Here is a 115343-nt window from a genome sequence, read left to right on the forward strand (position 1 = left end):
TGAGAAAATGGATTTGAGTAAACTTCGTGTTATGAACACAGCTCAATATGTTGATTATGAGAAAGATTTAGTAAGTGGCGGGTTTATTGTAGATAATATTAATAGTTCGATTAGTTCGGGTTATGCAAAAAATCCAAGTGCAGCTCAGGAAATTATGTTCAGACAGCAAAGAGGTCAAATTTCCTTGTCAGAGCGCGATCAGTTATTAGATCAGTTGTCACAAAACGATAATTTGGGGCAGATTAACAGATATTTGTTAAAAAATTCACTGACAACACAATATGATTTGTCTATTAATGGAGGAACAGATAAAAGCACATATTATTTTTCTTTAGGCTACAATAATGATCAGGCAGCTATGAGAAGTAACGATTCTCAGTCTTATAATCTGACACTTAATAATACGTTTCAGCTTAAGAGTTTTTTAAAATTAAATACGGGTGTAAACTACGTAAATTCAACTTTTCAGGTAAACAATACAGCAAATGAAGCATTATCTAATGTTTCGGATTTTGCTTTGCGTCCGTATGATATGATTGCTGATGAAAACGGAAATGGTATTGACCGTTATATTATTTTCAGGCCTGAAGTAGCTCAAAGCTACGAAGCAAAAGGATATTTGCCATGGACGTACAATTATTTAGATGAGTTAAACTATTCTAATGTAGTAACAAAAGGGAACAATATAAGATTGAATGCCAGTTTGACAGCTACAGCTACCAAATGGTTAAATTTTGAGATCTCTGGTATGTATACCGCAATAGGAAATAAAACCAATTCGCTAAGTGAATTAGACAGTTATTATACACGAAACATGATTAATCTGGCTACTTCTGTTAGTTCGGCTGGTAAATTAGTTTACGGAATACCGGTAGGATCATATTTGTATAATACTCTATCAAATAGTGAATCTGTAAACATGCGTTTCCAAACCAATATCAATAAGAACTTTAATGATAATAACAGCCTTCACTTTTTGGCCGGTGCTGAAACCAGAGATATAAAAGCAGAAGGATCCAGCCAAAGATATTATGGGTATAACTTAGACACAAATTCTTCCATAACAGTAAATCCAACAACCTATTACACGACTATTTATGGATGGCAAAGTATTATCGGTAGTTCCGATAACAGCATCAGTAAATCCCACGTGAGAAATTTATCTTATTATGGATTAGGCTCTTATGATTTCATGAACAAATATCATATATCTGGAAGCGCACGTTTTGATGATGCCAATATAATTGGAGCTTCAAGAAGTGAGAGAGCAAAACCTTTTTGGTCTGTAGGAGGGAAATGGGATATTAACAAAGAATTTTTCTTAAGAAATGTTAACTGGCTAAATGACCTTGCATTGAGAGTTACTTATGGAGCAGGGGGAAGTACACCAACAGCAGGATTTGGTAGCACAAAACCGATTATAAGTGTAGGGTCAGTAGATTACAATACAAATTTACCAACTGCTTCTATTTCTATACCGCAAAATCCAAAAATGACATGGGAGAGAACCAAAACATTAAACTTTGGTTTAGATTATGGTTTCTTTAATAATCGTTTACGTGGTTCTTTTGAATTTTATAAAAAGAAATCAGATAATATTATAGCCAATGTACCATTTAATCCAACTTACGGATGGTCTTATCTGAATTATAATGCAGCTTCATTAAAAGGACATGGTATTGATGCTACTTTGTCCGGAGTAATAGTGAACTCAGGTTTTAAATGGAACAGTACTTTTAATTTTGCATATAATACTAATGAAGTTACAGATTCGCGTTATAAAGTGACAACAACCAATCAGTATTTAAGCGGGGGAGCAATGCTTGGAGAATCAATAGGAACAGTATATGCTTACAATTGGGCTGGTTTAGATGCTACAGGTCAGTCAACCGTTTATAAAAAAGACGGAACAATTATAAATGCATCTCAGGGTATAACAAATATTGATAAAGATGATTTGAAAAAAATGGGAAATACATTTGCTCCTTATTTCGGAGGATTAATGAATGATTTTTCATACAATAATTTCAGATTAGGCGTTCAGATTACGTATTATGCTGGTCACGTATTTAGAAATCCGGTTCTGCAAAACTATCCTTCTTATTCAGGAGTTCAGTATGGTGCAGTAGCTAAAGATGAATTGATTGCACAAAGATGGAGACAAGCCGGAGATGAAGCGAATACAAATGTACCAGGGCTTACTAATATTAGTTACAATAGTTTAAACCGTTATCAAATGGCAGATATTAATGTGCTTCCTGCAGACAACATCAGATTACAGCAAATTTCATTAGGTTATAATGTTCCAAATAAATGGATAGAGAATACTTTTATTAAGTCATTGAGTTTCAATTTTGCGGCAAGAAACTTAGGTCTGTTATGGGTTAAAAATGATTTAGGTATTGATCCTCAATACTTATCAAGCAATAACTATAATACACTTCCGCCTCAACGTAATTATACTTTACAGTTTAATTGTAGTTTTTAATTTAAAAAAATAAGACTTATGAAATTTCTAAAATTCACATTATATATATTTCTTCCGGTACTTTTATTAAACTCATGCCGAGATTATGTTGAAGTAGAACCGGTTGGTAACAGCAGAGTTTTAAAATATACTTCTGACTACAGAGGGCTTGCAAATAATTACAGCAGTATGACTGCATCAGGAGGTGTCTATCTTCTGGCAAATGCCGATGTTGAATTCCCAACCACTTACCAAAGTAGTGTTAGTACTATTTGGGGAAACAGCTACACCTGGAAGGAGACAATCTATGATGTCTCACAAGGAGATAGTGACTGGATAAATTTGTATAAAACAGTTTATTACAGTAATGTAATTCTTGACGGCGTAATGAGTAGTGAAAAAGGAACTGAAGCAGAAAAGAAAGAAATTTATGCCGAGGCCTTTGTACACAGAGCTTTTGCTTATCTGCAATTGGTTAATACTTATGGCCCACAGTTTAATCCTGCGTCTGATAACTCAGAAAAAGCAGTTCCGTTGTTATTAAAACCATTATTGTATTCTTCACTAGAAAGAAATACGGTTGGAGAAGTTTACGATCAGATTATTTCTGATTTAAAAAATGCTTTAGCAAATAATATTCAGGATACTCCGGATTTCAATGTACTCCCTTCTAAAAAAGCAGTTTATGCATTATTAGCAAGAACTTATTTATTGATGGGGCAATATGATTTGAGTCTTGAAAATGCACAAAAAGCATTAGCTATGCAAAATACCTTAATTGATTTAAAAGGATTGGCATCTGCCTATAGCTATCCAGTTTTACTTCAGAATCAAGAAGTTATATTTTCAAAAACGCTTTTACTTACCTATAATGGCGCACCATTGGCACAGGACTTATTAAACAGTTATAGCGCCGATGATCTTCGATATAATTATTATACAGCAGCAGGAACTAGTTTTTACCCGAGTTATACTGGAAGAGGATTTGGAATTTACACGTATAGCTACACAAACGGAATTAATATCGGAGTTTCGGTTCCTGAGATGTATCTGATTCTTGCTGAATGTTATGCCCGTGCCGGAAATACGCAGAGTGCTATTGATAATCTTAATATTCTTAGAGCCAAAAGATATAAGACAGGAACGGTATATGCTGTATCTGCTTCTACAAGTAAAGAAGCTTTAGATTTAGTTTTATTAGAAAGACAAAAAGAGTTTATCGGTAGAGGATTCCGTTGGTTTGATCAGCGAAGATTGAATTTGGATCCGCTTTATCAAAAAACGTATACTAGAGTTTTTAAAGGAGAAACTTATACTCTTGAACCAAACAGTGATGGATATGTATTTCCAATTCACCAAAATTACATCGATTTAAACCCGGAATTGGGTAATTAAAACACACACAATGTTTACAAAAATTAAGAATATCAAATTACTGGTATTGGCGTTTTGCGCCTTTACCTTACAGGTTACAAGTCAGGAAATAAAGTCCAGATTAACAGGTATGGTGGATATCCCCGTACCTGGAATGACTTTCAGTATGACTTATGATGCAAAAGGAGGACCTCTTGAGAACGTTAAAGACATCAAAGGATATGCCTATGTTTTCAATGACTACAGATGGGAAACCGAAGACATCAAAATGAAAAAAAATGGCGCTGTTTACAGCGCCGATTTTACAGTTCCAAAAAACTGTGCTTTTATGGCTTTCAAATTTTACGGCAATACCGAAAATGGTTTAGTAACCGACACGAATCAGGATACGGGCTATATGCTTGTTGCTTTTAAAGAACCAAAAGTAAAAATGCCGGGAGCAGATTTGGCTTGGGCGACTTTTAGAAACAAAGATTTTAACGGTCAGTTTGGTGGTTACTTCAAAGATTTTTCTATTGATGGAGATGCTACAGAATATTGGTTAAAAAAAGAAGTAAAAGATAACGGAAACAGATTTCCTGAGTTTTTTGACACGTATTTCGATGTATTGAAAAAACAAAAACCTGAAAAGTTTCAGGAATTGGGTAGCAAATTTTTAGCAGACTTTACAAAGAATATGAAAGGACTTCCTGAAGAAGTGTACACAAAAGTGCATCATATTTATTTGTTTGATCTAAAAAATAAAACAAAGGCGGATTCTCTTGAAGCGGTAATCGAAAAACAATTTCCAAAAGGAAGCCACGTAAGATTCAAAGCATATCAAAAAATCATGCCGATTCAGGATGCTGCGGAAAGAAATAAAGTAATCACACAGTTCTTAGCCGATTTTCCATACAATTCTGAAGTACCGCCACACCAAAAATATTTTTATGATAATATCGTAAAAATGCAGTTTGGTTACTATTTTGAAACTAAAGATTATAAAAGCATTTTGGCAATGATTCCAACAATGAATTTTGCTAATCTAAACGATGCTTACCATCAGAATATTTCTAAAGCTTTGTACTTAAAAACGGTAGACGCTGCAACTATAGAAACTATGGCCGTACCAATAATTAAGCAGATGCAGGAAAAAGTAAACGATCTGTCTTATATGCAGGGAATTTACTGGTCTCCAAATCAAGCAACAGAAAACGCAAAAAATCAGCTGAACAATGAGCTGGTGATTCAGATTCGTATGTACGATATGCTGAAAAAATACAAAGAAGTTCTAGAAACTTTTGATTTACTGCCATTTCAAAAACGTTACGAAAAAGCAAGTGTAAACGATATTTATGTAAGAGCTTTAGAAGCTTTAAACAAACCAACTGCTGATGTTTTAAAAAATGCTGCAAGAGCCAATACCTTATCAGAAGGTGCAACGGCTAAGCTGAAAGAAATCTATTTAAAAGAAGGTAAAAAAGAAGCTGATTTTCCTGCTTATTTAGAGCAATTGAAAAAAGAAAACAAAGCGGAAGAAAAAATCGCCTTGATTGATATCGCAGCTCCTGCAATCAAAGTACAATCAGCTGACGGAAAAACAAAAGACCTGGCTTTAAACAGCGGAAAAATCATCGTAATTGATTTTTGGGCAACCTGGTGCGGGCCTTGTAAAAAAGCTTTTCCAGCGATGCAGCAATTGGTAAACAACTTCAAAGATGACAAACAAGTTGAAGTGTATTTTATCAGCACGCAGGAAACTAAAGAAGGCTATAAAAAAGAAGCTTTGGCTTATCTAAAAGAAAAAGGTTTAAAAATCAATACGTACTTTGATTTGGTTAAAAAAGGTGGCGGAACCAATAATGCTTCTTTTACCAGCTATGCTCAGATCTTTAAATCAAGCGGAATCCCAAGAAAAGTGGTGATTAAAGACGGGAAAATCCGTTTTACATCTGAAGGATATTCTGGAAACCCAGGACAATTAGTTGACGAACTTACAGGTGTCATCAATGCTTTGAAAAACGAATAATTGCTTTTGGAAAATCAAAAAAATATGAAAAAAATAGTTTTGCTATGTACACTCGCTTTGAGTGTGCATAGTTTATCTGCACAGAAAAAAGCAGTAGACGAATCGGCATACCAATCATGGCAAAGAATTAATAGTAAGTCTATTTCTTATAATGGAAAATGGATTTCGTACAGCACTGTTTTTCAGGATGAAGAAAAAGAAAACAAAAAACAAATCATTATTCAGGAAGCTCCAAAAGGAAAACGTTTGGTTCTGGAAAATATCAATGATCTAAAATTCATCGGGAAAAAAGACTGGATTCAGTACAGTAAAAATGACAGCACACTGCTTCAAAATTTAAAAACAGGAGTTAAAAAACTTTGGAAAAGCAAGCATTACACCAATCCGCTTGAAGGAACGGATTTCCTGTATTACACACGTCCGGAAACTCCAAAAGGAGCAATCTTTTTACAGCGTTTGGTTTGTTATAATTTAGAAAGCAATGACAGTACTTTTGTAAGCAACATTAAGTCTTCTCGTTTTTTAAAGAACAAATCGATTGTGTATGTTCAGATTGAAAAAGATCAAATTTTCCTAAAACACGGAGCAATCGGTGGCAAACAAGAAACAGTCTACAGCGGAAAAGCATCCGATTTTGGAGATTTTCAATTAAACGACAAAGAAAACGGCGGTACTTTTACTTTAAAAGGTGCAAACAGCGCTGATTTCAACATGGTTTATTACTTCAATCTGAACACTAATTCTACCAAAGTTTTATTCAATTATGATGATATTGCTTTAAACGATTCAAATTTCTCAATTTCAAGAGTAGCCTATTCCATCAATGAAAATAGTAATTTAATTTCGTTGGTAGTAAACTCTAATAAACGTCCTGAAAACACACAGATTCCAAAATCGAATATTGAAATCTGGAAGTATAATCAAGGAACTATGGAACGCAGACAAGAGTTATTAAGAAGTTCTAAAACACTTCCAAGCGAGCCAAAATTTCTTTATGACATCCAAAACAAAAAAGTAATCAAAGTAGCTGCTACTGGCGAATTTGATCAAGTAATTATTCCTGAATCAGGAAATTCTAAAGGTGTTTTTGCAGTTGACAAAAAACCTTATACTGTAGAAGTTGACTGGACTTTTAATGAACGTAGCGATATTTATTGGATTGAACTTGCTACAGGAAAAGCCACAAAAGTACTATCAGGTGTTTTTGGCGGTTTAAACTGTAATCCACAAGGAAGCTTTGCCGTTTTTTATGATGAAAGTCAAAAAAAATGGTTTGTGTTTGATTCTTCTTCTCTGAAATTTAAAAACATTAGCGACCAGATTCCTTATCCGGTTTCTAATCATAATGTAGATATGGCAAATCTAAACACGCAATACGGAATTGCAGGCTGGCTCAACAATGGAAACACTGTTGTTTTGTATGATCAATTTGATTTGTGGGCAATCGATTTAACCAATCAAAAACCTGCATATACAATAACTCAGGGATATGGAAGAAAAAACAATGTGGAATTACGTTACAGTGAAACTGGATTTATTGGCAACTTAGACCAGAAAAAAGAAATCACTTTAATTGGTTTTGATTTTGAACATAAATCTAAAGGAATTTACAAGTTAGTAAACAATAATTCGGTAACTAAGGTTTTTGCCAACCCAAATTACAATGTGCGAATTGAAGCGCTTTCAGGAGATAAATCTTCTGTTTTATTTATAAAAGAAAGCTATACTACTTATCCCGATTTATGGTGGGGAACTTCTAGTTTTGGCTCACAATCGAAAATGACAGACATTAATCCGCAGCAAAAAGACTATGCTTGGGGAACTTCAAAAGTTTTAACTTGGAAAAGCTACAGCGGAAAAGAAAATCAAGGAAACCTTTATCTTCCAGACAACTACGATAGTAAAAAAACATATCCAGTAATTGTTCATTTCTATGAAAAACATACTGAAGATTTTAATGTTTATCAACAGCCTGAAGTAAGCTCTGCCAACATTGATATTCCAACATTTGTAAGTAGAGGTTATATTGTTTTTCAACCCGATGTGCATTACGTTTATGGCGAAGTTGGAAATAGCACTTACAATGACGTTATAAGCGGTGTTGAATATCTAATCTCACAAGGTATTACAGAAAAAGGGAAAATTGGAATTCAAGGACATAGTTTTGGAGGTTACGAAACTTCTTTTTTAACTACTAAAACCGATATTTTTACTTGTGCTATTGTCGCTTCAGGAGTAAGCAACTTTACAGCCAATTACCCAATTATGAGATCTAATGGTATTTCGACTATGTTTAAATATGAAGCAGATCAATTGCGTATGGGAAGTGCTATGCATGAAAACCTTGACGGCTACATCAAAAATTCGCCTCTTTTTGGAGCGAAAAATATAAAAACACCAATTTTGATTTTCCATAATGATAATGACCGTGCGGTTCCTTATCAAGAAGGACAATCACTATTCTTTGCACTCCGTCGTTTAGGAAAACCTGCTTACTTGCTAAACTATAAAAAAGAAGGGCATAGTTTGGACAATCCCGAAAACAGAAAAGACTGGACACTCAAAATGCAGCAGTATTTTGATTACTACTTAAAAGGTGCCGCAAAACCAGACTGGATGTAATTTAATTAAAATTATAAAACACATAGAAACATAGATTTTTTTCTCTTTTTCACTTGAGAACAAAGAAGAAGCTAGCTTCCATACATAGTCCCAATGGCTATCGGGAATGTGAATTAATGTAAGTGAAAAACCTTTTTTAGGTCTGCTAACTATGTTTCTATGTGTTTAAAAAAACTGTTATTTGAAGGTTTCTCATAAAACCTTCAAATGAACAGCAAGGGCTTCTTATACCCTATTCCAACTAAAATTCAATCAAAAAAAGAACAATAACTATCAACAATGAAAACAAAATTAATTTTAGCGCATTTACTGTTTTTGGGATTAACCCAGGTTTCTGCGCAGTTTAAAACTACTTTTCCGTTACCCAAAGAAGTCGCACACGGAACGCTTCCAAACGGAATGCAGTATTTTATCATGCACAACGAATGGCCAAAAGACAGAGCCGATTTCTATTTTGTTCAAAATGTAGGAGCTATTTTAGAAAATGATGATCAAGACGGATTAGCGCATTTTCTGGAACACATGGCTTTTAACGGAACTGAACATTTTAAAGGAAAAGGAATCATCAATATGCTGGAAAAGCAAGGTGTTTCTTTTGGAAAAGACATCAATGCTTACACGGCTTATGACGAAACCGTTTACAACATCAGCAATGTTCCTGCAGACAATAAAACTTTGCTGGATTCCTGCATGTATGTATTACACGATTGGTCAGGTTCGCTGCTTTTAGCGAATAACGAAATTGATGCCGAAAGAGGCGTAATTCGTGAAGAATGGCGTACTAGAAGAAACGCAGATTACCGAGCTGGAGAAAAAATTGATAAAGTCGTTTTTCAAGGTTCTAAATATGCTAAACGAAATGTAATTGGTGACTTGAATGTCATCAATAATTTCAAATATCAGGTTTTAAGAGATTATTATAAAAAGTGGTATCAACCGCAAAATCAGGCTGTCGTTATTGTGGGGGATATCGACGTAGCTTTAATCGAAAAACGTGTTAAAGAGATTTTCGGTTCGATACCGACCCCAAAGAAAATCAACAAAAGAGAATACGAAAAAATTCCGGTACAGAAAGAAAACCGTTATGTGCTGGCAACTGACAAAGAATTACAGCGTTCGGGAATTTCACTTTCGTACACTATGCCAAAACCTTTAGTGCAAGACGAAGCCGAAATGACGAAAAGCATGCAGGAAAGTCTTGCGATGCAGTTAATGAATACTCGTTTTGGAGAATACATCATCAACAATGAAACGGCAGGTTTATCTTTTGGTGTTAGAAATGATAATCTTTCAAGATTAGACAGCAAGTTTTCATTGTACATCACACCTAAAAAAGGTAAATTCTTAGAAGCTTTTTCGGAAGCCTACAAAGAATACGAAAGAGCCATTCAAAACGGATTTACACAGCAGGAATTAGATCGTTTGAAAACCAAAATGCGCAGCAATTATGATAATCGTTTAGCGAATAAAGACAAAATCAGCAACGGATACTGGGCAGAACAATTACAGATGTATTTCTTAGAAGCCAATCCGGTAATGACTTTAGATCAGGAATACAAATGGATGAACGATTTTCTAAGTAAAGTTACTTTGGAACAAGTTAACAGCGCTTTTAGAGCTTTAGAACCAAAACAAAACTTAATCTTATCGGTTTCTGCTCCAGAAGATGCAGCAACGAAATTTCCAGAAGCAAATGACTATTGGAATGCAATGAAAACCATTTCAACCAGCAAATTGGAACCGTACAAAGAAGAAGAATTAACTGCTTCTTTAGTTAAAGAACAGCTGACAGAAAAAGCGATTGCAAAAAACAGCGACATTAAAGCTTTCGCCAATGCGAAACAATATACTTTGGCAAACGGAGCAAAAGTGATTATTTACCCAACGACACTGAGCAAAGACCAGATTTTGTTTTCTGCTTACAGCGCAGGAGGAAATTCTTTGGCAGATTGGCAGGATCTTCCATCAGCACAAATTGCAACGGCCGCTGCGGCTTACTCTGGTTTGGGTGATTATAAGTTTACCGATTTAAAAAAGAAACTGGCAGGTAAAACGGCCAGCGTGAGTCCATATATTGGAGGTTTATACGAAGGTTTTAACGGAAGCAGCAATAAAGAATCTTTAACGACATTATTACAGTTGACTTACCTTTATTTCCAGCATCCAAGATTTGATACGACTACTTTTGATAAGATAAAAGAGCAATACCAAAACAAATTAAACAACGCTCACAACAGCAACGAAAAAGCATTAAGCGATACTATTTCGGTTTTAAACACCAATTACAGCAAACGTAACTGGTTATTGAATCAAGATTTCATCAATGCTTTTGATTTGAATAAAGCCAAGAAATTCTACACCGAACGTTTTTCTAATGCCGGAGATTTCACTTTCTTATTCGTTGGAAACATCTCTGAAAAAGATATTGCAGTAATCAATACCTATTTAGGCAATCTTCCGTCAACTCCAAAAACAGAAAAATATGTTGATCATAAAATTTTCATGAAAGACGGAAAGATAGAAAAAACGATCTTCAGAACGATGGATACGCCAAAAACAACGGTTTATCTTCATTTAGAAAACAAAGATGTTACGTATTCTAAAAAGAACAAAATCTTAAGTTATATGATCTCAGAATGGCTGACTAAACGCTACTTAGAAACCATTCGTGAAGAAGAAGGCGGCAGTTACGGAGTGCAGGTTGGAGCCGATTTATCGCAGTCTCCATCTCCATTATTCTCTTTAGAAATCAATTTTGATTGTAATCCTGACAAAGCCGATGCATTGGTAAAAATTGTTCACGCAGAATTGGCAAGGGTACAAACCGAAAACATTCCAACGAATATGCTGGAAGACATTAAACAATCGATTATCAAGAATTATCAGGAGCAGATCAAAGAGAACAGTTACTGGCTAAGCCTTCTTACAGCTTATGTTCGTAACGACGAAACACCTCTTGATATGGAACTTCTTAAAAATACATTGAGCACCATCACTGCAAAAGATTTAAAAGAATTTACTGTAAATGCTTTAAAGAAATCAAACAGCGTACAGGTGCTTATGAAAGCAAAATAAGATTTTTTATAAACCTGTTCAGGATTATAATTTTCTTATTGATTTTTTATTTTTATTTTAATTAGTTTTTAAAGGCTGTCTATTCTGGGCAGCCTTTATTATGAATTTGCCATCCGAGCGATAGCGAACAGGCAAAGTAAATCATCACAAATACAGAATCACTTTTCCATTAAGCCCATTGCCCAAATCTGGTTAGCATCTGTTATAAGCCGTTTTTATTTTCCTTTTCGCCAGTCTTCCAATGTCATTACAGTTTTAGTTTTTGGATTGAAGTATTTTATTTCAAAAGTATTTTGGCCTACATAATAATTTAAGATAATAATATACCCAGGTTACCACATAAAAATCATTCAAAGTTAACTTAAGAAGGTAATTCTGTAGACAATAAAATATTCTTAATTAGTTTTTGTGAAGTAGTAATATATCCATAGAATTCTGCTATTGGTAAAGATACTTCCCCATAATCAACACCTTCATTAAATTGCAATCCATATTTTATATTTTCTTCAGTAAGATTATATTCGATTGTGATCTTAAATTTTTTTCCTTGGTATTGAAATACTATGAAGAATTTATAAGGTATTGATTGATAGTTTTTCTTATGTGGTAAAATTACAGCATTTACTTCATTAATGACAAATAATGATTTTTCATAATTCATTTTTATGAAGTTAGAAATGTCTTTTGAAATATAATCCGTTATATTCTCTTGATCTATTGTCATGTATTTAAAGTAAATTTTGAAATTACTAAAAATCTTATGAAAATACCACTCAACTTCTCTAATTTTTTTTAAAATATATTTCATGACAATTAAAAATTTCAAAACCACCTGTCTCTAGCGGGTGGTTTTATTTTATAAATTAAACAACATCCTTGATTTACTTCGAAAGCTTTCAAACTTTTCAAATCAGATTAACTTCATTTTCCAATGTTGTTTCATTGGCCATAATTCAAACTCTAAAATTATGGCTTCTATTAAATATGACTTCACAACTTGCTACAATTCATACGATTTCTCACAAACTGATTATGAAGAAATCTATCAAGATTTTGAACCAACTTCATTTCAAGAGGCTTGCGAAGATATTCTAAGATATTTACTTATTAAATGGGGTTTAGAAGAAGCACCTGAACCCACACGAACACTGTTCCCTGACCCAGTAAAATTGTTAACAACTCGTCCAAAAAAGACAAGAAAAACCTTACCTATAACACCAAAAAGTATTATTTTTAATAAAACAAAGATGAGCAAACATCCTGATATTGAACTTAATACTGCACAGATTTTTAAATCTGTATACGACATGGGAAAGGTATTAAATACAGAGATAGCATGTCGAGAACACCTTGAAAAATTGCGTTGGAATGGAGAACCAATTTGTCCACATTGTGGAAGCCAACGTGATAATCATTATAGAATTAAAAAGAGAGGATATGACAATGGCTACTACAAATGTAAAGATTGCAGATTACCTTTCAGTGTTACCAAAGGGACAATTTTCGAAAAATCAACAGTGCCATTACAAAAATGGTTCAGGGCTATTTTTAAATTCACAACAAATAAGAAAGGTATGAGTAGCTATGAATTAATGCGAGAAATAGGTGTAACACAAAAGACTGCATGGTTTATGTTAAGCAGAATTCGAAATGCGGTTCGAATGAGAGACGATTTCGAATTTGACGGTATCACTCAAGTTGATGAGACTTATGTCGGAGGAAAAAACAAAAATCGTAGCAAAGGAAAAAAGATTGATAATACACAAGGCAGAAGTACTAAAACAAAAACACCTGTATTTGGAATGCTAAATAGTGGTATAGTATATACTCAAGTTATAGAAAATGCTAAAGGAAAAACATTAAAAGGTATAATTGATGGAAAAGTTAAAAAAGGTTCAACTGTAGTAAGTGATGGATGGAGAGGGTATCGTGGATTGGAAAGACATTATAGCCATGAAGTTATTAAGCATAATTTAGGGCTATTTAAAAAAGGAGCATATCATACAAATGGTATTGAAGGCTTCTGGGGACTTTTAAAGCGTGGTATTGTTGGAATATATCATAAAACAAGTGACAAGCACTTACATCGTTATTGTGATGAATTTGCTTATCGATATAACATCCGAACAATGAGTCTGGGGGAACAGTTTAATCTAACTTTGATTAATTGTGATGAAAGACTGAGGTATAAGGAGTTGATTGCAAAGGTTTAATACATAAATAAAAAACTATGAAAACATTAACTCAACACATTCAAGAATCTTTAAATAATAAACCTATAAAAGAAGTTTCCAAAGAGAAACTTTTAGATGAAAATTCAGCTAGTTTTAGGAGAGTAGGTCCAGCTAAAGACAGTTTATTAACAAGGGTGACAACTGGCATTGAGGATGATAAGAAAGAATAATCTATAAAAAATTACTCATGTGGTTTTTCTTTATTAAAAAGATACTCTGTTACTAATTTGAAGAAAACAAATACATTAATAGTAGTTGAACCTATAAATGCCGTTATAACTGTATCTGATAATTTAAGTTTTTCCAACCCACACCCTACTAAAATTATAAACAATCCAAAACACCAAAGAACAGTAAATTGAAATATTAATGATGCATACATTTTACGTTCTTCCATATTTTGTTTGGAGTGAGCCATATCATGTAGATGTCTCTCATAAAACATCCTTTCTTCATTAGAACTTGGAACATTTGGCATAGATGCCACTTGTCCAACAAGATTATTCAAACTATTTAAATTTATCAAAATAAAGAAAATTATATAGGATTAGTTTCTTCTTCATCAGGTTCTACCACAGGACTTACTACAACAGGAGATGTAGATGGAGGTACACTTACAGTCACAGAATCTGATGGTGGTTGATCTAGAAATTGATTAAAAAAGTTTTTCATCAATTCTTCTGAAATTATTGATTCTCCATTTAACCTAGCTATTGACCATGGAGATTTTTCATCATGAGTCCAATTTGACAATTGTATCGCATTTAGTTTTTTAGCTACTTCTATTACAAATTCAATTGACAATTTAGCATCTTTGTCTAAATCTACATTGTGGTTATAAAGTTGATATTCCAAGGGAATAGAAGTAATATCTTGATTTCCGTACCTTTTAAATTCATGATAAACTTTTTCAATAACTGGTCCATACTTCCATGCTTTAATAGGCTCTTCTATCAATGATGTACCACTTTTTGCTAAATATAAGCCATTTGCTATATATAAAAGCTTCTGAAGTTTCATATTAGATATTCCTTCGCCTTGTTCTTTAGCACGTTTTAATATCTCACCAGACATATATAATGATGAATAGGGCATTTTTCTAGATTTTTTTAAGTAAAGATATAAGTATAAAACTATTATCAAGACCATTACTACTAATATCAATACAAATTTAATCATTTTTTAATTATGTATCACTTTCATTTCTCTACGTTACCCTTTTTATTTATTTTTGTATTGTAAAAATATTCGTGCTTAATTACGTTATTGCTAAATCCAAATTACCACCCTGAAGTTCAACAGCTTCTCGATTTAACAAGCCAATAATGTATGTGAGGTACGCCGCTATGGCGTGGCTTTACATCATTGCTTGTTTAAGGGTGTGGTAACCCTGGATTTGGTTTGGTGTAATTGTCCACGCTTCTTTTTGCACTAAACATTTATAAATCCAAATTACCACACAATGAAAAAGCATTATCAAAAGTACTGCATGCATTTGGCGTACGCCATTATTTCCTTTTCCACATTTTTATTTTCCACACGTGTATCAGCTCAGAAAAAATTGACTATCACTCCCGAATTGACAAAACAAATCATCGAGAAGTACAACATCGAACCTTTCAAAATTTATCCTGTAGTTTCTAAAGAAATTGATTATTACCCTTATGTTGAAGGAGAGGTTGAAACAAATCAATACAAAAAGGAGTTAAGGAAACTTGAGCAATACAAACCTGCATTCGATCAATACAACAATGCTTTAAAAGAGAGCAAAGAAAAACAGGAAGTCATAAATACAATTTCACAAAATATCAATACATTTCTGTCTTCAGATGAAAAGTATGATATCAAAGAAAAGTTACTTATCGATTCTCAAGCATTAGCAGACAAATGCAATATAAAAGTTACTGTAGCCGATGATAGAATCAAACTAAATGATTTCGTCAAAACTTCAAACTCTAATCAACAATCATCTACAAGAAACATCCTTGTTCACGAACAAGGTAAACGTTCAAACAAAAATGATCTAAAAACTTTCCAATCTGAAATACAAAAAATCAAAATATCAGAACCCGAAAAGACAAACGATTATAGATATTATCTGGAAACATTGAATGAGATTTCTAAGATTCCTAAAACAGAAACTGGAAAAGTATTGTCAGATAAACTTTCAAAGAAGTCCGTATATGTTATTGAAGAAAATCTTGTTGATATGAAAGCTTTATCAGGAGACTTCACAAAATCATCAGATAACTATATACTAATTAATAAAGAAGTTGCAAATACGTTTGTAAAAAACGAGCTGATCACAGAAAAACATGACGACTTTATTAAGGCAAAAGAAAACATAGACAGATTTCCAATTCTCAAAAAATCAGGTACTGATGAAATGTATTATGTTATGTCTCAGAAATTCATTGGTCAATTAGAAATTGTCCTTGATGCAATTAATTATCAAAATCTTGGTAATACAGTTGAATATAAATCATGGAAAACTAAATATCTGGGATTGTTACAATCAGCACAAACAAATGTAAATTCTTGTAATGCTATAATCAAGAAACATACATATTTGAATCGATTGGGTCAAAAAAGATATGATTCTGATACTTTCACAAAACAAGAAAAAGCAACCTTTAATCAAAACCTTGATTTACTTAAAGAGAAATTAGAAAAGATTGGAGATTTGGAAGATGAACGTGATTTCCTATCTTTTTATAATGATAAAGCATCTAATGAAGAAGCTGTCAAGTCTTATAGTATTTCGAGTTTTTATAATAGCACGAGTAGGTGTTATTAATAGATTCAAATATTTAATTCTAAACAGTAAAAACATGTTAAAAATTAACATGTTTTTACTGTTTAGAAAGAATTGATTATCTTTGTGTTAGTAAATAATTACGGACGAAGATTTTTTCCAAATTCCTATACTTAGCCTTCGCGCGGTACATATAACAATTGAGAATCTTCTAATGATGCAGTTGGGTGCATTTTAAATTATATAACACATTAAAGACCGTCTGTCCCACCAGACGGTTTTTCTTTTTCTACAGCTTCTTCATTAACAACTTCTTCTTTGTTATCATCAAGATTCTCTATAACCGTTTGTTGATCTTCTTTAACAGGAGTAAAACTTTCTTGGATGTGTTCTGAAAGTGTTTTCATGATGTTATTGTTTAAAAATTATATTTTATATATAATTAAACAATTATCAAGGTTATTCTGGAAGGAATTCAAGATGGTAACCTGGGTATATTATTATCTTAAATTAATATTAAAAAGAAGTTCTTCATAAATGATAGGTCTTGAAAACGGCTTATAACTTGCTTATATACGAACCAAACATTCGCATATCTTCCTTCTTTTAAGGTAGATTGAAGTAATTTCATTTCGTCTTATATTTTCTCAAAAATATAAAAAAGTTAAGATTATTACTCTATAATCGAAGACGAGGATACAATTTTAATATCAGCATATTGCCATGAATCGTTAAAAGCCGTTTTAATTTTTAAAGCTTCTTTTTAGGTCAAAAAAAAGCTAAATCTTTCGATTTAGCTTTTTTTATATTTATTACTGCCTTCAAACATGGAAGATAAATGACAATGAACGTTAAATTTATTTTTCAAATTCCAGACTTGCTAAAATAAAAGGTCCTGTTCCTTTTCCATCGTTAGAACGGATGGGTTCGTTGATATAATATTCATAAGAACCGTCTCTGTAAGGCTTACCGCCTAAACCTGCAACTGCGCAGCATTTATTTAAATTAACAATACCGTTCGCCTCTACAGAAATAAGATTTTTGATAATTCCGTCATAGCCTTTTTGAGCTGCTTTTTTATATGATTTAGGAAGATATCCCTCGTTTACAGATTTAATCATTACATAAACAAACATTGCTGAAGCCGTTGCTTCCGTATAGTTTCCTTTCTCTCCGGCTTTATCCAAAACCTGATACCAAAGTCCGTTATCTTTATCCTGAACTTTTATTACAGCATCGGCATACGATTTTATGTACGAAATTAATCTTGCCCTTCCCGGATGATCTTTCGGTAAAAAATCCAGCACATCAACCATAGCCATACCGTACCAGCCCATTGCTCTTCCCCAGAAATTTGGTGAAAGACCCGTTTTTTTGTCAGCCCATGCCTGTTCTTTACTTTCATCCCATGCGTGATATAACAATCCTGTTTTTTCGTCTAACAGATTTTTTTGAACCTCGTCAAATTGTAGCACCACATCATCATACGCTTTTTTTGCATCTTCTCCTTTTGTAAAATCATGTGTATAATGTGCATAAAATGGCATTCCCATATACAAGCCATCAAGCCAAACCTGATGAGGATATACTTTTTTATGCCAAAAAGAACCGCCTTTGGTTCTCGGCTGTCCGTCAATTTGCAGACGAAGTGTCTGAAGCGCTTTTAAGTACTTTTCTTTTTTCTCTTTTTCGTAAAGATAAAGAAGAACATTGCCACTGTTCAGTAGATCGATATTGTACTTTTCTAATTCATAAGAAATAATAGTACCATCTTCATTGATTAGTTTTGCTCCAAAGTCACTGATGTAATCGTAATATTCTTTTTTACCTGTTTTGGCATATAATTTTTCAGAAGCATCCAGAACAATTGCTGCGGGATAAGTCCATTTCGGACTTTTACTGAAATCAAGCATCCAGGACTCCGGAAATCGCTGCATTTCTGAAAGCATCATTCTTTCAGACCATTTTAAATTAGTTGGAACTACTTTTGCAGATTGCGAATTTTCTTTTGAAGGTTTCGAAACAGCTGTCTGGGCATTTCCCAAAAACATTCCTGCACCTAAAGCAGCAAAGACAAGTACTTTTATGTTAATGAAATTCATTTATATATAGTTTTTAAATTAATTGAAAGGTTTCCGAATACCGAAATAATCATGCCAAAAATATTCAAATAAAATAATAAATGCCTTTCAAATTTTAAGAGTCTAAACGAAGATATTTTTATTAACTACCTGAAAATTTAAACTACTATTCAGGCTGAAATTATCAATCTGTTTTTTTCATAAAAATGCCCCAAAATAGTTTTACCTTATTTGGGGCTTTTTAGATTCTGTTGCAGCTTTTAGTAAATCTTCAAAAATGGATCTGTAGCAATGTAAGTCTTATTAAGCAGTAACTTTTTAACAGTATGAACTGATTTTTGTCTTCCAGTTCCTTTCAAAGCTTTATTAAGTAAGATTTCACGTATATCTCCCAAAGGGAAAATCTCCATTTCCTGTAATTCATTTAATTCGATGTTTGGGTTTATACCTGATGTATAATTCCCTTCATTGCGCGCGTTAAACAATTTATAAATAACAGGATATAAAACCCATCCCCGCTTATCGGCAATCCTGTCGTCTTCAATTGCAAAACCGGCTGCATCTTTACCCGTTGTTTTATCACCAATAACGATAACATTCATATAAGGTTTTAAATTATTAATGATAATTTCGGAAGCTGATGCTGTATGATTGCCACTTAAAATATACACTTCCTGAATCGTTGGATGAGCTGTCCTAAGTGTTTCGAAATTTACCTGAGATTCGTTCATTTCCAGAGCTTCTTTGAACGTCTTGTTTACCAGACCGCCATTTTTATTTCCTTTAAATTTGATAAACAAATCGTCTGGTTTGATATTTGGAGCCAAAATAATACTTAATGCCGCTGCCGATGATACATCCCCGCCTCCGTTATATCTTAAATCAACAATTATCTTAGTTACAGACTCCTTCTGAAATTCTTTGAAAACCTTAAGAAAAGTAGCTGCCAGTCCAACATCAAAATGAGGGATTTCCATGTATCCTACTTTTTCATTATCTGAAAGTAGAACATTATATTTTACAGGTTGTGAAAAAGTAAAACTCCTTATTATTTCAACATTTTTTATAGCTGAAAAACCTGCCGTCGCAGCATATTCTACTAATTGTAATTGTGCATTGCCTGAAGAAGCCAATTCACTATATAAATTTTCAAAATTCTGATGACTGACGGTCGTTCCGTTTATACTTTTTATAAACTGCCCCCTCTTCAGACCGCTTCTCTCTGCCGGAGAATCGGTTAGTACAAATAAAACAACACCAAAAGCCTGTCCGTTGTATTCGATAAACGAGATATCAAATCCATACGTATTTCTGATACTTTTTGGTGCTGTTTCGGGATCTGAAGGATTAACCGCATAAGAAAAACGATCATCTGTATTCAATAACTTCTCAAAATAATCTTTCGGACTTAAAGATAAATTGGTAAAAAAAGGCAATTCCTCATTCCAATAATAGTATTTCTTCATTTGTTCGAGCATCCAGATGTTCGTGTACTGATTACTCGCCTTTTCGTAAGATACGGGGTTATCATCACTTTGGCAGGAAATAAAGAAAATTCCAATAACAAAAAAAAACGCTTTTACGGAAGAGGAATATCTTTTCATTTATCTGTATTATGTAAGTTTATAAACAGGATGATTTAAAAGTAATTAAAAAGTAAAAAAGTCTACTAAATTGGTATTGGCATCAACCCCTGAAAAAATTCCGGCTTCATTCGCTTTTTCATCCAAAACAATCAATTTTGATTTATTGTTTTGTATTGCCATTTGAAACTTAACCTGCATTCCGGGAACATACGATTCGGTTGTTCCGTGTTTTACAAGTTCTACATTTACAATTGGCGGGGCACCATAAGTAAATTCCAGAAAAGAATTAAAGCTGTCTTTATTGATATTTTCAGCTGTTGCGATTATTTGTCCGTTTGTCTTTTTAATAATTGCATCAACTGAACCTGTATGGCCACTATTTGAATACCGGTTAAAAGTTGGAAAAATAAATCTAAAACCTACACGCCCGGTGGTACTTAAAATACCCGGTTTATTTGATAAAACGTTGTCAATCCAAATGTTTTCTCTGATATAAAAAGCCAGTGTATCAACCGGTTTAGCAATTGTAAAGCTATAAGAATGTAAAATATTTTTTGTCTTCTTATGGATTAGATCTATAGTCTTTACCCTGCTATTATCGTAAAAAACAAAATTATGGTCATTTTCAATCTTCTTTACAAAAGCATCTTTATTATTGATTACCAATGGTTTTCCGTCTATAGAAATCTGGATTGAATCCTGTAATGCGTTATATCCACGGATGACTATTTTTCCTGCTTTCTGTTCCTGAAAAACCGGTACTAAATCTTCATTGACACATGCCGTAAAGAATAAAACCGGAATTAAAAAAACTAAAACCCTTTTAACTGTGTTTTTCATTAATTATGAATTGAGTATTTATTTCTTGATAAATTTTATTTTTTCTATTTTGTTTCCTTCCTGAACAACAAGGATATATACACCAGCCGATAAATTACTGATCAAAAGACCTGACTCATTATACTTTCCTTCTTTAACTAATATTCCTGTGGTGTTATACACACTTAAAGTAACCTGCTCTTCATTTAATTTGCTATTTAACTGCAATTGCAAATAATCTTCTACAGGATTTTGTTTTAATACTGTTGTAGTACTGTTTTTTACATCCTCTATTCCTAATAAAGTTGTAGCCGTTATTTTAACATTGTCTATTTCTAAACCAACATAAGATGTCTTGGTCGTGGTTAAAAAAGCAATATATACCTTAGATTGCCCTGAAAATTGTGAAAGATCAACTGTGTAATCTGCAAATGCAGTTCCTTTGCTTGATTTTCTTATCAATTTTAAAGTTCCTATCTGGGTAAAAGAACTTATATCTGTATTCGTTGTTGAAGCATATACATAAATATCCTGATTACCGCTAAGTATAGATGGCTGTGCATTTACGACTAACTGGATACCTGAAGCATAATAAGATAAGTCAATTTCCGGTGCTATTGCCCAGTTCTTTTGTACTACTTTATAACCTACCCCAGTTGCCTGATTAAGATTATAAGAACCTAATATATTGAAACTACCGTTAATAGTCTGATTGTTTGCATCTATCTGCCAATCCATGGTTGGTATCCAATTATGACTATCCCCATCGGCATCAATTAAGGTCCAGTCGGACACATCTGAATCATTAAAATCATCTTCCCAAATTGTAAATTGTGCAGAAGCTATTCCTGTAATAAGCAATAATAACGATACCAGTAATTTTTTTTTCATTTTGTATATTTTTTTTAAAACAAAGGCTGCCTAAAAAGTGAGGAAAGGAAAACACAACATAAACCTTTCCTGCAGCTTTTTATAAAAAAACAAAACTTTTTAGACAGCCTCGTTGATTATTTAATAATTATGTATGCGTATTAAAAATTTGTAAACTTTGTCCATGTGTTTGTCCAGTTTGCTTCAGTTGTGAATGCTCCTGTTGAACCTGATAAGTTTAAAGTCCCATTATTAAAAAATGGCTGTGTTAAACCCCAGTCATCAGCAGGGTTTGCAGTAGATGTAGAATAACCAAATAACGCAGCTGTAGGCAAAGAAGGATTAGTAAAACCGTGGATATCCAGACCGATATAGCTAGAGTTTGCAGCCAATGAAGGAGAATCCCATCTGATACCTGTAACATATCCTGTAACAGTAGCATCAGTAAGATCAATTTCTCCTAATCTGCGTACGTGAATACCATTTTCATAAAGAGCACCATTTGTAGCTGAACTGGCACCAATGATAGATAATTCAGAAATAACCGGTCTTGTAATTAATGTAGCAGGAGTACCTGTTGTACCTGTTGCATTATTATCCAGTTCGATTCCGTTTGAGTCAGGAGAACCACCACTTAAACTGTGTGTAGAATTTACGTCTGCAATAGCTATTGCTTTTGTAATAGATCCTGTATAACCAAAATCAAAATCAAAATTGTCATCGTCCGGTGCAAAAGAAACTAAGTGACTTGCGTTTACTGTTCCTCCGAAGAATTCGAATGAATCGTCTCTTCCGTAAGATACCTGTACGTGGTCTACCACTGTACCTGAACCCACTCCGCCAAAAGTTAATCCGTTGATTTCAACACCTGTAGTTGCATTCAAAATACGACCTGCAAATTCGATACGTACATAGTTTAAAGAACCGGCATTGTGTGCATTATTTGATCCTCCATAATAGAAATCAGATACATTTGACTGATCGCCCAAACCTTCTATAATGTTTTGAACAGAACCAGTATTCGTCTCAGCATCCCCTAAAAGAACCACTCCTCCAAAATCACCAGGAGAGGCAGTTGTAGCAAGACCATCCAATAAATTATAACTTGTAAATATAACCGGAGCAGCAGCTGTACCCTGTGCATCAATCTGACCTGTTTTGGTAATTACCAACACTCCTGTAGCAACACCCGCAGCAAGTGGTTTTGCTTTAATAAAAGTCCCTGGCTCTATTGTTAATTTTGCCCCTATAACACGAACTACACCATCTATTTCCCAAACTCTGTCATTGGTCCAGGTAGTATTTGTTGTAATGTTACCGCTTACAGTCTGTACTGTAGAAGGATAACCTGAATAATCTGCACTGGCAGATTTCATTGCAAATGATGAATCGGCTACAGCGTCATCATTTTGGCAGGAATTGAAGAACATAATTGCAATCGCTAACAAAAAAACTTTTTTCATGATTATTGAAATTTGATTACCTTTGCTGCTAAGTTTTTACACTTGAGGTCGTTGGGAGGAGCAGCAAATTTTCTTCCCTCTGACCTTTCCTTTTTTTGGTAAAGCTTTTAATAAGCTTTCCGTTTTACCACCGGAGGCTTATCCCTATCAATTATCTTTCACTTTTAGGGCTGAAGTGAAAGGATCATTTTCTTAAAAAAATCAAACAAATAAATGCGGAATTATTTTTGAACGTGAAATCCAATTTTACCATATTAGTCTATCCTGACCTGGATTTTTTTGCTGATTTCTGACGTGTTAATCTTCCTGTTTATTGTTTCGGCTTTTCAAAGAAATTACTTTTGAACAGATCTGTTTAGAGCAAGAATATTCTCTTATTACCTACATTAGATTTTAAAAGACAGAAAAATCACTTGTTTTTTTATCCTTAACGGTTTCTTAATTTTAGTCATCCATTATTGCTGAAATCAACAATTTAATGTTACTAAAAAGAATAAGTCATAGAAAGACTAATGGTTCTGCCTGTCCATGCTTTGAATATTCTCTGGTCAATATCCTGATCAAATTTTTTTGTCGCTCCGGGACTAAGTGAATAAAACTCTCTGGGATTTGAACCAGTTGATGCACCGGTTTCTTCCCGATAACTGTTAAAATTGTTATAGGTTTCTATGGCAGAGTCAAAAAGGTTTTTTACTCCCAGTTTTACTTCTAAATTTTTCTCTTTATAAAACTTATAGCTTATCTGGGCATCTGTAACGGCATAAGGCATACGAATTTCTTCAGCATCATAACCAAATCCTACCAAAACATACTGGTCTCCAATAGCATTGTGCCTAATACTAAACCCCATACGGTCACCGATAAAATCAAGGCCCAAATTGTAGTTATAGGGTGCTTGTCCGTACAAAGGGCGATTGGCCTCATAGAGTCCGCCCGTACCATCAAATCGTTGGTATCCGACTACTTTTGTGTCATTTAATGAAGCATTTGCACATATAAAAACTTTATTTAGAAGATCTCCCTCTCCCAAAAAAGACAGATTTTTATAGATTTCAAATTCTACTCCAAAGAGCTTGGCACTATCAGAATTCATGGTGTATATCACTCTTGACGATTCTGCCCCGACAACTGTAACATCTTCAATTGGCTTATCAAGCTTCTTATGATAAAGTCCAAAAGAAATAATTTCGCCCGGAGAAGGAAACCATTCTGTTTTAAAATCATAACTCTCGACTACCGTAGAAACAATTCCGTCAGTAGCATTAATGACCTGCGAATTACGTATCGGATCATAATAGGGCATATTAATACGCTCTGCAAACTGAGGACGTATTACCGATTTGTTATACCCGAGCCTGAAATTAGTTTTGTTTGTGGGACTCACTGTCAGGTTTACAGAAGGCAGATACTGCCAAACGTCATCGTCAGGCTGAACGATACCAAAATTAGCAGCAAGATCCGACTGACTGGCAATATGTGTGTAGATATAGCTTTCTGCCCTTAAACCCCATACCAGCCTTACATATTTGCTAATTTTATTGTCAAGCATCAAAAAAGGAGAATGTACTTTAACATCTCCAATATATTCATTACCATAAGTAGTTGTCTTGCTCCAGCCAAAACCACCCCAGCGGTAATAAGACCCATCCAGCAATTGCGAAACAGGAAAATCAATATTAACTGTATTTGTTCCCTGACCAATCACCCTCAATGCGGCAGATGTCTGCTGATTTTGTGCTTTTTTATACGTTCCGAAGTAACCGGCTTTGATGTTATTTTTAAACGATTCGCCAAACTCAAAAGCGTAGTTAAAATTTATCCCGACATTATAATCTTTTTCACTGCTTGTAATATTAAGCCTTCTAAAATTGTCCCCGCTATTATATACCTCTGAATAAAGCTGTACATCCTCTCCTGCATATCTTCTGTACTTTGTAACAAAGGTGGCGTCTTTAGTATCTTTTGATGTACTTGCATAAGCACCAAACCAATTGATTTCTAAATTTTCAAAACGATGATTTCCTTCTATTTTATTCTGGATAAAAGTCTGATAAACCGGATAGTCTGTTTCTTCTGTAAAAGGGAGATGGGAGCCGTCTAAAATATCAGAAACATTTTCTGCCAGTCGCCAGCCTGTAATCTGAGTTAACTGGTTGTCATACATGTGCATGTAGCTGTTTCGTGTGGTAATTTTATGTTTTCCTAACTGAACACCTGCATTCAGCATTCCGCTTAAAACAGAGTTGAAGTCATAAGAAGCTCCAGAATTTTTAAACCCGTATTTCTCGTAAGTCGAATAACCGTTTTCCGGTGCAGGCTTAAAATAAGTATTCGATATATAATTTCCTCTTTCTGTATGATCAATCTGTAGCTGATCCTGTCTGTTTTTAAAGTTTAAGGATCCCACAAAACCAAATTTGTTATTGTCTTTTAGTTCATAAGCCCTCCCTATAGCAAACTGCAGTGAAGTTCCCGGAGCAGCATAAGTTTGATAAGTGCTGAAATTATCCTTAGTAAATCTTCTGGACTGTTCTAAATAAGGACCGGATGCTGCTTCTGTTGCAGGTTCCTCTATATTAATCAGATTAGAAGGATAATTCCTTGTGCCATCATCATATCCTATATAATCGTTTGCCCCCTGCTGTTTGGTCAGACGTTCCTTAAAAGTGCTTCTGCTGTTGTATGCCGTTCCTACGTAAAACGACAAGAAATTTTTCTTTGGGATATCCTTTGTTTTGATCTCTACCGCTCCTCCTGCGAAATTGGCATACATATCCGGAGTCGCATTTTTACTGACAACGATACTTTCTACCATAGCTGTCGGAATAATGTCAAAATTAAATTGCTGCTGATTAGGATCTGTACTTGGGAGATTAACACCATCCATAATAGCCTGGTTCCATCGCGCAGCCATAGAGCGCACCACTACATATCTTTCATCAATAGTCGTTACACCTGTAATTCTTTTTAGGGTACTTCCAACATCTTTATCCGGTGTTCTGGCAATTTGTTCAGCAGAAATTCCGTCTGAAAACTGCGCTGCTTTTTTCTGCTGTAAAAGCATTCCTTCTGTAGTAGCCGTGGCTTTTTGAAATGTCTGCGTTACGATTACCTCATTTAGTGATTCTGCATCATCTTTAAGCACTACATTTAGTACCACATCTAATCCATCAGACAATTTTATTCCGGTAATTTTTTGAGTCTGAAAAGAAACATAACTCACTTCTATAGAATATATTCCGTCTTCTAAATTAAAAGAATAATTTCCGTCAAAATCAGAAACTGTTGCGTTGGCGGTTTCTATCACTTTTACTGAAGTCCCGGGAAGTGCCAAACCGTTTTTGTCGACAATTTTTCCTGAAATACTCCCTAGTTTTTTCGAAGACGACTGCTTTTTATTGACTGCAATATTGGTATTATTTCTCCTGAAATTTAAGCTGGTAAGCGTTTGAAGTTCCTTTAACAATTCATCTATCGCAATATCACTCCTTTTAAGATTAATAAGCGGTTTACTTAAATCGATATCTTTCTGATAAATAAACCGATACGGTGTTCTGGCTTCTAAATTTTCGAAAACTTCTTTCGGGGATGCATTTTTAAAATCTGCCGATACAGTACCCGACTGAGAATAGACATTAGTAATTCCGAAGAAAATGCTAAAAAACAGCATTTGTATGGCAATAGGGAATTGCCTAAAATAATCATTCATAATTAAATAATTTGTTTTTGGTTGTATATTTTTAAAAAGTATTTTAGGTTCAGGTTCAAAAAAACCTCTCTCCGACTATCTGCTTACCACATAAGTATTATTATCAGCAGGTTTAATGCTAATTTCTAAAGCAAAAGCAAGAGTCTGCAGTATTTCTGAAACACTTTGTCTGGTATCAAGCGTTCCCTTTACCTGAAGTAATTTTAAGTCTTCGCTGTTATATTGCAGTGTAAAATGGTGAGTGGCTTTCAGTTTTTCGATAACGGCTTCAAAAGTTAAACCGTCAACATCTATAAGTGCTTTTTTCCACTCAGGTTCCAGAATAAGTGCTTTACGTTTTTGCACCATATTTTTTATCGGTACAAATACTGCGGCGGTCCCTCTTTCCAGAAAAACGGCATTTTGTTCGGTTTCTACTTTTACCTTTCCGGTTCTAACATTTACCTCAGCAATATTTCCATAAGCTTTAACATCAAAAGAAGTCCCTAAAACGGTAGTTTTTATGTTTCCTGAACTAATAACAAAAGGGCGTGTCGTATCTCTTGCTACTTCAAAAAAAGCTTCTCCTGTCAGTTTTACGATTCGCTCATCCGAAGCAAATTTTTCAGGATATTCAATTTTCGTATTCTCGTTTACCCATACACGAGTTCCGTCTGACAAGCGAAGCAATCTGATATCCTGCGGGAAGGTCTGCGTAATAATTTCAGGTGCTGTTGAAGAATTAAATTTAAAAAACTGATAACCTGTAACAGTAATCAAAAGTGCTGCGCAGGCTGCAATTGCTTTTCGATACCTGATTTTGCGTCTGTTGATGGTAGCCGACAAAATAGCATTCCACATTCTAAATTTCACTTCATCCGGAAATATGCCTTTCTGCGGCAGCTCGTTCCATTCTTCCTGTAACCTGTCTAATTTCATTGCTCTGAGTAAAAATTAATACTTAAGGTAAGCCCTCAAAATATCCTGTCTACCTGCATTAGACCGGTTTACTCAAAAAAATCACGGGTCGTTTCACTCTTAATGATTTATTAATACAAAAAAGGAGTGATTTTAAACCAACATCATAAAAATCAAACACTTAAACATTACAACCAGAAACATTGCCTTACATTTACTTTACATATCGGATACATTTGGACACAAATCTTCATTATAAAAATTATTAGAATTTAGAAAAATTAATTCTGATAGTGGTTTAAAAAGACCAAAGCAAACCAGTAAAGTTCATGGCTTTTTACAGAATGTTTTTTGAGATATTGCAGTGTTTTTGAAATCTGATTGGCAACGGCACTCTGAGACATGCCCATCTCTTCGGCAATCTCTTTGTAGCTCATTTCATCAAACTTATGAAGTGTAAAAATTTTTCTTCTTTTTTCGGGAATCTGTTGTAGTAAATGCTCAATTTTTTCCAGTTTCGAAGAAAAGTCAATCTCGATTTCTTCCTTGTTGTCCAGCTCCTTAATCAATTGTTCATCTTCAATTGAAAAAATCCTGTTTTGCTTTTTGTACCATTTTGAAATTTCCTGCTTACAGCTTTTAAACAAAATAGCATCCAGCTCTGTTGACGGTTCTATTTTGTTACGATACTTCCAAAGATGTATAAAAACATTTTGTGTTATATCTTCTGCATCTGTCTGCTGACCGGCATATTTTTTTACAAAACAAAATACTTTAAAATGATATAATTCGTAGATCTCCTTAAAACAAGCATCATCGCCATTTTGTAATCTTGTAATCAAAACAGTACTCATAATATAATTTTAAATTTGGAAGGAATCCTTACAAAATTACCTCAAAGAGTGTTTCCTTATTTTGTTACAATATTCATTTAATGATTTATTAATATTGCGAAAGCTTATAATTGTTATAAACTGAAATTATACGATTTACATACCTGATATTTTAATCATTCGCATTATTTATCATTTCCCAAATCACATCAAGTTTAAACAGGGTTTTTAAGCGGGTTCCACAACTTAAATAAATCCATGTACCCTGAGATTCTTCAGCTGCAAACATACAGGTAATCTGCGAAATATTAACGGTATACTGTGTCAGGTCGTCGGTTCTAAACTGGATTGTTTTCATATTAAATAAGATAATTTTGGCTTAAAAATGTAAAAGAGCGCATTAAAAACAGATTCTTTTATTACCTGTATTAGTACCAAATTTATTTAATGAAGCCGATTTGTCCTTTAAGTACTATTTAAAATAACATTATTATTACTATAGAAAACTTTGAATATTATAAGAAAAGCCACATTACTTTTTTCCAATTGATACTTTACCATTAATAAGATGTAAAATTATTTTAAATTTTGAACTTTGAAGAAAAAATCATAACACCCTCAATTCCAATAGATAATTAAAAATATTTCAATAACTTTATAAATAGAATCCGACAAAATATTATGCCTTTATTTCTAATTTTAATCTTTTAAAACTATGAAGAATAAACTCAAATTTTTATCAGGACTATTTTTAATTACATTATCACTGCTTACTTCTTCCTGCAAGCAAAATGACAGGAAATCAGCAACTGATGCTCAAACCGTAAAACAGGACTCAGCCATTGCAAGTACTGATTCATTAGCTTCGAAAAACGGCATTCCTGTTACTGCAGCTAATTTTAACCGGGCTGAAACCGATCTTTATTTTACAACTTCGGTTAAACAATCCGGGGGTGTCGGTTCTCTTTTTCATTACAGGACTCTGATGCCAATCGACAAGCAAAGTGTTATTCGTGCTAACCGTGACGTATTATATTCTTCAGGTGTTTTTGATCTCGATGCCGGACCTGTAACCGTAACCCTTCCTGATCCAGGCAAACGTTTCATGTCTATGCAATCTTTTGATGAGGATCAATACTCTGAAACTTATTATGCTCCGGGAACTTTTACTTTTACTAAAGAAAAAATCGGAACACGGTATCTTATGCTGGGCATACGAACCTTTATTGATCCTAATAATCCTAAAGACCTTCCTTTAGTTACGGCATTACAGAATGCCATTAAAATCAGCCAAAAAGACAAAGGAACTTTTACTGTTCCAAATTGGGACAAGGTAAGTCAGAAGAAAGTTAGGGATTCCTTAATTGAAGTTTCTAAAAAACTATCTGATACAAAAGGAATGTTTGGTCCAAGAGGTAAAGTTGATGAAACTCTTCATTTAATTGGCAGCGCTACCGGCTGGGGTGGAAATCCTGAAAAAGACGCACTTTATCTTTCTGTAAATCCTAAGAAAAATGACGGAAAAACAGTTTATAAACTTAAAGTAAAAAATGTACCGGTAGACGGATTCTGGTCTGTAAGTGTATATAATAAAGAAGGTTATTTTGAGAAAAATGCTCTTAACATGTATACCCTGAACAACATTACTGCAAAAAAAGATTCGGATGGATCTGTGACGATACAATTTGGAGGATGCGACGGAAAAACACCAAACTGTATTCCGGTTACAGCGGGATGGAATTACTGGGTACGCCTTTATCGTCCGCATAAAGAAGTGCTAAATGGAACGTGGAAATTTCCTGAAGCTGTTGAAGTTAAATAATTTTAAAAAACAATAATTTTTATAATTTATATTACAGCATCAACCAAAAAGACAAAGGTCCGGATTATTCATTCGGACCTTTGCTTGTATATTTTCATCAACTTTATCTTAGAAGCCCCAAACAGACGTTTTATTTGCATAATATTTAGTGTTTAAACGACTGTTTTTTAAATCTGCTTTTAAGCTTATCTTCTTTCTGTTTTGTATTGGCAGCACTGCATTTTCAGTAGAAGTAATAAAACCTCTGTAAGCCTATGACATTATTCTTCAGATGGTCTAAAACTGCCCTCATCAGGATATTTGATGCTGTTCTTTAATTCTTCAATTCGTTTTGGATCAAAATTAGGCAATTGCAATTGATTGTCTTTTTTCCATTTCTTAACGATTTCTGAAACTTCGGCAGATTTTTCATCGGACGAGGAAATATCACGGGCCATATAAATCGTCTGCGAAGGATAGGCCAGCGAAGTACCGCTTTTTTCTATTATATCCATCATTCGAAGTAATAAATCTTCCTGTACTTCCTGTGATTTTTCAAAATTTACCGCTTCAATATATGCCGTAACTTCAACTTTCAGCGCATCCGCTGTTATACCGGTAAATCTAACTATAGGCGGTGAATCGAGTACTGCAGGATGCGCATAAAGCAAAGATCGGATCTCTACCAGTAAATAACGCATCTGATCCGGAGTTGTTTCCATTCTAAAACTTAATACCGGATTAAAAATAAAACGGTCACGATGCGCATAATTTTCTATTTTACTGGCTGATAATTGTCCGTTAGGAATGGTCACAATGGTTCTTGCCGAAGTTCGCAGCGTTGTAGAACGCATTCCTATAGATTCTACGGTACCTTTAATATCATCCACTCTGCAATAATCGCCTACGCGTAGTGGCTGGTCGGCAATAAGGCTTACGCTTCCCACAAAATTTTCTATTGTTTTTTGTGCTCCCAATGCCAAAGCAATACCCCCGATTCCTAATGCTGCAAGTCCGGCTGTGACATCTACTCCAATAATTCCAAGTATAGCTATAATTCCGATAACAATAATGGCTGCCTTGGTTGTACGATTTAAGAATAAGATAGTGGAAACAGCCGAAATACGTCCGCTTTGACTCATTCGCCTGCGGGTGAAGGTACTAACAAAGTCTGTCAGTCTCCAGAGCAATATTAAAAAAGCAATTATGCCTATAGTGATTATAATGATACTATAACGCTGGCGCACCACAATAGAAATCCCCATGCGTTGAGTAAATACAACAAATAAAATTACGGCAAGAAACATGTGAATCGGCAATTCAAAAGCTTCAATTATGGCTCTGCCTCTGTCACTCTCTGCTTTCTTCCATAATTTTTCTACCATAAATACAAATGCAAACAGCAGCATTCTGGAAAGTAAATAGGATATCACCATCATAATTACCACTACTGCCCAATGCCCCAAAGGAACATTTCCTAATTTCTTTTCTAATAAAATAGTAGGCAGAACTCTGTCTAAAAAAGTCTTTTCATTTGTAACATCAGCAGATACGATCGCTTCTACTGTTTCTGCAGAAAAAAGCCATAAAGCGGGCTGGCTGTCATCTGACTGGTTTTCTACATACAGCTGAATTACTGTTTTATTGGTAGATATGTTTCCAACTAGATCTACACCAACTGCCAGATCGTCGTCTGTACGCCCTGTTTCTTTATTACTGATAATTGAAGACGGAGACAAATTCCCGCCCTGATCTAAAAGCTGCTGAAAAGTCTTTGCAATTTTTATTCTTTCTGCAGTTTTACGATACGAACGTTTACTTAAAACAAAATACTGGCTGGCACGCAAATAGTTTTGTTCTCCAATTGCTCTGATGAAGCCGTTTACAGTTCCCTGAGGTGTTCTTCGTCCAAGAGAATCTTCCGGTACTTTTTCAGGTTCTTCGGTAACTGTTTTGGCTGAGCCTAATAATTGAGAAGATACTGTATTGGGTATAACCAGCAAAGTCAGCAATAACAGTAAATTAGACAGAAAACGCTTGATACCTAAAATCATGACAAATCTATTTTAGCAGTTTAATCTACTAAAAATAAGAAATATAGAAACCAAAAGAAATCTTTGGGTAAGAAAAAATATTTATTTTTATAATGTTTTCTTCAGCAACATCACAAAATATTTAAACAATAGAACTTATGACTGGTAAACTACTATTTGCATTTCTTTTTTTTCTATCAATAACTACTGTTTCTTTTGGACAAAAAACTGATTTTAGAAATGGTACCATTCTGCAGAAAAACTTTTGTGATAGTATTCCATTTGAAATTGTGAAAAATAAAATCATCATTTCGCTTCAATTAAATGGATCCGAAAAGCATTTTTTATTTGATACTGGTGCTGTATTAGTGATTTCAGAAGAAATACAAAACGTGATGAATTATTCTAAAACCGGTTCTGTTACTGTAGATGATATCAATGGAAAATCAAATGATTCGAAAATTGTCACTGTAAAAGAATTGCAAATTGGAAAGCTGACATTTCAGGATATTCCTTCGGTTGTAGTTGACACTAAAAAAAATCACCTGATAAACTGTCTTAATGTTGATGGAATTTTGGGTAGTAATTTATTCCGAAATTGTATCGTTCAGATTGATCTGCAAAAGAAAATAATCATTTTGACGGATGATATACAAAAATTAGCATTACAAAATGCTTATAAGGCTCCTATAACACTCAATCAAATAGGTAAACCTTATTTAAAAATAAACCTGACTAGTGAAATTAATATTGAAGTTCTCTTTGACAGTGGCGCTGATAAACTTATAAGCCTTTCTAATAAAACATTAAGTAAAGCGATTAAAAATAAATCGATTACTATATTAAATGAAGGTTTTGGAGTAACATCTGTTGGACTTCATGGCATGGAAGAGCCTGAGGAAAAAAATAGAATTTTAATTCCACAGATAAAATTTGGGCAAGCAGGGATAAACAATGTGGTTTCTATTGTCTCTGAAAGAACAAAAAATGCTCTTGGAATACAACTGGCAGAATACGGAACGATTACGCTTGACTATATTAATAAAGCATTTTACTTTCTTCCTTTAAAACAAATTCAGGACTACCAAAACCAAGGAACATTTGGTTTTAAAGATAAGATTGAAGAAAATACATATTCAATTGGTATTGTCTGGACAAAAACCCAGGCTGAAAAAATTGGCTTAAAAAACGGATTTCAGATATTAAAAATAAACGACCTGGACTTTACAACCAGAACTCCTGAAAATGATTGCTCTATTTTCTTTGCTGATTTCTATAAAAATCCTAAAATAAATCTGACTTATAAAGACGATAAAGGAAATATTAAGAATGCTGAATTAATTCAGGAATAAAAATAAGATTTTAAACATTTTTATAAAATTTCAATTTATTTAAAAACAGTCTCCTCGCTCTTCAAAGTATTCCGGAAATAACTTAAAAATGTTGCGCATTCTATGATAAAAAACACTTCAGAGAGGAAACATGATTTTGCAGGATAAACTTACTGTTTTATTGCTCAAATCCAAAAATAAATCTTTAAAGCAGCCGTAAAAATCACTAAACTTTTACTGAAACAGATTGTACGTCTGTTGAGTCTTTTCAGATGAGTTCTGAGAGTCAGATTCTTCCTTTCAATATGATTTGTTCCAAAACGCCTGACAGAATGCATTTCCTCATCAAGCAGATATCGATAATTTTTCAATCTGTCTGTAAATATCTTTTTGGCTTCTGATAATTTCAGAGTTTCCAAAACACGGTTCAGCGTTTTATTGGTTCGTTTACCAACATTAAAACTCACAACTGCTTTAGAATTCTTTTCCAATGCATAAACCAGCCACATATAATTTTTCTTGTGTCTGATATAAGTGCAAAGTTCATCAACTTCATAAATTTTGCCTCTGCTGATAATCGGCTTGACAATGTTTCTGGCAATTGAGATGATTCTTTTCAATAGTGTTGTGGCTGAGATTTTAAGTATCCTTGCTGTACTTCTTATACCTAATCCCTCTTTGGTTAATTGAACAATCTTTTGATTAATATCTAATTTGTAAGCTTGATTTGTATAATTTTCTATAAAACGGTGAAAGCACATTTTACAATAATACTGCTGTTTATTGTTTTTTGTTCTCCCATTTTTAATAACCTTTTTCTCTTCACATTTTGGACAATTCATACCATCACTAACTTTGGAACACTATGTCGCATTTTTACTCATTTTAGCTCATTTAAGGCAATATTAAAACAAAAAAGATGAGTATTAAAGCTCATCTTTAAATTATTTATTTCTAAAATTTGTTCAATTTCAAAAGGTTATAATTTCAAAATCTCATATCACTAACTTTGAAACACTACCGCAGTTAAACAAAACCAGATAGCTATTATGATTATAATTGAGGAAATATTAACCCACAAATATCCTTTAAAAATTATTTCGATACTTGATAATTCTTTTCTTTGATTCATCACTATATAACTTTAACCAATTCATCAAAATGTTGTTTCAAAACTTCTATTGAATTACTTTTTTGTTTATCAACAATATTAAATTCATCTACAAACTCAATTTTTTTTATGAATCTCAAACTATTTTCTTCACCTATAACACTTTCCAGAACTATATCAGCAATTAACATTTGTTCTTCCTTAGTTGATGAATTCAAATTTCTAGTTTTGAATATTATGTCAAAAGTTCCATCCTTAAATTTGTATAAAACGTATTCCCAATCTTTCACATCAAGAATTTTTTTAACATTAGATTCTTCATATAAAGTTAATTGAAAGTCCCAATTTTTAGAAGGCTTGTAATAGCAAAATTCCCAATTTTCAATTTTCGGTGCTAATTTAATGACTTTATTTGTTTCTGGAAGTAAATCAACATCTCCACCAGGTGAAATTATGAGCATATTTTCCTCAGTATCTCCTTCTCGAATTTCCCAGCTAAAATCTCCCAATGATAAAATCTTATGATCTAGTTTTGATATTAAATTATCAGATATATTTTCTGGAGCTAAATCAGTTTTATGTGTTGTAAACCAACTCCAAAATTCATTAATTGTTTTTTCGTTATTTTCCATTTCCATACTTCTTTTTTAATGCCTCCATTCTCTTTGGCGAGGCTTCATTTCTCTTATTATCTAATTTAGTTACTCCCCCATGTTCATCAATTGCCTTCTGTTCTTTATAGGCTCCCTGTCCTGGCTTGTTTGGGTCATATCTATCAATTATTTCTGCATCCGTTCTATCTCTTCCATCTTTTGCACCTTCACCTCTTTTAGCTGGTGATGATTGCTTTGTCCTTCCAATATACGGTTTTCCACTTTCTGTTTTCTCCCCTGGCACTTTGTATATTTTCCCTGTTTCCTTAGAAGCATTCGAAAGTTTATGTAAAGCTGATGCGTCTCTTACTACGGGAATTGTCGATAAAATTACTGTATTTTTTGCTCCTTTCGCTTCACCCATTCTTTTTCCATCCATAGGGTCTCTCGTAGGTGCCATAACAGGCTCAGGAGTCAGCAAATAAATTGCTAATGCTATAATAGGACAAATTGGACATCTACCATCTGGGTCATTAAAATTTACAGGGTTATTATAGCCATACTCATAAGGATTTAGATTATCAGGATTGTAAATTCCACCACCTGTATCAATTTTTGTAATTATTGATTCATAAACTTCATCTTCATCATCCCCGTCTACTTTATTGTGGTCAAAGGTAAATTTTAAATCATTTAATAGTGGGTCAGGATTAATCCATCTTCCAATTGCAGGGTCATAATTGCGCCAACCATAGTCGTAGAAACCAAGCCCCAGTTCATCTTGGAACTCTTTCGAACTATACTTGAACTTATTATTCGTAGGCGTATAATCATTATACCCTTTATGTTTTAAACCAAAAGGATAATAATTATTTTCTTCAATAATCTCAAGAACGTGGGTTATCGGGTTCTGTGCGTAGCTTAGTCGGATGTTTCCTAAATGATCTTTGTACTGGAACACATACGAAAGTACATTGTTCTCGTTTTTAACATAGCCTTCTGCTGTGGGGAAAAACTCCAAGACACTGTTCTTGTACTGATAGCCTCCTAAATACTGCGTCGTGGCGGTTACAGTTCCTTCTTTTACAATTTTCTCCAGTTTCTGCCCTGCTGCATTGTAAATATACTCAATTGTGTTTCCGGTGCCAAAAATTATTTTTTTCGGCAGATTGAGGTGGTTATAACTAATGGTGGTGATGTTTTTGTTTTTATCGGTTATCAAATTGCCATTATCATCATAGCTATAATCATCCCCCGTTTTATTAACATCATTAAAACCACTGGTATTGTTACTGCTGTCGCTTACTTTGCTTAAACGATTTGAATTGGTCGTATACGTATAACCTAAGTTATCAATTTCTATAGGCTGGATCTGAGGGTCGGTATCTCCGTTTCGCACAAGAGACAAAATGTTTCCGTTTTTGTCATACGTCAGGCTTTCATTATAAGCATTGGTCGTCAGGCTGTTTTTTTCGTAAACTGCGTTTTTTAGCCTGTTCAGTTTATCGTATTGGTATCCGTAAGCCCTTTCTGTGGCATCTGATGCCGTTTTCCAGAAAGTCTCTGAAATATTGCCATTGTACAAGGCATTGACATCGGTAATCCCTGTTTGTGTGGCATTATAATTTATCTTAAAGGCAAACTGGTCAACAGGATCTGTTCCCTGCTGCAAATTATCAATTTTATTGATTCCTGTAAGCCAGCCTCTGATATTGTAACTAAAATCAACCTTCTGCAATGGGTTTCCTGTACTGTTGCCCACTTTTTTGCTTTCAAGCTGTCCTAAGGCATCGTACTTATTGTCAGCCATAAGCTGTACAGTACCCCCATTAATCTGATGGGTATGAGTCAGCAGACGATCCTGAGCCGAATAAGTAAACTCCTCTCTAACGGTAATTTCTGCAGCTGCTGATGTGTATTTATGTTTTGTAACTGTATATTGGGCTTTCCCAACAAAATCGAGCTTGCTGTCTGAATAGGTATAACCGCCTAAATGATTCTGGGTATAGATCCTGATTGGCCTACCCTTGTCATCGTAGAAAGTGGTACCGGTCTCTCCCGCTGTAGAAGACGGTATCGTAATAGCCCTTGTCCAGCTTCCGGTAGCCAGCGTTTTTACATTGACCAAAACCGTTTGTCCTTCGATATCTGTAGGTACGGAAGGAGCATTGGGATACACATAATTATCATAATAGTTAACCGTTAACAATTTAAAACTCGTCGGGGCTACAGCATTGCTGTAATTCGCACTTATACCGTCAATAGAGCCTGAGGTTTGTTTAGTTTCAAATAAAACGGTTGCTGAGTTTTGCGCTGTCTGCAGCGTATTTCTTGCCGCAGCATTGCAGGTGGTGTTGTTCCAGCCTGTATAAACCGGTCTTCCAAAAACATCATATTTTGTAATAATCCATCCAACAGCGGTCTCATCTTTAAAGGGCGATACCGCAGGGCCTGTTGCTACCGGCCTGTCGAGTTTGTCATAGACAATAAATTCCCATTGTTTGCCCGGAAGTTTTTTCTCGACTAAACGATTGCGGTCATCGTATTTATACTGATAGCACAAGCCGTCTAATATCTCCTGGCTAATAGTCCCTTCTGCTTTTGGAGGAATTACATAAGTCAGGTTTCCGTAAATATCGTAGACATAATAGGTATCATGTTTTGAATTCAGATCATATGTTCTTTTTAAAATGACCTGACCTTCCTTATTTTTAAATTCAACGGTTGAACCGGAAGTTTCTGACGGATTTGCTGCCGTATTTTCATCATAGGTAATATTCTTATACAATTCGTTTTTTGCATAATATCCTGCATCTGTAAAAGCAATTTGATATAAACCTGAACCGGAATCCCAGCTTGCCGTTGCCTTATATAACTTTACCTCCTCAGCTGTATTGGTTTGATAATCCAGTTTGATTTCGTGGCCATTGTTCATTTCCCATGAAGCTCCCGGAGCTGCTTGTTTTTGAACCCTGTTTAGCGGGGAAGATTCAAACAATTTTTGAGAAAAAGGGGTTGAAGTATTATCATATTCTGGTTTATTATAAAAAGTGGTTACATCATTCAGGGCTGTCGCTGCATCTATTCTCAAATAGCTGCTGCCCCCATTTGCAACAGCATAGGGCAAATATTCTTTTTCCTGACGCCCAAACGGGTCATATTCTATCGGAGTTACAATATTCTCGCCATTCGCGCCCTGATTGATTGATATGGTCTGTACCGGACGTCCCAAACCATCAAAATAAGTGACATTTTGTGTTACCTGATCTTTGGTGAGTGTAGTAAGTTCTGCAGTCTTGACTGCTTTTTTTGGCGCCACTGTATAAATAAAGTTATCATCGCTAAAAGTCTGAGACTGTAAGCTCATAACTGTAAATGATAACAAAATCAATAGTATATATTTTTTCATGTAGTATTATTAAAATTTAATAAAGCTTGTTCATCAGCTTATTGACAATGATTTTATTTGATAATCAAATTTTATTCTATTGCATAATATATCTCTAAGGCTCTGTAGCAGTAGTACAATTTATGGTTATTACTTCTGAACCCGTTTTTGTAAAGGTTGGAGAAGTTACAGAACTGCCAGTTCGAATAAGTGTATTATACAATACTCCCCTGACTGAACTTGAAATAACGATACCCTTATAATAAGTACTTGACGCACTTACCATCACATAAAAAGTATCCCCTGTCGCCAGTGTCCCGCTCGAGGTACCCGATGTTGATCTGGTTAAATAACTCGAACCATTTTTGTACATATAGCTGGTTCCCGATTCTCTCTCGAAATTCAAAGTACAGGTATTGGATACTGGGGCAGATGCGGTTGTCATTGATACCGCCGAACTTAAAGTACTATTGCCAGAGGCATTAACAGCCATCACCTGGATACTATAAGTCGTTGAGGCCGTTAATCCAGATAATGAACCTGTGTTGGTTGCCGAAGTTGTCCCGGTATCTGTTCCGTTTTTATATATTTTATAGCTTGTCGCTCCTGAAACTGCTGTCCATGAAAAATTTAATGATGAAGCCGTAGCACTGGTAAATGTTAATCCTGTAGGTGCAGCTGGCGGTGGTATACTACAGGTTCCGTTGGTGTTGGCATACGCCTGTCCATCCGTATTGAACCTCGTAAGTCCTTTTGAATCTGCATCAGCTTGTGAAACTATAGAGGTTTCGACCCCTTCTGCCTGATTATACGTTACACTTGACCCAACTTCTCCGGATGCGCAGTTGTTTCTTGTAAAAGAACCACTTCTGGCAATACTTTTATACACAGTTCCACTTGCAAAATTAATATCACAGTCAATTTGCTGACCTTTATAATTATAACAGTATTTCTGAAGGACGTTAAGATCTTTATCCTTTACAAACTGTAATCTACCAAGAGCATCATATTCGTAGTAGGAAACATTTCCTCTCGGATCGGTTATACTGGTTACTCCTATCAGAGGGTCATAAGTATATGTAGAGATAAAAGCATTGGGTAATGTAGCCCGAAAAGTGTCTAAAGCATTTCGGAACAATTGCTCTTTACAGCTCGCTGACACACAATTATCATTATCTGCATCTGAAAGAGACTGTAAATTTGTTATTGTCCCCACCGGAATTGAGCTATAAACTGCATTTTCTATTTTGGCCACAGGCTGTGTTTTGTTATAACCCCAGATTATAGATACAGGCATCCCGCTTTCTAATGTATACTGCAAAATGTTTCCTTTGTCGTCATATTGATCATAAGTAACTTTTTTGTCTTTTGTACTATCAATTGCATCTGCTCCTTTGTTAGCATAGACATATTTGGGAAGCAATAAATTTGAAGTTGAAGCATCTTTTGCGTAAACTGTTTTTTGATCGGATAACTTGTTTGTATTATAACTTCTTACCGCTAAAGGTGTTCCAATCCTGTTTTTACTGATTAGTTCACTCACAAATGACTCACCTGACATTTCAGAATCTGTTGGATACAAATATTTGGTTTCGAGCGTTTCGCCTTTTGAATTGACCACTTTTTTGCTTTTGAGCAAAGTCAGATTTAAATCATAATCAAATGTTGTTGACTGAACTATGGAATCATTTGCATAATAATTGATGTTTTCTTCTTTTTGCAGCATATAATTTCTGGGCTGATATCTAAACCATGCTGCCTGAAAATCTAAAAGAGGTCTTGGATACTGCATTGCACACCCTGAGCCAGAACTTCCTCCTCCAGAAAAATTAGCCCTTGTTTCACGAACAATTTTAGAATTCAAAACATATAAAAATTTATCATTATTAGGAGGAACTAAAGAATTTATATAATCATTTTGTTGCTTTGCAACTTTAGTATTATTCTCATTTTTAATTATTTTTTTATCTAATAATCCTATAGTAAAATAAACTTGCTCATCCTGTAATGAATTTGACACTTCTTCCCCATGATAATAAAAAATTGTTTTTCCATTACTGACTGACAGATTATTTTTGTCCTTGCCAGAATCTGTTTTTTCAACAATTTTATAAACTACCGGACTGCCTCTGAAATTAGATAATGGCAAAACACTTGTGAAATTATAAAAGTCTCTTCTGACATAAATTGATGGAGAACAATTTAAACTATTCTGAATATGATATCCTGAGTAAAACTTCGGTTTTTGGAGCATTAGTCCGGTGCTTTTACCATCCTGTGAATAATTATAGGCAGTTGTAATACATGAACCGTTAAAGTCACAATTTTTGACCTGCTTTACTCTTAATCCTCCAACTGTCTGAGTGATAAAGTCAGGAAGCTGTTCAGCAGATATACTAATTCTGGCTCTTGATCCAATATCTGAAATCGCTTTTAAACGATATGTACCCGGAACACTAATTGTTATATCGGTTATTGTACCGCTAAAACTTGTAGTTTGCGGAATCCAATTCCCTTCTGGCAACCATGTTTTACTATATGTGAAAAGAGAATTTGTTTCAGCATCACCATCTTTTAAAAATAAGACTTTTGTATATCTCTGATCCTGATATTCACTGCCTACTGGCATTTGGAAATCAGGCTGATTCGCAACATAGTAGTTAAGCTCTATTTTTGCAGGAACTTTAGTTATAACAATTGTTTGTTCCGAAGTTATTCCGTCCTGAACTAAAGTTTGTGCAGCTGCAGAAATCGTAGCAGTTTCATCTGCATCATAAGGAAAATTATAGGCACCCGAATTTAAATAAATAAAATTCGGCTCGTATTCTATAGTCGAATATCCTTTGGTCTGATAGGTTACTTTTGTTAATGCTCCAATTTTGGTACTTGCAAAATCTGGTTTTAATTGTGGATTATTATCAGGATCAATAGTTCCGCCAACAGTTGCCGGTCTGCCATTTTGGTTATAATACCCCCACAAATCTTTTTTTGCATAATCACTGTCATCAGCCATTACCGGATATGGTGTACTCATATCATATTCCATCTCGTTTATAACCTGTCCATTAAAAGCAACGTTTAACAGGTTTGTTCTTTTTCCAGTCCATCCAGAATAAACAAAATCATAACTTTTAATTGTTGTAGCTGATTTATCCTTAACTGATAAATTACTTATTACAGCTATTCCAGGTTCCGCAGAATTATTATTATACTGCAATTCAATGGTGTAATCGTTTGTTATAATCTTCTTTAATTTATTGGTATCTAAAATTGTATATGTTTTATTAGTATTTAATAATTGGCTTTGATTGGTGAGATATTGAGTGCTGTTTAGTGTCAAGGTCTGAGAGACATTGATATCATTATAACTATCCGTAACAGTATCGTATTCGAATATAATTTTATTAGTACTGGTAGGGAAATTGATTTCTCTCAATAAAAAGGATGAAATATATTCAGATGATTCTGCTCCTAATGATTTAGTTGTATTTTGTACTATATCAAAAATATAATTAACTCCTTTATCATCTGTTATAGTGAAGCCACTATATGAATAGCCTGAAACTTTATAATTGGAATTTTTTAAGAAAATAGGATTATTGTCTTTGTCTAAGTAAAAGCTACAATTAAGATTTCCGGCATTTACATTATATTTATCAGGTTCTCCATCGAATACTCCATTGCTGACCGATTCTAAGTACTGAGTAATTGTTGTCAGTCCAGATGAAGAAATATAATCATCATATGGTGGAAGTTTATTTACATATTTATATACCCATTCCTTTTGGTATTCACGATTTGTATCATCTAGCCCATTAATAGAATGCAGTATTGAGCCTCCAATATTAAATGTCCAGCCCACTCCGGCATATCCGGGTGCTTCATCCAATAAAAGCCCTGAGTAATTATAGGACAGATTAATAGGCATTGAAAAATCGCCTTCTTTTATTTCAAAAATAGGAATCGTATAATTCATTCTCCCTGTCGAAATATCAATCGGGATTTCTCCCACTTTAGAAATTGAAGCAGCCTGAGGTGAAGCAACATTAATATTTGGAATATGAGATTTTAATGCATCTGCTTCCTGTGATTTTACCTTTTGAGAATTGATTAATAAAATAATGATATAAAAAATAAGAGCGTATTGTTTCATCGGTGTTTTATGTCTGTTTTCTTTATTTAATTTCCCCATCCCTTAATAACTTTCACTGTTTCTGTTTTTACATTAGTTTTTATCTTTACCAGATAAACTCCCTGAGCGTAATTGCCTAAATTAATTGGTACCGTTCTGCCCGAAATAGCAAAATGCTGTAAAGTATGCCCCATTATATCTATAACTGTGGCTGTTCCTTCTTTAAAATCATGACCTATTATAACATTTGTAAACGATCCTGCAGGGTTGGGAATAGCCTCGATTGTAGCTTTTACTTTCTCTACTTTAGCTTTGTCTTTTAGCTTTACTACCCAAAAATCATTGCTGCCTATAGCTGAATTTTTATCTTTGGATGAATCGGAATTTGAAGTACCAGCCATTAAATATCCGCCATCACGGGTTTCAAACAATTTTCTTAGAATATCTTCTCCATTGCTTCCGACTGTTTTGCTCCAGAATTCTTCTCCATCCTTATCAATTTTCATTGCGATATAATCATTAATACCATCTTGTTCTTTTCCAACACCTGCTTTTTTTGCCATATCATTGATCAACGAACGCTTTGCTTCTGTTTTTGCGTATCCCCCAATGAGATAACTTTGGTCATCATTTACAACCATAGAAGTCAAAATATCTACTTTACCAAAATCATAGGTTTTACTCCAGATAACTCCTCCTTCCTTATCTAATTTAAGAACCCAGTAATCTGTTCCATTACTTACAATTCCTCCTAAAGGCGTTAATGGATTTTTACTGTTAGAATTTCCTCCTACTATATAACCTTCATCTTTAGTCTGATAAATAATATAGGGCTGGTCATCTCCATCGGCGCCATAAGTTTGCTGCCACTCGATAGTTCCAAGATCATTTATTTTGATTATCCAATAGTCACCAGCTCCTCTGTTTCCCTCTGTTTTATCTCCTGAAACAGGCGAATTTGAATAGCCCAGCAAAATATAACCGTTGTCTGTGGTTTGCTGCATGCTTCGAAGTATATCTGCATATTGTCCGCCAAAAGTTTTTTGCCATTCTATATTCCCTTCTTTATCTAATTTGACAACCCAATAATCCATATTACCCCTGCTTTTCTCAGATTTGTTAAATGAATTTTTGCTAGTATTTGCTTTAGAGGTTTCAATTGGTTTATTGTCAGCTATTGGACCCGATCCTGATGAACCACCTAAAATATAACCTCCGTCTTTTGCCTGAAAAACGCACAGTAATTCATCCTGACCACTTCCTCCTATTGTTCTTTGCCATTGTTCTTCTCCTCTTGCATCAAGTTTAATTACCCAAAAATCGGCCAGACCTTTACAGGGTTCTTTTTTCTGAAACCCTTCAGGTGAATCAGAAGTACCAGCCAGTATAAATCCGCCGTCGCGGGTACCTTTTATACTTTGCAGTAAATCAAATCCACTTCCGCCAAAACTTTTCTGCCAGTCAAGATCCCCTTTTTCATCCATTTTCCAAATCCAGTAATCCAAATCACCATGATTGTCTTCGGTTTTGTTCCCGGTTTTGTCTGACAAAGAACTTCCTGCCAGAATAAAACCATAATCGGCTGTAGGTATGGCGTCAAAAAGATAATCTGCATGTTTGCCTCCATATGATTTTTCCCAAAGGATATCCTGAGAATAATTTGAAGCCGAAATAAGAATAAGAAGTGATAAGTAAAGTTTTTTCATAAGCACTTTTACAGGTAATTGAATCATTTTATTTTCCGCAAATCTAATGAAGATATATGTAAAATTTTTCTGCTTTTTGTCCGTACCCTTCAGTTTTCTAATACTTTAACAAAACAAAAAAACCAACACATTGAATACGAATAATTTAAAAACCAGGCAGTTTAAAAAACAGGTATTTTTACTTATGATTTTATAGACAGAAAGAAGCTTTATCACTAATTCAAATTTTCTTCAAAATTCATTCGTAAATTGCAGCATGAAGATTTTGATAATAGAAGATGAGCGCGAAATTGCGCAAAGTATTCAGGGGTACTTTAAAACGAACGGCATTCAGTGTGAAACAGCCGAAAATTATAATTTGGCCCTCACTAAAATTAACAGTTACGATTATGACTGCATATTATTGGACCTTATGCTGCCGGACGGAGACGGATTTGAGATACTAAAAGAGTTAAAATCAAAAAACAAAACGGAAGGTGTTATTATTATTTCGGCAAAAGAAAATCTGGAAACCCGTTTAGAAGGTTTCAATCTCGGAGCAGATGATTACCTTACCAAGCCTTTTCATCTAGCAGAATTACTGGTTCGGATGCAGGCGCTTATAAGACGAAAAAACTTTAAAGGAAGTAACAGCATTGTTTTTAATGAAATTGTAGTTGATATTTTTTCTAAAACGGTTGCTGTAAATGATACCAAACTGGATCTCACTAAAAAAGAACTGGATTTACTGCTCTTTTTGATAGGCAACGAAAATAAAGTATTGTCTAAATCGGCTATTGCGGAACATCTTTCAGGCGATATGGCGGACATGCTCGACAATCATGATTTTATATACGCACACATTAAAAATCTTAAAAAGAAACTAACACAAGCCGGTGGTGGAGATTATATCAAAACAGTTTATGGTTTGGGATACAAATGGGAAAATGAATAATAAAAAACTGCTTCATAAAACCACCAACAGCTTTCTTATTTATGCTGTTATCATATTGCTGACAGCGGCTCCGGTATTTTATTATATCTGCCAATGGCTTTATATTTATGAAACCGATGAAGTGTTGCTTTTTCATAAAGGTGATTTTGTCAACCAAAGCCACCAAAATTATACAGCTAATGATATCGCTGCATGGAATAAATACAACCAAAATGTTACGATTGTGACCGATATGGGGGTAAAAAAAGACTCAATCGTAGGCAAAATGCTGTTTGAACCTGAAGCCAATGAAGAGGAACCCTTCAGAATTTTATACGCTCCGGTTGACATCAACGGAAAAAGGTATACCTACATAGAAAAGCGCAATCTGGTGGAAATGGAAGGAATGGTTTTTAGTGTTGCAGCCATGTTCCTTTTCATCATTATGATTCTGTTAATTGGTATCATCTGGATTTCAAAACGATTAGCCGCAAAAATCTGGAAACCTTTTTATAACACACTCGGACAGATACAGGATTTTGAAATTGACAAAAATAATCCCCCACATTTTATTCCGACTGATATAGACGAATTTGACCGCCTTAACAAAAGCCTGGAACGCCTAATTGAAAAAAATACAGCCATATACAAAAGCCAAAGGGAATTTGTAGAAAATGCCGCTCATGAACTCCAGACGCCTTTGGCATTATTTCAAACCAAAATTGATACGCTCCTGCAATTAGATTTAACCAAAGAGCAGGCTGAATTAGTCGGGGCTCTAAATAAAGATGTTTCAAGACTCAACAGACTCAATAAGAACTTATTATTGCTTTCTAAAATTGATAATGAAATTTATCCGGAGCAGGAAACTATAGTTTTAAATGACTATATTGAAAAACATCTCGACTTCTTTACCGAACAGGCTCAGGCAAAGAATTTGACGATTACTACCAACCTTAGAAATACCTTAAGCATCAAGGGAAACAAAGCACTTGCAGAAGTATTACTTAATAATTTATTTCTGAACGCTATTCGTCACAATGTAAAAAACGGTGTAATCGAGATTGTAACAGATAATAATACCCTGAAGTTTATTAACACCGGTCCTGAAATACTCTTGGCTGAACAAACTATTTTTAATCGTTTTTCAAAAGTAAATCCTTCTTCGCAGGGCAATGGGCTTGGTCTGGCTATTATTAAGAAGATATGTGATATCAGTCAGTGGAATATCCGTTATTCATTTGATAATAATCTGCATATTTTCGAGGTTACCTTCTAAAATTCAAACTTCCTACAGAATCGGGTCTGAGCTTTGTACTATTCTTTTTTAAATAGTACGAATGAAACTTAAAAAACTCCTGTTGTTATCTTTTTTGCTGATAACAATACTGCAGTCAACCGCTCAAAAAAAATCCGTAACCATTTCCGGAATCATAAAGGACAGCAGTTCTAAAATTGCTGTTCCGTATGCTAATATCATTTTGAAATCTCCAAAAGATCCAAAGATTTTTTTTGGTACTGTAAGCGGTGATGACGGACGGTTTACAATCGCAGCTGTAAATTCCGGAAACTATATTTTGGAAATAAGTGTTATCGGTTTTAAAACTAAGTCGAAAACCTTATTCATAGGTACACTTTCTGATTATTTAGACCTCGGAAATATCGAAATTGAGGAAAATATTAATGCACTTGCAGAGGTAATTGTCAACGGAACAACCAAACAGACTCCTGTAACAATGGATAAAAAAGTGTTTGCGGTTGCTGATAATATTACCCAAAGTGGTGGTTCGGTACTGCAGTCTATGCAAAATCTTCCGGGAGTTACCGTCAATAATGGTAAAATTCTGCTTAGGGGAAATGATAAGGTAATGGTTTTAATTGATGGCAAACAAACTGCTTTAACAGGTTTTGGAAACCAGTCAGGACTTGACAATATTCCTGCTTCTGCAATCGAAAAAATTGAAATCATCAATAATCCATCCTCCAAATATGATGCAAACGGAAATGCCGGAATCATCAACATCATTTACAAAAAAAACAAACAGGATGGGTTAAACGGAAAAATAGGTATTGGCTCTGGATATGGGGCATTGTGGGAACGGCAGGCAAATCTTCCTACTGTTAGTCCTCAATATCAGATGACTCCCAAAATCAATCCGAGTCTTTCGTTAAATTACAGAAAAAACAAAATCAACACCTATTTACAAGCCGATTATCTTTATACAGAAACACTCAATAAAAACGAGTTTGTTACCCGTACCTATGATGACGGAACGATAATCAATCAGCAAACCAGACGAAACAGGGATACCCATTTTACCACCCTTAAAAGCGGAGTTGACTGGAATTACGATGACCGGAATACTTTTTCTTTTTCCGGTCTTTTTGGAAGCGAAAAAATTATAGACCACGGTGAAGAACCTTTCTTTAACCATGATTATTCGGAGCGATTGCGTTTGTGGCAGTTTTTGGAAGATGAACTCAAAACGACTATCATGGCCAGTGCTTCTTATCAGCATAAATTCAGTCAGGCAGGACGCAAACTGAACGCAGGTATCAATTATACCTACCACAGAGAAGATGAAAAATATTTCTTTGATAATATAATGCCAACTTTTACAGGTCACGATGCTTTTAAACTGCTTTCGGATGAGAAAGTGATCGACCTTAACTTTGATTATGTTCAGCCCTTAAAATATGGACGTTTTGAGACCGGAATAAAATTCAGAAGCCGAGAAATCCCTACAAATATGCAATTTTTTCCGGGAGAGAATTCGCCTATCGATGCTGATGCCGGAGGCTGGGCTACATACAAAGAAATTATTCCTGCCTTTTATGGAAGCTATATTTATGAAACCGAAAAAATTGAAGCAGAACTCGGACTGCGTTATGAATACGTTCATCTTAAGTACGATGTAAATCCAGATCATCCTACTTATAAAAGTGACGGCTACAGTTATACAGAACCTTTTCCGAGTGTGAAACTGGCTTATAAAATCAATGACAACAATAAAATCACAGCTTTTTACAACCGCCGTGTAGACAGGCCTAACGAAGTTGACATCCGAATTTTCCCTAAATACGATGATGCCGAAATTATCAAGGTAGGAAACCCTGGCCTGCGCCCACAATTTACAAGTGCTTTTGAAGTAGGTTATAAAACTGATTTTGAAAAAGGATATTTTTTAGGTTCATTTTATTACAGAGTTATAAATGATGCTATAACTCGAATTGCCACAACTGTTCCGGGAAGTCCGCTTATCTACAATGTCTTTCAAAATGCCAAAGAAAGTTCTTCTTTTGGGGCAGAACTAGTTTATACAAAAGAACTTAGCTCCTGGTATTCTTTTAATCTGAATGGGAATATCTATAAAAATACAATAGACGCTTTTACTGTGACCAATTTGTATCCTGTCGCATCGACCTATCACGGCGATCTTCAGGAAGTAACTTCCGGAAATTTAAAATGGAACAATACTTTTCTGTTCAGTAAAACACTTTCGGGACAGGTTTCGATGGTTTATCTCGCACCGGATATTATTCCGCAAGGAAAAACTGATTCACGGTTTTCTGCAGATCTGGGTATAAAAAAACTGGTTCAAAAAGGAAAAGGCGAAGTATTCCTTAACGCTACTGATATTTTCAACACCCTAGTCATAAAGAAAGAAATACAGGGCGAAGGATTTAGCTATACCAGTAAAGATTATTATGAAACACAAGTAATCCGTTTTGGTTACAGCTATAAATTCTGATTTCATAATAAAAACTAAAATTCAAAATAAATTCAGAATTGGGTTATAAAATTTGCCTTTCCTTAAATAATAATCATGAAAAAATTATCTCATAAATACGGCAGATACTCGCTATTACTACATTTTGTGATCTGGTTTTTAATCCTTTCACAATGTTTAAGAATCTGTTTTTTTGTCTGGCAGTATGACGAAGTTTCCCTGAATGTGATAGATTTTTTAAGAACACTTATAACAGGTCTCTTCTTTGATTTGGGAACCGTTGTTTTCATATCAATCTGTAGTATTTTATATTACAGCATCATGCCAAATAAATGGGTTGGTTCTGTTTTGGATAAAGTCCTGATTTATTTTTTCACATCACTAACCGTTTTTATACTTGTTTTCACCTTTTTTGCCGAATTGACATTTTGGGATGAATTCAAAACACGATTCAATTTTATAGCCGTTGATTATCTGATTTATACACACGAAGTTGTAGCCAATATTGAACAGTCTTACCCGCTTCCGCTTTTAATTGGCGGTGTGCTGCTGTTTACTTTGGCATTTTTGTTTCTTTTTTATAAAAACAGAGCTTTCACAACAACTTTTAACTCTAAAGCCAGTTTAAAAATCAGACTTTCTGTTTTATTTCCTACGGCTTTTACGGCCCTGTTTTTTGCTTTTTTCATTACTAACAATCAGGCAGAATGGTCTTCGAACCGCTATAATTCGGAAATTTCAAAATCAGGTATTTATTCTTTTTTTGCTGCTTTCAGAAACAATCAGATGAAATATGTTGATTTTTATACTTCAACCCATAACAACACGGCTTTTGGCATTATCAGAAAAAAACTAGCTTCTTCAGATGCGGTTTATTCTAAAAACAACTACTCCATTCACAGAAAAATTACAGAAACTACACCTTCTCTTCAAAATAAAAATGTTGTTTTTATTCTTGTGGAAAGCCTTAGCGGAAGCTTCCTAAAAGAATTTGGCAACAAAGAAAACATCACTCCGTTTCTGGACAGCCTTACGCAGAAAAGTGTTTTTTTTGAAGATTTATACGCTACCGGAACCAGAACTGTGAGAGGTATGGAAGCCGTTACTTTGTGCATTCCTCCCACTCCGGGGCAAAGTATTGTAAAAAGGCCCAATAACCAAAATCTTTACACAGTATGCAGTGTATTTAAATCCAGAAAATATGACTGTAATTTTTTCTATGGCGGAGACGGCTATTTTGACAACATGAATGCTTATTTTGGTGGTAACGGTTTTACCATTTACGATCGTGGACGAGGCAGTGTTTTAAGTGACGAAATCAAAACGATCCGCAATAATATAAATGATGACGAAGTAACTTTTGAAAATGCCTGGGGAGTCTGCGACGAAGATATTTTTAATAAACTGCTGAAAGTTGCCGATGTACAATACAAAAACAGAAAACCGTTTTTCAATTTTGTAATGACGACCTCTAATCACAGGCCTTATACCTACCCTTCCGGAAAAATTGATATTCCGTCAGGCACAAGCCGTGAAGGTGCTGTAAAATATACTGATTTTGCACTGAAAGAATTGTTTAAAAAAGCTAAAACAAAACCATGGTTCAAAAACACGGTGTTTGTAATCATTGCAGACCATTGTGCCAGCAGTGCAGGAAAAGATGAAATCGATGTGGCCAATTATCACATTCCGGCATTTATTGTCAATCTTCCTGAAGAACAGAATCAAAAAATTACCAAACAGTGTTCGCAAATTGATCTCTGGCCAACTCTTTTCTCACTTTTTCAGTGGAATTACGAGTCTGATTTTTTTGGAAAAAACGTACTGGCACCAAAATTCGAAGAACGTGCCTTAATGGGAACTTACCGAAAATTGGTTTTGATGAAAAAAGAAAAAGTAATGATTCTTTCTGACCAGAAAAAGCAGGCATTTTATTCCTGGAACAAAAAGGATAACAGCCTGACTAAGATTCCAATGAACCACTCTTTTCTGAAAGAGACAATTTCATGGTACCAGACTGCGGATTATCTCTTTACCAATAAGCTTTTAAAATAAATAATGACGTATATCCATTTTATCATAAATCCTATTTCAGGAACCGGAAAACATAATCTTTCCACTTCTTACATCAAACAGTATTTTTCTGCCGACGAGTATAAAATAAAAGTAGATTATACAAAATATAAAAAACATGCCATTGAACTTACCAAAGCCGCTATAGCATCAGCACCTGACTGCATTGTTGCGTGCGGAGGTGACGGAACTATTAATGAAGTGGCTTCGTGCTTAATTGGTACAAAAATCAGACTGGGAATAATTCCGGCAGGGTCAGGAAACGGGCTGGCGTCAAATCTGAAGATTCCGCGTGATTTTGAAAAAGCTTCCACTGTTATTAAAAAAGGGAAAACGGCTTTAATTGATGCAGGAAAAATTAATCAGCAGTATTTTATCAGCAATACAGGAATCGGTATTGATGCTTTGATTATAAAAAAATATGAGCGTTCAGGCAAAAGAACATTATCTTCTTATGTTAAAGCGACAATCGCTTCCAGTTTACAATTCAAAACACAGCCTGCTGTTATCACTTTTAACGGAAAAACCATAGTGAGCAAACCTTTTATGGTTTTTATTTCCAATTCAAATGAAATGGGATACAATATGAGTCTGACACCAAAAGCTTCCCTGAATGACGGCCTGCTTGACCTGGTTGTGATTCCTGAACTTTCGTTTACAGAAAAATTAGCTCTGGGGTATTACATCCTTCGAAATTCAATTGAGAAATTTAAAAAAGCAGAGCATTTTTTAACACGTGACATCCGTATCGAAATGCCACATAAAATATTTACCGATGCCCAGATAGACGGCGAGCAGCATAACCTGAAATCCAATATTGTACAGGCTTCGATACTGCCCGGAGCACTGACTGTACTGGTCTGAAACTTTTAAATTTGGTTGCTTTCCGGATGTACTGCCCAGCTGAAAGGGAGGTCATCCGGATTTTTTTTGTAAATTTTTCTATTTCGTCTGAAAATACAGAATTTCTTCAAAATTGATTCTGAATTTTGTCCTGTATTCTTAACATATTCAATTGTACCTATGAAGCAAAACTACGCTTTTGTTTAACGTTTTAATTTTACTGAATATGTTCAAGACGACTTTTTTATTTTTTCTTGGTACAATTGCTCTGTTTGCACAACATACCGTCAATGACAGTATTATAACAGCTGATACTATTCAGCATCTGAAATTTAACTACAAACAGTTAATTGTTCCCGGACTGCTTATAGGTTACGGGGTAATTGGTCTGGAAAGTGACCAGCTCAAAAGCTATAATTCTGATATAAGAGAAGAAGTCCAGGAAGACATCGACAAGAAAATTACAATTGATGATTTTTCTCAATATGCTCCTGCAGCTGCTGTGTATGGACTGAACGCCCTTGGTATAGAAGGCAAACATAACCTTAAAGACAGGTCTATTATTCTGGCGAGTTCTTATTTGATGATGAGCGCTACCGTTTTAGCTTTAAAAAACATTACGCATGTAGAAAGACCCGATGGTACCTCCAATAATTCTTTTCCATCCGGTCATACTGCTACAGCTTTTATGGGAGCCGAATTTTTATATCAGGAATATAAAGACCAGTCTGTCTGGTATGGTATAAGCGGTTATATTGTGGCTACCGGAACAGGATTGTTCAGAATGTACAACAATCGCCACTGGCTTACAGATGTTGCCGCAGGTGTCGGAATCGGAATTTTGAGTACCAAAGCTGCTTACTGGCTCTATCCTTATACTAAAAAACTCTTTCCTTCAAAAGAGAATAAGGTTTCTTCTTTAATTACACCTTTTTACAATGGAAAACAGATTGGATGCGGGCTTGTAATGCAGTTTTAACAACTCAGAATAGCTTCTAAAGGAAGTTAAAAAAAGAATAAATCAATTTATATCATTAGCTGTTGTAATTTTTAGAATTATATTTGTTGCTATGAATAGAAAAGGCTGTCTTCCTCCTCCTTGATTTTAATAGTATCTCCTGATTTAACAGAGCATACTTTCAGCACATTAGCCTAAAGGTTTTGTATGCTTATTTGATAATATTAAAATCTGCCTTAATTGGCACAAAAAATTCATGAAAAATTCTTATTTCTTATTACATCTTGCTGTATTTCTGGCAGGATTCACTGGTGTATTTGGTAAACTTATAACTCTTAACGAAGGGTTATTAACATTCTACAGGGTTCTCTTTTCGGCAGTGATATTATTTATTATTGTCCGGTTTTTGAAAATCAGCAATGATACAACCAACAGCGAAAAAAAATCTATTGGCACAATCGGAATATTAATTACTGTTCACTGGGTATTTTTTTACGCCAGTATCAAGTATTCCAATATTTCGATTGGTGTAATCTGCTACTGTCTGACCAGTTTTTTTACAGCTGTATTCAAACCTATAATTGACCGTACCAAATTCAGATTTACAGAATTATTGCTTAGTGCTCTCACGCTGGCTGGTATTAGTCTTATATTTCATTTTGATACTTCTTATCAGCTGGGTATTATACTGGGCGTGATTTCCTCTGCTTTTGCGGCTCTTTATACTATTTATAATGAAAGGCTCGTACAATTTTATGACAGCAGACTAATAAATTATTATCAAATGATTAGCGGTTCGGCTTTTCTCTTACTATTACTGCCTTTTTATCTTTACTTTTTTCCTGTAGAAACTGTCATTCCTAACCTAAGTGACACCATTTACCTGATTCTGCTGGCATTATTTTGTACTGTTGGGCTCTATGTATTATTTGCCGAAGTATTAAAAAAAATTCCGGCCTTTACCGTTAATCTTACTTTTAATCTCGAACCGATATATGCAATTGTAATCGCTTTTCTCTTTTTTAATGAAAGTAAATCCGTAAACACTTCATTTTATGTTGGAATACTTTTTATTATAAGTTCTGTTGCATTGCAGACTTATACATCTTCAAAAGAAAAATCTTTGGATTAAAGAATTTATAAAATAAACGAGGCTGCCATGTGACAGCCTCGTTTATTGTTTTGTATATCTATATTATGAAGATGAAATCCCTATTCTGAATAATAAATTAATTCATAATCTCTTTTACTCCTTCCGCCAATACCTTATCCAGTCTTTTTTGCAATTTTCGCAGAAATAAAAAATCAAATAGCAGTGTCCATAACCTGGAATTAATTTTAAACTCAAAACACAATTCAGCTTTAATTAAACCTGATTTTGATTTTGAAAAAGAATAATGACAGCGCATTGCATCCAGAAATTTAAGTCGGTCAGAACTGAAATCACCAATATGAACGGAAAATGAAGTTCCGTCTACAAAATCGAACAATTGGTAAACAGCAGTTGAATCATCTTTAAAATAAATCATTTTTTCGCTTCCTATTTTTGTTGATACTTTCTTAAAAAAAGTAGTATCTGCTTCTGGCATAAACCAAAGTTCCCCTAACACAGAAGCCGGATTAAAAGAAAGCAAATAAGCGAACAGCTCTTCTGAAGGATTTGATATGTCTATAGACGAACGTATTTCCTTTTTCATAATGCAAAAATTAAAAAGGGCTGTCGCTAAACAGCTCTTTTAAGTCTTTCAAAAAAGAAGTATGAGTAATTGAAATCGAAAGACTGTATTAAAATCATTTTAAAGGATTGCCGTCTTTGTCAAGAGAACCTGATTTAACAATAATCATTTTATCCAGTTTTACATATTTTTTGATGGCATTATTAACCTCATCAAGTGTTACTTTTTCTACATCCTTTGGATATTGTTCGATATAGTCAGGTGAAAGTCCTCTTTCTACAAAACTTAAAATTGTTTTGGTAATTCCTGATGTGGTAGACATTCCTACTTTAAAACTTCCAATAATATTCGATTTCTTATTGGTCAATTCATCCTGAGTAATTCCCTCATTAACCCATTTTTTAATCTGAACCATTGTAGCATCAAGTCCTCTTTGAAATAAAGCCGGGTTAAACGAAGCGTTTACATACCAGTAGCCGCCTGTTAGCGAATTTCCGCCTACCGAAGAAGTAATATTATACGTTAAACCATCATTATCACGAACGGTCTGCATCAGACGTCCTGCAAAACCGGCACCTAATGTATAAGTCCCAATGTAAAACGGAATAAAATCAGCATCTGCTCTTTTAAGTCCTGTGTACTGTCCTATAAACAATTCGGCACTAGGCTTTTCAGGGATTGTAACAACTTCTGTTTTTGCAGCTGCTTTGGTTACATCGTTAAATTTAAGATTACCCGATACACCTCCACTCCAGTTTTTAAATGCTTTTTTTAGCGAAATGTTTAAGTTTGCCCCTTCTACATCTCCCGCAATTACTAAATGCATAGATGCAGGTCCAAAATATTTAGCATGAAATGTCTTCACATCATCAAGAGTAGTATTTTTTATAAGAACAATCTCTGCTTCTGTCCCCACTTCATAATTTGGATTATCATTTGGGTATATCGACTGTAACAAAGCTGTTGAACCTCTTTGCGCCGGATCATTTAAACTCTGCTGTCCGTTTCCAATAGACTGCTGTTTTAAATTTTCGAACTCTTTACTATCAAATAAAGGATGACGAAGCTCTTCTGCAAGCAAAGTAATTACCTGATCTAAATCTTTTTTTAAGCATTTAAAACCAATTGACACCTTAGTTGAATTTGCCGAAACACTTAAATTCACACCCAGTTTTTCTAATTTTTCAGAAAACTTAAATTTGTCGTTTACTTTTGTTCCTTTCGAAAGCATGGCTGCCGTGAGTGCAGGAAGCATAGTGTTTTTATTTTCGTTTACATAATTTCCTAATGAAATACTAGCCGAAACTGTCACAAAATCTTTAGCAGAAGTTTTTACAGAAACCACATCAATTCCCACAACTTTTTCTCTTTTATAAACAGATGCACCTTTTTCAGTTGCAATCTGATCATATTCCTGAACCTGAAAGTTTTTACTTTCTGACTGAAGTCTCTCAGCAGGAGTGCTTTCTTCGTGTCCATCATGTTCAGGATGCCTGAAATAATACGGACCGTTTTCTGCTGTAAGCTTGGCTGCATCCGAAACCTGCTGTCCCGGATTTGCACCCGGCATCTTCGGTACAAAATAACCCGTTGTACTTTGGTCTTCCACTAAATATTTTTGTGCTACACGCAAAACATCTTCAGGAGTCACTTTTTTAAGCCTTTCTATTCCGGTGACATAATCTGTCCAGTCGCCTGCTGCGATTGCTTCTGTTAATTCTGAAGCAACTACTCCAGAACCGTCTCGTCCTAAAATTGTCTGAGCGCTGATTTTTGCGATGACACGATTTACTTCTTCCTGAGTAACGCCATTTTTCTGAAGATTGGTAATTACTTCAGTTATCTTGGCATCAATATCTTCATGCTTTGAAGTTGTTGAAAAACCTACTCCAATCGTAAAAAGACCAACTTCTTTAAAATTTGTCGCGCTCGCATACGCATAGATTCCCAAGCCCGTATCTACAAAAGTTTTGTTTAAAATTGCCGAAGGTCCTGCTCCGATAATTTCACTTAAAACATTCAAAGCAGGCAAATCTTCATGCAGAGCACCCGGAATTTTGAATGCTTTATTGATAACACCAAGCTGTCCCGGCTTTTTGACTACAATTTTACGAGGGCCGTACTGAACAGGTTCTTCCGTATAAGGCTGTGGCATTGTATGTGGAGCTTTGGTAATCTTACCGAAATACTGTTCAATTAACTTAAAAGTATTTTCTTTATTAAAATCTCCAATAATCGTCAAAGTTGCATTATCGGGCCAGTAGTAAGTATTATAAAAATTACGCAGAACCTCAATTGGCGCTTTCTCAATATCTGATTTCCATCCGATTGTAGAATGGTGATACGGATGTGCAATATAAGCTGAAGCCCATATTTCTTTACCTAATAAACTGTTAGGGTCGTTTTCACCACGCTCAAATTCATTTCTTACCACCGTCATTTCTGCATCTTTGTCTTCTTTCGTGAGAAGTGAATTTCGCATTCTGTCCGATTCGATATGCATGGCCAGTTCGATTTTATCACTTGGCAATGTTTCAAAATAATTGGTTCGGTCATTCCAGGTCGTAGCATTTAACTGTGCTCCGGTGTTTTGAAGCAAATCTGTTATACTTGTACCGCTCTTTTTATTGAAAGTCGGAGTTCCTTTAAACATTAAGTGCTCCAAAAGATGTGTTGATCCCGTATTTCCTAATACTTCGTGTTTTGATCCAACGCGATATACAATTTGTACGGTAACCACCGGCGATGAATTATCCTTAAGCAGAAGTACTTTAAGTCCGTTTGGCTCAAAAGTATATTCTTCTATACCTCCAAGCTCTTTTACTTTTTTAAAGTTTGGATTGTTCTGAGCTGTCAGTACATTAAGAAAAGTGAATGCACAGATACTCAATATGAATTTGTTTTTCATTTTTTGATTAATTGATTAGAAATAATTTGTGACTGCAGACTACTTTAAACCCAAACTTTTATCGGTTGTGTCTACCAGCCATTTGAAACCGCCCGCTTCTGTAAAAAACAGTTTAGAAGAGTTCTCATTGTACCATTGCTGCCATTCCTGAGCACTCTTTTCCATTCCGGTGTAGCGCAAAAGTAAGCGTGAAGCTGTTTCAGTATCTTTTCCTTTGTTTAAAAGGTCTATACAATGTTTTAAAATTTGTTTGTCTTCGTTCTCGATCCCTAACTTTTTGGCATCTTCATCAATTTTTAAAGAATAGAAATCGTCCGGCTCAGAATACAGGTACTTTCTGTTTTCAGTAAGGTATTTTTTTAGTTTGTCTACATTTTTTACATACTCCGGCTTATAAAAATTCTGTGCCGTTTGTTTTACGTATGCTTCCCATGTCGGAATAGCAATAGGTTTTGACTGTACTGACAAAATAGCTTGTTCCATTTCGGACAATTTTTCGCCTTTTGCCTTTTTTGCTGATAGTTCGCTGACCGTTTTTTCCTGCTGTAAATTAAGACTAACCATGTATTCTTTATACTTTTCGAAAGATTCAGTGTTAAGACCTCCAATTATAGCATCTGCAGCGCTTTTTGTTGCAATTTTATCATTGTATTTTCGGACAATTGGCTTTTGTCCTTTAAATTTATTAATATACACTACGGCATTGGCAAAAACCTGTTTTGCTTCATCGGTCATATAATCCGGTGACGCTGAAAATCCCCATAGAAGGAAATTTCCATGACGTCCGATGGCTACTGCTCCAACATCTTTTGAATTTACACCACTCGAAATATATTCGGCGTCAGGTGAATCCAGAAAACCTTCGCCTCTGGATACCATTCCGACACGATACCCTTTTCCTTCTGCATAACCTTCTGTCTGAACACGCCACATCGGAATTTCTTTTGGTACATTTTTTCCAGATGGATAATGAAAAATTCCTTCTGGTGTTGGTTTTGTAACCATGGTAAGACTTACCGGAAAAGGACCTTTAAAAATAGGATGTTCATTCTTTAAATGATGCGCCTCGGCATCCAGGCATAAACACAGCCAGTCTATTTTTAAACCTATACTACCGCCCATTACAGGAGCTGTATGACCAATAAAAATGGTTGGAAAATCGAAGTCTTCTTTTAAATATTTTGCCGGTTTGTATTTAGGAGTAGTCTGCATTTTTTCCCACGGATTAATGTTCTGATCGAAAATAGTCACATCATATTGGGCAGAGAGATCTGCAGTATAGCTTCTGGCATCAACTGATTTTACTTTTGCAAAATATTTTTTCAGATACGTTTCAAAAGCACCAAATCTGGTCTTAAGTTCTTCTTTAAAACGTTCAGGAGTCATTCCTCCATTTCCCGTAGGTGAACTAATTATTTTTTCATCCGCTGGTACGGCAGGATCGTATCCTACATAAAGAACCGACAAATTCTCTTTTTTTATCTCCTGAGCAAAAGCCGGAATACAAAACAGTATCAGAACCAGTACTGTTCCTTTTATAATTTGTTTTATCATGGTATTACGATTTTAATTTTAATTCTTTTGTTTTATTTCGTGGTGGCAAACATTGCCTCAAATCACAGGTCTGGTAAAAAAGTCCGACTGTAATCACAGCATCCTTTTCGGGGTTATTTACAGTAAAGATTCGTGTAAAAACAATTTCTCCTTCATAAATAAATATGTTGTCTTCGTACGGATAGGCACTTGGTTTTGTCCATTCTTCCAATGGTGTTATACCTTCCGGAAGCTCCAATACTATATCTGTTTTGATGTATGGCTGGTCTGCGGGAACATAAGCATATATGTGCCAGCCTGAAAGTATATTTGCTTTTATGATAACTGCAAGCCGGCTTTTGTCTTTATTCCAGATCAGTTGTGAATTGACAGAAACAGGATCGGAATTTTGAGGTTTTTCTACAGAAAGTGAAGCAGCAGCTTTCTGTACTTTTTTAAGGAAGGCCGTATCAGGATTCTGACTGTATGTTTTTGCAGCGAATCCTAAAAGCGTAATAAAAAGATATTTTTTTAAAATATTCATATTGAACACATTTGTATAGTTTCTGTTTTTCTGCTTTAAAAGAGCTGTTTTCACAGCTCTTTCATTAGGTTTTCTGTTAGATCATTTTTTTTGCTTACTAATTCAAAATAAAAATTGAAACATAGAGAAACCTTCTTTTAGTAGTTTTATTTAAGCTTAAAAATAAGTTCAACAGATTTAGGAGGCAGGCATTTTGAGTCGTCGCAGGCCATAAATTCTACTGAAGATTTGATCTGCTTTGCGGCTTTATTTTTCAGTTGAACTCTTTGTTTAAAAATGGTTTTACTTTCAAAATATTTAATTTTCATGTTAAAGATTTTGTCATCAACTATATGTCCTTCCTCCTCTTTCGTGTTTCCTTTTTTTAAATAATCCCCTTTTCCGTCAAATGTAAATTTTGTAGGCAAAGGACCATCTGGCGGAACAGTCTGAGAATACAAATGCCACCCTTTCTCAACAGCTGCTTTTACTACTAAATCATATTCATTTTCAGAAACTTTGACCGCACTTGTTGTCCATTTTACAGGATTGTAAACCTGTGCTGTACTGCTGAGAGCGTAAAACAGCATTATTAATGCAAAAAGCCTTCTCATTATTTTATTTTTTATTGCAATAACTGCTGTTGACAGCATCACTTATCTTAGTATCACCCATTATTTTCCGCTGAAAATGGCAGCCAGATCAGCATCCATTTTTTTATCATCTTCTTCACCTCCGTCATATCTTGCTACAACAATTCCGTTGGGATCCACCAAAATTTTGGTTGGCAGCACGTGAATGTTGTAGCCTTCGCTGATATCTTTGTCAATATTTATCCTTTCATAAGTTCCTTCTTTGTACTGCAGGCCTCTAAGTACATGCCTCCAAACTCCAATCCCGTCTTTTTCCACCGCTTTTCTCCATTTGTCATGATCTTTGTCATCATCAGAAACACCTAATATTTCAAGTCCTTTAGGCTTGTACTGGGCATATAATTTCAGCAGATGCGGATTTCCTTTTCGGCATGGCACACACCAGGAAGCCCAGAAATCCACCAGCAGGTATTTCCCCTTAAAATCATCCAGCTTTATTGGTTTTCCATTAATATCTACTGTATTGAAAGTTCCTGCCTGCGCTCCTGCAACCCCCTTCTTCATTTTCTCTATATCAGCTTCCAATTCCTTAGCCAGTACACTTTTTTTGTATAATGGATTGAAAGTTTTATAAAATGCCGCCGCTTCATCGTAACTTAAAAATCTGCTGTTGGATATCAATAAATGCATGCTGTAATAGGACATAGGGTTTTCTTTCATAAATCCTACAGACGCATTTTGGTATTCCTTATACATTGGCTCCAGGGCTACTCTGGCTTTCTGGTCTTCCTCTTTAATTGCTTCGAGCTCTTCCTGGCTCTTTTTAGCCGCAGCAGCATCATTGTATTTCTTTCTCACAGCATCAAAATGATCCTGCTCTTTCTTATATTTTAAAATAATTTTATCTGTAATGGCATTGTACCTGTAGACATCATCCTGTGATTTGGATCCTTTGAGTTTTGCAGCGGCAAAATCTGAACCGTTTAACTGTAAAGTCATCGATGCCGGTTCTATGTAAAGTGTTGCACAAGTGCCCTTGACCAATTTTCTCTGATCAGAATGTTTTGCAACCGCAATAAACTCAACTGGCTCTTCGAGTTCTCCGCTGATCTGAAACTTTCCTTTGGTAACCTGTACAGAGTCTATTTTCTTTCCAAGGAAAACATAAATTTTCCCATCACTTAACCCTGTTGCAGTCCCGTCAATTTTAAATTTTCCCTGCGCTTGACATTCATTTGCGAAACCTTGGAAAAGCAAACATAAAAAAGTTGTTCTAATTAAATCTAAACATTTCATATTCATTTATTTTAAATTACCTTACCCTATAAATTTTCAATTTTGGATTTAAGATCAATTACCCTTGAACTGGGAGCTTCACCTTTTGCTTCGGATTTTTTGATGAAAGCGTTTATGTTTTCCAAAGCCTTGCCTTTATTTTTTGTTTTTAGATACAGACTTGCCAGACAAAAATTTATCGGCAGCGATTCGGGATCAGCATCCTTAACATTTTCCACCATTGCAATGGCCTTTTGCTCAAGTCCCGCCTTTTCCAAATCAGGATTCACCGTTACGCTGTATGCGGTATTGATATAGGACGACAGGGCTTCCTTAGGTTTTTTGGCAAACATTTCATCTGCTTTCTGCTTGCTGAATTCAAACCATTTATCATATTGTTTCTGCGCCAAATAGTGCTGGCCGTAATAGTAATTTATGATCAGCTCCTGCTGAGGGGAAACAAAATCTTTTTCTGTCTCGGCAACAGCTTTATCCAATTCTGCCAATGTCTTTTTAGCAGCAGTCTCTTTTAGATAATTTGAAGTCGAAGTGCCGATCACATATTCAAAAGTCTTTGCGCCGATATAGGGCTTATCAATAAAAGCCTGTTTATTTTTGATCAGATAATTGTACGCTTTGCTTTTGAATTCAATTCCCGCATAGCCGATTACCGTAAAACCATCCTCTGTCAAATACTGTTCAGGAGTCATTGCCGGTATCACCTCGGCTCCCACTTTTTTTAGGGCTTCCAGATTATAGGCCGCATAAAGTGCCTTCACATATTGGGCAACAGTTGCCAAATCACGTTTCCCTGACTGGTACTGCTTTTCCAGATAGCTGACCTGTTTAGTCGGATCAAATGCAATCTTTGCCTGCTCTATAAACTCTTCCGCCGTTCCCGCTCCTGTGCTCCTGTGTACCACTTTGCCGTCAGCATCTATAAAAAGCAGTGTCGGGTAAGCGCTTACGCTGTAGGTTTTGGTCAGTTCAATCCCTTCCCCTTTCTCCATATCCATCTTCACACTGACAAAATTGGCATTGATATATTCACCGACTGTCTGCTGCGGAAAAATCTCTTTGGCCATCTTTTTGCAGGGACCGCACCAAGTGGTGAAACAATCCATAAAAAGCAGTTTTTTTTCTGCTTTTGCTTTTGCCAATGCTTCCTTAAACGTACCGTGCTCAAAAGATATTCCCTGCGCGTTTAGCCTTGGAAGCATCAATAACATTACTATTACAATTGTGACTTTTTTCATTTTTTGTTGATTAAATATTTGTAGTTATTGTCTTTTTAATGCCTTGATTAAATGACATGGCTTATGCCGTTCGCCTATTAACAAATAGGTAAATTCTTATTTTTTTTTTTAAATTTGAAATAAAAGGGGAAGATCAGAGAAGCCTGCAGAGGAAAATCAAGCTTCTCTGATCTGTATTCCTAAAGTTTAGTAGGATGGATTCTGCTTAATTACATTATTTCCCGCATCGATAGATTCTGTTGGTATCGGAAGAATAAACTTATCAGAATCTGTTGCTGTCGCTTTTACATCTGAAACTTTAAAACCGGTTCCAAAACCGTCAGCATAATCATATCTTACCAGATCAAACCAGGTCTCTCCGCCTTCGGCATGAAGTTCCGCTAATTTTTCAAAACGAACCGCCGTTAGAAACTGGGCTAAAGAAATGGTGCTAGGATAGGTTACAAAACCATTACCCGCCGAAGCTGCGGCTCCTGCTCTGGTTCTGATCGTGTTTAATGCCGTAAGCGCTTCAGGGGTAACCGCATTGTTAGCTCGCGCGATGGCTTCGGCAAGAATCAGGTATACTTCCCCCATACGCATATGGTAAAACATTTCATTAGTTCCAGTCGTAAAATAAGACCTGTATTTTGTAGTGTAATACCCTCCATAAGAAGCATTTAAAACAAAAACTGCAGTTCTCGAGTTATCATAGGTAATAGTTTGCGACCCCACTGTCATGCTTGCTGCAATGGCACTTTTATATACCGGAGAAATGGTAGTAAATAGTCCGCTGTAATAGTTCCCTAGTCCCAAGCCTGCGCCAGTTTCCCCTGGAGTTCCGAAGAGAATTTCCGTGCTGGTAAAAATAACCGCTGAATCATGCTGGTCAAAAATAGCTCCATAAGTCGGCTCCAGCTTAAAGTTAGCTCCTCCATTTGCAATTACGTCCTGACATAGTGTGACAGCATTTGCATAATCTCCTTTGTAAAGCAACACCCTTGCTTTGAATGCTTTTGCAAAACTTTTGTTAGAATATTTTTTGCTTCTAAGCGCCGGTGCATTCGCAATTCCCTCATCCAGGTCTGAAATTATCGCCGCATAGGTTTCTGCAACCGTATTTCGCGGACTGATATCTGAATTTTTTACCGGTGATGTTCTCACTAGAACCCCGAATTCCGAATTCACATCATAAAACTGTCCAAAGGTTCGGAGCAGATAAAAATGCCCCATCGCCCTTAGGATTTTTGCTTCGGCCAAAATCTGTTCCTTTCTGCCTGCTGTAGGGAAAACGCTTTGATCAAGCGGGGTCACTTTCTCTATCAGCCAGTTGGTTCGGTTAATCAAATCGTACAGCCCTGCATAAATGTTCTTTGTATCGGAAGCTCCCGCCGCAATGGGATTATTGGCTGCCCAGCCCAAGGGTTCTGGACCTGTACTGACAATACCATTACCGCTGTAGCCGCTCATGATATCCGGCAATATGTAAAACAAGGGGAAGGCACCTCCAAGGCTTTTCTGCCTGAAGGCCGCATAGGCTCCTGTCAGCGCTAATTCTGCCGACGCTTCGTTATTAATGGCAGTCTCCGCATCAAGGGCATATGGAGGGGTGTAATCGTCTAATTCTTCTGTCAGCTGGCAGGAAGCAGCAGTAAGCATGGCAGCACTTACTAAACCAAGGTATATATATTTTAAATTTTTCATTTCTGTCTTTTTTACAATTATTTACTATGAATTAGAAAGCAACATTTAAAGAAAATGTAAAAGTTCTGATGTTTGGATAAGATCTTCCGTTGTCGCTTGAAAAACCAGCCGATCTGTTGGCGAAAGAAGTCGAGATTACATCTTCCGGATCAAGTCCCGGATAATCAGTAATCGTAATCAGGTTATTTCCGCTTAAAGACAATCGCACTTTAGAAAGGCCCGTGTTTTTAAATATGCTGCTTGGCAGATTATAGCCAATAGAAGCCGAACGCAGCTTAATGTAGGAAGCATCTGAAACCGATCTTGAAGTCGCTATATAACCATGCGTCGGCGAACCGTATCTGGCATAAGAAGCATTTGGATTCTCTGCTGTCCACGTGTCAAAGACCTCACGGGTAGGATTGGTGAAAGGATTTACAGTATATAGGTTAGAAATCTTCTCATACTGCCTTTGTGCCCCCTGCGAGAAGTTCCAGTTCATCGTGAAATCCCAGTTTTTATAGTTCACGCTATTGTTCCACCCTCCGAAATAATCAGGATTGATATCCCCAATCGGCCCTCGGTCTGAAGTAGTGATTTTTCCGTCACCGTTAATATCTTTAAAAATATAATCTCCAGGTTGCGTCAATGTGCTTTGATAAATTCCGCCTGCAGCCGTGTTAAGAGCCGTGATTTCATCCTGGCTCTGCGCAATCTTAACCACATCATATCCCGTAATAACCCCAAGAGGCTGTCCCTGCAGTACTGTCTGGGATCCTGCATTTGCCCCGTATAAATTATCTACATTATTTTTTACTGTGGAAATATTGAAAGAAGAATTCCATCTGAAGTTTTTATTTCTGATGATATCAACTCCGATCAGAAACTCCCATCCTTTATTGGAAACATCAGCAACATTGGTGTTCCAGCTCACAGAACCGGTTTCATAAGGAAGAGGGGCAAATAAAATGATGCCAGAAGTGTTTTTTTCGAAATAAACCGCCTCCCCAGTGACTCTGTTATTAAAAAGGCTGAAATCAAGCCCCAAGTCCAGCTGATCGGTCTGCTCCCATCTAATGCTTGAGTTTGGCACGCCTGTAACTGCAATACCATTCACACCGTCATAGACAGAATCCCCATTTTCAAGAGACTGGTAATAAGCCAGATAGGTAAATGACGGAAGATTATCCGATCCTGTCCTACCCATTGATGCCCTTACTTTTAACTGATTGATAAAAGACACCTCTTTCATAAAATCTTCATTGTGCATGTTCCATGCCAATGCTCCAGACGGGAAGAATCCGTATCGGCTGTCCGGTCCAAACTTGGTAGAGCCATCCCTTCTGGCTGTAAAGGTAGCCAGATATTTTGACTTGTAGCTGTAATTTACTCTCCCAAAAATAGAGTTCAATCCCTGTTCCAGACTTTCGCTGTCTCCGGCATCAATATAGGTAGCTGATCCGATATTGGTCAAAACATTGTCATCTGGAAAACCTCTGTAATTTTGGGATTCCGCATCATAACGGGTACGGTTCCAAGAAACGCCGGCAACGGCATCAATTCTATGATCTTCCCTTATGGTCTTATTATAGCTTAAAGTGTTTTCGAAAGCTGTAGTCCAGCCTTCATTGCGCTGCACAGCTAGTCTAGCGCCCGGACGTCCGTAATAAGCCCCTTGCAGTATTGCTACCGAGCTTTTTGAAGTGCTGAACTGATTTGATTCATCTGAATTCACAGAAGCATTCAGCTGGGATTTAAATTTAAGGCCGTCTATAATGCGCACCTCTCCATAAATCGATCCGATCAAATTCTTTGACAGGGCTTTTTTTCTGGTCTGCATGGCATCTCCTAACATAGTATATTGTTCTCCATAACTTCCCATGTAAGTCGAATAAGACCCGTCTTCATTATAAGCGGGAAGGTCCGGTCTGAAGCTTCCAAGATCCAGAGAGGTAAACAATTTATTTTTGTTTACTGAATAATTATAGTTTACAGATCCTCCCACCTTGAAAGAATCGGTGACATTAACATCCAGATTTGTGCTGAAGGTATAACGCTTGAAATCATTTTCTATCATCACCCCTTCCTGATCAGAAATTCCGGCTGACATCATATAGCTTACTCTTTCGCTTCCTCCATTTACATTAAAGCTGTATTGTGTCCATAATGCATTTTTATTGGTAATAAGATCCTGCCAGTCGGTATTGGCCTTTCCAAAATATGTATCAGGATTGTTTACAATGGCATACTGCTGCGGAAAATACGGCCAGTATACCTCCGGGTAAGCATTTAAATAATCTTGGGCTTTTTCTTTAGAAAACTTTATATACTCCTCGGCTGAAAGGTAGTCATACATTTTTACCGGATTCTGAAAGGTGCTTGATGCATTGAATGAAAATCTTGGTGCCTGGTTTCTTTTTCCTCTTTTGGTGGTTACGATGATAACCCCGTTTGCGGCCCTTGAACCGTAAATAGCCGCGGCCGATGCATCTTTCAAAACATCGATACGCTCCACATCATCTGGATTTATTGCTAATAATGGATTTTCTCTTGATCCGTAATTGATAAGTCCTAAACTTTCTGAATTAGGCGTAATACTAACAGGAGTTCCGTCAATAACATACAAAGGCTGGTTATCGCCCCTAATTTGCGTTAAACCTCTGATATTTACACTTGCACCCGTTCCCGGCGCTCCGCCTCTACTCGACACATTAACGCCCGGTAATTTACCAACCAGAGCATTGTCAATAGTTTGGGTTTTTATTTGTTGAATATCTTCCGAAGTTATTGAACTTACTGATCCTGTCAAATCTTTCTTTTTGGTAGTACCATATCCTACTACCATAACCTCTTCAAGTGCGCTTACTGCTTCTTTCACAACTATAGCATAAACTGTTTTATCCTTCACAATCTGTTCTGTGTAAAGTTCAAAACCGATACCACTTACCACAATATAGTGTCCTTCTTCAGCATTAAGTGCAAAAGTCCCGTCAAAATCAGTTGTTGTCCCTCTTATAACAAAATTCTTTGGCACTGCGCCATCACCATTAGGTTTTATACTTGAAACGTATACGGTTATTCCCGGAACTGGCTGACCGCTTGAATCGGTGATTTTCCCTGTAATTTTTATTTCAGGCTGAGCTTGCTGTTGCGCTTTTCGTGGAGGAAGCTCCTGAATAATAATGGTATTATTAGAGGACTCCTCATACTTAAAATTGCCGTTTGAAAGGGTTTTGTTTAAAAGTGTTCCTAATGTCAAAGTCCCTTTTTCAAGATGTACTTTTGGCAGGTTATTAAACATATCCGAACGGTATGCAAATCTGTATTTGGTTTGCTGTTTTATTAAATCAAACACCTGATTTGCTGTCAGGGAACAGTTATTTTTAATTACAATTTTAGCGTTTTGCGACAATACATTTTCAGGCGTAAAACTGAATAAAATAAAGGATAAAAAAATAATAACTGCTTTCATAATGTAGTTAACTATGCTTTTTTTCTGGCATAAAAAAGCACTGGTAAAATTAATTTCCATAAATTTGGTTTTGGTTTTTGATTAATCTTCTGTTAATTCTAAGCCTTATCACAGGAAAAGCCGGTTAGTATTTTGCAGATCCGAACCGCTTTTCCTTGTTATCAAAGACTTATTTAAAAATAATTGTCTTTTGGTTTATCTCATATGGTATCTTGTTTGTGTTACTAATAATTGTTAAAATCTCTTCTATTTTCTGGTCTTTATCTAAAATTCCGTTGATTAGTACATTTTCATTTTCAGTTTTTTTGAAAACCACTTTTACATCGTACCATCTTGACAATACTTTCATTATATCCTTTAGTTTCATTTCATTAAAACTGAAAACCCCTTCTTTCCATGAAACCTCATTAAAGACATCAACTTGTCTGATATAAAAAGCAGTATTCCCCTCTGAATCTGTAACAGACTGCTGACCCGGCTGCAGTATTTTACCGGTAATATTTTTATTGGATAAACTTACCTTACCATTTACAAGAGTGGTATAAACAGACTCTTCGTCATTATAGGCCTTAAGATTAAATTCGGTTCCCAGTACTTCTACATTTTGACCTCTTGAAAGCACTTTAAAATGAGAGCCTTTGTGAGCCGTACTATGCGAAACCTGAAAATAGGCCTCACCATATATAAGTTCAACCTGTCTTGTCTCTCCGTCTTTGAATGCTACCGGAAACTTTAATTTTGATTCCGAATTAAGCCACACCCGGGTTCCATCGGCAAGCTCAACGTTAAACTGACCTCCGGTTGGAACGGTCAAAATGTTTGAGGCTGTAAACTGGTTTCCGGAATTATAAACAATACGTTTACCATTACTGCTTGCATTGCTGTTTTTATAAATACTGTCTTTTTCCAAATCCACAACAGATCCATCTTCAAGCGTTAAAGTCGCTTTGTCTTTCCCTATTTCAATTATTGTATTGACAACTTCATTTTTCTTAACAGAAGTATTGTTCTTAGTAACCAAAAAATAAGAAACAGAAAAGAGCAAAACCAAAGAAGCTGCTGCTGCATATTTATACCAGGAACGTCGCCCGGATTCATAAACTGGTACAGGATTTTGTTGTGATGTTCTGTTCACAATAGACCTCCAGGCTTCCTCTTTGTCTATCAAAGCATAATCTGATATTTTTTTTACGATGTTTTCAAAATCAGTTTTCTTTGAAATAGAGTTTTCTTTTCTTAAAGATTTCAAAAGGACTTTTTCATCCTCTTTCAAAATCTTTAGCTTCTTTTTAATTGCCAGGGTTGATAAATGGAAAATTTCTCTCATTATGTTATTCTTTTTTTAATATAGAACAACTAAAGAGTAAAAAAGTACTATCGATTTTTCATTTTTTTTTACAAAAAGGTAAAATAATAGTTAAAATAGAGTAAAATAAGGATATTTTCTTATGATAATAAGAAGTACAAAATGATGTCCATGTCCTGAAACTGTTGTCTTAAAATTGCATAAGACTGCGATTTCAACGTTTTTACTGTCTGCAGTTTAATATTAAGTATTTCTGAAATCTCCTGATTTTTTAGCCCTTTGAGACTCATTTTTATAATCTCTTTTTTACGGTCAGGAAGTAATTCAATTGCCTGATGTAGCTGTCTTACGATTTCTTCTTCGAGAACGTGCTCTAAAAACAGAGTATCATCTTCTAAGATATTTATCGACTGTGACGTTGCATATTTATCTTTGACTTTACTATGTTTTATAACATTAAAACATTTATTTCGGGTAGATTTATACAGAAAGATTTTAAGTGAAATTTCATCAGGAAAAAACGGGTCTTTTTCCCATAAATCCACAAACAGATCCTGAACGAGATCTTCACATTCATCAATAGCAGGCAAAAATCGATTGGCATAAAGTACGAGCGCCTCGTAATATGCATCAAATACATTTTTTAAACCATCCTTAATACTTGAACTGCTAACTGATTTCAATTTTTTGTTGCCTTTTAAAAAGTTCATGTCCGGATGTAAAAATAGTAAATTAATAATATGAGCATTAATATCCTTCATCATTTGCTATATATTGTTTTTTAGACTGCTAAATTTTAATAATTTTTATTTTCAGGTTTTTCTTTTGCTAATTTGAAAATTTCGACCAAATCTTAAATTCTTTATACAAATTTCGGCTAATTGTAAACTGTTGAGTTTTCCTGTTAAGCCGGAGATCAATTTCAATTCATCTTAAAAATACATCTGCTTAAAGAAATAATTCTGATACATAATTTTACAATCTGTTCAAAAATTTCAATAAACCCATTTAGATTTAAGCAATAATAAAACCTCTATTTTTTAAATTGATGATTATGCAGATTAACTAAGGAAATCTTTCTTATCTGTCCGTATCGGCAGGATTTAGCACCTTATTAAGCAACAGGTTGCTAAGACGTCAAAGGGCCTAATCCCTCGGTCTTTCTGGATAAGCATCATTACAGAAATTTTCTGTGCTGCAAAAGTATTATATTAATTCTATAAAACTACTATACTTATAAAGATATTTTTTAAACATTAAAAAAGTTGATTCTAAACGCAAATCAAATTCGACTCAAGAATTAGAAAAGCGTTTTAGCAAACAAAAAAATATTCCACACAAAAAATGTCCTTTTCGGATGATCTTTTGTATGGAATATTTACAAACTATATAAACAGACAAATACGGCTCTTTTCAGAATACCGTATTTATCCAACTAATTCAACCTTTACAGACTTGCTTTTACTTCACCGCAAGTCAGCATATTTTTAGGATAGTAAGGGTTTTTGATTTCCTTACTGTCGCTTGTCCAGACTGCCCCGGTCATTGGGCAAACCTGAAGATATAATGTAGCGTCTTCAGCTTTGAATTTTGGAGCTAAATCCCAAAATTTAACTGAAAGTTCCTGAACGATTTTTCTTTGTTTATTGATATTTTTAGTTGCTGTTACCTGAGTTGCAAGATCAATAATATCCCTTCTTTTTGTAGTAGCCTCGTTCATTTTTTCAAGAGTCAGCTTTTTAAATTTGAAGTTTTTTAATGAACTCTTTAGTGCCTCTGCATTTTTAACAACCGCAAGGCTATCTGAAATTATAAGGCTGTTTTTTAAAGCCAGGTAATTTTTTGTGATTTCCTTTTTTTGTGCTTCACGTTTTTCAACCTGATCCGGAGTTACTTCTTCTTTTGATTTCAATTGAGCTTGTCCCAAAGCACTTAAGAAGATGAATGCTATAACTAATATTCTTTTCATATATCTGTTTTATTTAGTTTTGAAATAATTTTGTCAATCTCGATCAAAATATTTTCGAAATGATCTTTATTAAGCCCTGTTGATGCATTCATTGATTTGGTAACATCTGCTCTTAATTTCAAAATATGCTGTTTACCATATAATCTTACATCACTACGCTGTGCTGCATTTAAAGCTTTTCCTGGTTCTGCTTCTTTAGGCAACAACAGCATACCCAATTTATCAATATAGCTTCTTTGTAAAGATCTTCTGTAATAATCCTGTTTTACGTCACCGGTAAAGTTTACCCATACCGTTTTCTGTACATCGTTTAAAAACTCAGGAACTGTATAAGCACCTTCAAACTGCATCGATTTAAGGTTGATATTATAAAGTATTCCTGAACTTAACAATATATTTAGTACCTGATTCTGCTGATCTGAAATCTGATCTTCTGTTTTTAAAGAAATAAGCTGATCAATATTTTGTGGATACATCCAAAGAGGTGCTACAAACAATTGTCTTCCTACATAATCAATGGCTGCTTTCACTTTTGCTTTTGGAACAGGCTGGTTTACGATACCTTTTTCATCAACAGTTCTTTTAGTGATATAGTTATTACCAATATATTTCAGCACATGATACAAGTATCTTGAATATTGCCCTACAACCGCTTTATGCATATCTTCTAAATTATTGTAAGCATCATTTGGTTCGTAAGTCCATTCTACAAGATTTGGTACTACGCGTTTTAAGTTTTTAATTCCGTAATCACTGGCAAGTACAGCGTCATCACCCAAATCTTCTGCCTGACTACGCGGGTCTTCATCTTTTCCTTCGCCTCCAAACCATAATTTAGGATTAGCGGTCAGACTGTCTGTAGCCATTTTGCTGAGTATTTTTTCTTCTTCAAACTCATCTTTTGCATTTGGAAGATAGCTATACCCCCATTTAACAGCCCATTTGTCGTACATTCCGATACGTGGGTAGATACCCGCCGGACCAATATTATCTTCTGGCTGTGCCACATAATTAAAACGTGCATAATCCATGATAGAAACGGTATGACCATTTGCTTCAACCCAGTTTTTATCACGAAGTTTTTCTACCGGAGTAGCGCTGCTCGCTCCCATGTTATGACGCAAACCAATGGTATGTCCGATTTCATGAGAAGAAACAAAACGGATTAGCTGTCCCATTAATTCATCATCTAATTGCATTTTTCTGGCTTTTGGATCTAAAGGTCCTGCCTGAATCATGTACCATCTTTGCACTAATTTCATCACATTATGATACCAGCCAACATGGCTCTCCATAATTTCACCGCTTCTTGGATCGCTAATTCTCGGACCGTAAGCATTTGGTGTTTCAGAAGCCAGATATCTTACTACAGAATACCTTGCGTCTTCCAGGCTCATTGTTTTATCATCTTCCGGCCATTCTTTACCAACAATAGCATTTTTAAAACCTGCTGCTTCAAAAGCTTTCTGCCAGTCATTGATACCTGCAATTAAATAAGGTCTCCATTTTTTTGGCGTAGCCGGATCAATATAATAGACGATTTGTTTTTTAGGTTCAACCAATTCGCCTCTTAGGTATTTTTTGATGTCTTTGTCTTTTGGCTCCAGACGGTAACGCTGAATGATGAATTTTTTCTCTGCACGCTGCTGGTCGTCATCAAACAAAACATATTTATTAGCAAAAAAACCTACTCTTTCGTCTGCAAAACGTTTGCGCATAGGCACTTTTGGAAGCAATACGATTGAGGTGTTCAATCTTAGTGTCACGGTTCCGCTGCTTGCTGTAGAACTTGTATAGGTTCTTGTTGATTTTACCTCAATGTTAATCGGATAAGTATCTATACTTTCAATAAAAGATTTGTCGTCAGCAAGAGTGGTTAATTTTTTTTCTGTTTTCTCTTTGCTCTCTATAGAAAACATGGCATTATCTTTTTTGAAGGCATCTGTTACGTCAATAACAACATTTCCATTATCAGGATTGGTTGTTTTGATTGGAAACGCTGCTACAATCGGATTTTCGTTACTGCCAGCCAATGCTTTTGCCAGCATAGAATCTGCATTACGAACATCCTGTCTGTATTGTAATGATCTTAAAAAAACGGTATTATTAGGTCCTTTTTCAAAATAAATAGTCTGCTCATTGGCTTTTTCACCACCAAAAGTTCCCATCCCTTCAGGAGTCGAAAGAAATCGGGTAACTACCAACATGTATCGGTTAAACAAACTGTCCGGAACCTGAAAATAGTATTTCGTATCTACCTGACTTACTGTAAAAAGACCCGTTTTACTTTTCGCTTTATCGGTAATTACTTTGTTGTAAGCCTGCATTCCTTTTGGCTGCGTACTGGTACTATCTGCTTTTTTTTCAGCAGTGTTTTGAGAAAAACCATGCTGCTGCGTGGCCAGCAGCATGGTGAAAATTATAAATAATTTATTCATCAGGATTAAAATGGGACTTTTTCGTCCGTGTTTAATGTAAGTTTTGGATTTTTCATCAAAGCCGTTAAAGGAAACGGTACAATGTACAATCTCGAGTTAGGCTGTAATGTATACGTTTTTTGCTCTACCGTTTTGTTTACAAGTGGAAATACCCTTGTAATTGTTTTTGCATATTCCGTTTCAGTATTTAATCGTTTAAGATCAAAGAAACGATTAAAACCAAACATCAATTCTTTTCTGCGTTCGTTTATAACAAGTTCCATCGTTTCTTTTCTGGTAGCCGGAACAGTTAAATTTACGGTACCTGATAAAATACGTTTTGCTCTTAATGTATTTAAAACATCAACTGCTTCAGTAAGCTTATCTTCTCTGGCATAACATTCTGCAAGTATCAAGTATACCTCAGTCGTTTTCATACCAACAGTAGGATAAAAGAATTTGGTGTAAGTAGTTCCCCAATATGCTGTATTTGAACCCTGATCCAGATTTGTTGTGCTTGTAGTATTAAAAAACAAATTAAAACGTGCATCATTAGTTCCAAATAAAGTTCTCAACTCCGGACTTATGATATATTGATATCCAAAACTCATCTCATTGTAACCTGTCATATACTGGTAGCTAAGTACCTCTATATTATTTGCTGCCGGTACAGAAACTACATTTGGCCCACCTTGTGCATTATAAGCTACCATATCAAATATTTTATTATTGTAGCTTAGTGATTTTTCTGCTGCTTCTTTAGCTTTTGCAATTTCACGTTTAAACAAATGAACTTTTGCTTTGAAAGCATAAGCAAATGCCAGTGACGGATGGTAAACATCACGTGGAGTTTCCTGAAGATAAGGCAATGCATCTTCGATATCTTTCTGAATAAAATCGTAAACCTGTTCAACTGTAGATTTTGCCGGCTGAGCTTCTAGATCAAATTTATCCATAATACAAATACCTCCATCGGTAGCTGCAGTTTGTGGGTCATACCCTTTTGCATAATGGTTTACTAACAAAAAGTGATCGTATGCTCTGTAAATTTTTGCTTCTGCTTTTGCTAATTGTTTAGTACTTCCTTCCCCCTTACTATCATCAACTAATGAAATAATAGTATTCCATCTGTTGATATAAGTGTAAGCCTGGTTATAAAAGCTCGATCCTGTCATCAAAGAAACCCTGTCAGTTGTTTCATCAAAAGTAAAATTGATCGTATTGATATTAGGAGTTACTCCTATTACATTTGATTCTTTCATCCACTGGTCATCTACCAGATACTGAAAGTTGTTGATTGGATAACCTCTTCCTGGCAGGGATACCATTTCGTGAAATTGGTCTGCAGTCTCTACTACCAAAGCTCCCTTAGGTGTAAGATCTGTATATTCTTCGCATGATGCTGCACCAAACATTACCAGCGACAGCATTATAATATGTATCTTTTTCATTTTTTTTAAAGGGTTAGGTTAAAACCAAATAAGTACGTTTTAGGCAATGGCAAATTACGTGTGCCTGAATTCGCTGAATAAACTTCCGGATCAATACGGTTTCCGGCTGCACTCCAATACCAGAGATTGTTTACCTGGAAAGTGAATTTTGCTGATTCCATTTTGATTTTGTTTGCGAAAGATTTTGGAAGGCTGTAACCTAATGAAATGTTTCTAAGTTTGATGTAATCTCCGTCTACAACATTCACATCTGAATTTCTCCATTGGCTGCTGATTGTTCCTGCATAACTTCTTACATTTTCTGCTAAATCTACATATAAACGTGTATTACCATTTGGATTAGCATCTGTATAACGATCTGCGATACCTGAAAGATTTACCGCATCAGAGCTCATATCGATCGTTTCTTTACGCATTACGTTACCTCCTGAGAAAATAAACATCATGTTCAAATCGAATCCTTTATATGAGAATCGCTGTGAAAGTGAACCTGTATAAGTTGGGGTCAAACTTCCCATTTTTACAAGTGCATTTGGATTACTTACTGTTTTTATACTTGTTGATATCGGATTTCCATTAGCATCAAAAGTGATTGACGGATTTCCGTTTTCATCCAGAACATAAGGATATCCATTAACTGTACCTCCATATTTGTAAGCATACAAAGTATTGTATATATCTCCTTCGAAAAAGTAGTTCGATGGCGCACTTACATATACTGAAGAAGTCGATTGTGCTCTGGTAACTTTATCAACAGTTGTACTGTTGAAACCAAAAACCACATTAGAGTTAATACGGAAATTACCATTATTATACCATTCAGAACCAACTGTAAATTCAACTCCTCTGTTTAGTAAAGCTCCGGCATTAATTCTTCTGCTCGTTGCTCCAACTGTAGGATCTAAATCTGTTGTTGCTAATAAATCACTACTGTATTTACGATATACATCAATACTACCTGTTAGTTTGTGTTTCAACACAGTATAATCTAAACCTAAGTTGGTAGTTTGTGTTTTTTCCCATCTTAACATTGGGTTAGGCTGAGACGAAATATTTATGTATTGCAATGAAGAATATAAATTATCATTTTTTCTTGTAGCAGTTACATATGGCGTTGTACTTTGATCAATATTTCCGCTTACACCATAAGTTGCTCTGAATTTAAGCATGTCAACCCATTTTACATCTTTCATGAATTCCTCGCTGCTAACATTCCATCCTAAACCTGCTGACCATAATGGACGGTTTTTATATTTAGAATCTATTCCAAATAAATCGGCACGGTCAACACGATAACTTCCCGTTACATTGTATTTTGATAAATAAGTATAACCCGCTGTACTAAAAACAGAAAAATAGTGATGTAAAACTTCTGTCTGAGTTCTTGATAAAGCTGCTAAAGTATTGCTATTTCCATAGATATAACTGGAAACTCCAGTTTGACTAAGCGAAAGATTATTCAATGTAGCAGAAGTAAGTGTAACAGGGTCATAACCATATCGTAATTGCTCGATAGTTCTCGGAACAAAAGTTTCACGCATTTCAAAACCTGCTATAGCATTTACCGAATGTTTCCCTTCACTAAAATCCTGATTAAAATCTAACTGGTTTCTAAAAGAATAATTACTCGCCTGACTGCTCCATTGTTTGTAACGTCCTCCTGTAGAAAAACCGTCCACATAGGTGTAAACATTTGTAGTAGCATTATATCCTGTTAAACCATTAATTGCATAACGCATTTTATAAGAGTCTACAGCATAATACTGTTCGTTATCATTTTTTCTTAATTCGTACTGAAGTTGTGTATTAAAGCTTAAGCCTTTCCAGATTTTAGCACGAATGTTTGCAAAAGTTCTTAAACCTAACGAGTTTTCATGTGTTATACCTTCCTTAAGTGCATCCAAAACATTAAATCTTACAGATTTAAAACCACTTAAGCTATTGATTTTTTCAGCCATAGCAGGGTTAATAACACTACTGCCGGTAAAACCATCTTTAATACCTACAAATGAAGACATTACAAGATCTCCATTATCATCTGTTATACGTTCGTATCTTTTTTGGATGTCATAATTACCGAAATCAGAATCAGTAACATCTTCATTCGTATAAGTTGCATTTACCCCGAAAGTAGCATTTAACCAGTTATTGATCTGAAAACTGCTTTTTGCATAAAGATTAAATGCCTGACTAGTGTTGTTTTTAATACGATTATCTGCAGCATCATAATTTAATGACACATATGTATTTTGCTTACTTGTACTTCCTGAAAATGCTAAATTGTAACGTTGTCTGAATTCATTTTGCCATACATTATCACGATAATCTTTTATGTAATCGTTCTTTCTCCATTGAGCGATAGTAGTATCGTAATCTGCACTGCTGATTTTCCCGTCTTCCAAATTCCTGTTAAGCTGGTATAAAGGGCTGTAATATTTTGGGCTGCTGCTTCCAATATCACCATAACTGCTGAACATAGTAGCTGTATTGGTAAATCTGGCTCTTTCCCTGTTGTACACTGCCTGTTCAAGATCAATAATATCACTGGTAGAAGCGTAATTCATATCTTTAAGATTTGGTTTGGTACCAACAAAGAAATCAGAATTTATACTTACTTTCAGTTTTCCATTTCCTTTTTTAGTAGTCAAAACGATAATACCGTTTGCAGCTCTTGAACCATAAATAGAACCGGCTGCGGCATCTTTAAGAACGTTTACACTTTCAATATCATAAGGATTAATCTGATCCAGAGTTAATTCGGTTGGCAGGCCATCTATAACTAAAAGCGGGCTGTAACCTACTTCTAAAGAAGAATAGGTTCCAATACCTCTTAATATAGGTGTATCTGCCGAAGCTCCTGTTGGATTTTTCTGAAACATCAAACCTGCCACACGCCCTTCAAGAGCAGATGCAAGATTGGTATTGATGTTCTCATTTAAAACTTTTTCACTCACCTGAGCAATTGCACCTGTAGAATGACTTCTGGTAAGTGTTTGAAAACCTGTAACTACCACCTCTTTCATGGCAGATACTTTGTCTTCAACAACCAAATTCATTGTAGTGCGCCCGTTGATGCCAAACGATTTTTTTTCGATTGTTAATCCGGAACATTCAAGAATACCGTCCAGAGGCGCGTTTTCTAAAGTAAAGCTACCGTCAAAATCGGTAATTGTATGCTGATTCGTTCCCGCAATTGTAACGTTTACTCCCGGAAATGGCTCATTTTTACTATTTAATACTTTTCCCTGTATTCTTCCTGATCCGTTTCCCCGTCCTTCCTCTTTTGCAGCAGTTACCACAATTGTCTGGTTGGTAATCGAATATTTTAAATTCTGAGAACTGAAAATCTGACTCAGTGTTTCTTTTAAAGTAGCATTCTTAACATTAATTGTTACAGGGCTTGAGTCTTTTAGCAGTTTCTGCGTATAAAAAACTTCATAATTAGCCTGTTTAGCTACTTCTTTTAGCACTCTTTCAAGAGGCGCATCTTTAAAATTAACAGTTATGTTCTGCGCTTGTCCCGTATAGCTGCAAAACAGCATAAAAAGGGCACTGAACATCCAAAAATGACTGGAAAAATCAAATCCAAAATTTTTTTTGACTTTTTTGTAAGGTTTTTTTTGTTGTAAATTAAATTTCATACATTTACACTTGGTTTTAGTTAAACAATGGTGAACAACTTATATTTGAACTACTGCCTTTTAACAACCAGAAGCATCGCAACTGCTTCTGGTTTTTTAGTTTATAGTCCAGATATAACCGGGTAAACCCAAAATCTAAGGATATACAATAATTGTTTTTCCTTCGACTTTAAATTTGATATTGCTAAGCTCAAGTACTTTTAATACTTCAGATAAATTTTTATTCATAAACGTACCGCCGTTAAATCTTACATCCGATACATCGCCACGATATTCTACTTTGATTCCGTACCAGCGTTCCAATTGTTTCATAACCGATTTCAAATCGGCGTTGTCAAATTTAAATCGGCCATTTTTCCAGGCAATGGCTGCTTCGGTATCCACCTGTCTAATTGCAATCCTGTTTAATTTATCAGACACATTTGACTGCTGGCCCGGTTTTAAAACCGCTTTTTGATTTTTATACGTAATCGCTACGCTTCCTTCCAGTAAAGTAGTTTTTACAATTGGCTCATTATCGTAAGCATGTACGTTAAAATGAGTTCCAAGGACTTCGATAGCCTGATTTTCTGATTTTACGATAAAAGGCTTCTCTTTATTTTTAGCCACTTCAAAATAAGCCTCTCCGTCTAACTCAACCACTCTCTGATCTCCATTGAAACGGGTCGGATATTTAATAGATGAAACCGTATTTAAATATACTTTGGTTCCGTCTGCCAAAACAATATTGTATTGTCCTCCTGTTGGTGTTGAAAGCGTATTGAAAGAATTGGCATCATCTGCCGGAATATCCGCATTCGGATTTATAACATAGGTAATAACTCCGTTCGCATCCATTTTAATCGTAACTTCATCCCCTTCATTTGCAATTGTGTCTTTTGCCGAAATATCAGACAGCACAATTTGCTTTCCGTTCGAAAGTGTCAAAATTCCCCTGTTACCTCCGGGAGCAATTTCCTGTGGTTTTTCAACTACCTGAGGAAGCTGAAGCTGCTGTTCTTTTGATTTTGTAAAATAAAACAGACCGGCACCCAATAACAAAGCTATTGAAGCGGCAACGGCTACACGCGGCCAAAGGCTGATTACTTTTGGCTCACTGTATAATGGTAATTTCGATCTCAGATGTTCATAACTGTCTTCCAGCTCATATTCGCTAAGCTGTCTGTTGCTGTTAGAAGCTTTATGCAAATACCATGCATCCAGTTTGTCCTTATCTGTATCAGATAAAGTACCTTCACTGTGTTTTTGCAGCAACGCTAAGATTTCAGTTTTATTCATAATTACAACACGAAATTTTGTCCCGTTTTTAAGTAAGACAGTTAGAAATGATTTTTGTCATAGATAATGACAAAAAAAAATTAAAAAAATATTATCAGATTATTAAAAAACCAATACCGGATGTTATCCTTATATTTGTTAATGAACACGTTACATAAAAATTGAGGTAAAAAATTTAACATAAAATATTTTTAAATTTTACCAAATAAAAACATTCATTAACGATTTTAGCTTCTCTCTTAAGATCTTAAGCGAATTATACACCTGCTGTTTCGCTGTTTTGTCTGTGATATTCAACTGAAGTGCGATTTCGTCGTATGAAAGTTCTTCTACCTTTCTTAAAAGAAAAACTTCACGCATTTTTGCAGGAAGCAAAGCAACTTCTTTTTCAATAATCGCTTCCAGTTCTTTTTCTCTCAAATTAGAATCTGCGACAACGTAATCATGTTCAATAAAGTTTGAAATGGAGTCAGCATAACGTGAAACCACTTTTTCGTGGGCGATATGATTGAGTATTCTGTTTTTTACTGCTTTGTATAAATAAGCAGAAAGAGAGCCGACAACTGTTAATTCGTAACGTTTGTTCCAGATATAGAGAAAAACTTCCTGAACCACATCGTTGGCTTCGTCAGGATTGCCAAGCATTTTATAGGCATGATTTACGAGAATTCTGGAATATCTTTCGAAGATTTCTGTATACGCTAACTGATCATCTTCCTTAAGAAGATTTAATAAAATATGATCAGCATATTTGCTATAAACAGACATTATATAAAGAGGTGATAATCCGAAAGCAATATTAGTCATTTTTTATATTAAAAACTAAAACCTATACGGTTTGACAAAATTGCCTTGCCTTAATACTCCGTTTGAAATTTCCCGTGTCTTAAAATTACTTATTATATTTACGAAAACAAAAATAATCTATTTCAAAAAAAACGGAATTCATAAATGAAAAACCTTCTGTTTCATAAATTCTTAATTGTCTTTTTATTTATTATTTGTATAAATAATTTGAATGCGCAGATAAAATGTAAAATAGAGAACTATTCTACAGAAAACGGACTCTCTCATGACAACGTCAGGGATATGATAAAAGACAAAGAAGGCTTTATGTGGTTTGCTACCTGGGATGGCATTAACAGATTTGACGGAAAAAATTTCATTACTTACAAAGCAAGTGCGGGTGACAAAAGTAGTCTTGGAAACAACCGTATTGATCTCATGAAAGAAGATGCTTCGGGCTATATTTGGCTTAAAGCCTATGACCGTCAAATTTACAGATTTGAAAAAAGCACTGAAAAGTTTCTGTCGATAGCCCATATATTAGGTACAAACAAAATTGAATTTGACGAAATATTTCCTTCTGCAGATGGAAACGTCTGGCTCACTACTATCGATAATGGTATTTACTTAGCCCAAAAAACTTCTAACAATCAAATTAGGCTTTTACATTTTGGAAAAGGATTGCCGTCTGGTTCTGCTTTAAACTCCAATGAAATCAATTCTATAGTATTAGATAAAAACAATACACTTTGGGCAGCTTCTGAAAAGGGTGTAAACATTATTTCAAAATCCGGAAATCAAAATTACAAAAGCAGCAGTCTTTTAAGGAATAGTAATATAAAGTGCATACTGCCACTGGATAAAGATATCTGGTTTGGAACTGATGACGGTACCTTAATATGCTATGACAAAAAATCCAAAAGAATAACCAAGCTAAAAATTTCTTCGACAAGCATCAACTCAATCATAAAATCAAAAAATGAAACTGTTTTATTCATTAGTACGAGTGCCGGAGAGTTGATCACTTTTGATATTAAAACTTTAAATACAAAATCGATATTTAAAATTTCAGATTCTCCTGTCTACTCTATTTATCAGGACAAACAAGGTCTGTTATGGGTTGAACCCGATAAGCATGGTGTTTTGTTGGTTAATCCGAAAGTAAAAAGCGTACAGTTTTTTTCGCAGCAAAACGACGCTACTTTCCTGCAGCTGGATCATAATTTTGGTGTTTTTGAAGATAATTTCAATCGTGTCTGGGTAAAATTAAAAGGAGGAGGATTTGGATACTTCAATCCAAAAAGCAAAATGCTGGATTTCTTTTTTAATAAACCGGGAGACGAAAATCAGAAGTTTTCGAATATTGTGGCCTGCATGTATTTTGACCCTGCGGGAATTCTATGGATGAGTACCAACGACCGCGGCATAAACAAAATCATTTTTCAGAAAAATGTCTTTGAGCAGAAGCTTTTGGTTGACAGCAGAAAAAATAAATCTGAAAATGAAATCAGAGCTGTTTTTACCGATAAAAAAAACAGATTATGGATAGCCTCAAAAGCAGGAAAATTAAGGGTTTACCAAAATAATCATGAAGTAAAGAACCTGTTTGCTAATCATAACGATATAGGAATTATATATACTATCACCGGCGATACAAAGGGAAATATCTGGTTAGGAACCAAAGGAAATGGTTTGTTTAAGGCTGTTCCTGCTAATCCGGAGAATTCTCAATATATTTTAACCCAGTTTAAATCCGACAAAAACGATCCTTATAGTATTGGCAGTAATTCCATCTATTCTGTATTAGTCGACAACAACGAACAAATCTGGATCGGAACTTTTGGTACGGGAATCAATTTATTGAAAGAAGCCAATGGTAAAACGCTTTTTATCAAAAATTTCAAAAATTTCAAAAATTACCCGACAATAGAATCTAATAAAGTAAGGCATTTAACCAAAGGTTACAATGGACAAATCTGGGTTGCAACTACAAACGGATTAGTGACTTTCAAACCGGGGAATTACAATCCAAATGAATTGAAATTTTCACGATATGTAAAAGTCTCAGGTGATAAATCCAGTCTGGGCAGTAATGATGTCATATATATGTATAAAGATTCCGAAGGTAAAATCTGGGTTTCGACAGCAGGCGGTGGACTTAATCTGGCCAGAGAAACAAAAGGCCTTATAAAATTTAAGAATTTTTCAAAAGAAAACGGTCTGCCAAATGATTTTATCCTGAGTATGGTCGAAGATGACGAGAAAAATTTATGGCTTGCCACAGAAAATGGTATTGCAAAATTTGATTTAAAAAAGAAGACTTTTAGAAATTACGATTCTTATGACGGACTGGTTAAGACCGGTTTTTCAGAATCATCAAGTCTGAAACTTCCAAATGGGAATTTAATTTTTGGATGCAGAAACGGCTACATTGAGTTTAACCCAAATAAAATTGAAAACCAGAAAATTACAACCAAAATGGTTTTTACCAATTTTGAAATCAACAATAAGAACTCTAATGTAAAATCTGCTGAATATCCTTTAGAATTAGACATCAATTACAATGCGGACATTCAATTAAATTATCAGCAAAATACCATTAGTATTTATTATACCGTCCTGGATTACAGATCAAACAACAGGCAATTATATGCTTACAGATTAAAAGGACTTGATGACACCTGGCATGAAGTTAAAAATCAGACAAAAGCAACCTTTACCAATTTACCGCCCGGTTATTATCAGTTTGAAGTAAAATGCCTTAATCCGGAATTATATACCAATGTTCCGCAAAAAACACTAACTTTTACCATTACTCCCCCATTCTGGAAAACCGGCTGGGCTTACTTTTTATATTTTATTATTTGTGTTGCCCTACTGGAAACAGGCAGAAGGATCGCAATGTCTATGATTCAGTTACGCAACAAAGTTGTGGTTGAACAGGAAATGACGGAGCTCAAATTAAGTTTTTTTACTAATATTTCCCATGAGCTGCGAACGCCTTTAACACTTATTGTAAACCCAATAGACGAAATTGCTAAAAACGAGAATTTAAGTCCGCTAGGCAATGATTACATTGCAACAGTGAGAAAAAACACGAATAGATTAGTACGTTTTGTAAATCAGCTATTGGATTTCAGGAAAGTACAAAGCGGAAGTGAAGAACTTCATGTCCAGTCTGTCGAAATGGTTTCTTTTATAAACGAAATCAATTCTTTATTCTCACAGATTGCACACGAAAAAAACATAAAAATCAAAACCATATCTGATTCAGAAACGCTTTTTGCAAATCTGGACAGGGAAAAAATGGATATTGTCATCTATAATTTATTGTCGAATGCTTTTAAATTTTCTCCGGATAACAGTACTATTACCATTGAACTTCAAATGGACGGCAGTTTTCTCAAAATTAATATCGCAGACCAGGGTATCGGTGTAGAGGAAAACAAACTTGAAGACATTTTTAAACTGTATTACGAAACAGAAACCGGTAAAACAAAGAATGTAGGAACCGGAATCGGATTGGCTCTTTGTAAAGAATATATCAGATTACACCACGGAAATATTTCTGCAGCAAACAACAGCAATGGAGGATTAACGATTTCGATAGCAATCGATTTGAATAACGAAATTCTTCAAAACAGTAAAGTTTATTCACAAATTGAAAAACCTAAAAAAAATACATTTCTTAGTCCTCAAAACAAAGAAAATGAAACCGTACAAACCCAACACGACACAAACATACCTGTTGTGCTGATTGTAGAGGATAATAACGAATTACGAAACTTATTAAAAATTCAGCTCCAGAGTTCCTACCGCGTGCTTGAAGCTTCCAACGGAAAAGAAGGACTTGAAACTGCTATAAATAAACTGCCTGATCTGATCTTAAGTGATATTATGATGCCCGAAATGAACGGAATCGAATTACTTGATGCACTAAAAAATAATACTGCGACCAGCCATATTCCAGTTATCCTTTTAACAGCCAAATCTTCTGTCGAAAGTCAGATTGAAGGGTTAAATTTCGGCGCCGATTATTACATTACAAAACCTTTTGACACTGATTTCCTAAAGGCTTCGATTGAAAATTTAATCAAACGCAGGAAACGATTTTTCGAAAACCTGCAAACCGATATTAAAACCATAACATTAGAACCGGGCGAAATTGTAATTACTACCAAAGACGAGCAATTCTTAAAAGATATTATAGCAATCGTAGAAAAAGGTTTGACTAATCCAGCATTTAATATTGATACGATTGCCAACTCCATGAACATGGCAAGGGTTTCATTTTACAGAAAATTTAAAAGTCTTACCAACATGAGCCCCGTAGAATTCGTTAAGGATATGCGGGTAAAAAGGGCCAGACAATATTTTGACGCCGGCGAGACAGATATTGCCGATATCGCTTATAAAGTCGGGTTTAACAGTTCAAGTTATTTTAGCACCTGCTTTAAAGAAATTTTCAAAATGTCTCCTTCGGATTATCTTAAGCAGAAAAATGAGTAAGCAATATAATAATCAGAATTTGATTCTTTTTTGAAGCAGAAACATTTGGCATTTTCAACACCAATCGTCCCGCTTTCCGTTGCAATCTTATAAGTGTCAGGCTAAGTTTTCATTCTGTAGAAACAGGAAAGTTAAATTTTTAAATCATTATTCAAACGTTATTACAGAAGGCTTTACTTTTTCACTAAATATAATTGGTTTATCAGTAGTTTTAAAATCCTTTTTACTGAAAGAAATGTTTTGAGTTTTATTACCAAAAACTTTGACTTTTGCGTCAATATCCTTATCAAACAAAATCGATTGGAACTTTAAATTTTTCCCGTTATAAATTGTCACCTCAGCAGACTTCGGAGATATAATTTTTACGTTGTTAAACTGCATTCCGTCAGCGTCTATGATTTCGATTCCCTGATCTGCTTTTAATACAGAATTTTTCAAATTTATATTTTTCAGATTCATTTCGGGCAATCCCATAAAAAATGCTGCTTTCTGTGCGCCTGACACGTGGATATTTTCCATAAAAATATTTCTGAAAGATGGTGTTTCTTCAGCAATATGATGCTGATCTTCTTTTAAAGCGGCTTTTTTATCGTTTTCTTCAAAATTTGGCGTAGTGCCACCATAAAAAAGATTAAAACCAATGGCCTCTGTAACAATGTTGGTCATATTAATATTAGAGATATAAATATTTTCAACAACACCGCCTCTTCCTCTGGTACTTTTAAAACGCAGACCAATATCTGTCCCAATAAAAGAACAATTGGAAACGTGAACATTTTTTACTCCGCCGGACATTTCACTTCCCACAACAAATCCACCATGAGCATGATACACCACGTTATTTTTTATAACGACATTTTCAGTTGGAAGATTTCGATCCCTTCCGTCTTTATCTTTTCCTGATTTTAAACAAATAGCATCATCCCCAACATCAAAAGTATTATTGTAAACCAATGCATTTTTGCAGGATTCTAAATCCAAACCGTCGCCATTCTGCGAATACCAAGGATTCCTAATCGATAAGTTTCGTATAATAACATCTTCACACATTAAAGGATGAAGATTCCACGCCGGTGAATTCTGAAAAGTTGGTCCGTCAAGTAAAACTTGTTTACATTCTATTAAATTTACCATAACCGGACGCAGAAAATCCTTTATTTCCTTTAATTCCTTATTGTTTTCGTCTACCTGAAAGTTAATAGTTGAAATCACCTCATTTCCTTTCCTTGCCCCTGCAGAAGGAAACCACATTTTACCGTCTTTAGATAAAACACCTCCCGAGCGTACAATATTATTCCACTGGTTGTCTGTCATTTTCATTTTTTTGACAGGTCGCCATGCATCACCACTTCCATCGATAATTCCGTCTCCCGTGATAGCAATGTTTACTGCTCCCTGTGCATTTATCGGAGAAACACATCGATAGGAATTTAAGCCTTCAAAACTCACTTTCTGCAACGGATAATCATTGAAATCTCTGCTGAACAGCAATACAGCACCATTAGCAAGCCACAGATTAACGTTGCTTTTAAGTGTTATCGGACCAGTTAACCAGATTCCCGACGGAATAATGACTTTACCTCCTCCTTTACCCGAAACGTGATTAATAGCTTTTGCAATAGCTTCGGTGTTTTTGAATATTCCGTCACCTGTTGCGCCAAATTCAGTGATGTTAACCTCGAAATTCGGGAAGGATGTTTCTTTTACTACTGGCATTGGAAATTCCACATTTTTATAGACTTCCTCTATCGTTAATTTTCCATCAGCTGATTGTGCATTACCATTTGATGAAAACAAAACAAGGCTTAAAATGGTAAATATTATTTTGACCGGATGTTGCATTTCTGTTTTTTAAAATTTGTTATTTATTCTTTGGATTCCTATAAACATCCGTTCGGATACGGGTTTGAAACCCGTATTTACGAACAACAATCGGTTTAGGATTAATTAGGGAAAACCTTTTTCAGGAAGTTATCAATGTATTGAATCGTTGGTTCAAACCACGGATTAAAAAGACAGAAAACATGTGGTGAATTTTCGAACTCATGAACTTCTGAATAAATACCGTGTTGATCCAAAACCTTTCTGAAATCATCGCGTCCGGCGTGCATTCTGGCGACAGAACTGTTAATAAACAATGTCGGTGGCGTATTGGCACTTACATAACTTAATGGCGAAGCAGCTTCCCAAAGTACAGGGTTTTCTTTTCTAGAATAACCCGACCAATACTTTCCTGCCGAAACCTTCTTACTTTCATCACCTTCACCTGATTCAGGATGAACAAACGACAAAGTTCCGTCAATATCTACAACAGCATTTACCTGTGATTTTGAATTGGAATTGGTAACAACACCTTCAAAAAGAGGCATATTACCTGTGGTTCCCATAAAAGCAGCCAGTTCACCACCTGCAGAAAACCCCAGCGATACAATCTGATCAGGATTGACATTGTATTGTTTAGCATTTTCCCTAACCCAGCGAATAGCAGCTTTTAAATCATAAACAGCTGCCGGAAAAAGTGCTTCAGTAGAAAGTCGGTATTCCGGCGTAAAGCATACATAACCTAAACTCGCCAGCTTTTGTGCCAGCTGATGGTGCTGCTGTCTGCTTCCCGAACGCCAGCCACCGCCATGAATGATGATGATTGCCGTTTGAGTTTTCTTTTCATTTTTAGAAAAAAAAGCATCCAGCTTCATTTTACGCTTTCCATAAGAACAGTACACAATATCATTTTTTTGTTTTACAAAATCAAAATGCATTTCCGGAACCATCGTAATATTCGGAAAATTTTTCAGTGTTTTTTGGAAAGCAGTGTAAGTAGCAAAAGAAGTGTCTCTTACATTTGTTATTCCCTCAAGGTATTGCGCATTTAAACTTTGGAAAGAAATTACCAGAAACAATATTGTTTTCAGGCTTCTGCTTTTGTGAATTTTTTGTACTATTCTCATTATCCTTATTTAATCAGTAATTATTTTATAAACCATGTTTGGATTTCCAGGACGTGTACTCAGAACCTATCAAAGCTGAAGGCCAGTTTCCGTACCACGAATAACCTACTCTTCTTTCGTTTTCAATTTCAGCCAAAGTTGCTTTCGGAATTCCGTCACGCCCGCAGAACAAAGGTAAGTTATTTTGTAAATCATAAAATCTTGCCCAGATCACATTCCCCGGAGAAGATACAACAATTACATCCTGACCTGAAGGCTGTGAGCTATCTGTTATTTTTTGGGTTGCAATTCCTGTAAGTTTAGCCCCGTTGAACCAATCCACAGCATCTTTAACAGCTTGTTTTACTTCTGCAGAAGGCTGCTCAACCAGCATTAAAACACGTACGATCCCTACAGATTCAGATCCGCTGAAACTTGGCAGTTCATACGCTCTCGCCAGTGCAGGAAGCAACGTAACTTCGTCATGCTGTGCACACCAAACCGTTTTTTTGCCTTTGTACGTAATTTGTGTTTTTAAAATAATATCAATTCCTTTATTGAAGGCTGTTATCGCCTTTTCTTTATAAGTCGGGTTAACCAATTCCATATTGTTTTTCCCTTTCGAAATATCCCACATCACATTCATTACATTAGCTATTGCACCGTCATTGTAGGTGATTTGATGTCTGTAACCGCTTTTATCAGGATAATACTGAGGCCATCCGCCATTAGCATATTGAGCCGTAAATAAAAAGTCAAGTGCTTTTTCTACAGCCAGTAAATAATTTGGATTGTTTGTTGTTTTGTAATCTGCAAGAAGCCATCTCAATTCTGTCACTACGTGACCGTTATCAATAGTAGTATCTGTACTATTTTTTGAATTTAAAGCTGTCGTTATCTGTGATTGCGTTTGGGCCGTATTATAATTGTTTAAATCTGCTACGGCTTTACCCCAGCCTCCATTGTTTCTTTGCCATACCAGTATACTTTCTGATCTTACTGTTGTTGCATACGTCGCTGTTACGCCTGAGATAGTGATTTGAAGCTGAGCACTTTTCCCGCTTCCGTCAGCAGAAGTTGCAGTTACCGTAACCGTACCATTCATTTTAGGAGTTAATACCCCTTCGGCATTAATTGGTGCTATTGCCTGACTTGAAGTGGTCCAGGTTAATGTTTTATTCGTTGCATTTGCCGGAGCAATTTGTGTACTTAACTGAATTGGTTTTCCGTCAGTAATCGAAACCTGATTAATGGTGATACTCTGAATTAAAACTACAGGTTCCGTAATTCCTGAAACCGTATAATTTTTTTCAGCCTTAATCCCTGAACCGTCTTTGGCTGTAGCTGTTACTTTTACATTACCATTTTTTATTCCGGCCAAAAGACCCGTTTCGGTAATTACGGCAATTGTTGGGTCAGAAACGCTCCATGTAACTTCTTTGTTTGTTGCATTATTGGGAGTTACTACTACACTCAGTTGTTTTGATTCGGTGCTTAATGTATTGTCACCACTTATTACCATTGACGTGACTTTTACTTCTTTAGGGTCACTATCTGAAGAACAGGAAAGGGATAAAAGCACAAAAATGATGCTTATCACAGATTTTAATTTTTTCATATTGAATATATTAAGTTATTGACAGTTATTCTACTTTAAAAATATACGTTTTTCCAGCGGTAGTATTAAAATCGTACAATTTAGTATCCGGGGTTTTAAAACCCTTCAGGACTGCTTTTTCATTGATTAGCGGTTCTTTTATCAATTCTGTCTGATAAAAAAAGTTTGTATTTTCTCCTACAGCTTCTTTCAACTGAATTTTTCCGGTAAGTTTTATATCAGAAGAAATACGTAATCTGCAGTTTCCTCCTAAAGCAGATTTTACCATCAACTGTTTTACTTTTCCGTTTTCCCATTCCATATTGATTTCAAAACCTCCTCTGGCTTTCAGACCGCTAACTTTACCATTTTTAAAATCATCCGGCAAAGCAGGAAGCAAATAAATTGAACCGTCATAACTTTGAAGTAACATCTCGGTGATTCCGGCAGTACATCCAAAGTTACCGTCAATTTGAAACGGCGGATGGGCATCAAAAAGATTTGGATATGTTCCCCCTGATTCTCCCTTGCTTTCAGTAGGTGCTGGGCTCAACTGATCTTTTATCAATTTAAAAGCCCTGTTGCCATCTAACAATCTCGCCCACCAATTCACTTTCCAGCCCATAGACCAGCCTGTTGAAACATCACCTCTGTAAATCAGTGTGTTTTTTGCCGCTTCGATAAGCTGAGGCGTTCTGAATGGTGAAATTTGTCCAGACGGAAACAATCCGTATAAATGTGAAATATGTCTGTGATGATCATCAGGTTTGTCCCAGTCATGAAGCCACTCCTGCAATTGCGAATACTGTCCAATCTGCATTGGAGGAAGCCTTTTTAAAGCCACCGCAACCGAATCGGCAAATGTTTTATCTTTTTCTAAAATTTTAGAAGCATTAAGAATATTATTGAAAGTATCAAAAACCAGCTGATTATCCATAGTTGTTCCTGCAGATACAGCTACGCTCTTTTCGTAGGTATTCTCAGGAGACATCGAAGGAGCTACAACCAGCCATTTGTTCTCCGGTTCTTCCTGAAGTACATCGAGATAAAACTGAGCGGCACCTTTTAAAACAGGATAATATTCCTTTAAAAATTCCCGATCTCCAGTGTATAGATAATGCTGCCACAAATGTTGGGTAAGCCATGCTCCTCCCATTGGCCAGAGTCCATAAAAACCGCCATCTACAACTCCCGTCATTCGCCATAAATCGGTGTTGTGGTGCATATTCCAGCCTTTTGCGTGATACATTTCGGATGCACTTTCTTTTCCTGTTACTGCCAAATCCTTCAGCATACTAAATAAAGGCTGATGCATTTCGCTCAAATTCGTTATTTCTGCCGGCCAGTAATTCATTTCAGTATTAATGTTTACCGTGTATTTGCTATCCCAGGCCGGGTTTAATTTATGATTCCAGATTCCCTGAAGGTTCGCAGGCTGATTCCCAGGCTGAGAGCTCGAAATCAGTAAATATCTTCCAAACTGAAAATAAAGTCCAACCAATTGCGGATCATAAGCACTCGCAAATTCCTTAATTCTTACATCAGTTGTTTTATTGGACTGAGGAGAATCCCCTAAAAATAATGATACTCTGTTAAAGTATTTTTGATAAGCTGTTACATGGTTTTTAAAAGATTCAGCATAACTTTTTTTAGATGCTTTCGCCAGAACCTCAGCAGCTTTTTCTGTTGGATTAGCAGAAAGGTCTTGGTAATTTTTAAAATTAGTCGCAATTGCGATACGAATGATAACTTCATCAGCATCAGATACAGAAAGTTTGTCAGCTGTTGCGGTTAGTTTTCCTCCTTTTTGGGTACAAATAGCTTCTCCGACATATTTTACCTTACCTATTTTGTTATCTGTGCTTCCGGTAGTTCCTTCAAAAAACAATTTATTGTCCTGAGTTCTGGAACTGTTTAATACTTGCGGACTAGATGCTGATAAAGTAAAACTTATACTCTTTTTCCTGTCAGCGGTTAATTTCACTAAAATAATATCATCTGAAAAAGAGGTTAGAATCTCTCTTTTATAAATCACGCCATTCACTTTATAACTTACAGACGAAACTGCTTTTTCGATATCTAAATCTCTATAATAATCTGAATAAGTTTCATGCCCTGGAAATTCAATCCAAAGGCTTCCAACAGTTTGATAAGGCATTCCGTAGTTTAAATCTTTGGGAGCCTGTCTTGGAAATGTCTTGTTGGCTAAATCCTGCGCCTGCTTATTTTTTCCTTCAAAAATTAACTTTCTGATTTCTTCAATATCTGAAAATACATTTTTAGGCACGTTGTTTCCCGGCTCACCGGCCCAGACAGTTTCTTCATTTAGCTGAAGTTCTTCTTTTTGAGGATTTCCAAAAACCATTGCACCCAAACGACCGTTACCTAATGGTAAAGCTTCATTCCAATTGGCAGCAGGTTTATCATAATGCAGTTTTAATTTTTGCTGGGCACTGACCTGAAAAACTCCTATCAGTACCCACATAAAAATTACAGTGATTTTAATCTTATTCATTGATTTTATTTTAGTCAATCCATTACTGAATTAGTTTTTAATCAGTTTCAGGGTTGAAGTTCCTTTTTCGGATTTTACGTTTATGATGTATAGCCCAGACTGAGTTGATATATCTCCAATTTCTACTTGATTTTCTCCTTCTCCGGATTGTATTTTCTGACCTAACGAATTATAAATGGTATACGTAAATTTTCCTTTTGCTGAAATACCAAAAGACTGATTTGCAGGATTTGGATAAACTACGGCATTTGCTGAAGACTCTTCTTTTGAAAAATCATCCGTTGCCAGATTTCCTGCATTTACGGTCACAATATTTGGCTGTGTCTGTGGCGCCATATCTACACCCAAATAAAAACCAGGATGAGGCGGCTGATTGTATGCTGAGTTTTGCCAGGCTATCGCTACTCTGTACTGAGGATCATGCATCAAAGTATACAATTTATGTGTAGTAGGAATATTAGTCGTATAAATCCTGATAGAAGTATTATCTAATTTACGAAAGATTACTTCTTCTCTCCAATCTCCAAAAAGATCGGCACTCAAACATGGAGTTGCTTTAGTAGTATTATTTGAAGTATATCCTGTAGCAGTTAGTATATTAACCGTTTTCCCATCAAGAAAATTCCATTTGTCTATTTTATTTGAATCTAATAATTCACGGTTTAAGTCAGCATCCCACCAGATAGAAAAATTCTGTGTTGGTTTTGTATTACTGATCAGGTTTCCTTTACAATCCATTAAATAGTTTCCGCCATTTGCACTTCCAAAACATTCATATCCCTTGTAGCGAGGGTCAATATCTGCAGCATTGCAGCGTCCTATATCTCCAGTTGAAGGAATACCCCATATTGTAGCTCCTGTCTTGGCATCTAAGAAAACAAGACCATTTGTTTTGTACTTAGTCGGTTCTTCCAGACATTGCCATATCTCCAATCCAGGACGTTCCGGATCCATATCGGTCATGTGTAAAGCATCACCATGACCTAAAGTATTAGCATATAATAGTGTTCCATCATCATTAATAGCACTAGATCCATTAAACACTTCGTCTTTTCCATCTCCGTCTGAGTCACCAACCGTCATTTGGTGGTTTCCCATACCTGTTGCAGCAGTATTTCCAGAAGTTTTGCTGTCAAAAATCCATCTTTGTGTAAGGTTATTGTTTCTCCAATCCCATGCCACACGAACCATTCTACCACCAACATCATTTCTTCCAGTATAATATCCACGTCCGGTTATCAAACTTGGTTTTGATCCATCAAGATAAGCTATAGCGTCAACAAAACGTTCTGAACGACCACCATAAGTGTCTCCCCAATCAGATAGTGATCCACGTGCTGGCAAATAATTAGTAGAAGCCATTGCTTTTCCAGTTAGTCCGTTAAAAACAGTTAAAAATTCAGGTCCTGATATAACGGCACCATAAGGGCTGCCGGATGTAGTAGTGCTGCCAGTAGTATTTCTGTAATCTGCAGCTGCATCGCCAATGACAACTCCGGTTCCGTCTATCGTTCCGTCAGCGGTTCTGCAGGTCATTTCAGCTTTTCCGTCAGAGTCCAGATCATACACCATAAATTGGGTATAATGTGCACCGGCACGGATATTTTTTCCCATATCAATTCTCCATAAACGTGTTCCGTCTAAACGGTAGCAGTCAATATAAACATTGCCTGTAAAACCAGGTTCTGAATTGTCTTTTGAATTGGAGGGATTCCATTTAACGAAGATTTCATATTGTCCGTCTCCATCTACATCACCTACACTACAGTCATTTACTTCATAGGTATAAGCCACTCCATCCCGATTAGTATCTCCGGGAGGAATCTGCATGGCTATGTCTAAATATTGGTTCGCCCATACAGTTGCCGGCTCTGAAGCCGGTTCTTCTACTCCGTTAATAATGGCACGAACTGTATAAGTTCCGTTGACAGTAGTAGCATGAGTATAGTTTGTGGTAGTCGTGAACGGGCTTGCTGCCAGTTTTACCCCATCACAATATAAATTGTAACTTACATCTGTGGGTTCTGTTCCCAGCATTCTCCAGCCAATATAGACCTGACTGGTACTGAGCCGCATAGCGACTAAGCCTCTGTTTAATTTTTCAACATTCCGCTGAGCAGTTACCTGAGCGGTTATTCCAAATAGAAAGAGCACTAAAAAGACTCCCTTTTTAAAGAAAATGGTTTGTAATTTTTTGTTCATGGTTGGTTTGATTGGTTAGTAAAGTTGGTAGTGATAAAGTTTTTAATACATAAAATGTTATTTTGATACGTTATATGAAATTGATTGAAATTTGATGAAATAATATCTCAAATAAATTGTATTTGAAAACATCTGTCATCCTGAGCGGAGTCGAAGGCTTTTAAACAAAAAGGGCTTCGACTAAGTTTATCCTGAGCCATTCGCCTTCATTCACTATAAACTTTTGAAAGGGCTTCGACTCCGCTCAGCCTGAAACTGATTTTAATTTTTATCTTTATTTTTTATATAAAGCAATGATTTTCTTTGGGTTCCAGTTATCAACAACTGCTTCCTCTGAACAAGTAGATTTAAAAACATTTTCTACAGTATATTGTTTTACATCATCTGTAGTTAAATTTTTCATCCATTTTACTCTTTCATTTGGGTAAGCACCCGTGCCGGCGGATTTGTATTCGGCATATCTCGCAGTCTGTTCATTTTCAGTTTTGCCCCAGTTGTTCCAGCCAGCAGGTTTTATCGCATTCGACATTTCTGTGTTTAAAAAAACAACTGCAGCATAAGGACGCCAAGGTCTCCCTAACGTTGTAATGCCTGCTCCTGTTCCGGTAATTTTACAGTCATTAAATATATAACCATATTTTACCTTTTCTTTGGTTGAAGCAGCTGTAATGGCACTGCCTCCTTTGGTATGTAACACACAATTGTCAAAAAATGCTGTAGAACTTCCAAAAATAAAATCGGTAGAACCTTCTAAATAACAATCTTTAAAATACTGACGCGCATCTCCTCCATAAACTGTATCTTGAAAACCAAGGAATTTACAGTTGCTAAATACTGCTTTATCTCCTACAATATGAATCGCCAATGCCTGACCTACAGGACCTGAGGCATTTTCGAATGTGATGTCTTTTGCGTAAAATCCGGAGCCTTTTATAAAACAGCTGGATGAACCGCTTGTTCCGTAATTTTTATTGGTTTCTGGATTGATTCTGTTAGCATAATTGTCGTAGGTCAGGATTACTTTATTTACATCTTCGCCAATTAAAGTCACATTATTTTTATCTGCGTCTAAAGTGATGACTTGTTTGTATGTACCGTTTTTTACAAAAATAACCGTACGATCCGATTTTAATTTCGGAACGGCATCAAAAGCTTCCTGAACCGTTTTATAATCACCGCTTCCATCCTGAGCAACCACTATATCGTATTTAATTTTTCTTTTATCTACATTTTCCGATTGTATATCATTTCCTATTGCAGCATTTGCATTAGAAAAGACACTTATAACTAACATTAATATTGTACTCAGTCTCATTGTTTTATTATTCTTTTTTTATTTTACCAAACTATTAATATATACTTCAATATTTTCATAATCCTCAGTTAAATCATGACCGTTTGGATTATATTTTGTTATATCTAACTTATTTTTCTTTTTCCAGTTATCTGGAATACCATCACCAGAACTGTCTAATGGTGCTTCTTTGGATTTTAATTTTGGCCAGCCGCCAACATCTTCCTGAGAATCAATAATCCCCCTTGTACTTCCTTTGGAGCCTTTGTAGGTGTAAGTTCCTTTTTTAACTTCATCGACAATTCTTAAATCAACAGCATCCCTTACCAAAGATGCTCCTCCAAATTTCAAAACCTTTTCGTAAGCTTCTAAAGCTGTGTCTGTATGAACATTGTCATTAATATTATGAGGAACAGTCATTTTCATAGCTTGTTTATCAGCCTGAGAAACTATTCCGTAACTGCCATGAAATTGATTGTAAACTCCGTAATTCCAGTTATCTTTTGTAACAGTCTCACTTCCTTCTACAACATTACCATCAATATAAAACCTGCCCCAGAGATTGTAAACTTCTGTTCCCGGAATCTTGTTTTTATCGATACCAATAATTTTACCGGATCTGGCTGTAGCCGGGCCTGGTTTATAATAACAATTGACAATATTTACATTCATCGCTTCACCACCATAACAGCTGTTGGTTCCCCAGTTATAAATCACATTATTTCGTACATCGACCAGATCTGTAAGTGCAGAGGCTTTACCGGCCTGTTCACCCAATCTCGGATTTCTGCTGTCGTGATGTGCTATTAAATTATGATGAAATGAAGCATTTTTGCCTCCCCAGATTGCCCCATAACCATGAGAACCTTTTTGATGTACTGAAACCTTCAGACTTTCGGTGACAAAACACCATTGAAACGTAGTCTTTTCATTGGCATAAAAAGAAGCGGTTTCATCTGTTGACCAGCTTAACGAGCAATGATCTATGATAATATTTTTGCGAAATCTGGCTTCGAGAGCATCAGCCTGCTGGTGTCCTGCATCGCCCATTCTGAATCTTAAATAACGGATAATAACATTATCTGCATTGATAAGTACAGGATAATCTTTAATACAGATTCCGTCTCCCGGCGCGGTCTGTCCGGCAATTGTAACATCATTATCATTAATGGTCAGTCTGGATTTTAAAGCGATGGTTCCTGATATTTTGAATAAGATATATCGTTTCCCCTTAGTGGTTGCAGCAGCCCTGAAACTTCCCGGACCTGAATCATTTAAATTGGTTACAAAAAGTACTTTTCCTCCTCTTCCTCCGGTTGTGTATTTACCAAATCCTTCTGCTGTTGGAAATGCTAGAGGTTGTTCTTCTAGAAAAATTGGTTTTTCAATTTTAGATTGATTTTTAAAATCTTCTTTATACCTGTAAGCACTACAAACAAGGAGAGAAAAACTCAATAGAAAAAAAACATGTACTTTTTTATAATTCATTATTTATAAAATTATTAAAGGTGCCTGAAAAATTTATTCACTTCAACAAACATTTTGTTTAAAAAACCAATTAACCACTAAAAACTTAAATAAACATTTTATGAAGATCTATCAAAATGATTAATCAGACACCTTTTAATTAATTCAAAACCTAGCCACAAATTTTATACCACCAAATCTTTAAATTTAACTTTTCGTTAAAAAAATCAAAAGAGAGAATTCAATTGAATCCCCTCTTTCAATCAAACACTAAATATAAACTATATTTTTACATCAATTAAAACCAACGCGGATCACCTGCAACTCCGGCACCTGCAAAACCAATACCCGGCTTGATATGGAAATCACCAATAAGAGGATCTACAAAGAAATCTGCTATAGCAAGCGGAACCTCTGTAATTCCGGTTAAAGGTCTTGTGCCGATGGTCAGATCTTTTGTTTTGTAATTGCTGTTGTATGTAATACTGATATTGCTGTAAGTACCACTTGTACTATTTAAAGCCATACCGCCGTTTGGACCGGCTATGATACAATTCTGAATAGAAACCTGTACCGGATTATTGTTATCAAAATTCCAAAGATGCCCCATTCCGATAGTAGTATTCACGCAAGTGATATTTTTGAAATTGATGCTTGTTTTTACACGAACATCTGCAAAACGAGTACTGATTTCAGTAAGCGTACAATTCGAAACATTAATCGATTTTACCGTACTTCCTGCTGCTACATTCAGTACACCATAACCTCCTGTCTGAGAAATAAGGCAATTATTTACATTAATATTATTCACAGTACTTACGCCGCTAACCCTAACAATAGAATTGAGTCTGGTAATATTACATCCTTCTATCTGAATGTCGTTTACTGTTTTAGTCCCTAAATCAATAAAGAAACTATCTGCAGAATTAGTAGTCAGGTTTTGTACTATAATATCGTTTACTTTGTCCTGAACCCTAAATCTGACATTCCCTAAACGTGATGGCCCGCTGCTGTTTCTTGACCCCACAAATGCAATATTATTTACTCCTGTTGGAATAGTGATATCACCTCCAATTGTGTAGATTGCCCCTGCTTCAAACTCCACCGTAATATCTTTTGCCCCACCGGCTACAAGCCCCTGCAAAGCGGTGTTAATACTTCCAGCTGTGTCGGTAAGCAAAACTTTATAAGCTGTACTGTTAAACAAACCTGTTGTTTTTACCTCTAAAGTTCCGCGAACATTGGTTTCATTAAAAATTTTAGCTGTGTAATTGGTTCCATTAGCCAGATTATCGATTGTAGCTGTACCAGCAGTTTTTTGTTCCTCAGTTAACACAATATTTTTCACTAATACCGAAGCTGCGTCGTACAAACTGATATTGGTAACTTTGGGCGAAACAATCCAGCCTAAAGTTACACTTGTGGTTGTAGCGACATATCCTTTAAAAATCTGCTCTGCAGGCGTAACAAAATAAACCTGGCTGTATTTGGACTCCTTGCCTGTTTTTTCGTCGATGCTTTTCATTCGGACAGAATACTCAGTAGTTCCGTCAAGATCATCAAAAATTTCCCTGTATTCTACTTTGGCCTGATCTGAAGAATTGGCAAACGGAACTAAATTCGCAGCAGAAAGCTCAACCGTTTTTACAATTTCCTTAAACTCTAAATTATCCTTGCTGAACTCAAAAACATATTTTGTAGCCGAAATTGATTTTGTAAACTTAAGTTCAACAGCCGTAGCCTGAATAGCTGAAGTTTCAAAAACAATAGATTTAAAAAGCCTATCGTAACTGGAATCTATCGGCCAGTCATTATAATCTTTTTCACACCCGGTCATCATTGCAAAAAGCAATAAAACACCGGAAATTGCTAATATTTTTTTCATTATAATTAAAAATTAAATTAATGTCATTTATTAAAACCCGTATGAATTGCTTATTTTGCCTTTAGACTCAAAAATATCCTCATAGTAAATGGCGAAGAAATGTCTGTAGTAACAATTGCCGTTACCCTTTGAGTATTGCGCAAGACTGCTTTGAATTTCAGTTCCGTTTGTAAGTGAACTCAAAAAGCTGGAATAATCATATTCTTTAGCCAGTCCTGTACCCGCCAACAGCGTTTTTACCGGCCAGTCTATATAATTTTTATTTGTACCCGAAACCGGCTTTTGCGCAGATGTTGGAAACCAGGTCACACTTTTATACTCAGGACCCGGACTTGCAGGAAGATTTGTATAATAATTGAGTGAACTCTTGTCGATATATTCAGCATCTTTAAATTTATAATAAACCGTTTTTGGGAAATCTGTTGGCTGATACGTTTTGTCAAAAATCTTTACAGGCTGCTTATTATCAAACATCAGGCAAAGTGTTTTTTTCATTGTTTCTAACCTGTCATACAGCAACCCCCAACGAATTAAATCGTGTTTACGAATGTTTTCACAGCCAAACTCCCAGGCACGTTCGTTTACAATTGCCTCAAAGAAATCAGGATCATACGCCTGAATTTTGGCAGATCCTGTACCAAAAGCTCTTTCACGAACCTTCTCTAATGCCTGTTTTGGAGACATTCCGACAACAGGATTTACAGCCTCAGAACCATTTAGGGCGCTTTCTGCTTCAGCATACATTAAATAAATATCAGAGTAACGCATTAATATCCAGTTAACTCCGGTTGCTATACGGGAATTTGCTGTTTTATGCATTGCCAGATAAGAGCTGGACATCCAATAGATTCTCCATTTTGCAAAATTCACACTCAACGGATCCGTTTTTACACCTTCAACATTGTCTTTTGTATAATTTAACCAGCTTAGCGTAACATCCCTGCGTTTGTCTTCGGGAGTAAATGAATAGAAATAGTAAGCATGAGAGCCCACATAAGTTCCTCCAAAACCTCTCGCACCGTATCTGCTGTTACCGGCTACTTCATATCCCATTAAAGAACCGATATCACCGTTATTACCAAGACCAAATGCTACTTCAAATAAATTTTCGTTGTTTACATTTTGCTGTAAACCACAAACTGTTTTCCATATATTTTCATAGTCCGGATCTAAACGGTGTGGATTTGCAGGGTTTCCAATAATTTCAGCTGTCTGTTGTGAAGCTATCGCATAGTAATCTCTCCAGTTTTTAACCCTTCCGACAAAATAACCTCCTGTTTCCGGAATTGTAGGATGATGTTCTAAATCTTTTCCGGTAAATAAATTTCCGTCACGCAACGACCAGCCACCTGCAAAAAGAGCTACCCTTGCCAAAAGTCCTTTTGCAAAACCTTTAGTAATACGCTCTACAGTTGCATATTCTGCAGATGTTTTTAGCCATGGCAAATAACCTTGTGCTTCTGTTAAATCTTGAACTAAATGTTCATAAATAACATCTCTGTCTACTTTTCCTATATAAACATTTGATAAATCGGATTTTGAAGTTCCTTCTTTAAAAGGCACATCTCCCCAATAACGAACCAATTCGAAATATGCCAGAGATCTCATCACTAACGCTTCTCCTAATAATGGTTTCATTTGAGCAGCCTGACTTTCAAGAATTGGAGAATTTCTGATTCCATCTACAGCAGAGGAAGCCAATTCTGCTAACTGAAATAAAGCCTGCCACTTTGTGGTCTGATTATAAGGATCATCGTAAAAGTTTCCTGCTCCCTGATCGCTCGTTGTAGAGTTGTAAGCTGTTGCCGTAAATCCCTGATTACTTTCAATATCTGAAAACCCCTGCCAGTTAACCGATAACTTTTGTCCGTAGATATAACTGTCAGTCATTTTACCGTACATCCCCATTATAGCTGCTTTAGCCATTGATGATGTTTTAAAAACGGTTTCTGAACTCAGTTTGGAAGGCGATGTAGTGTCTAAAAAATCATCTGCACAGGAAACGCATGTCAGTAGAAAAATAAAGCCTGAATAATATAATAGTTTTTTCATTTTTTTTAAATTTAGAATGTTACATTAACTCCAAAAAGGAATGTTTTTGCCTTTGGATAAGCAGACCAGTCAACTCCCGGTGTTAATGGTGTTGTACGGATACCGTCTACTTCAGGATCCTGGCCTGAGTACTTTGTCCAAATCATTAAATTATTACCTGTAAAATAGCAGCGAACGTTTTGTACGAAACCATTTTTTGTAATGCTTTCGGGTAATGTGTAACCAAGCGTTAAGCTTCCAAATCGTAAAAATGAGCCGTCTTCAATTGCCCAATCCGTTAAAATAGTTGAGTTCGAAAGAGGATGCCATAAGGTTTTACCCTGATTTATTTCCTGCAGCAATTCCGGATTTGCATTTTGACCAAACATAATATTGTAACCCGTAGCCGGATCAATTGTTGTAAATCGGTTTTGGATGCTCATTTCAGCACTCATATTCTGGTATCTCTTAGAACCACTGAAAGTTGTGTTATCAATTTTGTTAGCATTATAAATATCATTACCATAAGACCAATTGAACATTGCTGATAAATCGAAACCTTTGTAAGCAGTGCTTATAGAGAAACCTCCGGTATGTTTAGGCTGAGCCCTTCCGATAACTTTTCTGTCTTTATCAGGTGAAATTACATTAGTACCATCATCTGTTAATTTCTTTAACTTGATATGTCCCGGTCCAAAATAATTTCCTGAAGTTGTAATAACCTTAGAAGCATCAGCTACTCCTGGGTTCAAAATCCATTTCTTTTGTACATCATCAAAGGTAAAATCGTCAAAGGTGTAATATCCGTCAGAAACATATCCATACATTAATCCAACCGGCTGTCCTACAATGGCTCTGAAATCGTCTCTTCCCACAGCAGGTGCCCAGTTAGAAGCTGCAATCATTTCGCTGGAACCGTCTAATTCTTTCACAACATTATTATTAAATGCTATATTAAAACTGGCTGAAAGCAGAAACTTATCATTTTTGATAATATCTCCTGATGCTGTAATTTCTAGTCCTTTGTTGGAAGTTCTTCCGATATTCTGATACTGTGTGTCATACCCTGAGTTTGAAGGTAAAGCCACTCCCAGGATCAAATCTTTAGTATCGTTTTTATAGGCATCCACAGTTAATCGTAAACGCTGGTTAAAGAAACCCAAGTCAAGCCCTATATCTGAAGATATGGTGGTTTCCCATGTTAACTTTTCATTTTTTAATACGTTTGATGTAACAAGGGCACTTTGAGGCTGATCGTTTAAATAATATAAATTTTTAGCCGATGTCTGAAAACCATACTCCTGTCTCCAGTAAGACCCTACACGTGCATTACCAACTTCTCCGTAACTCAGACGTACTTTGGCATTTGACAACCATTTGCTCGTTGGTTTCATAAATGACTCATCTGATAATCTCCATGCAAAAGCTGCTCCCGGAAAGAATCCCTGACGATTTTCTTCAGAAAATACATTTTTTGAATCTAATCTGGCTGTTAACGTCAAAATGTAGCGCTCGTGGAATGTATAATTAACACGTCCAAATAAAGATGAAGTTCTGGATGGTTCCAATATTGTAGTATAGGTTGGCTGCGGTGTACCGTAATTCCACATCGCCAATACATCTTTTGCCGTAAAATCTACCGGATAAAATTTCGACTCGCTACGCATTTCTTCACCTTCGGAATTATACATTTCCTGTCCGGCCATTATATCGAATTTGTGAATATTATTGTTGAAATCGGCATTATACGAAACCGTATTTTGAATTGTCCACAGATATCCTTTAAAATCAGTACGTCTGGCTACCGGCTGTCCCCCATTGGCACTTGCTTCTCCGGTTTTGTTCAGCCAGATATTATCCGTGTAATCTCTGTTGGCTCCATAGCTTCCTTTAGACGAGACGGTTAATCCTTTTACAGGTTTCCAGATTATACCAGCGTTAATTGTGGCATTAAACCTGTTCTGTTCTTTGTATTCATTTGTAATATTATAAACCGGATCGTTTAATGTACTTAATGCTTCTGCTGAAGTAATATCGTCTGCACCGCCTAATGCATTCCCCGGCTGACTGGTTAAACTATAAACCGGAGCATATTTGATTCCGTCTCTCAGTTTACTTCCGTTAGAAACACTTGGTCCGGTAATAACGGTATTTGAAATTCTGGTATTGAAATCAAATGTTAGTTTCGTACTTATTTTTTTATTCAGGCTGACACTTAAATAATCTCTTTTATAAGCTGAATTGAGCATAATGTAATCTTCATCATCGTGAACGTAATTCACCTTATATTTTAAACTGGATTCTCCTCCTGTTATACCAATATCAAAGTGTTTTTGAACTCCGGTATTACCGTATAGTTTTTCTTGCCAGTCAGTACCTTTTTTAGATTTATAGATATCAATATCGTCCCATGAACCATACATACTGTAAAAAGAAGTTCCCGTAGCACTTACGCCCGGATCCAGCTCTTTTTGAAAATATACAAAGTCATAAGGTGATAAAACTTCTGTTAGGTTGTAGGTGTTTTTGATACCGGTATAGGCATTCATATTGATTTCTGTCTTGCCTGTTTTTCCGGATTTGGTCGTAATCAGAATAACACCGTTTGCTCCCTGAGCACCATAAATCGCAGTTGAAGATGCATCTTTAAGTACATCAATTGATTCAATGTCGCTTGGTGCAATATCATTGATGTTATTTACCTGAAAACCGTCAACAATATACAGAGGAGAGTTGTCCTGCGTTATAGATCCGCCTCCTCTTACACGCACTTTGATTGGTGTATCCGGAGAACCGTCTGCTATAGTTACATTAACCCCGGCAAGACGTCCTGCAATTGCCTGTAAAACTGAAGTTGCCGGTATATCTTTCAGCTCTTCCATACTTACAGAAGCTACAGATCCTGTTAAATCTTTTCGCTTTGCGGTACCATATCCAATTACAACAACTTCATTCAGGTCGTTTAACGCCTCTTTCATGATGACATTCAGGGTCAATTTGCCGTCAACTGTAATTTCCTGTGTTTGCATTCCAATAAAAGAAAATACCAAAACAGATTTAAGAGGTACTTTATCCATTTTAAAATTTCCGTCAAAATCACTTACAATTCCTATTTTCGGACCTTTTATCATAATAGAAACACCCGGTATTCCTATTCCTTTGTCATCGGTCACCTTTCCTGAAATAGTGATTTCTTTTTCCTGAAAAGTTGTAAAATCTGATTTATATCCAAAATTTAAATCAATTTCTTTGGATTTTAGATTTTTTGCCTCCTTTGCAAAAAGCGAAAGCGAAAGCATTAAATAAATTAATAACGTAATTTGAGTTTTCTTTTTAACTCCGATAACTGAGTCAAAATTTTCTCCTGATAACTTTTTTTTCATACATTTTGGTTGGTTTGGTTAGTTAGTTTAAAATGGCATTATTGAACACAGATTTCAGTTGTATCACTTGAAAACTGTGTTTTTAAGTATTTCACATATACTTATTTTCATCATATTTATTCTGCTATATTGAATGTATACTGCTTTCCTTTTTCTGTAGTAACATCATATTCAAAGACTTTAGGAACATTAACTCCTTTGAAAACAGCTGCTGAAGAAATTACCGGATTTGCAATTGGCTGTGATTTAAAAAGGATATTAGAATTCACCCCTTTTGCTTCCTGAACCGAATTTCCCTGTAACTTAGAATAACTTCTTAGCCGAAGATTTCCTCCAATATTTGATTTTATGGTAACCGATTTTAGCTTTCCGTTCGTCCATTGCATATTTTCGATTTCAAAACCGCCGCGGGCTTTTAAACCGGAAATCGATCCATTTACCCACGCATCAGGCAATGCCGGCAGCAATGCCACGGCCCCATCATGACTTTGCAGTAACATTTCGGCTATTCCGGCACTGCAGCCAAAATTTCCATCAATCTGAAATGGCGGATGGGCGTCAAACATATTCGTATAAGTTCCCCCATCCGGGTCTTTGATAGTTGCAGTTGCCGGTTTCAGATTCAGTTGGTTTTTAATCAGTTGGTATGCGTGATTTCCATCCAGATAACGAGCCCACAAGCATACTTTCCATCCCATCGACCATCCACGGCTTGCATCTCCTTTTCCGATGAGTGTATTTCTAGATGCCTCAAAAAGTTCTGGCGTCTTAAATGGTGAAATTTCTCTTCCCGGAAAAGCACCCCACAGATGCGAAATATGACGGTGCGCATCATTCTTTTTATCCCAGTCTTCCAGCCATTCCTGTAACTGCGTATGCTTGCCTACCTGCATTGGAGGTAATTGTGAACGGATCTCTTTTAACTGCTTAGCAAATTCAGTATCTGTTTCTAATATTTCACTGGCATCAATTGTGTTAGATAACAGATCAAAAATCATTTGGTTATCCATTGTAACACCTGCAAAAACATTACATCTTTCTTTCATCACAGTGCCATCAGGTTTTACAACATCATAAGTATGCAAACCCGGAGTATGTTCAGGAGAAATAGATGGTGATGCTACCAGATATCCCGTTTTTTTATCTTTAATTAAAAAATCCTGATAAAACTCGGAGGCACTTTTTAAGATTGGAAACACTTCTTTCAAATAGGTTTTATCCCCAGAAAAAAGGAATTTCTCCCACAAATGCGCAGAAAACCAGGCATTACATGTTGGCCATATTCCGGCGGTCTTATCCACAGCTCCTGTTGATCGCCATAAATCTGTGTTGTGATGCAATGTCCACCCTCTGCTTCCGTACATTTCTGAAGCGGCTTGTTTCCCTGTAACACTTACGTCTTTAATCAACTGAATAAAAGGCTCATGGCATTCGCTCAGATTGGTCACTTCTGCAGGCCAGTAATTCATTTCTACATTAATATTGGTTGTATATTTACTATCCCAGGCAGGATACTGACCCGAATTTGGATTCCATATTCCCTGTAAATTAGCAGGCTGTGTACCCGGCTGCGAAGATGAAATCAATAAATAGCGCCCAAACTGAAAGTACGTTGCAACCAAATCAGGGTCTTCAAAATCTTTAAACTCTGCAATTCGCTGATCTGTAGGTTTATTAATTTGTGGAGACTGTCCTAAATCAAACTGTACCCGGTTAAATTGCTTTTGATAGAATACAATATGATCTTTTTTGGCTTTTTCGTATCCTTTTGAGAATTTCGACAAATACTCTTTGGCACGTTTTTCAGCATCTCCGGATATGTCTTTATAGTTTTTAAAATTAGTAGCAACCGAAACATAGATTAAGGCTACATCAGCATTATTAACTACAATACTGTTCCCTGATCCTTTTTGGATTCCGCCTTTCGCAGCAACTTTGATTTGTGCATTAAAATTTAAAAGGTTTGGAATATTTTCTTCTTTTTCTTTAGTGCATTTTCCGTTGACTACGAGCAGTTTGCTTTGTCCTTCAGGTACTTTTGAAGATACCGTAACCATTTGAGTTTTTAAAGGACCTGCAAAAGAGGCGTTGAAATTTATTGCTCCTTTTTTGTCTGATGTAAGCCTTATGATAACAAGCTGATCTGTAAATGAGGTAAACACTTCTCGTGTGAAGGAAACTCCATCTACTTTATATTTAGTAGTAGCAACAGCCGTTTTTAAATCCAGTTCTCTGTAATAATCAGTACATTTTTCGTGTCCGGGAACCTTTAAAATAAGATTGCCAATAGACTGATATACCTGACCGTGAGAAGTAATTTTCCTGTCGGCTATAATATTATCAAGCGCAGACTTTTGTGCCTCGATATAATTGCCTTCGCTAATATAATTCTGAATTGCTTTTAGGCACTTTTTTGCGTTCGGATTTACATTTTGGTAAGGACTTCCGGACCAGAAAGTATCTTCATTTATTTGAATAGTATCCAGCTGAGGCCCTCCATATACCATTGCTCCTAATCTTCCGTTGCCGAGTGGTAATGCATCTGTCCATGCTGCTGATGGTTTATTATACCAAAGTGTTAGTTTTTTTTGTGCTGATGCATTACAAAATATTGCAATACATATTACTGTCAACAGCCATTTTTTCATTTTAAAATTCAGTTTTTGGATCTTAATTCTTTCGTTTGTTTTTGTATTTGAACAGATTTACCCCGAACCTGAAACCAAAGCTTACATTAATCTAATTACAGGTCCTTTTTTTTATCGATTATTAATTTTTAATCTAAAAAAATTACATAATCAACAATTAAATCTGTTCGCCAAAAGTATTTTATTAAAACAGGAACGATGTTTAAATTTTGTTCATTTACTTTAAAATTTTGTTCAAACACCTTTGTTCATAAGGGCTTAACTACAAATTTTCCAAAATCTGAAGTCCGTCAAAAAATCCTCTTCTTTTTTATCAAAAGAAAAAGACGGATGATGCTATTTAAAAATTGAAGAAAAGTCTCTTCCGAAATTCGAAAGGAAAAATATTTCAGATTGCTTTTTTAGCATAGAAATATTTTAAATAAAAAGAATCAAAAACTGCCGCAAAAAGATTTGAAAAAGGATAGTCTTATAAACTTGAAAAAAGACAAAAAAAAAGCCCTTCGTAAATTTTCGAGGGCTGCTTAAAAGCGGTAATTCTTAAAGTATTTTTTGAACTTATAGAAGACAAATTATTTATTTAAAAATAGTCACAGTATCCATAAGCTGTGCATTACTGATAAATGTATTTATAAAATTCTGGACTTCGACCCTGTTTTCAACAGACGTCTCAAAAGAATTCATATGAAATTCATCATCATAATCATTGATGTGGATTATTTCGGTATATCCATTAGAAATTAAACTGCCTTTTAATTTGATTACATTTAGTTGTTGCTGACCGTTCAACTCTTTTCTGATCTGCAGTTTTATCGCCTTTTCCATATCAGTATTTTTAAATTATAATTGATAGCACTACTACATAAAAGTAGAAAATTAATACACTAAAAAAAATATTTTAACACCAAGACAATCAACATTTTATCAACATTGTTAAATTAATAAAAAACCTGCGAATACCATAATTTTCACCCTCCAAATACAGTTTATAAACAAAAAAACGATTTTTAAAAAGCCTTATAATACTGAAAAATAAACAATTAAAAGTTTTATAAACAAGATAAATCTATTTTAGAAACATCTGTATGAATTAAAACCGGATTTTTTAATGATAAAACATAACCGAATTTCACCAAACCCTGTTTCGGTTATGGCAATTCTGTAACAATTTTTCCGCATTATATAAAATCTATGTGTACGCATCTTATACTTTTGCCCCTTAAACCATTAAACTTCAGAATCATGGACAACAAATTAAAAACAGGAAAGGCTGATGATTTACGAATCGATATCAGCCAAATGTACGAACTGCAATATTGGTCACAAAAACTAAGTGTTACTACGGGAGAATTGAAGCAAGCCGTAAAAGCTGTCGGCTATAATCTTAATGAAGTAACAAAATATCTCACAAAAAACCAGTAACCTACCCATTTTACAAAAAGAATCCCGGGAATCTTAAAACAAAAAGAATCAAATTAGTCTCATAAATAAATCCTGAAAAAGAATGCTGTATTTAAAAAACACGTTCTCTTTCAGGATTTTTACATTGAAGCAAGTTTAAAATATTTATTAAAATTATCAAAATATGCACTCTTTTTTTACACAATCATTTTAAAAAATTATAAAATACACTGTAAATTTGTCTGAAGAATTTGGCAACTGCCAGACTAAAAATGTATATGAAGAATTTGACTGGATTTAATGTAAGAGCTTACGCTATCTGTGAAAATGACTCTAAAATTTTAGCCCTTTATGAGTATCATAAAGGCAAAATTTACTGCAAACTTCCCGGAGGCGGCGTAGAATTTGGCGAAGGGATACTGGACTGTCTTCATAGGGAATTCTTAGAAGAACTGAATGTAAAAATTGAAATCATTGAACATTTATATACTCAGGAACACTTTGTAGAATCAATTATTGATGATGGAAGACAACTGCTTTTAATTTTCTACGTCGTAAAAATTATCAATCCAGAAGACATGATGGTAAACAGCCCAGATATCAACAGATTTGAATGGATTGATTTAGACACAAATCCTTTTGTATTGCCAGTCGATAAAATTGCTTTTAATAAATACAGAGAAAAGTTTGGTTTTATAAAGAACTAATTTCAACCCACCAATTCGTTTATTAAACATTCCTCCCACAGAAAACGTTTTCAAAATCTTTAGCTTTTAAAGATCTTTCCGTACATTTGATATCAATCTGTACCCTTTAAAAAATACTTTTCTGTATCTGTACCTAAACCTGTAACTGATTTAATTTTGCTAAAAAAAGAAACAGTTATGGAATCAGGAACAACAAAGAAAGAATTAAAATTTAGCGAAGTTTATGTGTCTGATATAAAAATCCTGAAAACTATTTTTGATCAGGTCTCAGATATCAATTCTACAGATCAGAAATCTTTTGGAGTCCCTTACCTAATAGCTAAAAAAGGAGATGAAATAATTGCCTTCGCTAGTTTAATTGCAGACCAAAACCATAAAATCAATTTGGGTATTTACGACAACGGAAACCTTGACAATGAAGACAAAAAAGAATTTAGTCAATACTCTTCTGATTTTTTAAAAGAAAAGAAAGAAGCGACTTTTAATAATGCAGAACTGCTGATAAAAAACACAGAACGCATATCTCAATGGCTTAATTTTTAAACGCTTAACCGAAAAGCAAAATGAAGAACAATGAAACATTATATTTAAAGATTGCCAAAATCATTGAAGATCAGATTCATCATGAAACTCTGGTAATGGGAGACAAACTGCCTTCGGTACGCAGTGCGCAGAAGCTTTATAATGTGAGTTTAAATACTATTAAGCAAGCTTATCTGGAATTAGAAAGCCGTTCTCTGATTGAATCACGTCCAAAAACGGGTTATTATGTCAGCAAAAGTGCACTGAGAAGCATGGCGCTTCCAACAATTGCCAATATAAACCATCTTGAATCAAAAAATACGCCCGAGGATTTGATTGATAAAGTTTTCGGTACCATCAATAAATCAGATGTAACGCAATTTGCACTTGGTATTCCGGGCAGTAATTTTCTGCCTATTGCCAAACTGAACAAAGGGATTGCAAATGCTGTCCGTATTCGAAACGATGCCGGAACTGCTTATGAACCTGTCCAAGGCACTGAAGAACTTCGGCGGGCGATTGCAAAATGGGCGCTTGTAATGGAAGGTAAAATTACCGAAGATGACCTTGTGATTACCTCCGGAGCTATGAGTGCTATTTACAATGCTCTCATGGCTACTACATCTCCCGGCGATAGTGTGGCAGTAGAAAGCCCTGCCTATTTTGGAATTCTTCAGGCTATTAAAATGCTGGGATTAAAAGCTGTTGAGATTCCAACTCATCCTTTGTATGGGTTAGATCTTGATGTTTTAAAAAAAGTAATGCCCGAAATTTCGGCCTGCTGCTTTGTGAGCAATTTTAATAATCCAATGGGATTTCAAATGCCTGATGAGAATAAAAGAGAACTCGTCAGAATGATAACAGCCTATAATATTCCGCTTATTGAAGATGATATTTATGGTAATCTGTATTTTGGTACAGAACGTCCTAAACCCTGCAAATTTTATGATGAAGCGGGTTTGGTATTATGGATAGGATCGGTTTCAAAAACACTGGCACCCGGATACAGAGTGGGATGGATTGCTCCCGGAAAATTTAAAGATAAAATCATACGCCAAAAGCTGGTTCAGACAGTCTGTAATTCCTCATTATATTCTGATGTTATTACAGATTTCTTAGAACATGGGCGTTATGACCACCATCTTAGAACATTTCGCAATAAGCTTTATTCGAATTATCTCCAGATAAACCGTGCTGTGGAATCTTATTTTCCGGATAGTACCAAAATATCTCAGCCAAAAGGAGGCTTTATGCTGTGGCTGGAACTCGATGAAAGAATATCGACTACAGATTTACACAACACAGCCTTAGCTCAAAAAATCAATTTTGCACCCGGAAGAATCTTTTCGCAGCACAATCAATACAATAATTGCATGAGACTGACGTATGCGCTGGAATGGAATGAACGTGTAGAAAATGACTTAAAAAAATTAGGGCGATTAGCCAAAAACAGTATATAATTTACAATATGAACAATGATTTAATACAAATAGTAACCTACAATCCCAAATACAAAAAGCCTTTTAAAGACCTGAATATAGAATGGATTTCACATTATTTTGAAATTGAGCCAAGCGATCTTAAAGCCCTGGATCATCCGCAGGAATACATTATAGATAAAGGAGGTGAAATTTTTACTGCAATTTCAAATGATGAAGTTTTGGGTGTCTGTGCACTCGTTAAAAGTGATAATAAAGATTTTGATTACGAATTGGTAAAAATGGCCGTAAGTCCCAAAGCACAAGGAAAAGGAATCGGTTTATTATTAGCCGAATCAGCTATAAAATGGGCGGCTGAAAAAGGAGCTTCAAAAATTTATCTGGAAAGCAGCACCAAACTCAAACCTGCCATTAAATTATACGAAAAACTGGGATTTAAAGAAATAAAAGGCGTGCCTTCTCCTTACAAAAGAGCAGATATTCAGATGCTTCTTACGATTAATTCTTAGGTCTTTATTAAAAGTAAATCCCTTAAACAGACACTGTTTAGGGGATTTACTTTTGGATTTAGAATTAAAAAACAAGTAATTCTTTTCTAAAATGAAATTAGTTATATATTAGCAATTAGAACTAAAACATGAATTTCAAATAAAAAAGAAAATGATAGCACTACCCGGTGAAAACAGCATTTGTAAAGAAAAAAATGTTCTTATTGTATGTAAAAAAAATATAGAAATTACCTCGGAGCTACATTATCTAATTGAAAACTTTTGCGGAATAATTGTTGAAAATCTTTCAGAAATCAAAACTCCTTTAGATGACAAAATAATTTATGCTTGCGGAGATATTGGTCAGCTTCAATGTGATGATATTCCATTGAATGTCATTAAAGAAGTCTCCATAAACTATGAAAACCGTAACGAAAAAAACATTCAGTTTACAACACTTGGAAAAATCCCGGTCGTAATTAGTAATGCCGGTGTTTATTACAGGGATTTATTTAATGACAATGACTATTTCGATGCCATTAAATCAGAGCACGCTTTTCAGCATTTAACAGAATCAAACAAGGGATCCAAAGCGTTAAGAACCGGAATTTATTTAACGGAAATTCAAAAAGAGAAAAACGTAGATAAAAACGACATCTTCCATTTTCGCCTTTTAAGATGTTCCAGTAATTTTACTGGACCAACTGACAATTTCAGGACTACTGATCAAATTATAATAAATACATTAAATAATGCTATTCAATATACTTTCGGGAAGCCAACAAAACTCAATCATGTTCTGGCTCAAATCTATGAGAATAAATTAAAAAACAAAGACAATCCGAAAGAAGTAAAATCTAAAATAAAAGCACACTCTGATAAAACAAAGGATATGCCTAAAGATGGTATTATTGCCTTCTGCACCTTTTATGACAAATCTAATTTCAACCAGCTTACCCCATCAAAAACAGATCGTTATGATTGGTGTTATAAAAAATCAAGCGGATTTACCCGACTTCATTTCAAATTAAAAAGTACGGTTAATGATCCAAATTTAGAGAAAGAATTTAGTGTCACATTATATCCGAATTCGGCTTTTTTAATCCCGCTTTCTACAAACAGATTGTACACACATGAAATTAAACCTTCTGTCTTAAACGTCGATCAAATTCCGATTAGGATGGGCTATGTGGCACGTTGTTCCAATTTAGAAGCTGTTTATATGGACAATCAGACGTTTATTAAAGAAAACGGAGAATTGATTAAACTTGAGCAAATGACTTCAGAAACAATGGTTAATTTAAGAAATACCTATTATGAAGAAAATATTAGTGAAAAGAATGTAGAATATGGAAAAATTCATTTTAGTATGAACTCCGGAGATTATGAAAAACCAATATACTAAATCTGATATATAGATAATGAACAATTCAGGTTTTTATAAAATTTCGCTTTCATTCGAAAACAATTTATTTGATAAATTATCACATTCTGTCAATTTTGAAAATATCACCAAAGGCAGGATTGGGAATCATTTAGTTTATCTAAAAAATGAAACTGTTCCCATTGTCAGAACTACGACTATTTACAACATTCCTGCACATAATTTTTCTTCAATCCATCATCAGATAATAGAAAGTCTTAATACTGAAATTCAAAATTCTTCTTTAGATTATTTGTCGTTTTTAGATTTTAATAATGCTTTAATTGAAGTATATGACAGTAATTATGCAACTATGAAATATCATTCGGACCAAGCTATGGATTTAGAAGCAGATTCTTATATTGGTCTTTTTACCTGCTATGAAAAACCAAATGAATTAACTGAGAAAAACATTCGGAAACTGAAAATCAAAGACAAATTTACTGATGAAGAATTTGATATTCCGCTGACACATAATTCCATTGTTTTGTTTTCATTATTTACGAATACAAAGTATCTGCATAAAATTGTACTGGAATCAATTCCGGGTCAGAAAAAATCGGGCGAAGATAATAAATGGATGGGCATAACTTTTCGAAAATCTAAAACATTCATACAATTTAAAAATAATATGCCTTACTTCCCGGATGGAGAATTGTTGACACTGGCAGATGAGGATGAAAAAAAAGAGTTTTTTAAATTAAGAAGTGAAGAAAACAATAATATGAATTTTGAGTATCCGAAATTAAAATATACTTTGAGTGTAGGTGATACTATAATACCTGAGAGATGATAGAAAATTTTGTGATTTTAGCATTCGATACTTATTATTTTGACGGAAAAGCCAAAACAGTTTGTATCGAATTCAATCAATGGAACCAAAGTGAAAACTATAAAATTCATACTGAAACCATTGAGAATGTTGAAGAATATATCCCTGGAGAATTTTACAGAAGAGAACTGCCATGCATCCTAAGCCTTTTAAATCAAATTGGTTTACAAAAAATTGATGCTATAATTGTTGACGGTTTTGTTTACTTAGATGATAATAAAAAACATGGTCTTGGAGGGTATTTATATGAAAAATTAGGAAAAAACATTCCAATAATTGGTGTTGCCAAAACTAATTTTGCAGCTATCAATAAAGACAAAAAAGCTTTGTTAAGGGGAGACAGTCAAAAACCACTATTTATTACATCAATTGGAATCGATTTAGAAGATGCTTTCGAAAAAATTGAAAGCATGGCTGGTGAATTTAGAATTCCAACTTTACTAAAAGAATTAGACAGGCTGACAAAAGAAATATAGATATAACTTTATCAATATTTATTCTTATCAAATAAAAAACACCAGATTTAATGTAACATTTTCCAGCAATAGCGTCAAAGTATATAATTAAATACGGTTCTTTGCAATTCTATTTTGAAATCAGTCATTTATTAGAATGCAATAATATTCAGCTCAATGAGTTTAGACTAGGTAAAACTAGCTGTGCTATTTGTTATGGACAATAAAAAGTTTATTTTAAGTTTAAAAAAAGGTAATGAAGCGGCCTTCAAAGAGGTTTACTTCAACTACTACGACAAACTGATAAACATTGCCAGACGATTTAATTTCACGGTTCTTACTCCCGAAGACTTTGTGCAGGAAACATTTTTGAGACTTTACAACAAAAGAGAATTACTCAACGAAGATGTTTTGTTTGACAAACAATTGTTTACCATCTGCAAAAACATTATTATCAATCACGTTA

Annotated in this window: 75 protein-coding genes and 1 riboswitch (2 of these 76 running past the window's edge); of the genes, 27 read left to right on the top strand and 48 right to left on the bottom strand. The window is 35.3% G+C overall.

Annotated elements, in window-relative coordinates:
- The 5 genes from GWR14_RS16715 to GWR14_RS16735 form a co-directional block, all read left to right on the top strand.
- On the top strand, positions 1-2488 hold the 3' portion of the coding sequence (locus tag GWR14_RS16715; protein WP_163410219.1) for a SusC/RagA family TonB-linked outer membrane protein. It extends 1091 nt beyond the left edge of the window; 2488 of the gene's 3579 nt are visible here — the last part of the coding sequence; its start codon lies off the left edge, out of view; the stop codon is at positions 2486-2488.
- 18 nt (positions 2489-2506) lie between these two features.
- The gene (locus GWR14_RS16720; RefSeq protein WP_163410220.1) at positions 2507-3862 is read left to right on the top strand and encodes a RagB/SusD family nutrient uptake outer membrane protein; all 1356 of its coding nucleotides are present in this window, start codon (positions 2507-2509) and stop codon (positions 3860-3862) included.
- Positions 3863-3872: 10 nt separating this feature from the next.
- Complete coding sequence (locus tag GWR14_RS16725; RefSeq protein WP_163410221.1) at positions 3873-5849, top strand: TlpA family protein disulfide reductase; 1977 nt, start codon at positions 3873-3875, stop codon at positions 5847-5849.
- Positions 5850-5873: 24 nt separating this feature from the next.
- Positions 5874-8471, top strand: a complete 2598-nt coding sequence (locus tag GWR14_RS16730) for an alpha/beta hydrolase family protein (RefSeq protein WP_163410222.1) — start codon at positions 5874-5876, stop codon at positions 8469-8471.
- Positions 8472-8750: 279 nt separating this feature from the next.
- Entirely contained in the window at positions 8751-11546 is a 2796-nt protein-coding gene (locus GWR14_RS16735; RefSeq protein WP_163410223.1) for a M16 family metallopeptidase, read from the top strand.
- 361 nt (positions 11547-11907) lie between these two features.
- Here GWR14_RS16735 and GWR14_RS16740 read toward each other — a convergent pair whose 3' ends face one another.
- Positions 11908-12354, bottom strand: coding sequence for a hypothetical protein (locus GWR14_RS16740; RefSeq protein ID WP_163410224.1), 447 nt, complete (start codon positions 12352-12354; stop codon positions 11908-11910).
- Between the two features lie 160 nt (positions 12355-12514).
- Here GWR14_RS16740 and GWR14_RS16745 point away from each other — a divergent pair, with 160 nt between their 5' ends.
- Positions 12515-13759 carry an IS1595 family transposase gene (locus GWR14_RS16745; RefSeq protein ID WP_246236337.1) on the top strand — a complete coding sequence of 415 codons (1245 nt, stop codon included), beginning with the start codon at positions 12515-12517 and terminating at the stop codon, positions 13757-13759.
- Between the two features lie 17 nt (positions 13760-13776).
- Positions 13777-13950, top strand: a complete 174-nt coding sequence (locus GWR14_RS16750) for a hypothetical protein (protein ID WP_163410225.1) — start codon at positions 13777-13779, stop codon at positions 13948-13950.
- Between the two features lie 11 nt (positions 13951-13961).
- Here the strand turns inward: GWR14_RS16750 and GWR14_RS16755 are convergent, their stop codons facing one another.
- Complete coding sequence (locus tag GWR14_RS16755; RefSeq protein ID WP_163410226.1) at positions 13962-14288, bottom strand: hypothetical protein; 327 nt, start codon at positions 14286-14288, stop codon at positions 13962-13964.
- Positions 14289-14317: 29 nt separating this feature from the next.
- The gene (locus tag GWR14_RS16760) at positions 14318-14959 is read right to left on the bottom strand and encodes a Panacea domain-containing protein (protein ID WP_163410227.1); all 642 of its coding nucleotides are present in this window, start codon (positions 14957-14959) and stop codon (positions 14318-14320) included.
- 283 nt (positions 14960-15242) lie between these two features.
- Here GWR14_RS16760 and GWR14_RS16765 point away from each other — a divergent pair, with 283 nt between their 5' ends.
- Positions 15243-16577, top strand: coding sequence for a hypothetical protein (locus tag GWR14_RS16765; RefSeq protein WP_163410228.1), 1335 nt, complete (start codon positions 15243-15245; stop codon positions 16575-16577).
- Positions 16578-16786: 209 nt separating this feature from the next.
- Here the strand turns inward: GWR14_RS16765 and GWR14_RS16770 are convergent, their stop codons facing one another.
- The 10 genes from GWR14_RS16770 to GWR14_RS16815 form a co-directional block, all read right to left on the bottom strand.
- Positions 16787-16942: a hypothetical protein gene (locus GWR14_RS16770; RefSeq protein WP_163410229.1), complete on the bottom strand. Its 156-nt coding sequence runs from the start codon at positions 16940-16942 to the stop codon at positions 16787-16789.
- A gap of 450 nt (positions 16943-17392) precedes the next feature.
- Positions 17393-18637, bottom strand: coding sequence for a glycoside hydrolase family 88/105 protein (locus GWR14_RS16775; protein WP_163410230.1), 1245 nt, complete (start codon positions 18635-18637; stop codon positions 17393-17395).
- A gap of 239 nt (positions 18638-18876) precedes the next feature.
- Positions 18877-20220, bottom strand: a complete 1344-nt coding sequence (locus tag GWR14_RS16780) for a S41 family peptidase (RefSeq protein ID WP_163410231.1) — start codon at positions 20218-20220, stop codon at positions 18877-18879.
- A 45-nt stretch (positions 20221-20265) separates the two neighbouring features.
- Positions 20266-21042 (bottom strand): hypothetical protein, encoded by a 777-nt coding sequence (locus GWR14_RS16785; RefSeq protein WP_163410232.1) that lies wholly within the window; start codon positions 21040-21042, stop codon positions 20266-20268.
- A gap of 18 nt (positions 21043-21060) precedes the next feature.
- Positions 21061-21912 carry a T9SS-dependent choice-of-anchor J family protein gene (locus tag GWR14_RS16790; protein ID WP_163410233.1) on the bottom strand — a complete coding sequence of 284 codons (852 nt, stop codon included), beginning with the start codon at positions 21910-21912 and terminating at the stop codon, positions 21061-21063.
- A gap of 140 nt (positions 21913-22052) precedes the next feature.
- On the bottom strand, positions 22053-23354 hold the full coding sequence (locus GWR14_RS16795) for a hypothetical protein (RefSeq protein WP_163410234.1): 1302 nt from the start codon (positions 23352-23354) through the stop codon (positions 22053-22055).
- A 484-nt stretch (positions 23355-23838) separates the two neighbouring features.
- Entirely contained in the window at positions 23839-27063 is a 3225-nt protein-coding gene (locus GWR14_RS16800; RefSeq protein WP_246236338.1) for a TonB-dependent receptor, read from the bottom strand.
- 75 nt (positions 27064-27138) lie between these two features.
- Positions 27139-27981, bottom strand: a complete 843-nt coding sequence (locus GWR14_RS16805) for a FecR family protein (RefSeq protein WP_163410235.1) — start codon at positions 27979-27981, stop codon at positions 27139-27141.
- Positions 27982-28241: 260 nt separating this feature from the next.
- Complete coding sequence (locus tag GWR14_RS16810) at positions 28242-28814, bottom strand: RNA polymerase sigma factor (protein ID WP_163410236.1); 573 nt, start codon at positions 28812-28814, stop codon at positions 28242-28244.
- A 151-nt stretch (positions 28815-28965) separates the two neighbouring features.
- Positions 28966-29151, bottom strand: coding sequence for a hypothetical protein (locus GWR14_RS16815; protein ID WP_163410237.1), 186 nt, complete (start codon positions 29149-29151; stop codon positions 28966-28968).
- Between the two features lie 357 nt (positions 29152-29508).
- Between GWR14_RS16815 and GWR14_RS16820 the strand changes: the two genes are divergently transcribed.
- On the top strand, positions 29509-30615 hold the full coding sequence (locus GWR14_RS16820) for a DUF1214 domain-containing protein (protein WP_163410238.1): 1107 nt from the start codon (positions 29509-29511) through the stop codon (positions 30613-30615).
- Between the two features lie 260 nt (positions 30616-30875).
- Here GWR14_RS16820 and GWR14_RS16825 read toward each other — a convergent pair whose 3' ends face one another.
- Complete coding sequence (locus GWR14_RS16825) at positions 30876-32648, bottom strand: mechanosensitive ion channel family protein (protein WP_163410239.1); 1773 nt, start codon at positions 32646-32648, stop codon at positions 30876-30878.
- A gap of 137 nt (positions 32649-32785) precedes the next feature.
- Between GWR14_RS16825 and GWR14_RS16830 the strand changes: the two genes are divergently transcribed.
- Positions 32786-33979, top strand: a complete 1194-nt coding sequence (locus GWR14_RS16830; protein ID WP_163410240.1) for a retropepsin-like aspartic protease — start codon at positions 32786-32788, stop codon at positions 33977-33979.
- A gap of 164 nt (positions 33980-34143) precedes the next feature.
- Here GWR14_RS16830 and GWR14_RS16835 read toward each other — a convergent pair whose 3' ends face one another.
- The 5 genes from GWR14_RS16835 to GWR14_RS16855 all read right to left on the bottom strand — a co-directional run bounded on the left by GWR14_RS16835 (position 34144) and on the right by GWR14_RS16855 (position 44888).
- The gene (locus tag GWR14_RS16835) at positions 34144-34800 is read right to left on the bottom strand and encodes an IS1 family transposase (RefSeq protein ID WP_163410241.1); all 657 of its coding nucleotides are present in this window, start codon (positions 34798-34800) and stop codon (positions 34144-34146) included.
- Between the two features lie 292 nt (positions 34801-35092).
- The gene (locus GWR14_RS16840) at positions 35093-35701 is read right to left on the bottom strand and encodes a hypothetical protein (RefSeq protein WP_163410242.1); all 609 of its coding nucleotides are present in this window, start codon (positions 35699-35701) and stop codon (positions 35093-35095) included.
- The gene (locus GWR14_RS16845) at positions 35691-39071 is read right to left on the bottom strand and encodes a DUF6443 domain-containing protein (protein ID WP_163410243.1); all 3381 of its coding nucleotides are present in this window, start codon (positions 39069-39071) and stop codon (positions 35691-35693) included. Before GWR14_RS16845 ends, GWR14_RS16840 begins: the two co-directional genes overlap by 11 nt.
- 94 nt (positions 39072-39165) lie before the next feature.
- Positions 39166-43242, bottom strand: coding sequence for a DUF5977 domain-containing protein (locus GWR14_RS16850; RefSeq protein ID WP_163410244.1), 4077 nt, complete (start codon positions 43240-43242; stop codon positions 39166-39168).
- On the bottom strand, positions 43230-44888 hold the full coding sequence (locus tag GWR14_RS16855) for a T9SS type A sorting domain-containing protein (protein WP_163410245.1): 1659 nt from the start codon (positions 44886-44888) through the stop codon (positions 43230-43232). Before GWR14_RS16855 ends, GWR14_RS16850 begins: the two co-directional genes overlap by 13 nt.
- Positions 44889-45144: 256 nt before the next feature.
- On the opposite strand from GWR14_RS16855, the gene GWR14_RS16860 reads away from it, so the two are divergent.
- The 7 genes from GWR14_RS16860 (at position 45145) to GWR14_RS16890 (ending at position 54538) form a co-directional block, all read left to right on the top strand.
- Entirely contained in the window at positions 45145-45822 is a 678-nt protein-coding gene (locus GWR14_RS16860; RefSeq protein ID WP_163410246.1) for a response regulator transcription factor, read from the top strand.
- Complete coding sequence (locus tag GWR14_RS16865) at positions 45815-47080, top strand: sensor histidine kinase (RefSeq protein ID WP_163410247.1); 1266 nt, start codon at positions 45815-45817, stop codon at positions 47078-47080. The genes GWR14_RS16860 and GWR14_RS16865 overlap by 8 nt, the downstream gene beginning before the upstream one ends.
- 61 nt (positions 47081-47141) lie before the next feature.
- Positions 47142-49553 carry a TonB-dependent receptor domain-containing protein gene (locus tag GWR14_RS16870; RefSeq protein WP_163410248.1) on the top strand — a complete coding sequence of 804 codons (2412 nt, stop codon included), beginning with the start codon at positions 47142-47144 and terminating at the stop codon, positions 49551-49553.
- A 75-nt stretch (positions 49554-49628) separates the two neighbouring features.
- The gene (locus GWR14_RS16875) at positions 49629-51587 is read left to right on the top strand and encodes an LTA synthase family protein (RefSeq protein WP_163410249.1); all 1959 of its coding nucleotides are present in this window, start codon (positions 49629-49631) and stop codon (positions 51585-51587) included.
- Positions 51588-51590: 3 nt separating this feature from the next.
- Positions 51591-52469 (top strand): diacylglycerol/lipid kinase family protein, encoded by an 879-nt coding sequence (locus GWR14_RS16880; protein ID WP_163410250.1) that lies wholly within the window; start codon positions 51591-51593, stop codon positions 52467-52469.
- Positions 52470-52674: 205 nt separating this feature from the next.
- A complete protein-coding gene (locus GWR14_RS16885; RefSeq protein ID WP_163410251.1) occupies positions 52675-53427 on the top strand; it encodes a phosphatase PAP2 family protein in 753 nt (250 codons plus the stop codon).
- Positions 53428-53662: 235 nt separating this feature from the next.
- Positions 53663-54538, top strand: coding sequence for a DMT family transporter (locus GWR14_RS16890; RefSeq protein ID WP_163410252.1), 876 nt, complete (start codon positions 53663-53665; stop codon positions 54536-54538).
- A 97-nt stretch (positions 54539-54635) separates the two neighbouring features.
- Here GWR14_RS16890 and GWR14_RS16895 read toward each other — a convergent pair whose 3' ends face one another.
- The 17 genes from GWR14_RS16895 to GWR14_RS16975 form a co-directional block, all read right to left on the bottom strand.
- Positions 54636-55103: a hypothetical protein gene (locus GWR14_RS16895; protein ID WP_163410253.1), complete on the bottom strand. Its 468-nt coding sequence runs from the start codon at positions 55101-55103 to the stop codon at positions 54636-54638.
- A 94-nt stretch (positions 55104-55197) separates the two neighbouring features.
- Entirely contained in the window at positions 55198-57990 is a 2793-nt protein-coding gene (locus GWR14_RS16900; protein WP_163410254.1) for a M16 family metallopeptidase, read from the bottom strand.
- A 39-nt stretch (positions 57991-58029) separates the two neighbouring features.
- Positions 58030-59544 carry a hypothetical protein gene (locus tag GWR14_RS16905; RefSeq protein ID WP_163410255.1) on the bottom strand — a complete coding sequence of 505 codons (1515 nt, stop codon included), beginning with the start codon at positions 59542-59544 and terminating at the stop codon, positions 58030-58032.
- A gap of 4 nt (positions 59545-59548) precedes the next feature.
- On the bottom strand, positions 59549-60067 hold the full coding sequence (locus GWR14_RS16910; RefSeq protein ID WP_163410256.1) for a protein-disulfide reductase DsbD domain-containing protein: 519 nt from the start codon (positions 60065-60067) through the stop codon (positions 59549-59551).
- A 146-nt stretch (positions 60068-60213) separates the two neighbouring features.
- A complete protein-coding gene (locus GWR14_RS16915) occupies positions 60214-60660 on the bottom strand; it encodes a protein-disulfide reductase DsbD domain-containing protein (protein ID WP_246236339.1) in 447 nt (148 codons plus the stop codon).
- Between the two features lie 60 nt (positions 60661-60720).
- On the bottom strand, positions 60721-61935 hold the full coding sequence (locus GWR14_RS16920) for an AhpC/TSA family protein (RefSeq protein WP_163410258.1): 1215 nt from the start codon (positions 61933-61935) through the stop codon (positions 60721-60723).
- 26 nt (positions 61936-61961) lie between these two features.
- A complete protein-coding gene (locus tag GWR14_RS16925; protein WP_163410259.1) occupies positions 61962-63170 on the bottom strand; it encodes a thioredoxin family protein in 1209 nt (402 codons plus the stop codon).
- Positions 63171-63356: 186 nt separating this feature from the next.
- Complete coding sequence (locus tag GWR14_RS16930) at positions 63357-64853, bottom strand: RagB/SusD family nutrient uptake outer membrane protein (protein ID WP_163410260.1); 1497 nt, start codon at positions 64851-64853, stop codon at positions 63357-63359.
- 31 nt (positions 64854-64884) lie between these two features.
- On the bottom strand, positions 64885-68364 hold the full coding sequence (locus GWR14_RS16935) for a SusC/RagA family TonB-linked outer membrane protein (RefSeq protein ID WP_163410261.1): 3480 nt from the start codon (positions 68362-68364) through the stop codon (positions 64885-64887).
- Positions 68365-68473: 109 nt separating this feature from the next.
- Positions 68474-69631: a FecR family protein gene (locus tag GWR14_RS16940; protein WP_163410262.1), complete on the bottom strand. Its 1158-nt coding sequence runs from the start codon at positions 69629-69631 to the stop codon at positions 68474-68476.
- A gap of 119 nt (positions 69632-69750) precedes the next feature.
- Positions 69751-70374 (bottom strand): sigma-70 family RNA polymerase sigma factor, encoded by a 624-nt coding sequence (locus tag GWR14_RS16945; RefSeq protein ID WP_163410263.1) that lies wholly within the window; start codon positions 70372-70374, stop codon positions 69751-69753.
- A gap of 313 nt (positions 70375-70687) precedes the next feature.
- Positions 70688-70784, bottom strand: a riboswitch (SAM riboswitch).
- 273 nt (positions 70785-71057) lie between these two features.
- Positions 71058-71579, bottom strand: a complete 522-nt coding sequence (locus GWR14_RS16950; RefSeq protein ID WP_163410264.1) for a DUF3347 domain-containing protein — start codon at positions 71577-71579, stop codon at positions 71058-71060.
- Entirely contained in the window at positions 71576-74017 is a 2442-nt protein-coding gene (locus GWR14_RS16955; RefSeq protein WP_163410265.1) for a zinc-dependent metalloprotease, read from the bottom strand. The genes GWR14_RS16950 and GWR14_RS16955 overlap by 4 nt, the downstream gene beginning before the upstream one ends.
- A gap of 5 nt (positions 74018-74022) precedes the next feature.
- Entirely contained in the window at positions 74023-75447 is a 1425-nt protein-coding gene (locus GWR14_RS16960; protein WP_163410266.1) for a RagB/SusD family nutrient uptake outer membrane protein, read from the bottom strand.
- Between the two features lie 5 nt (positions 75448-75452).
- A complete protein-coding gene (locus GWR14_RS16965; RefSeq protein WP_163410267.1) occupies positions 75453-79088 on the bottom strand; it encodes a SusC/RagA family TonB-linked outer membrane protein in 3636 nt (1211 codons plus the stop codon).
- Positions 79089-79223: 135 nt separating this feature from the next.
- Entirely contained in the window at positions 79224-80366 is a 1143-nt protein-coding gene (locus GWR14_RS16970; protein ID WP_163410268.1) for a FecR family protein, read from the bottom strand.
- 198 nt (positions 80367-80564) lie between these two features.
- Positions 80565-81173 (bottom strand): RNA polymerase sigma factor, encoded by a 609-nt coding sequence (locus tag GWR14_RS16975; RefSeq protein WP_246236340.1) that lies wholly within the window; start codon positions 81171-81173, stop codon positions 80565-80567.
- 144 nt (positions 81174-81317) lie between these two features.
- Here GWR14_RS16975 and GWR14_RS16980 point away from each other — a divergent pair, with 144 nt between their 5' ends.
- On the top strand, positions 81318-85661 hold the full coding sequence (locus tag GWR14_RS16980; RefSeq protein ID WP_163410269.1) for a hybrid sensor histidine kinase/response regulator transcription factor: 4344 nt from the start codon (positions 81318-81320) through the stop codon (positions 85659-85661).
- Between the two features lie 147 nt (positions 85662-85808).
- Here GWR14_RS16980 and GWR14_RS16985 read toward each other — a convergent pair whose 3' ends face one another.
- The 12 genes from GWR14_RS16985 to GWR14_RS17040 all read right to left on the bottom strand — a co-directional run bounded on the left by GWR14_RS16985 (position 85809) and on the right by GWR14_RS17040 (position 108435).
- On the bottom strand, positions 85809-87503 hold the full coding sequence (locus tag GWR14_RS16985) for a glycoside hydrolase family 28 protein (protein ID WP_163410270.1): 1695 nt from the start codon (positions 87501-87503) through the stop codon (positions 85809-85811).
- A 101-nt stretch (positions 87504-87604) separates the two neighbouring features.
- On the bottom strand, positions 87605-88609 hold the full coding sequence (locus tag GWR14_RS16990) for an alpha/beta hydrolase (RefSeq protein WP_163410271.1): 1005 nt from the start codon (positions 88607-88609) through the stop codon (positions 87605-87607).
- A 25-nt stretch (positions 88610-88634) separates the two neighbouring features.
- Positions 88635-90206 (bottom strand): pectate lyase, encoded by a 1572-nt coding sequence (gene pelA, locus GWR14_RS16995; protein WP_163410272.1) that lies wholly within the window; start codon positions 90204-90206, stop codon positions 88635-88637.
- A 25-nt stretch (positions 90207-90231) separates the two neighbouring features.
- Positions 90232-92700 carry a glycoside hydrolase family 95 protein gene (locus tag GWR14_RS17000; protein ID WP_163410273.1) on the bottom strand — a complete coding sequence of 823 codons (2469 nt, stop codon included), beginning with the start codon at positions 92698-92700 and terminating at the stop codon, positions 90232-90234.
- Positions 92701-92730: 30 nt separating this feature from the next.
- Positions 92731-94902 carry a rhamnogalacturonan lyase family protein gene (locus GWR14_RS17005; RefSeq protein ID WP_163410274.1) on the bottom strand — a complete coding sequence of 724 codons (2172 nt, stop codon included), beginning with the start codon at positions 94900-94902 and terminating at the stop codon, positions 92731-92733.
- A 274-nt stretch (positions 94903-95176) separates the two neighbouring features.
- Entirely contained in the window at positions 95177-96217 is a 1041-nt protein-coding gene (locus GWR14_RS17010) for a pectinesterase family protein (RefSeq protein ID WP_163410275.1), read from the bottom strand.
- Positions 96218-96235: 18 nt separating this feature from the next.
- On the bottom strand, positions 96236-97684 hold the full coding sequence (locus GWR14_RS17015; RefSeq protein WP_163410276.1) for a pectate lyase family protein: 1449 nt from the start codon (positions 97682-97684) through the stop codon (positions 96236-96238).
- Positions 97685-97961: 277 nt separating this feature from the next.
- On the bottom strand, positions 97962-99548 hold the full coding sequence (locus GWR14_RS17020) for a DUF5123 domain-containing protein (protein WP_163410277.1): 1587 nt from the start codon (positions 99546-99548) through the stop codon (positions 97962-97964).
- 30 nt (positions 99549-99578) lie between these two features.
- Positions 99579-101600, bottom strand: coding sequence for a RagB/SusD family nutrient uptake outer membrane protein (locus tag GWR14_RS17025; protein ID WP_163410278.1), 2022 nt, complete (start codon positions 101598-101600; stop codon positions 99579-99581).
- A gap of 11 nt (positions 101601-101611) precedes the next feature.
- Complete coding sequence (locus GWR14_RS17030) at positions 101612-104962, bottom strand: SusC/RagA family TonB-linked outer membrane protein (protein ID WP_223150980.1); 3351 nt, start codon at positions 104960-104962, stop codon at positions 101612-101614.
- Between the two features lie 116 nt (positions 104963-105078).
- A complete protein-coding gene (locus GWR14_RS17035; protein WP_163410279.1) occupies positions 105079-107610 on the bottom strand; it encodes a glycoside hydrolase family 95 protein in 2532 nt (843 codons plus the stop codon).
- A 576-nt stretch (positions 107611-108186) separates the two neighbouring features.
- Positions 108187-108435 (bottom strand): hypothetical protein, encoded by a 249-nt coding sequence (locus GWR14_RS17040; RefSeq protein WP_163410280.1) that lies wholly within the window; start codon positions 108433-108435, stop codon positions 108187-108189.
- A gap of 417 nt (positions 108436-108852) precedes the next feature.
- On the opposite strand from GWR14_RS17040, the gene GWR14_RS17045 reads away from it, so the two are divergent.
- The 9 genes from GWR14_RS17045 to GWR14_RS17085 form a co-directional block, all read left to right on the top strand.
- Positions 108853-109032: a DUF3606 domain-containing protein gene (locus GWR14_RS17045; RefSeq protein ID WP_163410281.1), complete on the top strand. Its 180-nt coding sequence runs from the start codon at positions 108853-108855 to the stop codon at positions 109030-109032.
- Between the two features lie 257 nt (positions 109033-109289).
- A complete protein-coding gene (locus tag GWR14_RS17050; RefSeq protein ID WP_163410282.1) occupies positions 109290-109718 on the top strand; it encodes an NUDIX domain-containing protein in 429 nt (142 codons plus the stop codon).
- A gap of 177 nt (positions 109719-109895) precedes the next feature.
- On the top strand, positions 109896-110261 hold the full coding sequence (locus GWR14_RS17055) for a hypothetical protein (RefSeq protein WP_163410283.1): 366 nt from the start codon (positions 109896-109898) through the stop codon (positions 110259-110261).
- A gap of 20 nt (positions 110262-110281) precedes the next feature.
- On the top strand, positions 110282-111700 hold the full coding sequence (locus tag GWR14_RS17060) for an aminotransferase-like domain-containing protein (protein WP_163410284.1): 1419 nt from the start codon (positions 110282-110284) through the stop codon (positions 111698-111700).
- A gap of 8 nt (positions 111701-111708) precedes the next feature.
- Positions 111709-112188 (top strand): GNAT family N-acetyltransferase, encoded by a 480-nt coding sequence (locus GWR14_RS17065; RefSeq protein ID WP_163410285.1) that lies wholly within the window; start codon positions 111709-111711, stop codon positions 112186-112188.
- Between the two features lie 151 nt (positions 112189-112339).
- Entirely contained in the window at positions 112340-113572 is a 1233-nt protein-coding gene (locus GWR14_RS17070) for a hypothetical protein (RefSeq protein WP_163410286.1), read from the top strand.
- Between the two features lie 16 nt (positions 113573-113588).
- Positions 113589-114383 (top strand): hypothetical protein, encoded by a 795-nt coding sequence (locus GWR14_RS17075; RefSeq protein WP_163410287.1) that lies wholly within the window; start codon positions 113589-113591, stop codon positions 114381-114383.
- On the top strand, positions 114380-114898 hold the full coding sequence (locus GWR14_RS17080; protein ID WP_246236341.1) for an endonuclease V: 519 nt from the start codon (positions 114380-114382) through the stop codon (positions 114896-114898). Before GWR14_RS17075 ends, GWR14_RS17080 begins: the two co-directional genes overlap by 4 nt.
- A gap of 195 nt (positions 114899-115093) precedes the next feature.
- On the top strand, positions 115094-115343 hold the 5' portion of the coding sequence (locus GWR14_RS17085) for an RNA polymerase sigma factor (protein ID WP_163410288.1). 272 nt of this gene lie beyond the right edge of the window; only the first 250 of its 522 coding nucleotides appear in the window; its start codon is at positions 115094-115096; the stop codon falls past the right edge of the window.

Source organism: Flavobacterium ajazii, assembly GCF_010614725.1.
GTDB classification, from domain to species: Bacteria; Bacteroidota; Bacteroidia; order Flavobacteriales; family Flavobacteriaceae; genus Flavobacterium; species Flavobacterium ajazii.

Excerpts from the sequence above, each read along its gene's own strand:
- GWR14_RS16720 (WP_163410220.1), top strand. The coding sequence starts at position 2,507 with ATGAAATTTCTAAAATTCACATTATATATATTTCTTCCGGTACTTTTA.
- GWR14_RS16725 (WP_163410221.1), top strand. The coding sequence starts at position 3,873 with ATGTTTACAAAAATTAAGAATATCAAATTACTGGTATTGGCGTTTTGC.
- GWR14_RS16730 (WP_163410222.1), top strand. The coding sequence starts at position 5,874 with ATGAAAAAAATAGTTTTGCTATGTACACTCGCTTTGAGTGTGCATAGT.
- GWR14_RS16735 (WP_163410223.1), top strand. The coding sequence starts at position 8,751 with ATGAAAACAAAATTAATTTTAGCGCATTTACTGTTTTTGGGATTAACC.
- GWR14_RS16740 (WP_163410224.1), bottom strand. The coding sequence starts at position 12,354 with ATGAAATATATTTTAAAAAAAATTAGAGAAGTTGAGTGGTATTTTCAT.
- GWR14_RS16745 (WP_246236337.1), top strand. The coding sequence starts at position 12,515 with ATGGCTTCTATTAAATATGACTTCACAACTTGCTACAATTCATACGAT.
- GWR14_RS16750 (WP_163410225.1), top strand. The coding sequence starts at position 13,777 with ATGAAAACATTAACTCAACACATTCAAGAATCTTTAAATAATAAACCT.
- GWR14_RS16760 (WP_163410227.1), bottom strand. The coding sequence starts at position 14,959 with ATGATTAAATTTGTATTGATATTAGTAGTAATGGTCTTGATAATAGTT.
- GWR14_RS16765 (WP_163410228.1), top strand. The coding sequence starts at position 15,243 with ATGAAAAAGCATTATCAAAAGTACTGCATGCATTTGGCGTACGCCATT.
- GWR14_RS16770 (WP_163410229.1), bottom strand. The coding sequence starts at position 16,942 with ATGAAAACACTTTCAGAACACATCCAAGAAAGTTTTACTCCTGTTAAA.
- GWR14_RS16775 (WP_163410230.1), bottom strand. The coding sequence starts at position 18,637 with ATGAATTTCATTAACATAAAAGTACTTGTCTTTGCTGCTTTAGGTGCA.
- GWR14_RS16780 (WP_163410231.1), bottom strand. The coding sequence starts at position 20,220 with ATGAAAAGATATTCCTCTTCCGTAAAAGCGTTTTTTTTTGTTATTGGA.
- GWR14_RS16785 (WP_163410232.1), bottom strand. The coding sequence starts at position 21,042 with ATGAAAAACACAGTTAAAAGGGTTTTAGTTTTTTTAATTCCGGTTTTA.
- GWR14_RS16790 (WP_163410233.1), bottom strand. The coding sequence starts at position 21,912 with ATGAAAAAAAAATTACTGGTATCGTTATTATTGCTTATTACAGGAATA.
- GWR14_RS16795 (WP_163410234.1), bottom strand. The coding sequence starts at position 23,354 with ATGAAAAAAGTTTTTTTGTTAGCGATTGCAATTATGTTCTTCAATTCC.
- GWR14_RS16800 (WP_246236338.1), bottom strand. The coding sequence starts at position 27,063 with ATGAATGATTATTTTAGGCAATTCCCTATTGCCATACAAATGCTGTTT.
- GWR14_RS16805 (WP_163410235.1), bottom strand. The coding sequence starts at position 27,981 with ATGAAATTAGACAGGTTACAGGAAGAATGGAACGAGCTGCCGCAGAAA.
- GWR14_RS16810 (WP_163410236.1), bottom strand. The coding sequence starts at position 28,814 with ATGAGTACTGTTTTGATTACAAGATTACAAAATGGCGATGATGCTTGT.
- GWR14_RS16815 (WP_163410237.1), bottom strand. The coding sequence starts at position 29,151 with ATGAAAACAATCCAGTTTAGAACCGACGACCTGACACAGTATACCGTT.
- GWR14_RS16820 (WP_163410238.1), top strand. The coding sequence starts at position 29,509 with ATGAAGAATAAACTCAAATTTTTATCAGGACTATTTTTAATTACATTA.
- GWR14_RS16825 (WP_163410239.1), bottom strand. The coding sequence starts at position 32,648 with ATGATTTTAGGTATCAAGCGTTTTCTGTCTAATTTACTGTTATTGCTG.
- GWR14_RS16830 (WP_163410240.1), top strand. The coding sequence starts at position 32,786 with ATGACTGGTAAACTACTATTTGCATTTCTTTTTTTTCTATCAATAACT.
- GWR14_RS16835 (WP_163410241.1), bottom strand. The coding sequence starts at position 34,800 with ATGAATTGTCCAAAATGTGAAGAGAAAAAGGTTATTAAAAATGGGAGA.
- GWR14_RS16840 (WP_163410242.1), bottom strand. The coding sequence starts at position 35,701 with ATGGAAAATAACGAAAAAACAATTAATGAATTTTGGAGTTGGTTTACA.
- GWR14_RS16845 (WP_163410243.1), bottom strand. The coding sequence starts at position 39,071 with ATGAAAAAATATATACTATTGATTTTGTTATCATTTACAGTTATGAGC.
- GWR14_RS16850 (WP_163410244.1), bottom strand. The coding sequence starts at position 43,242 with ATGGGGAAATTAAATAAAGAAAACAGACATAAAACACCGATGAAACAA.
- GWR14_RS16855 (WP_163410245.1), bottom strand. The coding sequence starts at position 44,888 with ATGAAAAAACTTTACTTATCACTTCTTATTCTTATTTCGGCTTCAAAT.
- GWR14_RS16860 (WP_163410246.1), top strand. The coding sequence starts at position 45,145 with ATGAAGATTTTGATAATAGAAGATGAGCGCGAAATTGCGCAAAGTATT.
- GWR14_RS16865 (WP_163410247.1), top strand. The coding sequence starts at position 45,815 with ATGAATAATAAAAAACTGCTTCATAAAACCACCAACAGCTTTCTTATT.
- GWR14_RS16870 (WP_163410248.1), top strand. The coding sequence starts at position 47,142 with ATGAAACTTAAAAAACTCCTGTTGTTATCTTTTTTGCTGATAACAATA.
- GWR14_RS16875 (WP_163410249.1), top strand. The coding sequence starts at position 49,629 with ATGAAAAAATTATCTCATAAATACGGCAGATACTCGCTATTACTACAT.
- GWR14_RS16880 (WP_163410250.1), top strand. The coding sequence starts at position 51,591 with ATGACGTATATCCATTTTATCATAAATCCTATTTCAGGAACCGGAAAA.
- GWR14_RS16885 (WP_163410251.1), top strand. The coding sequence starts at position 52,675 with ATGTTCAAGACGACTTTTTTATTTTTTCTTGGTACAATTGCTCTGTTT.
- GWR14_RS16890 (WP_163410252.1), top strand. The coding sequence starts at position 53,663 with ATGAAAAATTCTTATTTCTTATTACATCTTGCTGTATTTCTGGCAGGA.
- GWR14_RS16895 (WP_163410253.1), bottom strand. The coding sequence starts at position 55,103 with ATGAAAAAGGAAATACGTTCGTCTATAGACATATCAAATCCTTCAGAA.
- GWR14_RS16900 (WP_163410254.1), bottom strand. The coding sequence starts at position 57,990 with ATGAAAAACAAATTCATATTGAGTATCTGTGCATTCACTTTTCTTAAT.
- GWR14_RS16905 (WP_163410255.1), bottom strand. The coding sequence starts at position 59,544 with ATGATAAAACAAATTATAAAAGGAACAGTACTGGTTCTGATACTGTTT.
- GWR14_RS16910 (WP_163410256.1), bottom strand. The coding sequence starts at position 60,067 with ATGAATATTTTAAAAAAATATCTTTTTATTACGCTTTTAGGATTCGCT.
- GWR14_RS16915 (WP_246236339.1), bottom strand. The coding sequence starts at position 60,660 with ATGAGAAGGCTTTTTGCATTAATAATGCTGTTTTACGCTCTCAGCAGT.
- GWR14_RS16920 (WP_163410258.1), bottom strand. The coding sequence starts at position 61,935 with ATGAAATGTTTAGATTTAATTAGAACAACTTTTTTATGTTTGCTTTTC.
- GWR14_RS16925 (WP_163410259.1), bottom strand. The coding sequence starts at position 63,170 with ATGAAAAAAGTCACAATTGTAATAGTAATGTTATTGATGCTTCCAAGG.
- GWR14_RS16930 (WP_163410260.1), bottom strand. The coding sequence starts at position 64,853 with ATGAAAAATTTAAAATATATATACCTTGGTTTAGTAAGTGCTGCCATG.
- GWR14_RS16935 (WP_163410261.1), bottom strand. The coding sequence starts at position 68,364 with ATGGAAATTAATTTTACCAGTGCTTTTTTATGCCAGAAAAAAAGCATA.
- GWR14_RS16940 (WP_163410262.1), bottom strand. The coding sequence starts at position 69,631 with ATGAGAGAAATTTTCCATTTATCAACCCTGGCAATTAAAAAGAAGCTA.
- GWR14_RS16945 (WP_163410263.1), bottom strand. The coding sequence starts at position 70,374 with ATGATGAAGGATATTAATGCTCATATTATTAATTTACTATTTTTACAT.
- GWR14_RS16950 (WP_163410264.1), bottom strand. The coding sequence starts at position 71,579 with ATGAAAAGAATATTAGTTATAGCATTCATCTTCTTAAGTGCTTTGGGA.
- GWR14_RS16955 (WP_163410265.1), bottom strand. The coding sequence starts at position 74,017 with ATGAATAAATTATTTATAATTTTCACCATGCTGCTGGCCACGCAGCAG.
- GWR14_RS16960 (WP_163410266.1), bottom strand. The coding sequence starts at position 75,447 with ATGAAAAAGATACATATTATAATGCTGTCGCTGGTAATGTTTGGTGCA.
- GWR14_RS16965 (WP_163410267.1), bottom strand. The coding sequence starts at position 79,088 with ATGAAATTTAATTTACAACAAAAAAAACCTTACAAAAAAGTCAAAAAA.
- GWR14_RS16970 (WP_163410268.1), bottom strand. The coding sequence starts at position 80,366 with ATGAATAAAACTGAAATCTTAGCGTTGCTGCAAAAACACAGTGAAGGT.
- GWR14_RS16975 (WP_246236340.1), bottom strand. The coding sequence starts at position 81,173 with ATGACTAATATTGCTTTCGGATTATCACCTCTTTATATAATGTCTGTT.
- GWR14_RS16980 (WP_163410269.1), top strand. The coding sequence starts at position 81,318 with ATGAAAAACCTTCTGTTTCATAAATTCTTAATTGTCTTTTTATTTATT.
- GWR14_RS16985 (WP_163410270.1), bottom strand. The coding sequence starts at position 87,503 with ATGCAACATCCGGTCAAAATAATATTTACCATTTTAAGCCTTGTTTTG.
- GWR14_RS16990 (WP_163410271.1), bottom strand. The coding sequence starts at position 88,609 with ATGAGAATAGTACAAAAAATTCACAAAAGCAGAAGCCTGAAAACAATA.
- pelA (WP_163410272.1), bottom strand. The coding sequence starts at position 90,206 with ATGAAAAAATTAAAATCTGTGATAAGCATCATTTTTGTGCTTTTATCC.
- GWR14_RS17000 (WP_163410273.1), bottom strand. The coding sequence starts at position 92,700 with ATGAATAAGATTAAAATCACTGTAATTTTTATGTGGGTACTGATAGGA.
- GWR14_RS17005 (WP_163410274.1), bottom strand. The coding sequence starts at position 94,902 with ATGAACAAAAAATTACAAACCATTTTCTTTAAAAAGGGAGTCTTTTTA.
- GWR14_RS17010 (WP_163410275.1), bottom strand. The coding sequence starts at position 96,217 with ATGAGACTGAGTACAATATTAATGTTAGTTATAAGTGTCTTTTCTAAT.
- GWR14_RS17015 (WP_163410276.1), bottom strand. The coding sequence starts at position 97,684 with ATGAATTATAAAAAAGTACATGTTTTTTTTCTATTGAGTTTTTCTCTC.
- GWR14_RS17020 (WP_163410277.1), bottom strand. The coding sequence starts at position 99,548 with ATGAAAAAAATATTAGCAATTTCCGGTGTTTTATTGCTTTTTGCAATG.
- GWR14_RS17025 (WP_163410278.1), bottom strand. The coding sequence starts at position 101,600 with ATGAAAAAACTATTATATTATTCAGGCTTTATTTTTCTACTGACATGC.
- GWR14_RS17030 (WP_223150980.1), bottom strand. The coding sequence starts at position 104,962 with ATGAAAAAAAAGTTATCAGGAGAAAATTTTGACTCAGTTATCGGAGTT.
- GWR14_RS17035 (WP_163410279.1), bottom strand. The coding sequence starts at position 107,610 with ATGAAAAAATGGCTGTTGACAGTAATATGTATTGCAATATTTTGTAAT.
- GWR14_RS17040 (WP_163410280.1), bottom strand. The coding sequence starts at position 108,435 with ATGGAAAAGGCGATAAAACTGCAGATCAGAAAAGAGTTGAACGGTCAG.
- GWR14_RS17045 (WP_163410281.1), top strand. The coding sequence starts at position 108,853 with ATGGACAACAAATTAAAAACAGGAAAGGCTGATGATTTACGAATCGAT.
- GWR14_RS17050 (WP_163410282.1), top strand. The coding sequence starts at position 109,290 with ATGAAGAATTTGACTGGATTTAATGTAAGAGCTTACGCTATCTGTGAA.
- GWR14_RS17055 (WP_163410283.1), top strand. The coding sequence starts at position 109,896 with ATGGAATCAGGAACAACAAAGAAAGAATTAAAATTTAGCGAAGTTTAT.
- GWR14_RS17060 (WP_163410284.1), top strand. The coding sequence starts at position 110,282 with ATGAAGAACAATGAAACATTATATTTAAAGATTGCCAAAATCATTGAA.
- GWR14_RS17065 (WP_163410285.1), top strand. The coding sequence starts at position 111,709 with ATGAACAATGATTTAATACAAATAGTAACCTACAATCCCAAATACAAA.
- GWR14_RS17070 (WP_163410286.1), top strand. The coding sequence starts at position 112,340 with ATGATAGCACTACCCGGTGAAAACAGCATTTGTAAAGAAAAAAATGTT.
- GWR14_RS17075 (WP_163410287.1), top strand. The coding sequence starts at position 113,589 with ATGAACAATTCAGGTTTTTATAAAATTTCGCTTTCATTCGAAAACAAT.
- GWR14_RS17080 (WP_246236341.1), top strand. The coding sequence starts at position 114,380 with ATGATAGAAAATTTTGTGATTTTAGCATTCGATACTTATTATTTTGAC.